This is a genomic window from Rothia sp. HMSC071F11, assembly GCF_001809115.1.
GTDB classification, from domain to species: Bacteria; Actinomycetota; Actinomycetes; order Actinomycetales; family Micrococcaceae; genus Rothia; species Rothia dentocariosa.
On the sequence record NZ_KV795756.1, the window covers coordinates 406,133 to 521,475 of the forward strand.

At 52.1% G+C, this 115,343-nt stretch carries 90 protein-coding genes and 1 pseudogene (1 of these 91 cut by a window edge); 81 read left to right on the forward strand and 10 right to left on the reverse strand.

All coding sequences use genetic code 11. The annotated features are described in order from the left end of the window. A pseudogene (locus HMPREF2554_RS06195) lies at positions 1-227 on the forward strand (hypothetical protein); the annotation flags it as partial. Between the two features lie 488 nt (positions 228-715). Here the strand turns inward: HMPREF2554_RS06195 and HMPREF2554_RS06200 are convergent. Beyond that, positions 716-3,619 carry an FAD-binding and (Fe-S)-binding domain-containing protein gene (locus HMPREF2554_RS06200; RefSeq protein WP_070554409.1) on the reverse strand — a complete coding sequence of 968 codons (2,904 nt, stop codon included), beginning with the start codon at positions 3,617-3,619 and terminating at the stop codon, positions 716-718. Between the two features lie 310 nt (positions 3,620-3,929). On the opposite strand from HMPREF2554_RS06200, the gene thrS reads away from it, so the two are divergent. The 3 genes from thrS to HMPREF2554_RS06215 all read left to right on the forward strand — a co-directional run bounded on the left by thrS (position 3,930) and on the right by HMPREF2554_RS06215 (position 9,041). Continuing rightward, a complete protein-coding gene (gene thrS / locus HMPREF2554_RS06205; RefSeq protein ID WP_070554411.1) occupies positions 3,930-5,969 on the forward strand; it encodes a threonine--tRNA ligase in 2,040 nt (679 codons plus the stop codon). Between the two features lie 106 nt (positions 5,970-6,075). Beyond that, complete coding sequence (locus tag HMPREF2554_RS06210) at positions 6,076-7,116, forward strand: SIR2 family protein (RefSeq protein WP_070554413.1); 1,041 nt, start codon at positions 6,076-6,078, stop codon at positions 7,114-7,116. After that, positions 7,116-9,041, forward strand: coding sequence for an ATP-binding protein (locus HMPREF2554_RS06215; RefSeq protein ID WP_070554415.1), 1,926 nt, complete (start codon positions 7,116-7,118; stop codon positions 9,039-9,041). The genes HMPREF2554_RS06210 and HMPREF2554_RS06215 overlap by 1 nt, the downstream gene beginning before the upstream one ends. Before the next feature lie 266 nt (positions 9,042-9,307). Here the strand turns inward: HMPREF2554_RS06215 and HMPREF2554_RS06220 are convergent, their stop codons facing one another. The 3 genes from HMPREF2554_RS06220 to HMPREF2554_RS06230 all read right to left on the reverse strand — a co-directional run bounded on the left by HMPREF2554_RS06220 (position 9,308) and on the right by HMPREF2554_RS06230 (position 13,019). Next, positions 9,308-9,997 carry a restriction endonuclease gene (locus HMPREF2554_RS06220; protein WP_246826023.1) on the reverse strand — a complete coding sequence of 230 codons (690 nt, stop codon included), beginning with the start codon at positions 9,995-9,997 and terminating at the stop codon, positions 9,308-9,310. Between the two features lie 259 nt (positions 9,998-10,256). After that, positions 10,257-12,044, reverse strand: a complete 1,788-nt coding sequence (locus HMPREF2554_RS06225; protein ID WP_070554418.1) for a hypothetical protein — start codon at positions 12,042-12,044, stop codon at positions 10,257-10,259. A gap of 228 nt (positions 12,045-12,272) precedes the next feature. Beyond that, positions 12,273-13,019 carry a DNA alkylation repair protein gene (locus HMPREF2554_RS06230; protein ID WP_070554420.1) on the reverse strand — a complete coding sequence of 249 codons (747 nt, stop codon included), beginning with the start codon at positions 13,017-13,019 and terminating at the stop codon, positions 12,273-12,275. Positions 13,020-13,267: 248 nt separating this feature from the next. Here HMPREF2554_RS06230 and HMPREF2554_RS06235 point away from each other — a divergent pair, with 248 nt between their 5' ends. The 14 genes from HMPREF2554_RS06235 (at position 13,268) to HMPREF2554_RS06300 (ending at position 29,166) form a co-directional block, all read left to right on the forward strand. Further along, on the forward strand, positions 13,268-14,287 hold the full coding sequence (locus HMPREF2554_RS06235) for a potassium channel family protein (RefSeq protein ID WP_070554422.1): 1,020 nt from the start codon (positions 13,268-13,270) through the stop codon (positions 14,285-14,287). Positions 14,288-14,335: 48 nt separating this feature from the next. Next, positions 14,336-14,905: an HIT family protein gene (locus HMPREF2554_RS06240; RefSeq protein WP_070554424.1), complete on the forward strand. Its 570-nt coding sequence runs from the start codon at positions 14,336-14,338 to the stop codon at positions 14,903-14,905. 305 nt (positions 14,906-15,210) lie between these two features. After that, on the forward strand, positions 15,211-16,089 hold the full coding sequence (locus HMPREF2554_RS06245; protein WP_070554426.1) for a DUF6318 family protein: 879 nt from the start codon (positions 15,211-15,213) through the stop codon (positions 16,087-16,089). Positions 16,090-16,146: 57 nt separating this feature from the next. Next, complete coding sequence (locus HMPREF2554_RS06250; RefSeq protein ID WP_070554427.1) at positions 16,147-17,187, forward strand: DUF2797 domain-containing protein; 1,041 nt, start codon at positions 16,147-16,149, stop codon at positions 17,185-17,187. 155 nt (positions 17,188-17,342) lie between these two features. After that, a complete protein-coding gene (locus HMPREF2554_RS06255; RefSeq protein ID WP_070554429.1) occupies positions 17,343-18,629 on the forward strand; it encodes a Mur ligase family protein in 1,287 nt (428 codons plus the stop codon). Continuing rightward, positions 18,629-19,390 carry a type 1 glutamine amidotransferase gene (locus HMPREF2554_RS06260; RefSeq protein WP_070554432.1) on the forward strand — a complete coding sequence of 254 codons (762 nt, stop codon included), beginning with the start codon at positions 18,629-18,631 and terminating at the stop codon, positions 19,388-19,390. The genes HMPREF2554_RS06255 and HMPREF2554_RS06260 overlap by 1 nt, the downstream gene beginning before the upstream one ends. A 190-nt stretch (positions 19,391-19,580) precedes the next feature. Beyond that, on the forward strand, positions 19,581-20,339 hold the full coding sequence (locus tag HMPREF2554_RS06265; protein WP_041321796.1) for a YebC/PmpR family DNA-binding transcriptional regulator: 759 nt from the start codon (positions 19,581-19,583) through the stop codon (positions 20,337-20,339). Positions 20,340-20,454: 115 nt separating this feature from the next. Beyond that, positions 20,455-21,120 carry a crossover junction endodeoxyribonuclease RuvC gene (gene ruvC / locus HMPREF2554_RS06270; protein WP_013399139.1) on the forward strand — a complete coding sequence of 222 codons (666 nt, stop codon included), beginning with the start codon at positions 20,455-20,457 and terminating at the stop codon, positions 21,118-21,120. 123 nt (positions 21,121-21,243) lie between these two features. Then, positions 21,244-21,864, forward strand: a complete 621-nt coding sequence (gene ruvA / locus HMPREF2554_RS06275; RefSeq protein ID WP_013399138.1) for a Holliday junction branch migration protein RuvA — start codon at positions 21,244-21,246, stop codon at positions 21,862-21,864. A 138-nt stretch (positions 21,865-22,002) separates the two neighbouring features. Continuing rightward, positions 22,003-22,989 (forward strand): Holliday junction branch migration DNA helicase RuvB, encoded by a 987-nt coding sequence (gene ruvB, locus HMPREF2554_RS06280; protein WP_172461396.1) that lies wholly within the window; start codon positions 22,003-22,005, stop codon positions 22,987-22,989. Positions 22,990-23,285: 296 nt separating this feature from the next. Then, a complete protein-coding gene (yajC, locus tag HMPREF2554_RS06285) occupies positions 23,286-23,624 on the forward strand; it encodes a preprotein translocase subunit YajC (protein ID WP_013399137.1) in 339 nt (112 codons plus the stop codon). A gap of 89 nt (positions 23,625-23,713) precedes the next feature. Further along, entirely contained in the window at positions 23,714-25,408 is a 1,695-nt protein-coding gene (gene secD, locus HMPREF2554_RS06290; RefSeq protein WP_013399136.1) for a protein translocase subunit SecD, read from the forward strand. Between the two features lie 2 nt (positions 25,409-25,410). Then, complete coding sequence (gene secF / locus HMPREF2554_RS06295; protein WP_004004751.1) at positions 25,411-26,508, forward strand: protein translocase subunit SecF; 1,098 nt, start codon at positions 25,411-25,413, stop codon at positions 26,506-26,508. A 252-nt stretch (positions 26,509-26,760) separates the two neighbouring features. Continuing rightward, entirely contained in the window at positions 26,761-29,166 is a 2,406-nt protein-coding gene (locus HMPREF2554_RS06300) for a RelA/SpoT family protein (protein WP_013399135.1), read from the forward strand. Positions 29,167-29,313: 147 nt separating this feature from the next. On the opposite strand, the gene HMPREF2554_RS06305 is transcribed toward HMPREF2554_RS06300, so the two are convergent. Beyond that, positions 29,314-30,585 carry a DUF349 domain-containing protein gene (locus tag HMPREF2554_RS06305; RefSeq protein WP_238382381.1) on the reverse strand — a complete coding sequence of 424 codons (1,272 nt, stop codon included), beginning with the start codon at positions 30,583-30,585 and terminating at the stop codon, positions 29,314-29,316. A gap of 282 nt (positions 30,586-30,867) precedes the next feature. Here HMPREF2554_RS06305 and hisS point away from each other — a divergent pair, with 282 nt between their 5' ends. From hisS to nusB, 17 genes are all read left to right on the forward strand, one after another. After that, positions 30,868-32,235, forward strand: coding sequence for a histidine--tRNA ligase (hisS, locus tag HMPREF2554_RS06310; RefSeq protein WP_013399133.1), 1,368 nt, complete (start codon positions 30,868-30,870; stop codon positions 32,233-32,235). 142 nt (positions 32,236-32,377) lie between these two features. Continuing rightward, positions 32,378-34,150 carry an aspartate--tRNA ligase gene (aspS, locus tag HMPREF2554_RS06315; protein ID WP_013399132.1) on the forward strand — a complete coding sequence of 591 codons (1,773 nt, stop codon included), beginning with the start codon at positions 32,378-32,380 and terminating at the stop codon, positions 34,148-34,150. A gap of 165 nt (positions 34,151-34,315) precedes the next feature. Beyond that, the gene (locus HMPREF2554_RS06320; RefSeq protein ID WP_246826024.1) at positions 34,316-34,831 is read left to right on the forward strand and encodes a P-loop NTPase family protein; all 516 of its coding nucleotides are present in this window, start codon (positions 34,316-34,318) and stop codon (positions 34,829-34,831) included. Positions 34,832-34,865: 34 nt separating this feature from the next. After that, positions 34,866-35,300, forward strand: a complete 435-nt coding sequence (gene dtd / locus HMPREF2554_RS06325; RefSeq protein WP_013399130.1) for a D-aminoacyl-tRNA deacylase — start codon at positions 34,866-34,868, stop codon at positions 35,298-35,300. Positions 35,301-35,331: 31 nt separating this feature from the next. Next, positions 35,332-36,777, forward strand: coding sequence for a replication-associated recombination protein A (locus tag HMPREF2554_RS06330; protein ID WP_013399129.1), 1,446 nt, complete (start codon positions 35,332-35,334; stop codon positions 36,775-36,777). 483 nt (positions 36,778-37,260) lie between these two features. Next, positions 37,261-37,893 carry a 30S ribosomal protein S4 gene (gene rpsD / locus HMPREF2554_RS06335; protein ID WP_004004741.1) on the forward strand — a complete coding sequence of 211 codons (633 nt, stop codon included), beginning with the start codon at positions 37,261-37,263 and terminating at the stop codon, positions 37,891-37,893. A 467-nt stretch (positions 37,894-38,360) separates the two neighbouring features. Beyond that, positions 38,361-38,756: a DUF948 domain-containing protein gene (locus HMPREF2554_RS06340; protein WP_004004740.1), complete on the forward strand. Its 396-nt coding sequence runs from the start codon at positions 38,361-38,363 to the stop codon at positions 38,754-38,756. Beyond that, positions 38,757-39,236 carry a hypothetical protein gene (locus HMPREF2554_RS06345; RefSeq protein WP_004004738.1) on the forward strand — a complete coding sequence of 160 codons (480 nt, stop codon included), beginning with the start codon at positions 38,757-38,759 and terminating at the stop codon, positions 39,234-39,236. An 85-nt stretch (positions 39,237-39,321) separates the two neighbouring features. Beyond that, positions 39,322-42,003 carry an alanine--tRNA ligase gene (gene alaS, locus HMPREF2554_RS06350; protein WP_013399126.1) on the forward strand — a complete coding sequence of 894 codons (2,682 nt, stop codon included), beginning with the start codon at positions 39,322-39,324 and terminating at the stop codon, positions 42,001-42,003. Between the two features lie 28 nt (positions 42,004-42,031). After that, positions 42,032-42,559 (forward strand): Holliday junction resolvase RuvX, encoded by a 528-nt coding sequence (ruvX, locus tag HMPREF2554_RS06355; protein ID WP_013399125.1) that lies wholly within the window; start codon positions 42,032-42,034, stop codon positions 42,557-42,559. Next, positions 42,556-43,767: an endolytic transglycosylase MltG gene (gene mltG, locus HMPREF2554_RS06360; RefSeq protein WP_004004734.1), complete on the forward strand. Its 1,212-nt coding sequence runs from the start codon at positions 42,556-42,558 to the stop codon at positions 43,765-43,767. Before ruvX ends, mltG begins: the two co-directional genes overlap by 4 nt. Positions 43,768-43,930: 163 nt before the next feature. Continuing rightward, positions 43,931-44,845, forward strand: a complete 915-nt coding sequence (locus HMPREF2554_RS06365) for a shikimate dehydrogenase family protein (protein ID WP_041321794.1) — start codon at positions 43,931-43,933, stop codon at positions 44,843-44,845. An 83-nt stretch (positions 44,846-44,928) separates the two neighbouring features. Then, positions 44,929-46,146, forward strand: a complete 1,218-nt coding sequence (gene aroC, locus HMPREF2554_RS06370) for a chorismate synthase (protein WP_041321793.1) — start codon at positions 44,929-44,931, stop codon at positions 46,144-46,146. 3 nt (positions 46,147-46,149) lie between these two features. Then, entirely contained in the window at positions 46,150-47,418 is a 1,269-nt protein-coding gene (locus HMPREF2554_RS06375) for a shikimate kinase (protein WP_244864723.1), read from the forward strand. Next, complete coding sequence (aroB, locus tag HMPREF2554_RS06380; RefSeq protein ID WP_070554434.1) at positions 47,411-48,568, forward strand: 3-dehydroquinate synthase; 1,158 nt, start codon at positions 47,411-47,413, stop codon at positions 48,566-48,568. Before HMPREF2554_RS06375 ends, aroB begins: the two co-directional genes overlap by 8 nt. Before the next feature lie 210 nt (positions 48,569-48,778). Next, the gene (gene efp, locus HMPREF2554_RS06385) at positions 48,779-49,342 is read left to right on the forward strand and encodes an elongation factor P (RefSeq protein WP_004004729.1); all 564 of its coding nucleotides are present in this window, start codon (positions 48,779-48,781) and stop codon (positions 49,340-49,342) included. Then, complete coding sequence (nusB, locus tag HMPREF2554_RS06390; RefSeq protein WP_004004728.1) at positions 49,342-49,752, forward strand: transcription antitermination factor NusB; 411 nt, start codon at positions 49,342-49,344, stop codon at positions 49,750-49,752. The genes efp and nusB overlap by 1 nt, the downstream gene beginning before the upstream one ends. Before the next feature lie 87 nt (positions 49,753-49,839). Here the strand turns inward: nusB and HMPREF2554_RS06395 are convergent, their stop codons facing one another. Continuing rightward, positions 49,840-50,610, reverse strand: coding sequence for a hypothetical protein (locus HMPREF2554_RS06395; RefSeq protein WP_013399120.1), 771 nt, complete (start codon positions 50,608-50,610; stop codon positions 49,840-49,842). Positions 50,611-50,854: 244 nt separating this feature from the next. Here HMPREF2554_RS06395 and pyrR point away from each other — a divergent pair, with 244 nt between their 5' ends. The 14 genes from pyrR to HMPREF2554_RS06465 all read left to right on the forward strand — a co-directional run bounded on the left by pyrR (position 50,855) and on the right by HMPREF2554_RS06465 (position 69,095). Further along, positions 50,855-51,487 carry a bifunctional pyr operon transcriptional regulator/uracil phosphoribosyltransferase PyrR gene (pyrR, locus tag HMPREF2554_RS06400; RefSeq protein ID WP_004004726.1) on the forward strand — a complete coding sequence of 211 codons (633 nt, stop codon included), beginning with the start codon at positions 50,855-50,857 and terminating at the stop codon, positions 51,485-51,487. After that, positions 51,484-52,485: an aspartate carbamoyltransferase catalytic subunit gene (locus HMPREF2554_RS06405; protein WP_070554436.1), complete on the forward strand. Its 1,002-nt coding sequence runs from the start codon at positions 51,484-51,486 to the stop codon at positions 52,483-52,485. The genes pyrR and HMPREF2554_RS06405 overlap by 4 nt, the downstream gene beginning before the upstream one ends. Positions 52,486-52,509: 24 nt before the next feature. Continuing rightward, positions 52,510-53,817 (forward strand): dihydroorotase, encoded by a 1,308-nt coding sequence (locus HMPREF2554_RS06410; RefSeq protein ID WP_013399118.1) that lies wholly within the window; start codon positions 52,510-52,512, stop codon positions 53,815-53,817. Positions 53,818-53,872: 55 nt separating this feature from the next. Next, entirely contained in the window at positions 53,873-54,418 is a 546-nt protein-coding gene (locus HMPREF2554_RS06415) for a PH-like domain-containing protein (RefSeq protein WP_013399117.1), read from the forward strand. A 130-nt stretch (positions 54,419-54,548) separates the two neighbouring features. Next, entirely contained in the window at positions 54,549-55,739 is a 1,191-nt protein-coding gene (gene carA, locus HMPREF2554_RS06420; protein WP_013399116.1) for a glutamine-hydrolyzing carbamoyl-phosphate synthase small subunit, read from the forward strand. Beyond that, positions 55,740-59,084, forward strand: coding sequence for a carbamoyl-phosphate synthase large subunit (gene carB, locus HMPREF2554_RS06425; RefSeq protein WP_013399115.1), 3,345 nt, complete (start codon positions 55,740-55,742; stop codon positions 59,082-59,084). Beyond that, positions 59,081-59,938 (forward strand): orotidine-5'-phosphate decarboxylase, encoded by an 858-nt coding sequence (pyrF, locus tag HMPREF2554_RS06430; protein WP_013399114.1) that lies wholly within the window; start codon positions 59,081-59,083, stop codon positions 59,936-59,938. The genes carB and pyrF overlap by 4 nt, the downstream gene beginning before the upstream one ends. 178 nt (positions 59,939-60,116) lie before the next feature. Then, entirely contained in the window at positions 60,117-60,464 is a 348-nt protein-coding gene (mihF, locus tag HMPREF2554_RS06435) for an integration host factor, actinobacterial type (protein WP_013399113.1), read from the forward strand. Between the two features lie 54 nt (positions 60,465-60,518). Next, positions 60,519-61,091, forward strand: coding sequence for a guanylate kinase (gmk, locus tag HMPREF2554_RS06440; RefSeq protein ID WP_013399112.1), 573 nt, complete (start codon positions 60,519-60,521; stop codon positions 61,089-61,091). Positions 61,092-61,244: 153 nt separating this feature from the next. After that, complete coding sequence (rpoZ, locus tag HMPREF2554_RS06445; protein ID WP_004004717.1) at positions 61,245-61,697, forward strand: DNA-directed RNA polymerase subunit omega; 453 nt, start codon at positions 61,245-61,247, stop codon at positions 61,695-61,697. An 18-nt stretch (positions 61,698-61,715) separates the two neighbouring features. Continuing rightward, the gene (locus tag HMPREF2554_RS06450; protein ID WP_013399110.1) at positions 61,716-63,044 is read left to right on the forward strand and encodes a bifunctional phosphopantothenoylcysteine decarboxylase/phosphopantothenate synthase; all 1,329 of its coding nucleotides are present in this window, start codon (positions 61,716-61,718) and stop codon (positions 63,042-63,044) included. 148 nt (positions 63,045-63,192) lie between these two features. Next, positions 63,193-64,398, forward strand: a complete 1,206-nt coding sequence (metK, locus tag HMPREF2554_RS06455; protein WP_013399109.1) for a methionine adenosyltransferase — start codon at positions 63,193-63,195, stop codon at positions 64,396-64,398. A gap of 17 nt (positions 64,399-64,415) precedes the next feature. Then, entirely contained in the window at positions 64,416-66,866 is a 2,451-nt protein-coding gene (locus HMPREF2554_RS06460; protein WP_115333645.1) for a primosomal protein N', read from the forward strand. 192 nt (positions 66,867-67,058) lie between these two features. Further along, the gene (locus tag HMPREF2554_RS06465) at positions 67,059-69,095 is read left to right on the forward strand and encodes an AAA family ATPase (protein ID WP_168160874.1); all 2,037 of its coding nucleotides are present in this window, start codon (positions 67,059-67,061) and stop codon (positions 69,093-69,095) included. Between the two features lie 13 nt (positions 69,096-69,108). Here the strand turns inward: HMPREF2554_RS06465 and HMPREF2554_RS06470 are convergent, their stop codons facing one another. Together HMPREF2554_RS06470 and HMPREF2554_RS06475 are read right to left on the reverse strand one after the other, a co-directional pair. Beyond that, a complete protein-coding gene (locus HMPREF2554_RS06470; RefSeq protein ID WP_013399106.1) occupies positions 69,109-70,251 on the reverse strand; it encodes a glycosyltransferase family 4 protein in 1,143 nt (380 codons plus the stop codon). Positions 70,252-70,267: 16 nt separating this feature from the next. Then, the gene (locus tag HMPREF2554_RS06475; RefSeq protein WP_041322111.1) at positions 70,268-71,239 is read right to left on the reverse strand and encodes an alpha/beta fold hydrolase; all 972 of its coding nucleotides are present in this window, start codon (positions 71,237-71,239) and stop codon (positions 70,268-70,270) included. A gap of 363 nt (positions 71,240-71,602) precedes the next feature. Here HMPREF2554_RS06475 and leuS point away from each other — a divergent pair, with 363 nt between their 5' ends. The 9 genes from leuS (at position 71,603) to hemW (ending at position 83,954) form a co-directional block, all read left to right on the forward strand. After that, the gene (gene leuS / locus HMPREF2554_RS06480) at positions 71,603-74,098 is read left to right on the forward strand and encodes a leucine--tRNA ligase (RefSeq protein WP_070554439.1); all 2,496 of its coding nucleotides are present in this window, start codon (positions 71,603-71,605) and stop codon (positions 74,096-74,098) included. 138 nt (positions 74,099-74,236) lie between these two features. After that, entirely contained in the window at positions 74,237-75,184 is a 948-nt protein-coding gene (locus tag HMPREF2554_RS06485; RefSeq protein WP_013399102.1) for a DegV family protein, read from the forward strand. A 175-nt stretch (positions 75,185-75,359) separates the two neighbouring features. After that, entirely contained in the window at positions 75,360-76,601 is a 1,242-nt protein-coding gene (locus HMPREF2554_RS06490; RefSeq protein ID WP_049775448.1) for a ComEA family DNA-binding protein, read from the forward strand. Between the two features lie 38 nt (positions 76,602-76,639). After that, entirely contained in the window at positions 76,640-78,289 is a 1,650-nt protein-coding gene (locus HMPREF2554_RS06495) for a ComEC/Rec2 family competence protein (RefSeq protein WP_244864721.1), read from the forward strand. Between the two features lie 74 nt (positions 78,290-78,363). Beyond that, on the forward strand, positions 78,364-79,392 hold the full coding sequence (gene holA / locus HMPREF2554_RS06500; RefSeq protein WP_013399099.1) for a DNA polymerase III subunit delta: 1,029 nt from the start codon (positions 78,364-78,366) through the stop codon (positions 79,390-79,392). 66 nt (positions 79,393-79,458) lie between these two features. After that, positions 79,459-80,055: a type II toxin-antitoxin system PemK/MazF family toxin gene (locus tag HMPREF2554_RS06505; RefSeq protein WP_041322105.1), complete on the forward strand. Its 597-nt coding sequence runs from the start codon at positions 79,459-79,461 to the stop codon at positions 80,053-80,055. Between the two features lie 215 nt (positions 80,056-80,270). Continuing rightward, positions 80,271-80,534 carry a 30S ribosomal protein S20 gene (rpsT, locus tag HMPREF2554_RS06510; protein WP_004004703.1) on the forward strand — a complete coding sequence of 88 codons (264 nt, stop codon included), beginning with the start codon at positions 80,271-80,273 and terminating at the stop codon, positions 80,532-80,534. A gap of 178 nt (positions 80,535-80,712) precedes the next feature. After that, positions 80,713-82,572: a translation elongation factor 4 gene (gene lepA, locus HMPREF2554_RS06515; protein WP_041321792.1), complete on the forward strand. Its 1,860-nt coding sequence runs from the start codon at positions 80,713-80,715 to the stop codon at positions 82,570-82,572. Positions 82,573-82,682: 110 nt separating this feature from the next. Next, positions 82,683-83,954, forward strand: coding sequence for a radical SAM family heme chaperone HemW (gene hemW, locus HMPREF2554_RS06520; protein WP_013399096.1), 1,272 nt, complete (start codon positions 82,683-82,685; stop codon positions 83,952-83,954). A 313-nt stretch (positions 83,955-84,267) separates the two neighbouring features. Here the strand turns inward: hemW and HMPREF2554_RS06525 are convergent, their stop codons facing one another. Both HMPREF2554_RS06525 and HMPREF2554_RS06530 read right to left on the reverse strand, forming a co-directional pair. Then, positions 84,268-84,675 carry a DUF4870 domain-containing protein gene (locus tag HMPREF2554_RS06525; RefSeq protein ID WP_115333646.1) on the reverse strand — a complete coding sequence of 136 codons (408 nt, stop codon included), beginning with the start codon at positions 84,673-84,675 and terminating at the stop codon, positions 84,268-84,270. 226 nt (positions 84,676-84,901) lie between these two features. Further along, positions 84,902-85,753, reverse strand: a complete 852-nt coding sequence (locus HMPREF2554_RS06530) for a DUF3097 family protein (protein ID WP_013399094.1) — start codon at positions 85,751-85,753, stop codon at positions 84,902-84,904. A 230-nt stretch (positions 85,754-85,983) separates the two neighbouring features. Between HMPREF2554_RS06530 and hrcA the strand changes: the two genes are divergently transcribed. The 23 genes from hrcA to HMPREF2554_RS06650 form a co-directional block, all read left to right on the forward strand. Continuing rightward, positions 85,984-87,084 (forward strand): heat-inducible transcriptional repressor HrcA, encoded by a 1,101-nt coding sequence (gene hrcA / locus HMPREF2554_RS06535; protein ID WP_013399093.1) that lies wholly within the window; start codon positions 85,984-85,986, stop codon positions 87,082-87,084. Between the two features lie 97 nt (positions 87,085-87,181). Next, positions 87,182-88,318, forward strand: a complete 1,137-nt coding sequence (gene dnaJ, locus HMPREF2554_RS06540) for a molecular chaperone DnaJ (RefSeq protein WP_004004697.1) — start codon at positions 87,182-87,184, stop codon at positions 88,316-88,318. Between the two features lie 84 nt (positions 88,319-88,402). Beyond that, entirely contained in the window at positions 88,403-89,170 is a 768-nt protein-coding gene (locus HMPREF2554_RS06545) for a 16S rRNA (uracil(1498)-N(3))-methyltransferase (protein ID WP_004004696.1), read from the forward strand. 46 nt (positions 89,171-89,216) lie between these two features. Continuing rightward, on the forward strand, positions 89,217-90,332 hold the full coding sequence (locus HMPREF2554_RS06550; protein WP_004004695.1) for a PhoH family protein: 1,116 nt from the start codon (positions 89,217-89,219) through the stop codon (positions 90,330-90,332). Then, entirely contained in the window at positions 90,332-90,853 is a 522-nt protein-coding gene (gene ybeY, locus HMPREF2554_RS06555; protein WP_013399091.1) for an rRNA maturation RNase YbeY, read from the forward strand. Before HMPREF2554_RS06550 ends, ybeY begins: the two co-directional genes overlap by 1 nt. Positions 90,854-90,861: 8 nt before the next feature. Continuing rightward, the gene (locus HMPREF2554_RS06560; protein ID WP_013399090.1) at positions 90,862-92,229 is read left to right on the forward strand and encodes a hemolysin family protein; all 1,368 of its coding nucleotides are present in this window, start codon (positions 90,862-90,864) and stop codon (positions 92,227-92,229) included. A 38-nt stretch (positions 92,230-92,267) separates the two neighbouring features. Further along, entirely contained in the window at positions 92,268-93,386 is a 1,119-nt protein-coding gene (locus HMPREF2554_RS06565; RefSeq protein WP_004004692.1) for a GTPase Era, read from the forward strand. 30 nt (positions 93,387-93,416) lie between these two features. After that, positions 93,417-94,847, forward strand: coding sequence for an LCP family protein (locus HMPREF2554_RS06570; RefSeq protein WP_013399089.1), 1,431 nt, complete (start codon positions 93,417-93,419; stop codon positions 94,845-94,847). Positions 94,848-95,191: 344 nt separating this feature from the next. Then, positions 95,192-96,949 (forward strand): 2-isopropylmalate synthase, encoded by a 1,758-nt coding sequence (leuA, locus tag HMPREF2554_RS06575; protein ID WP_013399088.1) that lies wholly within the window; start codon positions 95,192-95,194, stop codon positions 96,947-96,949. Between the two features lie 136 nt (positions 96,950-97,085). Then, on the forward strand, positions 97,086-97,919 hold the full coding sequence (locus HMPREF2554_RS06580) for an undecaprenyl-diphosphate phosphatase (protein WP_172461378.1): 834 nt from the start codon (positions 97,086-97,088) through the stop codon (positions 97,917-97,919). 95 nt (positions 97,920-98,014) lie between these two features. Continuing rightward, positions 98,015-99,331, forward strand: coding sequence for a cysteine--1-D-myo-inosityl 2-amino-2-deoxy-alpha-D-glucopyranoside ligase (gene mshC, locus HMPREF2554_RS06585; protein ID WP_013399086.1), 1,317 nt, complete (start codon positions 98,015-98,017; stop codon positions 99,329-99,331). Between the two features lie 123 nt (positions 99,332-99,454). Beyond that, positions 99,455-100,510: a tRNA (adenine-N1)-methyltransferase gene (locus HMPREF2554_RS06590; protein ID WP_013399085.1), complete on the forward strand. Its 1,056-nt coding sequence runs from the start codon at positions 99,455-99,457 to the stop codon at positions 100,508-100,510. Between the two features lie 273 nt (positions 100,511-100,783). Further along, positions 100,784-102,442 (forward strand): proteasome ATPase, encoded by a 1,659-nt coding sequence (gene arc, locus HMPREF2554_RS06595; protein WP_013399084.1) that lies wholly within the window; start codon positions 100,784-100,786, stop codon positions 102,440-102,442. Between the two features lie 21 nt (positions 102,443-102,463). Beyond that, positions 102,464-104,182: a depupylase/deamidase Dop gene (dop, locus tag HMPREF2554_RS06600; RefSeq protein ID WP_013399083.1), complete on the forward strand. Its 1,719-nt coding sequence runs from the start codon at positions 102,464-102,466 to the stop codon at positions 104,180-104,182. Positions 104,183-104,190: 8 nt separating this feature from the next. After that, a complete protein-coding gene (locus HMPREF2554_RS06605; protein WP_013399082.1) occupies positions 104,191-104,391 on the forward strand; it encodes a ubiquitin-like protein Pup in 201 nt (66 codons plus the stop codon). 48 nt (positions 104,392-104,439) lie between these two features. Then, positions 104,440-105,900 carry a Pup--protein ligase gene (gene pafA / locus HMPREF2554_RS06610; protein WP_013399081.1) on the forward strand — a complete coding sequence of 487 codons (1,461 nt, stop codon included), beginning with the start codon at positions 104,440-104,442 and terminating at the stop codon, positions 105,898-105,900. A 324-nt stretch (positions 105,901-106,224) separates the two neighbouring features. Next, positions 106,225-107,226 (forward strand): FKBP-type peptidyl-prolyl cis-trans isomerase, encoded by a 1,002-nt coding sequence (locus HMPREF2554_RS06615; protein WP_115333647.1) that lies wholly within the window; start codon positions 106,225-106,227, stop codon positions 107,224-107,226. A gap of 73 nt (positions 107,227-107,299) precedes the next feature. After that, on the forward strand, positions 107,300-107,695 hold the full coding sequence (locus HMPREF2554_RS06620; RefSeq protein WP_013399079.1) for an FKBP-type peptidyl-prolyl cis-trans isomerase: 396 nt from the start codon (positions 107,300-107,302) through the stop codon (positions 107,693-107,695). Between the two features lie 98 nt (positions 107,696-107,793). Beyond that, positions 107,794-109,890: a helix-turn-helix transcriptional regulator gene (locus tag HMPREF2554_RS06625; RefSeq protein ID WP_013399078.1), complete on the forward strand. Its 2,097-nt coding sequence runs from the start codon at positions 107,794-107,796 to the stop codon at positions 109,888-109,890. A gap of 423 nt (positions 109,891-110,313) precedes the next feature. After that, entirely contained in the window at positions 110,314-110,550 is a 237-nt protein-coding gene (tatA, locus tag HMPREF2554_RS06635; protein WP_004004679.1) for a Sec-independent protein translocase subunit TatA, read from the forward strand. Between the two features lie 132 nt (positions 110,551-110,682). Continuing rightward, a complete protein-coding gene (locus HMPREF2554_RS06640; protein ID WP_013399076.1) occupies positions 110,683-111,567 on the forward strand; it encodes a twin-arginine translocase subunit TatC in 885 nt (294 codons plus the stop codon). Between the two features lie 62 nt (positions 111,568-111,629). Next, positions 111,630-114,551 (forward strand): DEAD/DEAH box helicase, encoded by a 2,922-nt coding sequence (locus HMPREF2554_RS06645; RefSeq protein ID WP_013399075.1) that lies wholly within the window; start codon positions 111,630-111,632, stop codon positions 114,549-114,551. Between the two features lie 16 nt (positions 114,552-114,567). Then, on the forward strand, positions 114,568-115,343 hold the 5' portion of the coding sequence (locus HMPREF2554_RS06650) for a hypothetical protein (protein ID WP_013399074.1). The gene runs 328 nt beyond the window's last position; only the first 776 of its 1,104 coding nucleotides appear in the window; it begins with the start codon at positions 114,568-114,570; its stop codon lies off the right edge, out of view.

Sequence of the window (115,343 nt, forward strand, 5' to 3'; positions counted from 1 at the left end):
CGGTGCTGGTGCGGGTGTGGGAGTCTGAGGTGCATTCGGTGGGCAAGACCTGTACTGAGGATCCTGGTGCACGGGGGTGTCCGGGGCATGCGGAGGAGCCTGATGTGGGGAATCCGAATCCGCAGTTGCGTAAGGTGGATGTGTATACGGGTCAGCGGTGGCATTTGGATGATGTGGGGGTGGGGGATAGTGAGGGTCGGTTGCACCCGACCTGGCCCAACATGTAAACAGAATGTCAGTATATAAAGAGTAATACCTCACATATAAAAACTGTTTTATTGTACAGGAGAAAGTCTCGTATACTCCCTGTCGTGAAAATTGGTATTACACTATCAAAATGTTGATAAAAGGTTGAACTTTTCGCTAAACATAAAGATTTGGTTACAATTTCCGAATATCTTTGAAGTTCGCTTACAGATAAGGCTAATGTTAGAAGTGAGGTAGTTCTGAAGGGTTACCTTGGGCAACAAGACTTCCGGGTTGCTCTTATATCGCACCGCACAACACGATTATTAGCGATTTCGCTAAAAACGCTATGTCCTGAAGATTTAGCTCTGACGCTAGGAACAGGACATAGCGTTTTTGTATATCCTGGGGCAGAATATAAACCGACCTCCCGAGCTGTTGAAATAAGAAGCATTACAAACATAGGGCTGTGGGCAACAGCATCCTACGATGTCGTCCCACAGCCCTACGGTTCTAACGGAGTAAAGCTTTACCGAGTGGCCCGCTCTAGAAGCTGCAGTACGTTCTGGAAGGTGTGGCCGGTTGCTTCGGTCATACCCTGCTCACAGGTTCGGTTTGAGGAAGCATATGCGGCGAACTCGTGCTCGTTTAGCTCAGCAGTCTCGGCACGGGTAGCGCTCTGCGTGAGCTCAGGGTGCAGCATGCCGCGGTCACCCGCGTAACCGCAGCATCCCCAGTTCTTGGGAACGTACACCTGATCGCTCATGGCGTTTGCAATCTTCTCGAATGCTGGCTGCACACCCAGATGAGTCATTGAGCAGGTGGGGTGCAGCGCCAGCGACGGCAGGGGAGCGGACACCGTGAGCTTAGGCAACAGCGTATCGGCGGCGAACTGCACCGAGTCAATAAGCTTCAACTGAGCGTAATCGGCCTCGCCTGCCCCCAAACCCTGCGTGATTTTATGCTCTACGGCAGCTGCAACTTTCGCACGCATCACCTCAAGGCCCTCAGTGCATGAGGAAGCATCGCACACGATCGGGATGCGCCCGCCGTCGGTCGCCTGCCACAGCGCTTTGAGCACGCGGTCGCTCATAATCGAGTAGCCATCTGTATACCCCTTGGACTTCCACGGCGTGCCACAGCACATTTGGTCGATGTCCTCGGGAACCCGGTATTTCACGCCCGCCCGCTCGCAGAGACGAATGAACGCCTGGGTCGCGTTCACCGGGTCGTGCTTACCTTCGCCATCAACACCGCCGAACATGGCGTTCACACAGGCAGGGAAGAACACGATATCGGGGGTTGCTTCCGCATGAGGAACGCGTGGCGCGCCACCGGCAGAAAGCCCCTTCTTATAGGCGGGCACCATATCGTCACCGAAGAGTTTACGACCAATATCGGTGGCTCCGCGTACCACCGGGAACGGCAGCATTTTTGCGACCGTGAGAGCCTTACCCGCCACTTTATCGACCGCACCCCAGTGTTTCGAGGCGAATTTCCACCCGGCGGCACCGAGCGCATCCTGGTTCTCGGCACGCAGACGGCGCACCAAATCACCCGTGTTAATCAGCACCGGGCAGCGCGTAACGCACATGCCATCTACCGCGCAGGTATCCACACCGTAGTATTCGTATTCTTGGCGTAGGCGTTCGGCAAGTTTAGTATCACCGTTAGCTTCTGCCGCAGCAATTTCGCGGCGCAGCACAATGCGCTGGCGCGGGGTCAGCGTCAAATCCTTAGACGGGCACACCGGTTCGCAGTACCCGCATTCCACACACCGATCGACTTCTTCCTCAACGGTTTCGGCAACTTTCAGATCGGTGGCATAATCGGTATCTTCGTCGGCAAGAACCACACCCGGATTCAAGAAACCCTTCGGGTCGATCAGGCGCTTAATTTCGCGCATGACCTCGAAGAGTTCATCGCCGAATTGGCGGCGTACAAACGGCGCCATAATACGCCCGGTTCCGTGCTCTGCCTTGAGTGAGCCGTCAGCATCCAGAATGAGCTGCACCATTTCCTCGGTGAAGTCGCGGTAACGCACAAGCTGCTTGGCATCGCGGAACTGCTCATTGAGCATGAAGTGAATATTGCCGTCTTTTGCGTGCCCAAAAATCACTGAGTCCTGGTAACCGTGGGCATCAAAGAGGGCGGTCAAATCACGGCAGGTGGTACCAAGTACGTCCACCGGGACCACCACATCCTCAAGCAGCGCATTCGTGCCGGTTGGGCGGTTGCCCGCAACCGTGGTGTACAGCCCGCGCCGTGCAGCCCAGAGCGCATTACGCTCAGAAAGTTTGCTGGTCATTTCGACTGGCGACACCACCGGGAGAGCATCAAACATAGGTGCGGCAGACGCGGCAAGATCGGTGAGCTCCTGCTCAGAGTTTCCCTGAAATTCCACAAGCAGAGCCGCATGCTCGCGCACATCAATAGCAGCAAGAGCCTCCGCTGCCTGCCCGGTGCGCTGCGCCACACGAATACTGGTGGCATCCATGAGCTCAACCGTCGCCAGGTGGTTAGCCACAAGCTCGGGCACGGAACGGGTTGCATCCAAGAGGTTATCGAACACGAGCAGACCGGTCGAAACGGACTTGAGTATGGGCAGAGTGCGGTAGGTTGCAGACGCCACGAACCCGAGTGTTCCTTCGGAACCGATTAGAAGGTGCTGCAGAATATCAACCGGCGTGCTGTAATCCAGCAGAGAGTTCACGCCGTAGCCCATAGTGTTCTTCATGGAGTATTGCTGGCGAATGCGCGCAACCGACTCCGGGTTTTCGACCACGCGCTTGCGCAGACGCAGCAGCCCCTCGTGAATCTCGGGTTCGAGGGCGCGCAGGCGGTCATCGGCATCGGGCGCAGAAGTATCGATAACGGTTCCGCTGGGGAGTACGAACACCATAGATTCCAGCGTGTTGTAGGTGTTGAATTCGGTGCCAGAAGACATGCCCGAGGAGTTATTGGCGACCACCCCGCCGATAGTGCATGCCGACCATGAGGCTGGGTCAGGCCCAAGTTTATACCCGTAGGGCGCCAGCATATTATTGACCGCCATCACCGTGGCGCCGGGCTGAACGCGCACCCTCTTGCCGCCGTCAAGCACCTCAATTTTCTTGAAGTTACGGCGGGTATCGACCATCAGTCCGTCGCCGCTTGCCTGACCGGATAGAGACGTGCCGCCCGACCGGAAGGTGAGTGGCAGGTTGAAGGCGCTGGCGGCGCGGAAAATATCGGCGACCGCTTCCGCTGAATCGGGGCGTACGATTCCAGCGGGTACCAGCAGGTAATGCGAGGCATCGTGCGCAATAGCGAGCCTGTCAATTTCTTTGACACTGGAATCGAGGGCGTGCGCGCGGGTTTCGGCGAGCATATGCTCAAGGGCGTTGGTGTAGGGGGAGTTCAGAGCTTCGGATGTATTGGATACAACTGTCATGGGCCTTAATCTCCTTACCGGTGTAGGCATAGTTCTCTTCCTATCCTTCCAGTATGTGCTTTTGCACACGTTATGTCTGCTTAGCTTTGGCTAGGCTTACACGCCGGAATACCCGTTTTACTGAGGTATTATGAGGGGAAACTATCGTTGATATTGTGTCTACCCTGAGCCGTTACCTGAAAATTTGCTGTGAACGCCGTAGAATGGTGATGTCCGTGCACCTGTACAGTGCGGATTAGTCTGCACGGCTGCGCCTATCCTGGCCCCGTACGCTGGGGGAGTAGGCCCCGTGCCTAACCTAAGGAGACATATGTCTGCCGCTGAACTGTCAGCACCTATTAAAATCAGCGTATCCGGTGAGGAGCGCGAGGTTACTGCCGCCACCGCCGCTGAACTCTTTGCGGATAACGCCAAAATTGTGGTTGCCCGCGTGAATGGCACGCTGGTTGACCTTTCTCACAAGCTGTCTGAGGGCGATACCGTTGAGCCCGTTTTCATTGACGAACCTGATGGCTTGAATGTGCTGCGCCATTCTGCGGCGCACGTGATGGCGCAGGCGGTGCAGGAGTACCGCAAGGACGCGAAGCTGGGCATTGGCCCCTATATTACGGATGGCTTCTATTTTGATTTTGATGTGGCTGAGCCCTTCACTCCCGAGGATCTGAAAAAGATCGAGAAGTCGATGATTAAGATCATTAAGTCGGGTCAGCTGTTCCGCCGCCGTGTGGTCACCCATGCTGAAGCGGTTGAAGAGATGAAGAACGAGCCGTATAAGCTTGAATTGCTTTCGCTTAGCCAAGGCCCCGGTTCGGGCGCTGATGCCGCCGAGGGCGCCTCAGTTGAGGTCGGTGCGGGTGAGATTACGATTTATGACAATGTGCACCCGAAAACCGGTGAGGTTCTGTGGAATGACCTGTGCCGCGGCCCGCACCTGCCAAATACTAAGCTGATTGCTAACGGTTACGCACTCATGCGTGCCGGCGGCGCGTATTGGCGCGGTTCTGAGAAGAACCCCATGCTTCAGCGTATTTACGGTACCGCTTGGCCCACGAAGGATGAGCTGGTGGAGTATAAACACCGTATTGCCGAAGCTGAGCGCCGCGACCACCGCCGTTTGGGCAAAGAGCTTGACCTGTTCTCGTTCCCCAAGAATATTGGCCCCGGTCTTCCGGTGATTCATCCTAAGGGCGGCGTGATTAAGCGCGAGATGGAAGATTATGTGCGCGCCCGCCATATTGCTGAGGGCTTCCAGTACGTGAGCACCCCGCATATCTCGAAGGAAGACCTGTTCTACACTTCCGGGCATCTGCCGTATTACGCGGATGGCATGTTCCCTGCGATGGAGCTTGATAACGGCAACTACCGTTTGAAGGCTATGAACTGCCCCATGCATAACGAGATTTACCGTTCGCGTGGGCGTTCGTATCGTGAGCTGCCGCTGCGTTTCTTCGAGTTCGGCACCGTGTACCGTGACGAGAAGTCGGGTGTGCTGCAGGGGTTGACCCGCGTGCGCATGATTACGCAGGACGACTCGCACTCGTATGTGACGAAGGAGCAGGCACCCGATGAGGTACGGCACCTGCTGAATTTCATGCTGAGCCTGCTGGAAGATTTCGGTATGACGGACTTCTACCTGGAGCTTTCGACCCGCGATACTGAGGGCGATAAGAAGGAAAAGTTTATCGGCACCGATGAGCAGTGGGAGCAGGCTACCGCCGTGCTGGAGCAGGTGGCGAAGGAGACCGGCCTTGAGCTGGTGCCTGACCCGGGTGGGGCTGCGTTCTATGGCCCGAAGATTTCGGTGCAGGCGAAGGATGCGATTGGCCGCACCTGGCAGATGTCTACCGTGCAGTATGACTTCAACCAGCCCAGCCGGTTTGGTTTGGAGTACCAGGCTGCGGACGGCTCAATTCAGGAGCCGGTGATGATTCACTCGGCCAAGTTCGGTTCGATTGAGCGCTTCCTGGGGGTGCTGACTGAGCACTATGCGGGTGCGTTCCCGGCGTGGCTCTCACCAGTGCAGGTGATTTGTGTGCCCGTGGCGGAGGCTTTCAACGACTATATGGCCGAGATTGCGGATAAGTTGCGTGAGCAGGGCGTGCGTGTTGAAGTTGATTACGGTTCGGACCGGTTTACGAAGAAGATTCGTACCGCCTCTACCGAGAAGGTTCCGTTCATTCTGATTGCTGGTGGCGAGGACGCGGAGGCTGGCGCAGTCTCATTCCGTTTCCGCGGCAACAAACAGGAAAACGGCGTGCCCGTTGACGATGCGGTAGCACGTATTGTCGACCATATTCGGAACAGGGTAAATGAAGACCCGAAGCCGAGTGAGCAGTCGGAAGATAACTAAAACACTCGTATTTTCACTGGCTAAATATATATTAAGAATGCCAGCCAGTTGTAGGATTGGCTGGCATTCTTAATATTAGCAATTTTTAATGAAAGGATAAAATATTATGAGTAACAGAATTGTAGAAGAGATCCGTGAGCTTTCTGTATCTAAAAGCCTCAATATTTTAATAGGATCAGGTTGTTCTGTAGGAGATAAAATAGGCTTAATGTCACAATATTGGCAGGAAGCAAAAGAAGAAAACCCAGGGGCGAGTGAAGAACAAATTACGGAAAGTGGAAATAAAAAACTATTAGATGCAGTTATAAAAGCTAGCGAAGAAATTTTAAAGTATCCAGCCGACTTTCAAAAAGTCAAAGGAAATGAAGATAAGGTATACACAAGTTATTGTGAATTTGTATTAGAACTGGTAAATCTTCTTGAGCGGTCTAATTCTCGACAGACACCAAAGAATGTCAATATATTTACGACTAATTATGATCTATATATAGAAAAATCTGTAGATTCTATATCTCGTATTAAAAACTTTGTATTTAATGATGGAACTAAAGGATATTTTGAGAGAATTTTGGATGGTTCAAGTTATAATCGCTTGGTTTCATATAAGGGGCTTTCGGATAACTATATTGATGAGATCCCTAGTATCTCGCTTATAAAACCACATGGATCAGTAAATTGGAAGAAAATTCATGCTCCAGATTCAGACAATTATAGTGTATCTATAACAAATTATGTAAATAAAGAAAAAGATAAGCAGATATTTGTACCACCAACAGGATATGAATCGCAAGATACATTCTTAAATAATCATTTCCATGAAATGCTACGTATTTTCCAAATGGAGTTGGATAAACCTCAAAGTGTGTTACTTGTTGTTGGTTTTTCATTTCAAGATGAGCACATCGCAAAGATGGTAACTCGTGCTCTTAAAAACCCTGAACTAAAATCTTATATATTTTGTTATTCTAATGATAATGAATCAGAAATAGTTAATAATCTTGGTGGAGCAGACGAAAAAAAGTACAGGAACCTGAAGCTTGTTACTCCTAAAAATTTTTCTGTTGAAACAGATACAGCAGGTTCTCAAGAGTTTCCTCTTGGGCTGTCCGCTGTTACAAATATTTTGAAGAAAGGAAGTCTCAACTAATGGAGACTATGAAACTTGGTGTAGTCGTAGCTGTTGAAGGAGATATTGCTGAAATTGCCATGTATAGCATGGCAAATGATTCTGTTATTCTCTGGAACGGTGAATTACTTAATGGCCCTAGGGTTGGGTCTTATATTACTATTTTACAGGGTAATGTCAAAATTATTACAAAAGTTATATCTGAAAAAATTATTGATCAGCAAAATACAATTAAAAGTAATGAATTTGATAATAGATTTTCAAAAAACTCAATTAATCGTATTATTAAGGTGAAAACTACCGGAGTCGTTAAAGGAGATAGGTTTGAAATAACTACTAAATATATTCCCATGATTGGTGATATAGCATCAATAACGAATGGGGAAGAAATAGGCGTAATATATTCAACATCGGATGATCCAGCGGAAACTATAATAGTTGGAGAATCTATATTTGGAAATTATACTATACAACTTCCTGTAAATAAATTTTTTGCTTCTCATATAGGTATTTTTGGAAACACAGGTAGTGGAAAGTCCAATACTCTTCATAAAATATATATGGAACTATTTAATTTCTCTTGTGGCGTACTTCAAAAATCTAAATTCGTGGTTATAGATTTTAATGGAGAATACGCCCATTCGGAATCTTTCGGGTGTAAAGAATCCCAGAAATGTATATACAATATTTCGACTCGCTATTCGTCGCGGAACTCAGATAAAATTCCGATTAGTCAAGAATATTTATATGATCCTGAGATACTTTCAATTTTATTCGATGCTCGACCTGCAACGCAAGTTCCTTTTTTACGGAAAAGTATAAATAAATATAATGAGATAATGAAGGATAACGGAACGTATGGGGATTTAAAATATGGAAAATATATTTTGGGCACACTTAAGAAAATCCTTGTGAGTCGCAAAAGTGCAAATGATAACGCATTTGATAATTGGCTTGAAACTTATTACAAATATAATGAACTGGCAGGATTGGGCCAAAAATCAAACCTTTATGGGAAACTTAGCTCTATTAAGCCACGAGGAAATGATAGTTACAGTATAGAAAATACTGCGACAGGTGTAGATTTCTTTAATTCCGGTGGCTCTAGCGAGAGTGTGGAATTGGAATTTGAGGAGGAGTTAGTTTCTTCTTTGCGTAATATATTGTCTACAATTAATGATATACAAAAAATAGGGATGATACTCGAATTTGCGAAAGTGCATAGTACTGCATGGGGAAAAGTTAACTCTGAATATTTAAGTCCATTATTCAGTAGGGTATCTTCATCTTTGAAATCTCTGGAAAAAGTTATAGAAATAGTTGAGAATCCAATCGATAATATAAAACCAATTACTATTATAAATCTTTTACATGTCAATCAAGATATAAAAAGGCTTATCCCTATGATGTTCTCAAAAATGATATATGATGCCCAAAAATATAAGGTTTCTAAATGCTCTGAATGTGTTGCATCAACAGTCCATCTTATTATCGATGAGGCACATAATATTTTAAATGATTCGCAACAGAGAAATGGAGATAGCTGGCAAGATTATCGATTATTTTTATTTGAAGAGATAATTAAAGAAGGTCGTAAATTTGGTTTCTATTTAACTTTGTCTAGCCAACGTCCTGCAGATATATCTGAGACAATTCTTTCTCAGGTACATAATTATTTCATTCACCGTCTTGTTAATGAGCGTGATTTGCGGATGTTGGAAAACACTATGCCTACACTTGATGCGCAATCCTATAAAACAATACCATCTTTAGGGCAGGGGGAATGTATTATAACTGGAAACGCTGTTGCTGTACCGATTTTCACCAAAATTAATTGGCAAGAAGAAGATCCTCGCCCTAAAAGCGATGATGTTGTCTTGACTGATATTTGGAATAATCACAGTAGTTCTGCACCAGATTCGGATGATATTTTCGATTTATTATAGGTTTATTTACTATGTGGTTTTATTGAGATTCAAATCAACAAAGCAAATAAACCTATGCTGATGATTTGAAGGGTGTACTCTAATCGGAGCTTTGAGTAAAATTACGGGGCGAAAAACCGTATGGTTTTCGCCCCACGAACTTATCGATGCTTAAGATCCTTCAAAGAAATCTTCGTCGAGCTTCATAACTGTGTAGGTGCGTGCTATCTGCACGCCTACACGGTACTTAATCATGAGACGTGCCAGGCGCTCACCATCAATCAGCACTAGGGACAGCCCGCCGCCAAGGTTTTGAGCATATTCCGTGCGCCGGATGTAAAAGAGCCGGAAGTAATAAATACGCCCTGTGTTGCCTGCCCGTGCATTGCGCCCACAAATGACTGGACTTCTGGGCGGCCCACTGAATTTTTCTCACTATAGCGTTTAGCCTGCACATAAATTTTCGATAAGCCCAGCGCATCCTGGTCGAACACACCGTCAATACCGCCATCATTAGAAGCCTTGGTAACCATGCCGCGCCTCTCACTGCCGCCATAGCCCATCGCCAGCAGAACATCCACTACTAGCTGCTCGAAGGCGCTAGGAGAGAGCACCCGTACGCTCTCCACAATATCGTGCGTGAGCGCCGACTCCAGCTGAGCGATGCTCTCAGCAATAAGCTCTTCGGAGGTACTATCCGTTAATTCAATAGAAACACCATTTGCGGGAAGTCTTGTGCTTGTATTCTCTGTCTCTTTGGGGTGTTTATGTCGAGTGAGGCTGTCCCGTCTAATCTGTAGAGCAACCTCAACCGGCAGCCCGCTAGGGTACTTGGCAATAAGGCTCTGGCCTTTATCTGTGATTGCAAAGTGAGCGTGTTTGGGCGAAGTTAGTGCGCCCCAATGTTCAAGGCATTTATATGCCCAATAAGTACGATCTGCATATACAAGCCTTCTAGATGGTAATCTAGCCGTCATCTGCTCCGGGATAGGCGCAATTTATCAGCCACTGCGGTACGTATTTCTTGACTGGTACGAACTGATCCATCACTTAAATATGTAAGTATGGCTGGCATAAACTCATGCAGTCGAGGAAGCTCAATTTGGGGAGATCCCGGTTGTAATTGAGCGACGGTCATGTGGGTATCTCCATCGATAGGTAAAAGACGAATAGTCTGTTACTACTATACTCGTATGGAACTGAGCCCTCTCTACATAACGTTAAACTTATACCTGCCTAGTTGCCGACCGTTTCAGAGACCCCACCACCCACCGGTGGGTAACCGACGAACTGCAGCTGCACCGGAATTGTCTCCGTGGGAGCTGGTGGCACGCAGTACTGTACCTGCGGGCTATCGTGGCTCTCCACCACCTGCACCGTTACCGTTGCTGACTGCGCGGGAGCGCTATCTGTAGCCTCCGATTCGAGGGTGATCGTGTGCTCTTCGCCAGGCCGCCAGCCCTGCGGAATATGCGCCTCCGCCACAAAATACGTATCAAGAGCCAGCTGCTTACCCGTAAACTCTGCGACGTGTTCGCCATCAAACTTCACTATTAACTGTGCGGGAACCTTCAAACCCGGGAAATACGGCGGAACATCCGGGTGCTTCTTCTCACCAGCAGACCAGCCCACGCCCGAAAGCTCAACACTCTCACCGGGCACAACCGCGGCGGGAACCCCAAGCGTCGAACCATCCTCACTGCTCGCCATCGTGAACGGAACATCCGCAGGGCGAGACTCCACATGCCCAGGCTGACTACCGGCATCGTGCACCGTAATCTTCGTCAGAGCATCCGCATGAATAGGCACAGAAACACCCGAATGCACGTCTGCACTGGCTGACGAGAACTCACCCGTAAGAGCATCAATATGAAAATCAACCGTCACATTCGGGTAATCACCCGCCTTATCAAGCACCATCACAGAACCATCAAGCAACAACGTCAAGTGATTAATCCTCGCCGAAGAAACCCGCACCTGCCCCAGCACGGCACCGCTGCGGGCATCAATCACCGCCACGGTTCCGCCACTAGGTTCCGTTGTGTGAACTGTACCGAAATCGCCCAGATAAATAAGGTCACGAGAATCATCAACCACCATATCGGTCGGGTTCACCCCGTACCGTATAAACCGCTTAAACTCGCCGGTACCCTGATCGAGCACCTGAATGCCCGCATTCTTGCCCTCAAAGCCCTGAGTCGAAACATAAATCTCGCCCAAAGAACTATTGACCCCCACCGCATGCACCTTCACACGGGTAAAATGCGGTACATTCCCAGCGGGCACGTGCAGAGTGCGCACCACAGCGTTCGCTACCGGGTCTATCTCATAGACGGTATCCAGATAGTAGTCAGTCGCATAAAGGTGCCCGGTCAGCCGATCATACCCGAAGGTAAGCGGGTGCGTAAGCCGTCCCGGAGTCGGGTCAATCTTCTGAACCTCATAGGTGGCGGTATCAATCACCCACAGCCCGCCCATGCCCGTAACAAACGCTTTACCAGTCTTGGCATCTACGAATATCTCGCGGGGATGCGTAATATCCTGCTCGAACAGCCCCTTCGCGGGATCATAGCTAGTCCACAGCGGCTCAAGAGTCCCGTTTTCTAAAGCGTCTCGGCGGTACACTGAGACACAATACGAACCAGCATCGGTCACCCAGAGCGTACCGTGCTCATCATCAATATCTATGCCGAAAGCACCCCGGAACTGGTACTGCCCGGCAAGGTTCGGGTGAACCTCGGCGGCAACAGGCATTTTCGCGGTTGCCTCAATTTCCAAAGTATGCGGGTTCACGCGGGCAATCGTTGCCACCGTTGAACCGTGATCCGGAGCGATATTGAAAATACCGGTCACATAGAGCTTGTCGTTCTTTGCCGAATATGCTGAAAGGTATTCACCGGGCAAACCCTGAGTTTGCTTTGCCTCAATCTCAACAGAACGGTAGGTGCAATCCTCTGCCGTAGAATTTTCTTCCAAATGCGGCTGGTGCGGGGCCTGCTGGTGTTCCGGGATAGGGTAAGGCATTCGCCGATCCTTAACTATGGTTGATAGGCTGCATAGCCTGCACTAGTGACTTGCCCTGTGCGGTAAAACCTTGCGGTGCGGCGAGCACTCAGCGGACTATTGGTTTCTCAGACTAGCAGGGGCTCTTTGCCGTGACTAGAGGTTTGTTAGATATTACTCGGCGGTTTCCGGCAGAGTAATCTGTGCAAACCTATGTCCCCGGCACTAAACTATCGCTCCGAGCAGGGTCTAGGAACGGCGGGGGAGCGTGGAACGAATCTGCTTTAACTCTGTCTTCAATTCGTCTGGAATGCGGCGTGACTCGATAGCCTTCGTAATCGCCATGCGAAGTGTCACCGCAGGTAAACCAGGCGAATCGGTGTCGCCAGGACTATCGGCGAGCACAAACCAGGGGAGAGCTGTGCGCTCTTGGCGAGCCAGCGCCTCCGCAAAATACCAGGCAACAGCAACCCGAACATAGTACTCATCGCTGCCCGCCAACGCTGCAACCGCCTGCAGATGCTCCGGCGAAAAAGACTCGGTGCCCAACAGTGACATGAGCACTACCACGCCTAGACGTTGCACATATACGCGGTCATCAAGCATCCAGTTGAGGCAGGAGCGTTCTAATTTCGGCAGATTCGCTGCCTTGCCACCTTTTACGCAGGCCGGGGAGACGGCATCAGTAAGAGTCCAGTTCGTCATATATGGCAGGAAACTGGTAATTTCTGTATGCCAGGTTGCGAAGTCGCGTTCCTCATTCAGAAGCAGCACATGCAGCAGGTCTTCTTCCTGAAAATCATGCGGAACCGCCACCATAAACTCAGCGACTTCCTGCAGATGTTCGCGCAACAGCTTCTTAGCGAGCTTGCGCAGTGCGGGCGTGCGCACACCTAAAATCCGTGCCGGATCAACCGTGGGAAGCAGCTTTGCCGTGAACTTCGCCAGTTTTGGTTCGGCCAGCTCACGGACTGTCTGTGAGATTGAATAACTCATAGTTCTAGTCTCTCAGACAGAGCGTTTATATCGGGACGGGTAAAATCCGGGAGCGTTTTCTTCAGCCGGGAGCAGTTTATGCGCTCCCGGCTGAAGAAAACGCTCCCGCTTCGTGAAGACCCTAACATCAGGCTTGCAGCGTCCACAGATACCTGCAGAAAACCGATATGATGGCTACAGAAGGTTCGCACGCGAGAACAATTCATGGTAGACCTGCTTCAACGAAGAGCATGTAAGGATTGGGCAGTATGGCAGAGGCAAACGGTACAGAAACACCACACACCCGTACCGTACCCGAGCCTGAGAGCACCGTTTTCACCGATACCGCAGCTAACCGCCCACACAATGAGCGCCGCCCTAAGATTACTCGCGGCGAAGAAGGGCTCACCGAATGGGAGCGCCGCACCGATAAACCGCTTTTTATCGCCTCGCTCCTGTACCTTGTTGCCTACGCTGCACCCATTGTAAGCACGCGCATTAGCGCACCGCTTGACGGCATCCTCAATATTTTTCAAATGATACTGTGGGCGCTTTTCGCGGTCGATTATTGTGTGCGTCTCTACCTAGCGCCCCGGCGCATCTACTTCTTCACGCACAACCTGATGAACCTCGCCATTGTGCTTCTGCCAGCATGGCGTATCGTGAGTTTCTTGGCAATGCTCCACATGACCGCCAACCGCCAGTACAAACTGCTCTCAGAACTGGCCGTTAAACTCTTTGGATACACACTGATCTTCGTGATCATGGCGGCCCTCGCTATCTTCTCCATTGAGCAAGGTGCCCCAGGTGCCCTCATCAAAGATATCTGGACGGCGTACTGGTGGACTCTCGCAACACTGGCGACCGTGGGCTATGGCGACGTATACCCCGTGACCGTACCTGGCAGGGTTATTGCCGTGGTTGTCATGATTTATGGGGTTGGTCTGTTCGGCGTGATTACTGGTGCGCTTGCTACCTGGGTGATCGAAAAAATTAGCGGAGTCACTGAAGAAGATCACGCCGCAACGAAAGCCGATATTGAGGAACTTCACGCCGAAATCGCCGAGCTGAAAGCGATGCTCGCCATCCGTATGGGAGACGGTACGGTACACCATCCACCCGAAGAACTCACCCAGGAATTTCTCGCTCCCCACCGCAATCTTGCCACTGATAACGAAGAAGACGATCACGAGCCCGAACAACCAATGGAACTGCTGGAAGAGACTAAGCAGACGCTCACGGTGATTCGTCAGAAGATCGCGGTGCGCCTGGGACGTGATTCAGATTAGAGCACACGTGAGCCGCTCGCGGAGTTAAATATACGGTTTAATAGGGGTATGAGCGAAAACCAGAATGCCCAGAACACGAACGTCACCGATGACTTCGAGCTGCCCGGCGTGCCCGATGCGTTCCAGCGGCTCTGGACACCGCATCGTACCGCTTATGTGAGCGGTGGGCAGCAGGATCATACTGAGAAAACCTGCCCGTTCTGCACAGCCCCTTCGCGTAGTGATGAAGAATCGCTCATTGTTTATCGTGGAGAGCACGCCTTCGCTCTGCTCAACCTGTACCCCTATAATCCGGGGCATTTGCTCATCTGCCCGTACCGCCATATTCCTCTGTACGATCAGGCGAGTGAGGAAGAAACTCTCGAAATGGCACGCCTGACTCAGCGTGCAATGCGGGTTTTACGCGAAGTTTCCCATAATGACGGGTTCAATATCGGCATGAATCAGGGCAAAGTTGGGGGAGCGGGTATAGCCGATCATCTGCATCAGCATATTCTTCCTCGCTGGAGCGGTGACACCAATTTTCTACCCATTATTGCCCATACAAAAACTATGTCTCGAACCCTTGATGACATGCGCCAGATTATCGCGGACGGGTTCGCTCGCATGCCCTCATAGCCCCGCCTGAACGTTTCCGACAGTTATGTTACTTTGAGGGGCTATGAAACATTCACGTTAAGCCGCGTATGCAGGTATACTTCATGATTGTTCCGAAGTCTTAACGCGACGTAAAAATACGCTCGTGACCTGCTCTTTAATCGCAAAATTGCTCTTGAAATCCTCCACACTCAACCATCATCTGGTACATTAATGCTTTTAGCGTGTGCATGTGGCAGGATAGAGATAGCAACATCACCGCTTGAAGCGCTCTTCCGGCTTCAACATTAACCGCATACCAACCACTCTCGAAAGCTGGTTTGTTGATGACAACATCCGCCGCTGGGTACAAGCGTACCCTTTTATCTCTCGCTCTCACGGGCTGCATTCTAGCTACGCCTGGATGCGTGGCATCCTCCCCTATGAGCCACAGCGGCGGAAATTCCACGGCCTCTGAGGACAACCGAAACTCCTATGACGACGCCAGCGGCAACCCGACGCCAACAGCAGAACCTTCCCCCGTTAAGATAAAGCCCAGCGGGCCTGCACTTTTACCCAGCGGTGCACAAGCGCCCCTGACACCCAGTGAACAGAACCGTTATGACAACGGAGAATTTGTTGCGGCTACCGAAGAGCACCCCGCGTATAACGTTCACGAGCCTGAATTCGACCCTAAAGTCAAAGAGCAGGGTATTGAAGGGCCAGAAACGTTGCTTAAACGTCTCGCAAAATTCCATGAGTATGAGATTCTTACGAACCACGAAATGACTGATGAAGAGTCGCTGCAATTCTTCACCAAAGACTATAAATTTACCGAGCGTCCTTCAACGTTTGACACCCGCACCCCCGAAGACCGCGGGGATACGCCCGAAGAGTCCATGAAGTTTGACGATATGACCTCGGCGGGATATTGGCCTGTGAATCCACTCTATAAGGTAGAGATTCTAAGCTCGGAAAAAGTTGGTTCCGGGGACTCTGCCGAATGGGTGGTGACGTATTCCTACAAACGCAACCGCTACGCCTGGTATAACGAGGAAAGCCTGCAAAACAACAAAATCTATCGCAACCGCGGTATGAACCGAGAAATGAAAGCCACATTTGTCTATGTGAAGGGCGAAGGCTGGAAAATTAAAGAACTCGAAGTTTTGAAAAAGCTCTCCGTCTCGCTCAGCAGCGACGACTTCTTCAAGAATGAGGAGTACTAGCCTCAGAGGAAAACGGCAGCTCTATTCGCGTGTGAAAGGCAGGGCTACACTGAACGTATGAGGTACCCCAACCTGCTGGACTCAATTTTTAATGTTTCCACAGCAGCCGAACACGCACATGCCCTCATCTGGCGTGATGTGCAGTGGCGTGAAAGGCAGCCTTTTCTGCGTCTTGAACCCGTGGTGTTGGCGGATGCCTCAGGCGGCACAAGCATAAAACCCAGCGGCGATGTTATGAGCGTTCCCGTGACTCCGGGTGCGTTTCTTGGACTCCGGCTCGCGCTGGACGGCACCGGGAACCTCCAAAAGTTCTGTGCCGGATACACCCGAGGCGATACAGAAACCGGGCAGATACAGCGTGTAGCGTGCCCACAGGGAAACCACCTAGAGAGCGGGAAACAATGCGAATATTGCGCTGCGCATGACGAGTTCACGGCTCTGCATACCGCGCATCTTTACACGGGAACGCTGACACCCGGAATGCGCGCCTACGCACAGCAACCCCACAGGCTTTATATCGCCACTTTTCCTGACGGAAGCTCTAAAGTCGGCACCAGCTCGCAACACTCAACACCGCGTCGTCTGGATGAGCAGGCCGTCGCCACAGCAACCTATATAGCCCAAGCGCCCGATGGGTTGCTAATTCGTGAAGCTGAGGATGCGGTAACTCGCATCGCCAATATTCCGCAGGTCAAACAGGTAGCGAGTAAATACCGAGCCTGGACTGAACCGCTACCCGGGGCTCAACTGCGGGAGGCGCATCAAAACACAGTGGAGCGCGCACATGAAGCACTTACCGAATCTGGGCTATTAACGCAGCTTATCGCCCTAGATGAATCCTGGGTTCCCTCCGTGGCAATGAACCGCCCTTACGCGGCGTTGCGTGCGCAAAACCCGGAACCACTTGACGCATTCCCCAGCATCCTCAAAACCCGCGAAGCAGGCTTCTTCTGCACCGGAGCCGCAGGAAAATTCATGACCGCTCATGTTGGAGACCCGGATGCCGCCGTGCTGATCAACACCGCAGAACTCGCTAATTATGTGGTGGAACCGGCAGATACCCTCAGCGCTGTCACGGTACAGACCTCGCTTTTCTAGGTCGTCGTGTTCAAAACTCTCTGAGGGAACTCGTACAGGGAAATCTCGTCGCATGCTTAGTGCTTATAGCCAGGGGAGCGGTATCCAGCCCGGTGTATAGCTGATGCTACGCTGCGAAGAACCCTCGCACAGGAATACACCACAAACGGTATAGAATGGTGAACATGTCAAAACCCCTAATTCGCCTTCTCGGACAGGGCATTCGCTACGCCAGCACGCTGCGCGGCGGCGGATCAGCATTCCCCGGTCTCGTGATGGAAAAACTACACCCACGATTTGTTGCCGAAGAACTCGCCAAACTGCCCTATGGCGTCGTCGTCGTTTCGGGAACCAACGGCAAAACAACCACCACCAAAATGGCTGTGCAGCTCCTCGAAGCACAGGGGCTCAAAGTCTTCACCAACCGCACTGGATCAAACTTCGTGCGCGGTGTGGCGGCGGCACTGCTCGGAGCGATGGACCTTAGTGGCAAACTCGACGCAGACATTGCCGTACTAGAACTTGACGAAGCCCACGCCGTGCACTTCGTCAAAGCCGTCAAACCAAACTACGCATTGCTACTGAACGTGCTGCGAGACCAGCTCGACCGATTCGGCGAAATTGACACAACCCGCCGCATGCTCTCCACTGTAGCTGAAGCCACCACCGATACTGTGGTGCTCAACCGGGAAGACCCGCGCATCCTCTCGCTTGCGCAATCCGTAAAAACCGGAACAAACATCAGCTACTTTGGGCTCAACGAAACGCTGCGTTCCTTCTTCCCCTCGGACGACGAAATGCGCGCCGGAATCAATAACAATCGCGGCGAACTGCCCTCCGCAGACGTTACCCTCACCGCGTTCTCAGGTACCAGTGCAACCTTCGATCTCGCTGGTGAAACCTGCGAAGGAAACATCAACCTCTACGGTATTTACAATATCTACAATGCCGCCGGTGCCATTGCCCTCACCCGTGCGGTTCTGGGCGAAAAACTCAACAAACAAGCCCTTATTGACGAACTCGCTAAAATCACCCCGGCATTCGGTCGCGGCGAAACCCTCAACATCAATGGCCGCCCGCTGCAGCTTCTGCTTGTTAAGAATCCCAGCGGATTCCGCCTCTCACTCGCCAGCGCCAGCGCAGACGACTACGCCACCATGATCACCATCAACGACCAATACGCAGACGGCCGTGATGTCTCCTGGCTATGGGACGTAGACTTCGACTCACTGAGCGACACCGGTGTAGACATGGTCTCAGGGGTACGCGCCTGGGACATGGCGCTGCGCCTCGAACACGACGGTGTACGAGTGGATGACGTCAACGAAAATCTCAGCGAAGCTCTCAGGAAATTCATTACCACCAGCGGTGACGCGCCCATGCGAGTCTTCTGCACCTACACCGCAATGCTCGCCCTACGCGAAGAGCTCACCAAATTCACCGACGTCGAAAGGGTTTCGTAATGACCCACACCATTGCAGGAGAACCGGTTTCAAGCCCCAATAACGGCAAAACCCTGCGCATCCTTCAGCTATACCCCAAAGATATGAACATCTACGGGGACTGGGGAAACACCCTAGCGCTGGCACGCCGCGCACACGCCCACGGGTTCGACGTTGAAATTCTCGACTACAACCCCGGAGATACCTTCCCCGACGACGTCGATATTATTATCGGAGGCGGCGGCCAAGACTCCGGACAAACCGTAATTCAAGAAGACCTGCACGCCATAGGGGCTAAGCTCAAAAAGAATGCAGAAGACGGCGTGCCCATGCTCGTGATCTGCGGGCTCTACCAGCTCTTCGGCAAAGAATTCCGCACCCACGAAGGCGAAACCCTCAAAGGTATCAACATCTTTGATGCCTACACGGTCGGCAGCAACGAACGTCTGATTGGCAACATCGTTGAAGACTCACAAGAATTCGGCACCATCGTGGGATTTGAAAACCACTCGGGACTAACCTACCTCGGCGCAGGATGCGAGCCCCTGGCAACCGTAACCAAAGGCGTAGGGAACAACTCGACAGATCATCATGAAGGCGCTCGCGTGCACAACGTGGTGGGTACTTACCTGCACGGTTCGCTTCTGCCGAAGAACCCGAAGATTTCGGACTATCTGATTGAGGCGGCAGCACAACGCAAATATGGGGAGTTCACCCCTGAAAAAATTGATGATTCGATGGTCGAAAAAGCGCGCGCATCCGCTATGAAACGCCCCCGCTAGGGCAGATACTCGCCACAACATCCAAACAAACCGCGGGGTGCACACCAAAACTTTGACGGTATGCACCCCGCGAAACGCAGGTATGAAACTATCCGAGAACCGCGCGAAACCGGTATAGTGTAAAAGTATTGTGACGTGGCAACAGGGCAAGTACGCCGCCACGGGCGAAGAAGAGACAAGGGAGATACGAATGTCGGGTCACTCTAAATGGGCCACTACAAAGCATAAGAAAGCCGCAATTGACGCTAAGCGCGCGAAGGCTTTCGCAAAATTCATTAAAGCTATTGAAGTTGCGGCTCGTATGGGCGGCGCAGATATTTCTGGTAACCCCGCACTCGACCTAGCCGTCTCCAAGGCAAAGAAAAACTCTGTACCCAACGACAACATTGACCGTGCTATTAAGCGTGGCGCTGGGCTCACTGGTGAAACCATCGATTACACCGAGATCCTGTACGAAGCTCGCGGGCCTCAGGGCACCGCACTCTACATAGAGTGCCTTACCGACAACCGTAACCGCGCGGCGTCAGATGTTCGCCTGGCAGTCACCCGTAACGGCGGCACCATGGCAGATCAGGGTTCGGTCGCCTTCCTCTTTGAACGCAAGGGTGTTGCCGAAGTTACCAAGACCGACGGTCTGACCGAAGACGATGTTCTTATGGCTGTGCTTGACGCAGGCGCCGAAGAAGTACTCGATGAAGGCGATGTCTTCACGGTTGTATCCGCCCCCACTGATCTGCCCGAAATCCGCAAAGCGCTGGATGAAGCGGAACTTGATTACAACAACGACGACCCCGTATTCCGCCCTACCATGCAGGTAGACCTCGACCTCGAAGGCGCCAAGAAATTCCTCAAACTTGCAGACGCCATCGAAGAACTCGACGACGTGCAGAACGTATACTCCAACGCCAACGTCTCTGCTGACGTCATGGAACAGCTAGAGGCAGAGTAAAAGCCTTTTAATCTCATGCCCGAGCACGGTTACGATACGGTACCAAACACCGGCATCGCAGCCACTCGGGCATGAACTATATACAGCCCCACCAGCGCAACAACGAAAGAGGACAATGAACGCATCTACGCAAGAAAACCATCCTCTTCGTAATGAGCCGCGCTCTGCTGGCGCCACCCGCATTATGGGTGTAGATCCGGGGCTTACCCGCTGCGGGCTTAGCATGATTGACATGACCGCCAACCGCAAAGCCAGCTTCATCAACGTGGGGATCGCGGGAACCGCCGCCGCTGAGCCTCTTGACGAGCGCATTCTGCGGATTTTTACCGTGACGCAAACCTGGCTTGATACCTATCAACCTGATGCTCTTGCTATTGAACGCATTTTTGCGCAGGAGCAGGTCAATACGGTGATTGGTACGGCCCATGCCTCTGGGGCGGTTATTTCTGCCGCAGCAGTACGCGGCATTCCGGTCTTCTTTCATACACCTTCTGAAGTGAAAGCCGCCGTTACCGGCTCGGGGCGTGCAGATAAAGCCTCAGTCGGTCGTATGGTTACCAAGATTTTGGGGCTGGAAAAAATTCCTAAACCCGCTGATGCAGCAGACGCCTTAGCGATCGCAATCTGTCATGGTTGGCGCGGTGGCGGCATTGGTTCTGGCATTAATATGTCAGCGAATACGCAGACTCACCAGGGATCACGCCCCGTGCGCGCACAGCATGCAAAGCTGACGCCGGCACAGCGAATCTGGCTTGAAGCTGAGGCAAAGACACGACGCTAAACTTATATCGGAAATATTTTCGATAAAGATTGCTATAAACTGTACATTCAGAAAAATATTCTAATATACTGGATGATGGCACCCACGTTGGCAGGGTCCGCAAGGTAACAAGAGAGGGAAAAGATGATTGCGTCGTTAACGGGGCATGTAACCCATGTAGGGCTAGAGAGCGCAATTCTTGATGTCAATGGGTTTGGTATGCTCGTTCGGGCCACAGCACGCACCCTCTCAAATCTGCGCACGGGATCCACTGCAACCTTGTTGACCTCTATGATCGTGCGCGAAGACTCCATGACTCTCTATGGGTTTGCAGAACCTGCAGAGCGAGAGGTCTTTGAAATGATGCTCTCGGTTTCGGGGATTGGCCCGCGTATCGCCCTTGCCGTCTTGAGCGTGCATACTGCCACCGAGGTTGAGCGAGCCGTTGCAACCGGCGATGATAAAGCCTTTACCAAAGTTCCGGGGATCGGGCCGAAAAGTGCGCGGCGCATTGTGCTAGAACTGGCTGGTAAACTCATTTTGAGTAAAGATCAGGCCGAAGAAAACGCTCCCGCCCAAGGCATCGCATGGAAGCCCCAGGTTATGGATGCGCTCACCTCTTTAGGGTGGAGCGAAAAAGACGCAGATGCCGCAATCGACGCTTACGTGCAGCATAACCCAGATGCAGAAAAGGAAGCCGTTAGTGCTGCCCTGCGAGGGGTACTTGCCTCTCTGGGGGCACAGAATACGGTGGGGCGGCATTAGCGGTACGCCAGTACCGTAGGCTAAGAAGACTTGGTGTTCTCTTCCATAAAGGACGATATTGTGACTCAGAATCCATACGATAACGCTACATCCGGCGGATACGCGCCAGGGCAGGTTCCTGGGCAACGTCTGGTTGCAATGGAAGAAGAACCTGAGGAGAAAATGATTGAGGCGGCACTGCGCCCTAAGTCGCTTGACGACTTTGTAGGGCAAAAGCGTGTGCGTCAACAGCTTTCTCTCGTGCTCGAAGCCTCAAAAATGCGTGGGCGCAGTGCCGACCATGTATTGCTTTCCGGCCCTCCCGGGCTGGGCAAAACCACCCTAGCAATGATTATTGCCGCTGAGATGGAGGCACCGCTTCGTATTACCTCCGGGCCAGCAATTCAACATTCGGGAGATTTGGCTGCGATTCTGTCTTCGCTCACACCGGGCGAGGTACTTTTTCTTGACGAAATACACCGTATGAGCCGCCCAGCAGAAGAAATGCTCTATATGGCGATGGAAGATTTCCGTGTGGATATTGTGGTTGGCAAAGGTGCCGGAGCAACTTCGATTCCGCTTGAGCTTCCTCAATTTACGTTGGTAGGTGCCACAACCCGGGCAGGTCTGCTTCCCGGTCCGCTGCGTGACCGTTTTGGTTTTACCGGGCACCTTGAGTTCTATTCTGTGCCTGAGTTAGAACTTGTACTTCGCCGAAGCGCCGGTTTGATGGATATGCGTATCACAAGTGAAGGATATGCCGAGATCGCCGGTCGTTCGCGCGGAACCCCGCGTATCGCAAACCGCTTGCTGCGCCGTGTGCGAGACTGGGCGCTCGTCAATGATGTTCACGATATCAACTCTCATGACGCCGCGACCGCCCTTGATATGTATGAGGTGGATGCGCGCGGCCTCGACCGTCTAGATCGCGCTGTTTTAGAGTCTCTTATCCACAAATTTGGTGGGGGACCAGTGGGTCTTTCAACTCTTGCTATTGCGGTGGGGGAAGAAACCGAGACTGTAGAAACTGTCGCTGAACCTTATCTGGTGCGTGAGGGTTTGATCGGTCGCACTCCGCGCGGGCGCGTAGCACTGCCTGCGGCTTGGGAACACTTGGGGCTTGAGGCACCTGAAATTAACCTCTAGTACTCGCTGTTGCTCAGCGAGATCGGAGACTAGGTACAGGCACTGTCTTTGTCGGGATATACCTTTGTGTGGGTTATGAGCTAAAAATGGTGCGTTAGCTATCCGCATAAAAGATGCCTGAGTATCGCCAAAGCGGCGAATAATGCTTGAGAAAACCTACACGCAGATCATGAAACGAGTAGGGAAACACAGCCCTCTCGCGTAGGATGGATAGGTAGTGCACAGATAAAACGTCAAAATATCCGTAGGAATTACCAACCTGCGGCGGTGGGCTTGCGCCTACGGAGAGGAAACACATGGACGTCAATTCGCTTATGATGATTCTTGTCGTCGTCTTTGCTGGGTTTTTGATTTACAGCAGTTTTAGGCGGCAGAAGCGTCAGTTCCAAGCGCTGCGGGATATGATCGCTTCGCTTAAACCCGGGGACGAAGTCATGACACGTGGGGGTCTGTACGGCAAAATTGTCTCCGTTGATGCTGAGGCGCAGAAAGCCAAACTTGAGATTGCTCAAGGCACCGTCATCACCATTAACCCACACTCGATTGCGCAGGTTATTACGGCTGCTGAAGATTCTGTCGAAGGTGCTGGCGCATCCGAAGAAACAAGCTCTGACGTTTCAGAGACCAAAGAATAACTGGTCAAGGAGTTTCGCCGCTAAAAGGGGGAGCTCCTTATCTTATGCACATAAGAATATCTAGAACATAGAACTAGTAAGGGGCACATATGGCTAGGCGTTCACCGCTTGCAGCCGCGCGAGGCGCCCTCGTCTCGATGGTTTTGCTCATGATCCTTATGGCCGCTGGTATTTTCGGTACCACGCAAGCCGGTGGGTCGTGGGGAGCAAAACTAGCACTTGATTTATCTGGTGGTACCCAGATGATCCTCTCACCCAAAGTGAACGGGTCGAACGACACCAACGTTAGCCAGGAGCAGCTGAAACAGGCCGTTGAAATTATTCGTCAGCGCGTTGACGGTGCGGGCGTTTCGGAAGCAGAAGTTACAACGTCTTTCGGCTCCGGAAACAACGTTGTGGTTTCGGTTCCTGGAAATATCAGCCCAGAAACCCGTGAGCTTATTCAGGCATCCGCCAACATGACCTTCCGCGCGGTGCTGCAATCCTCATCGCCCGGTACAGCAGTACCTGAGGAATCACGCACTCCTGACGATAAACTCCCAAAGCCTACCGCAGAGCCACAGGAGGATAACGGTTCAGATACCAACTGGATTACTCCCGAGCTTTATAAAGAGTTTGAGGCTAAAGATTGCTCCGCGGGCAATAATGAAGATGCGGAAGCGGCAGACCCCAAGAAAGCTATCGTGGCGTGCTCTACCGATGGCAACGAGAAATTCATTTTGGGCCCGGTAGAACTCAACGGTAACGATATTTCGACGGCAAGTCACTCGCAAGAAACTAGCGGGCAGGGCATTAACACCGGTCGCTGGACCGTGAATATTGAGTTCAACGACTCGGCCCGTGAAACTTTTAAGAAAGTGACGACTCGTCTGAACGCTATTCGCGGTCAGAGCCCGAACGATCCCCGCAGCCGCTTTGCTATTATGCTCGACGGTAAGGTTTTGTCATCGCCAGTCTCGCAGGCGGTTATTGCAGACGGCAAGCCGCAGATTACCGGTAACTTCTCAGAGCAGGAAGCTAAGAATCTTGCCGATCAGCTGAAGTACGGTGCTCTCCCGATTAGCTTCTCTATTCAATCAGAGCAGCAGATCTCTGCAACTTTGGGTGCAGAACAGCTTAAAGTGGGTATTCTGACCGGTCTGATTGGTCTGCTTTTGGTCTTCGTGTACTCACTGTTCCAGTACCGTCTGCTCGGGTTTGTGACCATGGCTTCTCTGGTGGTCGCGGGCATTATCTCGTATGAAGCCATTGTGCTTTTGGGATGGGCCCTAAACTATCGCCTCTCCCTGGCGGGTGTTGCCGGTTTGATTGTGGCAATTGGTGCGACGGCAGACTCCTTCATTGTGTACTTCGAGCGTATTCGTGATGAGATTCGGGCCGGACGTACAATACCGGCGGCTGTCAGTCACGGGTGGAAGCGCGCGTCCCGAACTATCCTGGCTTCTAAGGCTGTGAACCTTCTGGCGGCAGTAGTGCTGTACGTTGTCTCAGTCGGTTCGGTGAAGGGCTTCGCATTTACCTTGGGTCTTACCGCGATCGCCGACTTGGTTGTGGTGTATCTCTTCACCCACCCCGCGCTTACTCTGCTTGCAAATACACGATACTTTGGCGAGGGGCACCGCCATTCCGGGCTTTCACCGGAATCCTTGGGGGCAGCACCCCTATACCGAGGCGCCGGTCGTTTCCGCTCGTCAAAGGAATCTACACTCAGTATTGCGGAGCGTCGACGTGCTGAGCGCGCCGCCACTGCTGAAGAAGCAACAAATGATGAGAAGGAGGCGTAATTATGGCTGCTGAAGTTAAGCCTAATGTTTTTGCGCGCTTCGGTAATGACCTGCACTCGGGTGCCCGGTCTTATCCTTTCATCGGCAAGCGCCGCCTTTGGCTCTTACTTGCGGTTCTACTGATGGCGGTATCTGTTGCCATACCGCTTGTAAGCGGTGGATTTAACCTGGGTATTGATTTCCGTGGTGGCTCGGAATTTGTGGTATCTCGAACCACTCATACTGAGGTATCTGAGGGCGAAAACGCCGTGAAAGAGCATGCGCCCTCGGCATCGGATGTGCGTGTTACAAATATCGCCCCTGGAACTATCCGCGCTCAAATGAGCAAGCTCTCTGATAACGAAACCCTCAGTGTTAAGAAAGCTCTGCAAGATGCTTATGGCGTGAGCGAGAATGACGTAACCTCTTCTTATGTTGGTCCTACCTGGGGCGAAGATGTAACTCGCCAGGCGTTCTTCGGGTTGATCGTGTTCGTGATCCTTGCCCTGATCGGCATGGCGTTCTATTTCCGCACGTGGAAGATGTCGCTGGCCTCTATAGCTGGGTTGCTTTTTACCGTGGTTGTTACGGTAGGAATTTACGCGGCTCTCGGATTCGAGATTACCCCGAGTGCGATCATCGGTTTCTTGACGATTTTGAGCTACTCACTGTACGACTCGGTGGTGGTTTTCGATAAGATCCGTGAGAACACCGAGGATGCTTTCTCCCGTAAAGACAGGACATTTGCGGAAGACATTAACCTTGCGGTGAACCAGACGTTGGTACGTTCAATTAACACCGCTATTGTTGGTGTTCTTCCGGTGGGTTCGATCCTCTTTATCGGCGCGTTTATGCTGGGCGCCGGTACTCTGCAAGATCTCTCGCTGTCATTGTTCGTCGGTATTCTGGTCGGCATGGTCGGTACACTCTTCGTATCGGCGCCGCTTTATGGAACCCTACGTTTGGGCGAGCGGAAGATTCTCGCCCACACACGTAAGGTTGAGGAATACCGCGCGAGTGGTCAGGCAGAGGCGGATGCCGCATCTGAGGATGACGATGATAAACCGCGTAAACGCCGTAAACCGAGTTTTGAAGTCAACGTTATAAACGCAGACCAATAACTTGACTGGGGCATATAAGTGAATAATCATAGGGGGCGTTCTCACAAGAGCGCCCCTTATGGTTTATGTAACACCTACAATAAATCTTGAAAGTTTCACTACATGAGTTTGCCGCACTTGCACAACAGTGAGTAGGATAAATAAACACATGAGAGTCTCACTCAAGATATCGTGATATCGCAGGTTTTATGGTGATGCGTGGGTCGACGATGATTCTCAATACGTGGAGGGCACGAGGAAGAAGGCAGAAAGATGAGCGCAGCAGGATCTCCCGTAATCCCCGATAACGAAGGCGGCATGCAGACGCAGCCGCCTAAGAAAATTGTGCGTGGCTCTCACCGTGTGATGGCGGCATCCGGACGTGTGCCTAACCGTTTGGTTTTTGGTCGCCGCATGCTTTCAACATCTGGGGGAGCCAACGAAAGCGCGTCCGTACGTTTCTCACCGCTTTTAGCGCCTGTTGTACGCGCCGTGCGGAAATATCACCCCGATGAAGATATTCAAGTTCTGCAGCGTGCCTTTGAAATAGCGAATAAATATCACGAAGGTCAAAAGCGTAAAAGTGGCGATCCGTATATTACCCACCCCGTTGCCGTGACCGCGATTCTTGCTGAAATGGGCGCGACCGGTCCTGTCTTGGCAGCGGGGCTTCTGCATGACACAGTCGAAGACACCGAATACACCATGGAAGAGCTCACAGAGGAGTTCGGCGAAGAGGTTGCTTACCTTGTTGATGGTGTGACAAAGCTCGACAAAATGACTTATGGCGAGCACGCATCCATCGAGACTATTCGCAAACTCGTGCTATCGATGAGTAAAGATATTCGCGTGCTTCTTATCAAACTTGCCGATCGTCTGCACAATGCACGTACTTGGCGTTTTGTGGCTGCAGGGTCGGCGGCGCGGAAAGCTGAAGAAACTCTTAAAATTTATGCTCCGCTGGCCCATCGCTTGGGACTCAACACCATCAAGTGGGAGCTTGAGGACCTGTCATTTGCCGCGATGAGCCCCGAAATATATGCCGAAATTGTGCGTATGGTGGGGGAGCGTACTCCTAAACTTGAAAAATTTCTTGATGAATCACGTAGCAAGATTACAGAGCGTTTAGACTCGGTGGGGCTTGAGGCTACGGTGACGGGCCGCCCGAAGCATTACTATTCCATTCATCAAAAAATGAAAACCAAAGGGCGTAGTTTTGACGAGATTAACGATATTCTCGCGGTGCGCATTATGGTCGAAACGGATGAACAATGTTACACCGTTTTAGGGCATATACTTTCACTCTGGCCTGCTATGCCGGGGCGTTTCAAAGATTATATTAAGAATCCTAAAAATAACAATTATCAATCATTACATTTGACGGTTTATGGGCCGGGTAATTTACCGTTGGAAATTCAAATCCGCACCTATAAGATGCATGAGGAAGCGGAATACGGTGTTGCCGCGCACTGGCGATATAAAGCGGCTTCGCGGGGTGAGAAAATAACCCAGCAGAAACACGAGCCGGGAGCGCATACCTCTGCCATGAATGTGGGGATTTTGCAGTCTATTGCCGAAATCTCTAATTCCAACCCTGAGTCAGATAAATTCTACGAGTCTCTGGCGGAAACTCTCGATACCGATGAGATCGTGGTGCTCACCCCCGACGGTGAAGCAATCGCTCTTCCCGCCGGGTCAACCCCCGTAGATTTTGCTTACGCTATTCACTCTGAAGTGGGGGATCGTACCGTTGGCGCTAAGGTGAATGGGCGCCTAGTGCCACTTCATACAGTGCTGCCCACGGGTTCAACAGTCGAAATTACGACCACCAAAAATGAGGACGCTGGCCCTAGCGAGGACTGGCTCAAATTCGTGCGTTCATCGCGAGCGCGAACAAAGATTCGTCAGCATTTCGCAAAAGAACGCCGTCTTGAGGCTCTGGATCGCGGGCGTGAAGCTCTCACTAAGAGCATGCGCAATAATGAGCTGCCGCTGCAGAAGATGATGAGCCCAGAGCTCATGACGCAGGTAGCTCAACAGCTGCACAAGAATGACGTTGCAACGCTGTACCGAGCAATTGGTGAGAACGAAATATCGCCAAAGCAGGTGATTGACTCTCTTGTCGAGCTCTATAATGGCGACCAGATTGAAGAATCTGAGGTTGAGGTTAGCGACTTTGATGAGACCCTGCTTAAGCAGACTCACCGTGCCGTCAGCGATAACGGCGTGGTCGTTCCAGGTGCCGAGGGCGTGCTGACGAAGATTGCACGATGCTGCACACCGGTTCCGCCCGATGACATCATTGGCATGGTGACTCGGTATAACGGTATTTCAGTACATAGGCGCGACTGCCCCAATATGCGTAATGCCGATGAGGAGCCCCGTATTACCACGGTGGAGTGGGCTTCATCCCCGGACGCCATGTACCGCGTGCAGATTCAGGTGGAGGGCCTGGACCGTAAGGGTCTGCTCAGCGACCTCATCCGAGCTATTTCAGAGGCCGGAGTAAGCATTCTGGATGCGCGCGTGCACACCTCTGAGGATCGTACCGTCATCGACCGGTTTGCGGTTGAGCTAGGGGACAGGTTTATGCTGGAGCATGTCTTGAACGTTGTGCGCAACGTTGCGGGCGTCTATAAGGCGTATCGTCTCACCGGTGCCAAGCCAGCGGCTGCATAGTCTTACAGTAGGTGCGTGAAAATCTGCGCAGGGTGTAAAGCGTGTAAGCAGGGCATAGCTTGGCAGATAAACACAAAAATTCCGGGGTCTCCCGATTGGGAACACCCCGGAATTTTTGTACCTTCGTAAGAAAGGAAGGAACAAGCTTTAGGCGTTGAAACCTTCAAGGGTCGCTGCCCAGGCGCGGCGCGCCTCCAAAGCCTCCTGCGCCTTGGCGATCTTCTTAGCATCGCCGGAGGCCTGTGCTGCCTGTAGCTCAGACTCAAGCTCGGCGAGCGAATCCTGGATCTGGGTGAGCAGCGAGTTTGCGCGGGCTGCCTTAGCGGGATCGTTCTTCTTCCATTTAGCGGCTTCTGCACCGTTGATTTCATCCTGAATCTTACGAAGTTCAGAATCTATACGGCGCAAATCTGCGCGCGGAACTCGACCGGCTGCATCCCAACGATCAAGGATCTTCTCAAAAGCCTTTTTAGCGGCAGAAATGTCGGTTACCGGCAACAGGGCGCGAGCTTCAACTAGGAGAGCCTCTTTAACCTTGAGATTCTCGGCATATGCTTCGTCCTGTTGTGCTTCGGCGGCGTTGCGGGCATCAAAGAAGACATCCTGAGCGGCACGGAAACGCGCCCACAGTTTATCGTCCTCACGGCGAGAACCGCGCGGAACTTCCTTCCAAGCACGCATCAACTTGCCGTATTCACGTGAGGTCTCAGACCAATCGGTTGAAGAAGACAGCTGTTCAGCGCGAGCGATCAACTCTTCCTTCGCGCGTTTGATGCGGGCGTTACGGTCGTCAAGCTGCGAGAAATGCGCCCGACGGTTGCGGTCGAAGGTGGTGCGGGCGGCGCGGAATCGTTTCCACAGCTCGTCTTCAACTGATTTTGCCAAATGAATTTCACGCTGTGCTTGTTTCCACGCATCGAAGAGCTCGTTCATACGGGCATGAGAATTCTTCCAATGGATTTTCTCAACATCCTGAGCCGCAATCTGCTCAGCCTCAGCAACGATCTCTTCGCGCGCCGCCAGAGCACGTTCACGGTTCTCGGCACGTTCCTGCTGCTGAGCCTCGCCCAGCTTAATAATGCGTTCGTTCAATGCGGACAGGCGCTCCTGCAAGCTTGCGTAATCGCCCACCATATTGCGCACACCAATTTGCGCACCGATGGAGGTGATACCCTTTTGCAGATCTGCCGCCGGGGAATTATTCTCAACACGCGATTCGAGCAGAGAGACCTGTGCCTCAACGTTCTCGAACTTGCGGGCGAAATATGCCAGGGCTTCTTCTTCGGATGCACCGGGCAACTGCCCTACGGCGTACTCTTCACCCTCAACAATCACAAAAACATGACCGTCATCGGATACACGACCAAACTTACGTGCCTGCTCAAGGTTTACCTGGGTGTCGTCGGATTTAATAGTCACCGCTATAACTCTCATTCACTAGGGGCATGAAAAACCCATCGGAAGAATAGGCTCTATGTCATGCCGGGGAAACGTCTCATGGCTATAGTCCGAAACATATAGCGCATCTATACAGCATAGCGGGTGTATACGGTTTATACATCCTATAGCGGCATGTGACGCGCCAGAATAGGCGCGAAGTTTTGCGGTTCGCTGTGGGCGCATCCTTGTTATGATTAAAAGGCTGTGCGCGTCACACAATATGGCGCACATCTGATACCACGATTTCAAGGAGAGAAGCATATGGCTCGCAAGGCATCGCTGTCTGGTTTTCCGGAGTATTTACCGGCTGAACGACTTGTTGAGAACCATGTTCTTGACACTCTGCGTAAGACCTTCGAGCTTCACGGTTTTTCTTCGATTGAGACCCGTTCGGTTGAGACTATTGAGCAGCTTCTTCGCAAGGGTGATATTGATAAGGAAGTTTACTCGATCTCTCGCCTGCTGGATGATAACGCCACTAAAGCTAAAGAAAAACTTGCTCTGCATTTCGATCTGACCGTGCCTTTCGCGCGGTACGTGGTTGAGAACGCTGGGTACCTGAATTTCCCGTTCTCTCGCTACCAGATTCAGAAAGTTTGGCGCGGCGAGCGCCCGCAGGAGGGGCGTGCACGCGAGTTTACCCAGGCTGATATTGATGTTGTGGGTGATGGTGAACTGCCTTTCCGCTATGACGTGACCCTCGCTCTCGTTGTCGTGGATGCACTCTCAAAACTTCCTATTCCCGATTTCAAACTTCGGGTGAACAATCGCAAACTTGCGGAGGGTTTTTATCGTGGGCTAGGACTTACCGATACAGCCGCGGTGCTGCGTTCCATTGACAAACTTGAAAAAATTGGTGCGGATGCGGTGGCGCAGGAACTTCAGCGTGAAGCTGGTGCCTCTGAAGAGCAGGCTCAAGCAGCCCTAGAGCTTGCGCAGATTCGTACTGAGGATTCATCTTTTGCGGCTCAGGTCCGTGAACTCGCTGAGCAGTACAAGGTTGAGCATGAACTTCTTGATCGGGGTGTTATCGAGCTTGCCGAAGTTATTGATGAGGCTGCCCGCCGTGCCCCCGGAAAAGTTCTTGCTGATCTCTCTATCGCGCGCGGGCTGGATTATTACACCGGTACCGTATACGAGACTGTGCTTGTGGGGCATGAATCGTTAGGGTCGATTTGTTCGGGCGGTCGGTACGAGTCACTAGCCTCGAACGGGAAGAAAACCTATCCCGGAGTTGGGCTGTCAATTGGGGTAACCCGCCTGGTGGCGCGCATCCTCTCGCAGGGGTTTGCGCAGGCTACCCGTAAGGTTCCCTCTGCGGTATTTATCGCCCTCACTAATGATGAAGGCTGGTCTGCCGCTAATGATGTCGCCGATGCACTCCGGTCGCGCGGTATCGCTTGTGAAGTTTCGGCGAACGCAGCAAAATTTGGTAAGCAAATCAAATATGCTGAAAAACGCGGTATTCCCTTCGTCTGGTTTATTTCGACGGAGGATGACGGCGAGCTGGCGCACGAGGTCAAGGATATTCGTTCGGGGGAACAAGTTGCTGCGGACCCCGCGATCTGGATGCCGCCAGAAGAAGACCTGAACGTGCGTGTAGTGCCTGCCGAGAGCATCGGCTCATAAAATATTGCGGGTGTCGCCACACTATAGTGAGTGGCGGCATTACAATGGGAAAATGCGCACGCAGTGTGCGTATCTTAAAAATCAAGCGCATGCACCCGGCTACTGTCTATAGTCGTGAGGTGCCTGCAATGAAAGGAATGCAGTGCTTCGCACCCATACCAATGGCGAGCTCACCGCCGCCAACATCGGAGAAACCGTAACCCTCACCGGCTGGGTAGCTCGTCGTCGTGACCACGGCGGCGTAGCTTTCGTCGATTTGCGTGATCGCGCGGGCGTTACCCAATGCGTGTTCCATAACGAAGATGATTTTGAGCACCTACGCAATGAGTACGTTCTGCGTGTAACCGGTCAGGTGACCAAGCGCCCTGAGGGAAATGAAAACCCGAATCTTGCAACCGGCGAAATTGAGGTTGAAGTTTCTGCGGTCGAGGTTCTTAATACTGCGGCACCGCTTCCATTCCAGATTGACGAGCATGTTGAAGTTGGTGAAGAGGCGCGTCTGCGCTACCGTTATCTCGATCTTCGCCGCCCCGAACCCGCTCGCATCATGCGCCTGCGTTCCGACGCTAACCGCGCGGCACGCAACCTGCTTGCTGATGACGGTTATCTAGAGGTTGAAACCCCCACTCTTACCCGATCAACACCCGAAGGTGCCCGTGACTTCCTGGTTCCTGCGCGTTTGGCACCTGGTTCTTGGTATGCGTTGCCGCAGTCACCCCAGCTATTTAAACAGCTCCTGCAGGTGGGCGGCATTGAAAAGTACTACCAGATTGCTCGATGCTACCGCGATGAGGACTTCCGTGCGGACCGTCAGCCTGAGTTCACTCAGCTCGATATTGAGGCATCCTTCGTAGATCAGGACGACATTATTGACTTGGGCGAACGCATTGTCGAGGCTGTCTGGAACCTGATTGATGTGCAGATTCCCCGTCCTATTCGCCGTATGACCTATACCGAAGCGATGGAGAAATACGGTACCGACAAGCCAGATCTGCGTTTTGGTCTTGAGCTGACCGAACTTACCGATTATTTTGCCAACACCACTTTCCGGGTGTTTAAGGCTCCCTACGTGGGTGCCGTGGTGATGCCCGGCGGTGCTTCTCAGCCGCGCCGCACCCTGGATGCATGGCAGGAATGGGCAAAGCAGCGCGGTGCGAAGGGCCTGGCCTATGTACTCGTGCAGGAAGACGGCGAACTGACTGGTCCTGTTGCGAAGAATATCACTGATGAGGAACGTGCAGGTCTTGCTGCAGCAACCGGCGCCAACCCCGGGGACTGCATCTTCTTCGCCGCCGGTGAAGCTAAACAGGCGCGTGCTCTGCTGGGCGCTGCCCGTGTTGAGATCGGTCACCGTACCGGCCTTATCAAGGACGGCGAGTGGTCGTTCCTGTGGGTTGTGGATGCGCCTCTCTTCGAGTCTGCCGCAGAGGCCACCGAGTCAGGAGATGTCGCGCTGGGGCACTCAGCATGGACTGCCGTGCACCACGCCTTCACGGCGCCAAAACCCGAGTTCTTGGATACCTTCGACAAGGACCCCGGTTCGGCGCTGGCATACGCCTATGATATTGTCTGCAATGGTAACGAGATCGGTGGCGGTTCTATCCGTATCCACCGCCGTGACGTGCAGGAACGTGTTTTTGCGGTCATGGGAATTGGCGAGGAAGAAGCACAGGAGAAGTTCGGCTTCTTGCTGGACGCCTTCAAGTACGGCGCACCTCCGATGGGCGGTATCGCATTTGGATGGGATCGCATTATCTCGCTTCTTGCGGGGGTAGATTCAATTCGCGAGGTTATTGCCTTCCCGAAGACCGGTAACGGCTATGACCCGCTGACTGCCGCACCCGCGCCGATTACGCCGCAGCAGCGCAAGGAAGCAGGCGTTGATTTCAAGCCGAAGAAGGACGACGAGAAGTAGTTCTTGCTTGAAAGCCTCGGTGCGTGATCGCTGAGAGGAAAGCGGGCTGTAGATACACCACGGTGTATATGCAGCCCGCTTTCGTCGTTTCGGTGCGTATTCGTGTATGGGTTAGCTATTCTGGAAAGAGTCCTCGTACGAAAGGGAGGAGCTATGCGCATCCTCATGACAGGCGCCAGTGGCAGCGGTAAAACCACATTTGCCGGAAGACTTGGCGCGATTTTAGGCATACCGCATACCGAAATGGATTCTTTGCACTGGGGCGAGAACTGGACGCCCCGCCCCAGTTTTGAAGCAGATGTGGATGAGCTCGCGGCGCAGGATTCGTGGATTACAGAATGGCAGTATTCGCAGGTACGTGAGCGTCTTCTAGAGCGTGCTGATACCGTCATTTACCTGCATTATCCGAGATGGTTTGTTGAGCAGCGGGTTATTCGAAGAACCCTACACCGGGCAGTGACTCGTGAAAAACTCTGGGCGGGAAATACTGAGCCGCCCCTGTGGAGCGTTTTTACCGACCCCGAAAATATGATTCGCTACACCTGGAGCAGCTACCCTAAATATGCGCCTCTGATGGCCGAAGCACGCAGAAATCACCCTGACAAACGATATATCGAATTCCGAACACCCCGTGAAGCAGAGAAATTTCTGCAAGCGGTACAGCTTCGCGGAAGTATCTGAACGTCTTATAAACATTGAAAGGCAGAGCATACCCATGCGAGTTATTTTGCAGCGTGTAAGCCGCGCATCCGTGCGTGTAGAGAATAAAATCGTTGGGGTGATTGAAGAAACCGGGTATCTTGCACTCGTCGGTATTACCCATGAGGACGGCGAGGCCCAACTGGCGAAAATGGCGGATAAGACCGCTAACCTGCGCCTTTTTGATGGCGAAAAATCCGCGCTTGAGGTTGATGCGCCCGTTCTCGCCGTTAGTCAATTCACGCTCTACGGAGATGCGAAAAAAGGCAGGCGCCCGTCGTGGTCGAAAGCGGCTCCGGGCGCTGTCAGCGAGCCGATTTTTGAGGCTTTTGTCCAGAAGCTTCGCGCTATCGGGCTCCGTGTTGAAACAGGAGTTTTCGGCGCCGATATGCAGGTTGAACTCGTTAATGACGGACCGGTAACCCTCATTCTCGATAGCGAAACCCTCTAGATACCGCGTGTACGCACGGTAGAGTTGAAATATGGCAGATTCGCTTTTTGACCTTGACCTTCCAGACGACGAAGATCGCGTAAAATTTGCGTCCACACCGTCTTCACGTACCGCATCCCAAGCACCCTTGGCAGTACGTATGCGCCCGCGTCACGTCGATGAAGTTTTTGGACAAGCCCATCTGCTGACCCCAGGGTCTCCGCTTCGTGTGCTTGCTGGTGCCGATAAGTCTGGACCAGCAGGACCTTCATCTGTTATTTTATACGGCCCTCCCGGCACCGGGAAAACCACATTGGCGCATGTCATCGCACGTGCGCCGGGGCGTAAATTCGTCGAACTTTCCGCTATTACCGCCGGAGTTAAAGACGTTCGCGCTGTTATGGACCAAGCACTTTTAGACCGTGACATGTACGGCACCACAACAGTGCTTTTTCTTGACGAGATTCACCGGTTTACGAAGGCTCAACAAGATGCGCTGTTGCCCGGAGTCGAAAACCGCTGGGTTATTCTTGTGGCGGCAACGACGGAAAATCCCTCGTTCAGCGTGATTTCGCCTCTTCTTTCACGTTCACTTTTGCTCCGGGTGCATTCTTTGGAGCCAGCCGATATTGAGTCTTTAATTAACCGAGCGCTCGAAGACCCTCGCGGGTTCAACGGTGCTGCTGTGATTGATGAAGATGCTCGTGCCCACCTTGCCGCAGTCTCCGGTGGCGATGCACGCCGCTCGCTGACTTCTTTAGAAGCGGCCGCCGCCATAGCCTTCAGCGAGCATGAACAGGTCGAATCCCCGGATGAGAACGCGGAATCTGGGGGAGAGGTAAACCCTAGAGAACCCGTGCGCATTACTCTGGCACATGCCCAGGAAGCTGTTGACCGTGCTGCCGTTCGCTACGATAAAGGCGGCGATCAGCACTACGACGTGATTAGCGCCTTCATTAAATCTATACGCGGTTCCGATGCTGATGCCGCCGTCCACTATCTAGCGCGCATGCTCGAAGGCGGCGAAGACCCACGCTTTGTGGCGCGGCGCATTATGATTGCGGCGAGTGAAGATATCGGTCTTGCCGATCCGCAGGCGCTTCAAGTAGCGACCGCCGCCGCCCAGTCGGTGGCGTTGGTCGGCATGCCAGAGGCACGTATTATTCTGTCGCAGGCGGTGATCTACTGTGCCTTAGCGCCCAAATCAAATGCGGCATATGTGGCTATTAATAAGGCAATAGCGGATGTACGATCTGGGCTTTCGGGGCAGGTTCCAGCTCATCTTCGAGACGCCCACTATGCGGCCGCCGCCAATTTGGGACACGGCGACGGATATATTTATGCGCACGATGAGCCGGGGCATGTGGCGGCTCAACAGTATTTGCCGGATACCTTGCGGGATAAGGTCTACTACGAGCCGACTCAGTATGGATTTGAACGAACCCTGGCTGAACGGCGCGAACGTATCCGAGAAATTCTGAATCGAGCCGATAGCTAACCGAACAGAAAAGCGGTATGCACCACCTCGGCCGTGGTGTATACCGCTAGAGTGAGATGTGATAGATAAACTCCGAATGCGCACCAGACTCTTATGAGCCCGGAAGTCGGTCGCACATCCGGTGTACTGCCTTTATTCTATGACATGGTAAAGATTCGGTAAAGGAACTTCTGTCATAAAGTTTTGAGGGAGTGTCATAATGTGTTCTTGCGCATGGTTGAGAACACAAAATTTGTGCGGTACTCAGCTAGATTCTGAATGCGAACCACGGTAGACTTGATGGGTCTGGCAGTCTCGTTATACCCACTATATAGCGCAGTATATTGTGTTTTGGTTTAGGAATAACGCTGACGTAGTGCTGGGGTACTCTGCCCCAAACTCTCCGCCCCACCACCCGGTGCGGGTAAACCGAGGAGGCCAGCTCCAAAAAGATAAGAGCCCTTAGCGTGAATACATGAGGGTTCTGCACTATGAAAGGTAATTGTGGCTAAAAATAACCGCACCCGCCGTACCGTGCGTCAGTCCCGTGCTTTGGGCATCGCACTGACCCCGAAGGCAGAAAAGTACCTTGAGCGCCGTCCTTACGGCCCCGGTCAGCATGGTCGTGCCCGCAAGAAGGCTGATTCTAACTATGCTACCCAGCTGAAGGAAAAGCAGCGTTTGCGCGCTCAGTACAACATTCGTGAGGCACAGATGCGCCGCGCATACCTTGAAGCAAAGCGTGTCGAGGGTCAGACCGGTAAGAACCTGGTTGAGCACCTTGAGACCCGTCTTGACGCTCTGGTTCTGCGTTCGGGCTTTGCTCGCACCATTGCACAGGCTCGTCAGATGGTTGTACACCGTCACATTATGGTTGACGGTGTGCGCGTGGATCGTCCTTCGTTCCGTGTTAAGCCCGGCCAGCTGATTCACGTTCACCCGAAGTCTGAGAAGACCACTCCTTTCCAGGTCGCAGCTGCGGGCGAGAACCAGGCAGTTCTGCCTGAGGTTCCGGCATACCTGAACGTCGAAATCGAGAAGCTGCACGCTAAGCTCGAACGCGCCCCCAAGCGCGAAGAGATCCCTGTGGTCTGCGATGAGCAGCTGGTTGTTGAGTACTACTCACGCCTAGCATAATCTCGAATTTTCGAGAAGGTAACCCCTACCTACGGTTCGGCTGTAGGAGGGGTTATTTTTATTGCATGATGTCTTGTGAGCTATTACCGGTTTAATAGACGGTACAACATTTATTGAAGGTGTTTACTTGCTTCGGAACCCAAAATCCAGGTCGGTGGTGTATGACTAAACCTGAGGATTATTCCTCAATGTTGTTGCATCTTATGCATGTCTTATAGAGTTTGATGAGGGTAATAAACGTGGAATCTGAACTGTAACGAGATGCCGCAGTAAGTGTAAATTTTTTATAAAACCCCTGGTAGAGCTGTATATTTTGACGACAAGCGGCGTTCAAAATGGGCATGCACAAGGTTTTTCATTTATGATGGAGTAAGCCGTGGGTACGGTTTTTCTGTGTGCTCGCTTCAAAGCTCGTTTCTCGCGGGCGCCCACTGTGTTTTACTGGTTGATATAGGAAAGAGGTCGTGATGAGTGGTGGAGACATTGCAGGTCTGATAGCTGCCGGTGTTTTCGCAATTCTTGTGGCGTTACTTGCTTTACCTATTATTCGCCTGACTAAAGTTTTCGATGAACTTATCGTGACCATTCGTTCACTCAACCAGAGCACATCGCCTTTGATCGACGAAGTTACTAAAACAGTCGTTACCACGAATGAGCAGCTTGAGAAGGTAGACGGTATCACCTCTAACGTATCCGATGCTTCCGCGAACGTTTCTGCCCTGTCTTCTTTGGTGACCTCAACTGTGGGGCAGCCCCTTATTAAAGTTGCTTCGTTCTCATACGGTGTCCGTCAGGCATTCCGCGGTAAGAAGCCTGGTGACGACGATCGTGCAGCTGGTACTTCACAGGGAGGTGAACAGTAATTGGGTTTATTTCGGTCAGTTCTTCTTGTGGGAGCGGGCGCAGCGGTAGGCTATTTCGCGTCAAAACGTGCCAGCGCATCGCCCGAAAAGAAAACAGGCGCTCTTGTTCAGTACCAACAGGGTACACTCGCTCTTAACCCGGAGTCACAGGTGGGAAAGTTTTTCGATTCACCCGTTGGTAAGCCTCTTCAACCCTATGCGCTTAAAGCTGTCGAATTTGCTGCGCGTGTTCGTGAAGGCATGCAGGAAAAAGAAGCTGAACTTCATGCTAAAGTTGAGCGACAGAAACAGGATATACGTCCTGGTTCTATAGATACCTGGGACCGTCAGATGAGTGAGCAAGAAATTGCTTCCACAAATCGGGCTGCTGCCGAGCGGGAACTGCTCGACGTGGAATCGCGGATTGCCGCTACAGAGGAGGAACTTCGCTCCGCCCGCATCCAACGTGACCGAGAGCTGGGTGAAGATTTCTTTAACTAGCCGGTACTGTAACGTAGCCGTAATGACGGCATGACGAACTTGATAGATTTCGTAGAATTTCACACAGAATTGTCTAAGGAAAGCGATGCTCTCACAGGAAATTTCTAAGCGTTGGATCGAATTTTTCGAGAAGCGCGGACATACCGTGGTGCCTTCTGCATCACTCATCTCAAACGAACCCGGTGCCATGTTTACCATTGCCGGTATGGTGCCCTTTATCCCTTATTTTCTTGGACGAGAGACCCCTCCGTTCTCGCGTGCAACAAGCGTTCAGAAGTGTATTCGTACCCTCGACATTGAAGAAGTAGGTAAGACCGCCCGTCATGGCACCTTCTTCCAGATGGCGGGTAACTTTTCATTCGGTGACTATTTCAAAGAGCAAGCTATTCCTTTCGCCTACGAACTACTCACCGCTAGCCAGGATAAAGGCGGTTACGGGTTAGATCCGGAACGTCTGTGGGTGACCATTTACGAAGGAGACAATGAAGCCTTCGACGTATGGACTAAAACCGTAGGATTCCCAGAAGAACGTATTCAACGCATGGGCATGAAGGAAAACTACTGGTCTACAGGTCAGCCTGGTCCTGCAGGCCCCGATTCCGAAATTTTCTACGACCGCGGACCCGCATACGGCAAAGAAGGCGGTCCGGCGGTAGATGACGATCGCTATATTGAGATCTGGAACCTTGTGTTCATGCAGTATCAGCGTGGTGAAGGGATCGGTAAGGAAGACTTCGAGATTCTGGGTGAATTGCCCAAGAAGAATATCGATACCGGTTTAGGCGTTGAGCGTTTGGCGATGCTTCTGCAGGGTGTTGAAAACTTCTACGAAACCGATCAGGTGCGCCCGGTACTTGACGCCGCTTCGAAGCTCTCCGGGAAAAAATACCACGGCTCTGAATCTCCCGAAGATCCGGGGTATGAAGACGATGTGCGCATGCGTGTGGTCGCGGACCATATTCGCTCTTCTCTCATGCTGATTGCCGATGGTGTGACTCCCTCCAACGAAGGACGCGGCTATATTCTACGCCGCCTGATGCGCCGCGCTATTCGTGCGATGCGTCTGCTGGGCGTTACTGAACCGTGCCTGCCTATCCTATTCCCCGCTTCTCGCGATGCGATGGCTGGTGCTTTCCCCTACGTGGCGGATGATTTCGAGCGTATTTCCCGCATCGCTTATGCCGAGGAAAAGGCATTTTTGCATACGATTGAAACCGGCACCGAGCGTTTGGAAGAAGCCGTTGCTACGGCTAAGAAAGACGGGTCAAACTCTGTTTCTGGGGCAGAAGCATTTGCGCTGCACGATACCTACGGATTCCCAATCGACCTGACCCTTGAAATGGCCGCTGAAGCAGGCGTAAAGGTTGATGAGAAGGCGTTCCGCGAACTGATGGCTGAGCAGCGTCACCGTGCTCAGGCTGATGCTAAGGCTAAAAAAGGTTCTTTCGCAGATCTCTCTGAGCTTCGTAAGCTCGTGGATGAACGTGGTTCTATCTTTACCGGGTACACCGAACTTCGCACTGAGACTCATCTTCGTGCTTTGCTGAAGGATGGGGTTTCCGTTCCCGTAGCTAAAGCGGGCGATAAGATTGAGGTTGTTTTGGATGAAACCCCGTTCTATGCGGAGGGCGGCGGACAGGCAGCTGATACCGGCGTGATTACTGGAAACGGTTTCGTGATTGATGTTCAGGACGTGCAGCAGCCTGTCAAGGGTTTGAGTGTTCACCGCGCCGTTGTTCGTGAAGGTGAAGCGCATCCGGGCGCTGAAGTTGTGGCGCAGGTTGATGTGCAGCGACGTCGAGATGGTGAAAAAGCCCATTCGGGTACCCATATTGTTCATGCGGCTTTGCACCAGGTATTGGGTAATGAAGCAACTCAGCGTGGTTCCTTCAATAAGGAAGGCTACCTGCGTTTTGACTTCGCATGGGGTGAGAGCCTATCTGACTCCGCTAAGCGTGAAGTCGAAGAGGTAGCAAACCTCGCTATCCGGGATAATCACGAAGTTATTGCGCGTGAGATGCCTCTTGCCGAGGCTAAAGCCCTAGGCGCTATGAGCCTCTTCGGCGAGAAGTATGGCAACATCGTGCGTATGGTCGAAATCGGTGGAGAGTTCTCGCGTGAGCTTTGTGGCGGCACCCACGTAGGAACTTCATCTGAAATTGGTTCTCTGACTCTGCTCACTGAACAGTCTGTGGGCTCGGGTAACCGCCGCGTTGAGGCACTGGTCGGTATGAATTCTTTCGAGCATCTTGCCGCTGAGCGTACCCTAGTCAATCAGCTGACCGGCATGATGAAAGTGCAGTCCTCGGCTGAACTACCCGAGAAAATAAACCAGACGTTGGCGAAACTAAAGTCAGCTGAGAAAGAACTTGAAAAGCTGCGCCGCGAGAAGCTTCAGGCTGAGGCTGGTAAGCTTTTAGAAAACGCGCAAACCATCGGCAGCGTACGAGTTCTTACACATCATGCGGGAGAGCTGGACGCCAACGGTGTTCGTTCGCTAGCGTTAGATTTACGTTCACGCTTCGGCTCTGAAGCTGCCGTTGTGGCGGTGACTGGCGTGGCCAATGGTCGCCCGGTTATTCTTGTCGCCACAAATGAAGGTGCCCGTGAAGCTGGCATTAAAGCCGGTGCCTTGGTGCGACTCGCAGCAGGTATACTCGGCGGCGGTGGCGGCGGCAAGGACGATGTTGCACAGGGCGGCGGACAGGATGCTTCGAAGGTTTCAGAAGCACTGGATGCTATCCGCAACGCGATAGCGCAGGCATAACTTGACTGAATTTCAACGAGGAGTACGGATGGGTGTTGACGTGGGTAATGCCCGCGTTGGCACGTCATTGAGCGACCCAGACGGCATTCTGGCGACTCCGCTCAAGACACTCCGTCGTGACAGCAAGAAGAACTCGGACCGTCGAGTTCTCCGCAAACTTGTGGAGGTTAACGACGTGAAAGAGATCTTTGTGGGGCTTCCCAAAACCATGCGGGGAGGAGAGTCGGACTCCACCCGCATGGCACGGGATTACGCCCACGCTTTGCGCTCCGAATTGGATGCAGAAGGAAATACACACATCAACATTTGGCTGGTCGATGAGCGTCTCACCACGGTGAGTGCGCATCGTTCCCTCCACGAGGCTGGTGTATCCAGCCGAAATTTCAAGACTATGGTTGACCAGGTTGCTGCTGTTAACATATTGCAGTACAGTCTGGATGCTCTTAAAGCTGGGCAAGCTGTCGCTGGATATCTGGTGCATGAATCACCTCGCGAAGATTCCCATCTGCAAGAGACTATAGACGGCCCCGTCAACGAAACGGAGAACCTTCAGTGACCGAAGAACCTACAAAACAGCGGACGCGAGAGAGTAGCTTAAGCGAGCTTCTCAGTCCGACACTCGCCGAAAGCCAGGCTGGCATTCGCGGTATCACCCTTGAGGATGAGGTGGTAACCGCTAGGGAGCTACGCGCGCGTAAGCGTCGCCGCCACACCATCATGGCAACAGCTTTGAGCGTCTTTGCCGTGGTACTTATTGTGCTTGGGGTGGTCTTCGTGCAGCGTTACGACATTAACCCCTTCAAAAATCGTGACTACTCGGGATCGGGAAATGGCGAGCCGGTAAGCTTCACGATTGAGCAGGGTGAGAGTACCGCGCAGATTGCGCAGGCGCTCAAAGAAAAAGACATTATTGCCGATCCTGGCAAGTTCATTGACGTGTACCAGAAAGAGGCTAACGGTAAAACTCTTAAAGCTGGTACCTATGAGTTGCAGAAGCAAATGAGCAGCTCTTCGGTCGTGAAGAACCTGGTAGATAGCGATAATAATATTTTCTATATCGCGGTTCAGCAGGGTAAGCGCATGAACGAGACGGTCGATATTATCGCTAAAGCTACCGAAGGCAAGATAAGCCGTCGTGATATTGAGGCTGCTATGTCTCACCCTGAAGAATACGGTATCCCGAAGAACTTCCCCTCAATGGAAGGCTGGCTGCACCCGGGCGAATACCGAATTCCGAAGGAAGGAACCGACGCCAAGAAAATCATTGAGGCTATGGTTTCGCGAACAAAGGCTGATCTGCAGGAAGCAGGAGTTAGCGGAGACCAACGAACCTTTGAGGTCCTGACTAAGGCTTCTATCGTGGAGCTTGAAGCACAGCCTAAGGACTATGTGGCCGTTGCGGGCATTATCAATAACCGCCTTAATAACCCCAAGGGTGAGACTAACGGTTTGATTCAGTCCGATGCTACCGTGACCTATGGCTTGGGTGTACGTTCATATCACCTCACGGAAGAGCAAAAGGCTGATAAGAATAATAAGTACAACACCTATGCGAATACGGGGCTGCCTGCAGGCCCGATTGCATCGCCAGGGTTGTCCTCAATCAAAGCGGTAGCAAATCCCGAGAACAACCCGTACTACTACTGGGTAACGGTTGACCTTGATACGGGTGAGACGAAGTACTCGCGCACCTACAAGGAACACCAGAAGTACGTTGACGAGTACAACCAGTGGTGTGAGGAACACTCAGGTCGCTGTAAGTAAGATACTGCGTGGTCAGTACTGAGGCACCGTATTTGTAGGTTCTGTACGGTTCTTCGTAAGACGGAATGGATGTTCCTTCCACTAAACTGGAAGGAGCATCCGTTTCGTTTATGTGTGTAAACTGACGGACAACCTAAATGGCATCGCGTGGGAAGGGAATACCATGACTAAAGCAGCGGCAGCACGACGAGCCTATGTGCTGGGCCATCCTATAGCGCATTCGCTCTCGCCAGTTTTACATACCGCTGCGTACCAGGTACTCAAAGAGAACATTACGTATGCCCGTCGTGACACACTCTCCGCGGATCTTCCGGCTCTCATGGACGAGGCAGAGGCTGGAGAAGCAATCTGCGGGTTTTCGGTCACGATGCCGCTTAAGACCGATATTATTCGGTATCTGCACTCAACAACCGCATTGGCTCGGGTGACTGGGGCGGTTAACACCGTTTTCTGGAGAAAGACAGAAGATACCGAAGCGCCGTTGCCGCATGGCCATAATACAGATGTCGGCGGCATCGTCAATGCACTTCTACATGCTGGGCTTGAAACTCACCAAGCAACAACACAACCGGCTATCCTGGGCGGCGGGGCAACCGCTATTTCTGCTCTAGCCGCCTTACATCGTTTGGGGTACACTCGTGTGACGGTGTACGCGCGTTCACTGCATAAGCTCTCTGCCATATATGACGCAGCAAAACGTCTGAGTCTTGAGGTCCAGGCAGAGCCTCTTACCCGGTTTCCGGAAGACTGCGCCGCGTATTACCCGGTGATCTCGACTCTCCCCGCTCATGCTGCAGATGATTTTACTGAAAACATACACAAGGTCTACCCGTACGCTGTTCTACTGGATGTAGCTTATGATCCGTGGCCGTCTCAGCTAGCGCAGATTTGGGAGCGGCGCGGCGGGTGCGTCGTATCAGGCCTTGAAATGCTTCTCTATCAGGCTCTCGACCAGGTGCGCGTTTTTACCGGGCATGCTACAGATCAGCGTCTCCCGCACGAGCTTGATGTGCTCAATGCGATGTGTGCCGCTGTCAATCTTGCTCCGCGTGAACAGCTTCCTGACATTGTGCGCTAAAAGAGACGTTAGAATTTATATACAGATTCAAACTTTGACGGTGCCGGAACTCTCAGGACGGCAAAACGGAGATGAGGAAATACATGGAGCTACGTTGGCTGACCGCGGGGGAGTCTCACGGTGAAGCGTTGGTCGGTATTATCGAAGGAGTCCCCGCCGGCGTGGAGCTTACCAGCAAGATGGTGCGTGATGCGCTGGCTCGCCGCCGTCTAGGGTACGGCCGCGGCGCTCGTATGAAGTTTGAAGAAGATAAAGTGCGTATTCTGGGCGGGGTACGGCACGGCCTGACGCAGGGTGGCCCCGTAGCACTTGAAATCGCGAATACTGAATGGCCTAAATGGGTTGATGTGATGAGCTCAGATCCGGTAGATCCCGCACTTATTGAAGGGCGTGCCCGCAATGCTGCCCTGACACGCCCGCGCCCCGGTCACGCGGATTTTACGGGTATGCAGAAATACAACTTTTCGGAGGCTCGTCCTGTTCTTGAGCGCGCATCGGCACGTGAAACCGCGACTCGGGTAGCTCTAGGCGTGGTCGCCGCTCAGGTTTTAAAAGCACTCGGTGTTGAGCTTGTATCGCATACTGTTGCAGTGGGCGGCGTACATGCGCCCGATGGAGCATCGGTGCCTGCTCCCTGTGATGTTGCTGCTCTTGATGCTGATCCTCTTCGGTGCTTCGATAAAGCTACTTCAGATGCTATGGTCGCCCGGGTTGATGAGGCGCACAAAGATGGAGAAACACTTGGCGGTGTCGTCGAGGTTTTGGCTTATGGTATGCCCCCAGGACTCGGGTCATATGTGCATTGGGACCGTCGTCTGGATGCCCGCCTTGCCGCGGCCCTGATGGGGATTCAAGCTATTAAGGGTGTCGAAGTTGGCGATGGCTTTGCGACTGCCGACCGTCCTGGTACCGCCGCACACGATGAGATTTCGGTCGGTGAACATGGCGTAACTCGTGATACGAACCGAGCCGGCGGCATTGAAGGCGGTATGAGTATAGGCGATCTTGTGCGTGTTCGTGCCGCTATGAAGCCTATCGCTACCGTTCCCAAGGCACTCAAAACTATTGATACTTCAACCGGGGAACCCGCGAAGGCGCATCATCAGCGATCTGATGTGTGTGCTGTACCAGCCGCCGGTGTGGTGGCGGAGGCTATGGTCGCCCTTGTACTCGCACAGGCAGCACTGGAGAAATTCGGTGGCGATTCCATCAGCGAGACACGTCGAAATATGGACTCTTATCTGGCAGAGATTCCCGAATCGTTGGCTTGGGAATCTAATGTTGCGGGATGGGATTCCTAGACTGTGGCTGCTGAGGATCCAGCGCCTTCCGGCCGCCCATCGTCGGGGGCGAACCCTTTCTCTCGCATAGCGGAAGCAGCGCGCCGTGCCCGAGAGGGGAATGCATCGCGCCCGCAGTCAAAGCTTTCGGAACCTGAGGAGAACACGGCTGAACAACATGAGGTAGGCCCACACACTCAAGAACTTCATTCTGCTCGCAAAGCGGCTGTTCCCAGCCCACTCACGGTTTTTGGGAAATTTGGGAAAGCTGCCCCGCGTGCTGCATCGAAGGTACGGGTATATGCTTCATCCGATTCGGACACACCCGCTCCTCTCGCTTCAAACGTTTTTCGTGAAAAATTGGCGGGCTTTACTGTAGAACCTCATAAACCGCAGGACGAACAGGGGAGTCCTCAAGTTCCTGAAGAGTCTGAAGTATCGGAGATGAGCAAGGCTGCACGCGGTCAGCAATCAGACACTATACCGACGCCCGCAATTTTCGCACACCCGCGCATCGTTGCGGAACAGGCATCACGTAAAAATGAGGACTTGGAACGGGCGCCTGTGTCTGAACAGCAGCATGAATCCGCAAGTTTTGCCGCGATTACAGCGCGTATGGCACGGGCTGCACACCTGAGGCACAGCGTTGCTAGTTTAGAATCAGAGCGCGAAGGCGTCTCCAAGGAGAAAAGCGAGGAAAATACCCTTCGCATACATCCGCAGCAGGTACGTGAGCTTCAGGAAGAATTTGCCGAACGTGCCCGTCCGGTAGTTCTCATCGGTCCTATGGCGGCGGGAAAAACCTATATTGGCACCCATTTTGCACGGTTTTACGGCTATGAGTTTCTTGACGCCGACCAGCTGATTGTGGAACGTTATGGTGAGGTATCCGAGATTTTTGAAATCTTTGGTGAAGCCTATTTTCGGGAACTTGAACGCAAGACTATTGAAGAGGTGCTGACCTCGCCAACCTATCGCAACACAGTTTTTTCGCTGGGTGGCGGTGCCCCTATGACTGATGCGGTTGCTGACCTTTTGCGTGACGAATGCGTGGTTTACATTCTGGTCGATGTAGATACGGTTGAGCCGCGCATTACAGGCAATAAAACCCGCCCGCTTCTAGAGCCTAACCCGGTAGAGCGCTGGTCTGAGATTTTTGAGCATAGGCAGCATCGGTACGAGGAACTTGCACAGCATACTTTGGATGCGCGTGGAGAAAAAAATATTAGCGTTATGACCGCCGAAATTCAGAACTTCGTTCTTGCCTTCCGAAAGGAACACTCTCATGATTGAACAGTCACATCACGCCGCTGAGTCCGAAACCTCTGTGGCTCCAACTTTCGGAGCTTCCGGTGAGGAAGACATTACCTATATACCCGTCACAGGCAGCTCACCACGCGAGAACTACGATGTTCTGGTGGGGCATAATTTGCTTAAGAAAATCCCCGATATTCTAGGTAACACAGCGCATAAAATCTTGGTGATCCACCCGCGCGCCCTACGGGCTACCGGCGAGCTTGTTATGGAAGATCTGCGTAAAGTTGGCTACGAGTCTTTTAGCGCTGAAATCCCTGATGCTGAAGAAGCTAAGCACCATCAAGTGGCCGCATTTTGCTGGCAGGTTTTAGGTCAGAACGACTTTACACGCACGGATGCAATTATTTCAGTGGGCGGCGGAGCCATTACTGATGTTGCCGGTTTTGTGGCGGCAACCTGGCTGCGCGGGGGACGTGTGATTCACATTCCGACCACTCTTCTTGGCATGGTCGATGCCGCTGTGGGAGGAAAAACAGGTATTAACACCGCCGAGGGAAAGAATCTTGTGGGGGCATTTTGGCCACCTTCTGCAGTGCTCTGCGAGATTGGTACGCTGCGTACCTTGCCGGAGCATGAGCTTTTAACAGGTATGGCGGAGGTCGTAAAGTGTGGGTTCATTGCTGACCCACAGATTCTTGACAGTATTGAGGCTAACCCAGAAAAGATTCGGGATTCTCAGTCGTCAATAGTGCGTGACCTGGTTGAGCGTGCCGTTCGGGTGAAAGCGGAGGTTGTTTCTGAAGACCTGCGCGAATCCGGTCGCCGCGAAATTCTCAATTACGGGCATACCTTAGGGCACGCTATTGAACGTGCCGAGCGATACCAGTGGCGCCACGGCGCAGCCGTTGCGGTGGGGATGGTGTATGCGGCCGAGCTCGCGCTTGCCGCTGGGTATCTTAATGAAACAATTGTTGATCGCACCCGTGCCATTCTCAAATCTTTGAATCTTCCAGTGGGATACCGGGGGGATCGCTGGAAAGAGCTTCTCGAAACTATGCGTCGGGATAAAAAAGCGCGCGGCTCGCTTTTGCGTTTTATCGTTTTGGAAGAACTGGGTAAACCGCGTGTTTATGGGGTTCCCGATGACTCCATCCTGTATATGACATACCAAGAAATCGCCGAATAACTAACTGCAATTTAGGTGCTTTTACAGGGGGGTACCCATGTCTAGGCAGTCAAACATGCAGAACGTGATGGGAATTTTACTTAGATATGTCATAGTAGCGGTGCCATAGTGTAAACTAAAGGGCGACATTATTTGCTCATTGATAACTTAGCGCCTGCGGCAACACGCATCGTGTTGTGTGTAAGCGTCGACAATACGAAGGAGAGCCGTATGGCATCTACCACTGATATTAAAAACGGTGCAATCCTCAAGATTGATGGCGGTCTGTGGTCCGTTGTTGAGTTCCAGCATGTAAAGCCCGGTAAGGGTGGTGCGTTTGTGCGTACCAAGTTGCGTAACGTAACCTCCGGTAAGGTTGTCGACCGCACTTTCAATGCTGGCGCTAAGATTGAGACTGCTACTGTTGATCGTTCCGACTATCAGTATCTCTACCAGGACGGCGAAGACTACGTCTTCATGGATCTGAAGACCTATGATCAGATTAATGTTCCTGCAGCTGTGGTGGGCGATGCTGCTAACTACATGCTGGAGTCGCAGACCGCGACTGTAGCCCTCTATGAGGGTACTCCGCTATATGTTGAGCTTCCTGCCTCTGTTGTTCTTGAAATTACCTACACCGAGCCTGGCCTGCAGGGTGACCGTTCCACTGGTGGCAATAAGCCTGCAACTCTTGAGACCGGCTATGAAATTCAGGTTCCACTATTCCTGGAGACAGGAACCAAGGTGAAGGTTGATACCCGTACCGGCGATTACCTGGGCCGTGTTAACGACTAATGAACTCTCGTACCAAAGCCCGCTTACGTGCCGTCGAGGTACTTTTTGAAGCCGATCAGCGTCAAGAAGACATTATTGATGTGCTGAAGCGACGCCGTCTGCATACTGCCGCTCAGATCTCGGCTTATGCTGAAGAGATCGTGCGCGGCGTACGTGAACATGATGACGAGATTCGAGAATACCTTGAGACCTATGCGCGTGACTGGTCGTTTGAGCGTATGCCAGCTGTCGACCGCGTAATTTTGCGGATCGGCGCGTGGGAACTTCTCTATAATGATGATGTTCCAGATGCGGTTGCTATCTCGGAGGCAACCGGTTTGGCGCGTGTGCTCTCTACAAACGATTCACCGAAATTTGTTAACGGTCTTTTGGATAAGCTGCGCCAGGTAAAACCGACTCTGCTTGCTTAAACGGCTCAGTTATAAAGCCGCCTCAAACCCCTGCTTTTTAGGGGTTTGAGGCGGCTTTTAGTATACATTCATACGGATCAAGCCGGGTTATGCATAGAACCCGAGCTGGCGTTTAGCCTCTTCAAAAAGTTCGCTGCCCTCATGGGTGTACCGAGTATTGCGATGCTGGGTAGAAGCGAGATTATTAACAGCAAGGTTAGACCCTTCACGTACGTGCAGTAGGAACTTGAGCCAGTGTTGTGTGCGCATCATATGAAGCACAACGCTCATATCACGGTCTGAGGACGGATCAGGCCAACGATTAGAACGCATACGCATAGCAATCATGGCACAGAGGTAACGGCAGTCTTGAATGGCGGGATCGAGCTCAAATGATATGCCGGATACCGTGGTGATTTTAAGAGCGGTTTCAAACTTATTGTAGGTAAATGTATAGGCATCAATATCAGCGTAGTCAAGAGTGATAACGCCCTCGCCAAGCCGGGATCTCATAAACTCGTATAGCCTGAACTCAACGTAGGACCGGCGGTAGTACCAGATGAAGACAAGAGTGCATAGAGCAACGACGCTCAGTAGGATAGCAGCGATAGTGTCAAAAGAGGAAGATACCCAAATCCATGCCATGATGAGAGTACATAGTCCGAAGAGGACTGCACCGATAACCGAGAAGTATGAGTTGCGTTGAGTCTCTCCAAGAGTATGCCGAATCACCTGAGTAGAAGAAGCAAAGCCAAGCTCCGTAAGCTGCCGGGTGCGCATTCGGTTGCGGCGCTTAAAGTAGCGGTGCGCCACGAAAACGATAGGGGCTGCAAGAATCCCAAAGATAATTCTTACCAGGCCCTCAAAGAGATCTTCCATGATGCAGTCCTCGGTGTGGTTGTACTATCGGTGATGCTTTTACTAGCATAATGGACTCTCGACGTTTTATGAGTCTTTGTTCAGGGAACATGAGCGTTTATTGCATGATATGTAGAGGATTTTTGACTCCAAAAAAATTAAAACTTCAGAAACACATACCCCTGAACTGCGTGGTACGTATGGTAGTCTTGGTAAAAGCAAGAAACCTTTAAATCCGTCCCGTGAGGCGGGGAAGGAGTCGGCTGTGTCGGGGACATCTGTACCCTATGAGCCTGGTGCGCATCCCATAGGCGCGCCAATAAAAACGCCCAATGAAGGGCACACTATCCTTAGCGACGATGAGATCCGTCGCGCTCTTACACGTATTGCTTTTGAAATTCTTGAGTCTAATAAGGGAACCGATAACCTGGTGCTTTTAGGTATTCGGTCTCGGGGATACCCGTTGGCACAGCGTCTGGCACAGCGCATCCAGACAAATGACTCAAATTTTGATCTCAAAAATGGCCTGGGCGCTCTCGATATTACATCGTATCGCGATGACCTCACCGATGAGGAATATGAAAACCGCAGCGCGGGGGAGTCCTTGATCCCGGTGGGCGGTCTCGACGGCAAAAATGTGGTTCTCGTCGATGATGTTCTGTACTCCGGCCGCACTGTTCGGGCCGCATTGGACGCCCTTAACGAATACGGACGTCCGGCTCTGGTGCGTCTTGCCGTGTTAGTTGATCGCGGGCACCGGCAACTCCCAATTCGCGCCGACCACGTGGGAAAAAACCTTCCGACCAGTGCCTTAGAGAAGGTTCGTGTGGTACTCGAAGAAACGGATAACGCCACAGACCGCGTTGATATCATTCAGCTGGAAGGACAGCTTTCATGAAACATCTGCTTGACACTCGCGATCTCACACGAACTCAGGCCATTGAAATACTCGACGTTGCTGATTATATGGCACAGGTTAAGGCAGAAAACCGGAAGCTCAATGTGCTTGCCGGTAAGACTGTAGTCAACCTTTTCTTTGAAGACTCAACGCGTACCAGACTGTCCTTTGAATCCGCAGAGAAACGTCTGGGCGCCGATATCACCAATTTTGCTGCGCGTGGTTCATCGGTTTCTAAGGGAGAATCCCTCAAAGACACTGCTCAGACTCTCAAAGCGATTAGTGCGGATGCCTTCGTGATTCGTCATTCGGCTTCGGGTGCTCCGCAGCGTCTTGCCGAGGCCGGGTGGACCGATATTCCTGTGCTAAATGCGGGGGACGGCACGCATGCGCATCCAACGCAGGCTCTTTTAGATGCGGTTTCGCTGCGCCAGTTTAAGGCTCAGCGTGATGGTCTGGAATCACCGCGAGGAACCGATTTAAACGGTATGCGTGTGCTGATCGTGGGGGATATTCTGCACTCTCGCGTGGCGCGGTCGAATCTGTGGTTGCTAAAAAATCTGGGGGCCGATGTCGCTTTTGTGGCTCCGCCTACGCTTTTGCCTGTGCATACTGAGCGTTGGAAGCAGGATTGGGGACTTGAGGTTTTCCACGATTTCGATGACGCAATCGCTACAAAACCTGACGCGGTTATGATGCTGCGCATCCAAAAAGAGCGTATGAACGCCGCTTACTTTCCCTCAGCAGAGGAATATACCACCCTGTGGGGACTCACCAAAGAACGTTTCGAGAATCTGCTGGCGCAGCCTCAAGAAATCGCAATTCTGCATCCCGGTCCCATGAACCGAGGGCTGGAGCTGTGCGCCGAAGCCGCCGATTCTCAGAACGCCTGGGTGCTGCGCCAAGTTAGTAACGGCGTGGCGGTCCGCATGGCGGTGCTGTACCTGCTCTTGACTGACGGGTCAAGCGAGAAACTATACTCCGGCGACGAATCCTAATGCTATCCGAAAGAAGGAATATACATGAGCACGTACCTTATTAAAGGCGCCTCCCTGCTGGGTGAGCGCGTTGCCGATATCCTGATTGAGGATGGCAAAATTGCGAGTATCGGTCACGATATAGAGACTGCAGACGCTCAGATCGTTGATGCCTCTGGTCAGATTGCTCTTCCGGGCCTGGTCGATATTCATACTCACCTGCGCCAGCCCGGATATGAGGCTTCTGAAACCGTAGAGACCGGTACTCGCGCGGCGGCTTTAGGTGGCTACACGGCTGTTTTTGCGATGGCGAACTCGCTTCCCGTTGCAGATACTGCAGCCGTAGTTGAGCAGGTTAACCGTCTGGGTAAAGAGTCTGGTTGGTGCCGAGTGCAGCCCATCGGCTCGGTGACGGTTGGGTTGAAAGGCGAATTCCTCTCAGACATTGGTTCTATGGCGACCTCTGATGCCAAGGTTCGAGTGTTCTCGGATGATGGCATGTGCGTCTACGATCCGGCGATTATGCGCCGTGCTCTTGAATACGTAAAGACTTTTGACGGCGTGGTCGCGCAGCATGCGCAGGAGCCCCGTCTAACTGAGGGTGCTCAGATGAATGAAGGCAAGGTTTCCGCCGATCTGGGGCTTACCGGCTGGCCTGCTGTCGCGGAAGAAGCTATTATCGCCCGCGATGTTCTGCTGGCTGAGCATTTGAATTCGCGTCTGCATATTTGCCACCTCTCGACTAAAGGCTCGGTAGAGGTTGTGCGCTGGGCTAAGTCTCGCGGTGTGCAGGTAACCGCCGAAGTCACCCCGCATCACCTGATTCTGACCGATGAAAAGGCGCGCACTTACGACCCGATTTTTAAGGTGAACCCGCCTTTACGCACCGAAGAGGATGTGCTTGCTCTGCGCCAAGCTGTTGCCGACGGCATTATTGATGTTATTGGTACCGACCATGCACCGCATCCGGCAGAAAGCAAAGAATGCGAGTGGGCGTGTGCTGCAAACGGCATGACCGGTCTTGAGCAGGCTCTCTCGATTATTCAGATGACCCTTGTGGAGCCAGGGCATATTACCTGGGCTGATGTCGCACGGATTATGAGCGAAACTCCGGCGAAAATTGGCAGCCTGGATGCTGAGCAGGGCCGTCCGCTTGCCGAAGGTGAACCAGCAAATATAGTGTTGGTTGATCCGAAGGCTACCCGTGTGATTAAGCCTGAGGAGCAGGCCACGAAGGGCAAGAACAACCCGTATCGTGGGATGGAGGTTCCCGGTGCTGTGCGCGCAACTTTTTACGCGGGGCATCCGACCGTTTTGAATGGCGAGCTCGCGAGCCCTCACCGGCAGGCTTGATCGTTCCTAATACAGGAGTAAAACCTCTGCAATAAACCGAGGAGAAAGAAGAACCGTGGAAAAACTAATTCCCACCCTTATCTGCGTTGCCGTGGTGGCGCTGTGCTTCTTCGGTATTTGGCGCGGCTGGAAATCCCGTCTCAAGCGGCAGTCCACGATGTTCGGTTCGCTCAAAGACGTTCCCGAACGCTACGACGGGCTTAAAGCCGAGGCGGCGTTTGAGGGGGAGTATGTGAGCACTACGATGTTCGGTGATGAACTGAACCGTGTGGGGTTCGACCAGCTAGGGTTCAAAACAAAATCCACGCTCCTGATCTACTCGGACGGCATTATCTTCACCCGCAACGGGGCTAAAGACCTGTGGATTCCCGCGAAGAAACTTGCGGTCATTACCACCGGGCGGGGAATGATCGGCAAGGTTGTAGAACGTGACGGACTTATAGTGATCGGTTGGACTCTTGACGGCCACCGTGTGCAGACCGGATTTCGCACTCGCTATGCTGATCAGAAGAAAATTACGCTTGAGAAGCTTCGCGAGATCTCGCCGGATGCGGTCGATAGCCCCGAAAAATGGGTGCGGGAAGAGACGGCACATCACTAATACACATACAACTCACCCACAAAATGCCCGCTAATTACGAACGGCATACCAAGAATTTCCTGCACACAGTGTTCCACTTATAACGGGCACAAGCAGGGGAACAGACCACCGAGAAAAGGAAAGTAAGAGCATGACTGAGATGACACGTTCCGGTGCTTTGGGCACGGACCGCGCGTTACTCGTTCTTGAGGACGGCACCATCTACCGAGGCTACGGGTATGGAGCAATTGGCGCATCCTTAGGCGAAGCAGTATTTTCCACCGGCATGACCGGCTACCAAGAAACACTGACCGACCCCTCCTACGCAGGGCAAATCGTGATACAGACCGCGCCTCATATCGGTAACACCGGTGTGAACAAGGTAGATGCAGAATCCCGCAAAATTTGGGTTGCCGGGTACGTGGTACGAGATGCCGCACGTGTTGCCTCCAACTGGCGTGCAGAACGTACCCTGGATGACGAACTCAGGACCCAAAGTATCGTGGGCATTCAAGGCATTGATACTCGTGCGCTGACTCGCCGCCTACGCTCCAGCGGTTCAATGCGTGCAGGCATTTTTTCGGGGCGTCACGCCAATCGCCCCGAAGCCGAACTTTTGGAAGCGGTGCGCGCCTCCGAGCCGATGGCGGGCCGTAAACTTGCCGATTCCGTTTCCGTGACGGAAGCCTACACAGTTGAACCTCACCAATACGGCTGGTTCGCTCCGCCGGTTGCCACCATTGCCGCACTCGATCTTGGCATCAAATCTATGACCCCGCAGCGTTTCGCGGAACGCGGCGTGCGTGTACATATACTGCCCGCAAACACAACCCTTGAGACCGTAAATGCGCTTCGCCCAGACGGCGTATTTTTCTCCAATGGTCCCGGCGACCCGGCGACTGCTGACGAACAGGTTGAACTCCTGCAGGGTGTACTGCGCCAGGGCACCCCGTTCTTCGGTATCTGCTTTGGCAATCAGCTTCTCGGTCGTGCGCTCGGGTTCGGGACCTACAAGCTGCCCTTTGGACACCGCGGTATCAACCAGCCCGTCATGGATAAAACCACCGGCAAAGTTGAAATAACCGCCCAAAATCACGGGTTTGCCGTCGATGCGCCTATCGGTGAATACGTAACCGCCCCCAACTCCGAATTCGGCGAGGTCGTGGTTTCCCATGTGGGGCTGAATGATAACGTGGTCGAGGGGCTAACCTGCAAAGATATTCCCGCGTTCTCGGTTCAATACCATCCGGAGGCAGCCGCAGGTCCGCACGACTCCGCATACCTTTTCGACCGTTTTATCGACCTCATGACCTCTACCAAGAAGACTGCAAAGGAAGCCTAAATGCCACGTCGTACCGACCTTAACAGCGTCCTTGTCATCGGCTCAGGTCCGATCGTCATCGGTCAGGCAGCCGAATTCGATTACTCCGGCACTCAGGCTCTACGCGTGCTCAAAGAAGAAGGCGTGCGCGTTGTCCTCGTAAACTCCAATCCGGCAACCATTATGACCGACCCGGAGTTTGCGGATGCCACCTATATTGAGCCGATTACCCCCGAAGTCATCGCTAAGATTATCGAAAAAGAACGCCCAGACGCCATTCTTCCTACCTTGGGCGGGCAGACTGCACTCAACGCTGCTATTGCTCTTGATAAGCAGGGAACTCTGCGCGAATACGATGTTGAACTCATTGGCGCAAATATCGAAGCCATAAACCTGGGCGAAGATCGCGAAGCGTTCAAAGGCGTGGTAGAGCGCGCGGGCGGCGAATCGGCACGTTCGATCATTGTGCACTCCATGCCGGAAGCTCTTGAAGCAGCCAAAGAGCTCGGTTATCCCATGGTCGTGCGTCCTTCCTTCACCATGGGCGGACTTGGCTCCGGCATGGCCTACAACGAAGAAGATCTTTACCGCATTGCTGGCGCAGGTATCCAGTATTCGCCTACCTCCGAGGTTCTGCTCGAAGAATCTATTCTTGGTTGGAAAGAATACGAACTTGAAATGATGCGCGACAAAAATGACAACGTCGTGGTCGTCTGCTCGATTGAAAACTTCGACCCGGTCGGCGTGCACACCGGCGACTCCATCACGGTGGCGCCTGCCCTCACCCTCACCGACCGTGAGTACCAAAAACTTCGCGATATCGCTATCAACGTGATCCGCGAAGTTGGGGTTGATACCGGCGGATGCAATATTCAGTTTGCCGTAGACCCTAAGACCGGGCGCATCATCGTTATCGAAATGAACCCACGCGTTTCACGCTCTTCAGCGCTTGCGTCTAAAGCAACCGGGTTCCCGATCGCTAAAATTGCGACCAAACTTTCGCTGGGTTACACCCTGGATGAGATTCCGAACGACATCACCCAGAAAACGCCCGCATCCTTTGAACCGACCCTCGACTATGTGGTCGTCAAGGTGCCGCGTTTTGCATTTGAGAAGTTCCCGGCCGCTGATCCGACTCTCACAACCACCATGAAATCGGTGGGTGAAGCAATGGCGCTGGGCCGTAATTTCACCGAAGCACTCCAGAAGGCTATGCGCTCTCTAGAGCAGAAAGGTGCTTCTTTCTCGTTCACGAAGCAGCAACTAAACGCCGAAGAACTTGACGCGCTTATCGAGAAGACCAAAGTACCCACCACGCAGCGTATCTACCAGGTGCAGCAGGCGCTTTTGGCGGGTGCATCTATCGCGCAGGTTTTTGAAGCCACCAAGATTGATCCATGGTTCTTAGATCAGCTGGTGCTGCTGAATGAAGTCGCCGGGATTCTGCGGGAAAATCGCGATAACTTGACCCCTGAAATCCTGCAGCTGGCAAAGCGCCACGGTTTCTCTGACCCGCAAATCGCAGAGATTATCGGTTCTTCTGAGGACGTTGTGCGCGGCGTGCGCCATGCCCTAGGTATTCGCCCCGTATTCAAGACTGTTGATACTTGTGCCGCTGAGTTCGAGGCGTTTACCCCCTATCACTACTCTAGTTATGATTCTGAGGATGAGGTCGCTCACCATGAGACTCCCTCCATCATGATTTTGGGGTCGGGGCCGAACCGCATCGGCCAGGGTATCGAATTCGATTATTCCTGTGTACACGCTTCGCTAGTGTTGCGTTCGCTGGGGTACGAGACGGTTATGGTGAACTGTAACCCGGAGACTGTCTCGACCGATTACGATGTTTCGACTCGTCTGTATTTTGAGCCGCTGACTTTGGAAGATGTGCTTGAAATTGTTGAATCTGAGCGCCGCACGGGCGGCTTGTTGGGCGTTTTCGTGCAGTTGGGCGGACAGACTCCGCTGAAGCTTGCGAAAGCCCTCAAAGATGCCGGTGTGCCGATTTTGGGCACTACTCCCGAGGCTATTGACCTCGCCGAAGACCGCGGCGAATTTGCGCGTGTGCTGGAAGAAGGTGGCCTGATCTCGCCGAAGAATGGTACCGCATATACCTTCGAGGGTGCCAAACGCGTTGCCGATGAGATTGGATACCCGGTGTTGGTCCGTCCTTCCTATGTGCTGGGCGGGCGCGGTATGGAGATCGTCTATGACGAGGCAAATCTCGCACGCTACCTTGAAAATGCGACCGAGGTTTCTCCCTCTCAGCCAGCGCTCATCGATAAGTTCCTGGAAGACGCTATTGAGATTGATGTGGATGCGCTCTTTGACGGCACCGAGCTCTACCTGGGCGGCGTTATGGAACATATTGAAGAGGCTGGCATTCACTCAGGTGATTCCTCCTGCACCTTGCCGCCAATTACCTTGGGTCCCGATGTGATCGCCAAGGTTAAAGAAGCAACCGAGGCTATTGCGCGTGGTACCGGAGTGCGGGGCCTGATTAATATTCAGTTTGCTTACGTCTCCGAGAATCTGTTCGTGATTGAAGCGAACCCACGCGCGTCTCGCACCGTTCCGTTTGTCTCGAAGGCAACCGGAGTGCAGCTGGCTAAGGCGGCCGTGATGATCGGTTTGGGGAAGAGCATTGCTGAGCTGAAGGCAGAGGGATACTTGCCTAAGAACATGGATGGTGCATCCCTGCCGCAGAATACTGCAATTGCAGTTAAGGCAGCGGTTCTTCCGTTTAGCCGCTTCCGCACTCCTGAGGGTGTGGTGGTTGATTCCCTACTTAGTCCCGAAATGCGCTCGACCGGCGAAGTCATGGGTCTTGACGCCCTTTACGATACTGCCTTTGCGAAAGCCCAGGCAGGTGCGGGGTCACCGCTACCGACCGAGGGCAAAGTCTTCGTTTCGGTGGCTAACCATGATAAGCGCAATGTGATTATCTATGCCAAGATGCTTGAACAGCTGGGCTTCGAGATTGTCTCTACCGGCGGCACTGCAGATGTACTTCGTCGCAATGGTGTGAATTCCACGGTTGCCTCCAAGTTTGCGGAAGCAAACGGTCAGCATTCGATCGTTGATATGGTGCGCAATGGTGAAATCGATCTGATTTTGAATACGCCTGCCGGTGGTGCTGCTCGTAGCGATGGTTACGAGATCCGTGCGGCTGCGGTCAGCGTTGGTTGCCCTGTGATGACCACGATTTCGGAGTTTGCGGCTGCTGTTCAGGCTATTACCGCGCTGCGCGAGCGTAGCTGGGAGATTATAAATCTGCAAGAACATGGTGAGTTCTTGCGGACCGCCTGTACCGGCGAGCAGGGGCAGGACAAGGGCGAACAGGTGCGTGAGGGGGAACTTTCGTGATCCCCTTCGGTGATCGTCTTGCGGCTGCGATGGACGAATACGGTCCGTTGTGTGTGGGTATTGACCCGCATCCGAACCTGCTGCAGGCGTGGGGACTGGAAGATTCTGCCGAATCTCTGCGTACCTTCACCACAGCTGTCTACGAAGGATGCGCCCCCTATGCCGCAGCGCTTAAACCCCAGGTTGCCCTGTTTGAGCGCCACGGTTCCGCAGGTCTTGCCGTGTTGGAAGAGCTCTTTGCTCGCGCCGATGAAGACCGGGTTCTAATCGTGGCGGATGCAAAACGCGGTGATATTGGCTCGACTATGAAAGCCTATGCGGATGCTTGGCTCGGTACCTCTTCACCACTCGGCACGGATTCGGTCACGCTAAGCCCATATTTGGGCTTCGAGTCGCTTCGCCCAGCACTGGATGCGGCAACTGCGAACCAGCGTGGAACTTTCGTGCTGGCGCTGACCTCAAACCCTGAGGGTAAGAGTGTGCAGCATGTGGGCAAAGCAGAAGATACCGGCGCGGTAGCGAAGCAGGTTATTGCCGCAGCTACCGCAGAGAACACTGCACAGACCTGGGAACGCATGGGTTCATGCGGTCTAGTTGTGGGCGCCACTGTAGGGGAGGCCCTCAAAGAATTGGCGATAGACCTGAGCACTTTCAACGGTCCCATTCTTTCGCCGGGATATGGTGCCCAGGGGGCTAGCGCTGAGGACCTATACCGAATTTTTGCAGGTGTTGAATCTCAGGTTTTGGTGAATTCCAGCCGTGGCGTGCTCTCTGCAGGTCCGCAGCTGACTGACCTGGCGCGGGCGGCGCGGAGTGCACGTGACGATTTAGTGCGTGCACGTGGCACATCGTAACTCGTTGTGATCGTGTGGTGGCGTATAGAGTTTATCTGCTCTGTGCGCCATTGCGCTGTGTTGAGTCTGAAAGGCTTTACGTTACGAACCTCAGTTCATCGTTTTACAGCGCAACATGCTAAGTTAGAAAACGTAAGAACGCTGATTTATATACATATATCGCTTGATGGGAGACCCCATGCCGATTACGCCGCTAACCGATGAGGTGCGTGCATCAGCACGTGAAAAGGCGTTGCTTGCCCGTACTCGCCGCCAGGAAGTTAAGCAGGCACTTTCTACCCGTGAGCTGTCGGTACGTCAGGTACTCGATCTGGTCGATGACGACCAAGCTCTTGCAAAGATGCCTGTCGATCAAATGCTCCGTGCCCTTCCGGGAATTGGTGCTGTGCGTGCCGAAAAAATTATGGAAGAGCTGCAGATTGCGCCGACCCGTCGTTTGGGCGGTCTTGGCGTGCATCAACGCCGTAAAATGGTGGAGTATTTTAACCGCAATGTTCGGCATACACGCCGCCGCAACGGTCGGTAGTTCTCGCCGCCGGATAAAATACGCATTATTACATCACACCGCAGGGAGAACCCGATGACTGCTCAACCTAGACTTACCGTTCTGGCTGGTCCCACCGCCGTGGGTAAGGGAACCGTTTGCCAGTATATTCGTGAGCACTATCCGAACGTCTGGTTTTCCGTTTCGGCAACTACTCGTGACCCTCGCCCCGGCGAAGAAGAGGGTGTGCACTACTATTTTGTCTCGCATGAGGAATTTGATCGTATGATCGCCGACGGGCAGATGCTTGAGTATGCGGTAGTGCACGGTAAGAATAAATACGGTACTCCGCGTGCTAAGGTTCAGGAAGCTCTAAATGCTGGTCGCCCGGTAATCCTTGAGATTGATCTTCAAGGGGCTCGGCAGATTCGGGAGTCTATGCCGGAGGCACAGCTGATTTTCTTGGCACCGCCCAGCTGGGATGAACTCGTGTCTCGACTGGTGGGGCGCGGTACTGAATCGGAGCAGGAACAGCAGCGGCGTCTTGAGACCGCCAAAATCGAGCTTGAGGCTGAAAGCGAGTTCGACGTAACCGTGGTCAATGATTCAGTAGAGCGCGCGGCGCAGGAGATTGCGCACATCGTGGGTGCTGAATCTGCTGAAGCATAGGTACGTATTTTGGCGGCGTGCTGGGTATTACTGTGCTTTCTCATTAGGGTACGTGATTTTTACCGAGTTTAGCGGTAGAATATTGCTTTAGTTTTGGCTGAGTTCGTGTACATGAATGTCAGCAGTGTACAAAGACAACATATTGGAGTTTCTGTGGTAAACGAAATCAAAGAGCACGAAGACTACAACTTCGTTGATGGCGTAGCTCCCGAGGGGATTGTGAACCCCAGCGCGGATGCGCTGATTCAGAAGGCTGAGTCTAAGTACGGGCTGGTGATTTTCGGTGCTCGTCGTGCTCGCCAGATTAACGCTTATTACGCGAATCTGCAGGAGAGCGCGGGCGACCACGTTGGTCCTCTGGTTGAGTCTGAGGCTAATGACAAGGCTCTTTCGGTTGCAATGCGTGAAATTATGGCAGATCAGATTGTTGCCGATCACGTGCCGGATGGGCACTTCAACGAAGATGGTTACCTGGTTCCTGAGGAATTCGCATCCTTGGGTCTGGGCGACGCTGATTTCGGTGCTATCGAGGAGGAATACATTCCTGCCGGTACCGAAGAGGTTATTGCTCTTGAAGAGGTTGTTATTGACGACTCCGCTGAGTAAGGAACGTTTGTAAATACCATGCGCATTATCGTTGGTATTGGAGGGGGCATTGCCGCATATAAAGCGGTAGTGCTCCTTCGTCTTTTCGCAAAAGATGGGCATGAGGTTATTGCCATGCCCACCGAAGCTGCCTTGGAGTTTGTGGGTAAAGCTACCTTCGAGGCCCTGAGCGGCAATCCGGTTTCCACGAGTGTTTTTGAGCGTGTTCCTGAGGTTAACCATGTTCGCCAGGCGGAACTTGCGGATGCGATTGTTATAGCACCGGCGACCGCCGATTTGATGTCTCGGTTGGCGGCTGGGCGTTGCGATGATTTGCTCTCTGCTACGGTACTGACTACTCACGCGCCGGTGATTATGGCTCCCGCGATGCACACTCAGATGTGGGAACATCCGGCAACGCAAACGAATGTGCAGACTTTACGCGAACTTGGGTATCACGTGATTGAACCGGCGGTTGGGCGTCTAACGGGTCCCGATTCGGGTGTGGGCCGCATGCCGGAGCCGGAAGATATTTTTGAGGCGGCGCAGCGCGTAATTGCCGAGTTCCCGAAAGGGGAGCAGCATCCTTCGCAGATTCCAGGATATACGCCCACACGCCCGGTTCACACTGGCTCAGCGAAAGAGTCTAGCAGCTCATTTGCATTAGGTGTTGAGCCCGGACCTGGAATTTTGGCGGGGAAACGCATTGTGATTACGGCGGGAGGCACCCGTGAGGCCTTGGATCCGGTGCGTTTTTTGGGTAACCGCTCAACAGGTAAACAGGGTGTAGCTTTGGCACAGGCTGCGCGTGATCTAGGGGCATCGGTACATCTAATCGGCGCTAACCTTGAAGTCCCCGCGCCTGAGGGCGTACAGGTAACCCGAGTGGTGAGCGCCCGTGAACTACGCGATGCCGTGCTGGAAGCTCAGAACAACGCCGATATGCTTATTATGTCTGCAGCGGTTGCAGATTTTCGGCCTGCCGAATACGCCGAGTACAAGATTAAGAAGACCGCAGATTCTTCGGACGCTCCCACAATTCAGCTGGTACGCAACCCGGATATTCTGCGTGAAGTCGTGGAGCTTCGACAGAAGACAGGTGCCGGTGCGCGCTTGATTGTGGGTTTTGCCGCAGAGACTGGGTCAGCTGAGCGAACCCCGCTTGAGCTTGGGCGCGAGAAGTTGGCGCGTAAGGGTTGTGATTTTCTGGCGCTCAACACGGTGAGCGTAAATCAGGGTTTCGGAACCGATGATAATACGATTACGTTGCTCTCTTCGCGCACAGATCGAGAACCTGTTTTTTCAGGCTCTAAACAGGTCGTTTCCGATCAGATATTGCGCACTCTTGCACAGTATGTAAAGCCCTGAGAAAAGCACAAATACGCCTAATGTGCAGCCGATTAAGTTTGTGACTTCCTCCCTCCGAGCCTGTGTAACGTTCTGTCATAATTGATACACGAGTTCACATCCTTGGGTACTGTATCCCGCGTGCCCCAAACCTAGTAGAGTAGAAACCGTGAGTAATAACCATCTACGCCTTTTCACCAGCGAGTCGGTGACTGAAGGGCATCCCGATAAAATTTGTGACCAGATTTCTGATGCGATTCTTGACGGCATTATCGCGCAGGACTCCACCGCGAATGTTGCTGTCGAAACAATGGTGACAACCGGCCAGGTTCATGTTGCTGGCGAGGTGACAACCTCAAGCTATGTTGAGATTCCATCGATCGTTCGTGAAACTATTTTAGGTATTGGCTACGATTCATCGACCCGCGGTTTCGATGGTGAATTCTGCGGCGTATCGGTATCAATTGGCGAGCAGTCACCCGATATTAACGCTGGCGTATATGAGTCTTTAGAAGCTCGCAGCGGTATCGCAGTTGATGATTATGACCGCCAGGGCGCGGGCGATCAGGGCATTATGTTCGGGTACGCTTCGAACGAGACGAACGTATTGATGCCCGCACCAATTTGGCTGGCGCATCGTCTCTCAGAGCGTCTGACGAATGTTCGTAAAAACGGTACGCTGGTGAACCTGCGCCCGGACGGCAAAACTCAGGTCACTTTGGGGTATGACGCCGATAATAAGCCTGTTTCGGTTGATACCGTAGTGGTTTCCAGCCAGCACACCGCCGATTACGATCTAGCAGATTTGCGTGCTGACATTATTAAACATGTGATTACTCCGGTGCTGGATGCTGCCGATTTTGACAGCTCGAACACGAAGTTTATTGTGAACCCTGCCGGTCGTTTTGTGCAGGGCGGCCCCGTGGGCGATGCCGGTTTGACCGGTCGCAAGATTATTGTTGATACCTATGGCGGTTCGGCTCGTCACGGCGGGGGTGCGTTCTCGGGCAAGGATCCCTCGAAGGTTGATCGTTCTGCAGCATACGCCATGCGTTGGGTTGCCAAGAATATTGTGGGCGCTGGTCTTGCCGACCGTGCCGAGGTTCAGGTCGCTTACGCTATTGGGCAGGCGGCCCCTGTGGGTCTGTACGTCGAGACTTTCGGAACCGAAAAGGTTGATCCCCTCAAGATTGAGAAGGCTGTGCGTGAGGTCTTTGACCTGCGCCCGTTGGCTATTATCAATGACCTTGATTTGCGGCGACCCATCTATAAAAAGACTGCGGCCCACGGTCATTTTGGTCGCAATGAACCCGAGTTCACGTGGGAGCGTTTGGACCGTGTTGAGGCTCTGCGTTCGGCGGTTTCAGCATCCTAATGCGTGGACCTGCGGGTATGCAGCCCAATGACGCGGATGCTCAGAACCCTACCGATACTTCGTCGATGGACGTTTCGGCTTCTGAACCCGCTCAGCAGGAATCCCTGCAACAGCCTGATCTGTTGCAGGGATTTCCTGCTCTTCGCGATGCCCTGATTCCTCCCGAGCCTGAACCTGTTGATGTGCACCGGCAGCTTGCTCAGAGCGGGGTGCCGTATCCGGTGGCGCGGGTTCGGTTGGATAATACCCTGCCGCATCTTGACCGTACCTTTGACTACCAGGTTCCTGCTGAGCTGAGCGAAGAGGCGGTTCCCGGCGCTCGTGTGCGTGTGCGGTTCGGCTCGCAGCGGGTTACGGGTTTTATTGCGGAGCGCGCCGAAACAACCGATGTTGCTAAGGGTCTGCAGCCGCTTTTATCGGTTCTGTCGCGGATTCCTGCGGTTTCTGCCGAGATTTTTGACCTTGCAGAGGCGCTTGCCGATCGGTACGCCTCAACCGTGGCAAATGTTTTGCGGCTTGCGGTGACGCCGCGCGTGGCATCTCTTGATAAACAGTATGCCCAGTTTTTGCCCACGTTTTCCGAGCTCATGGGTCTGCCGCAAGGATCTGATGAAACCGCCGATAGGGCGGAAAATAACGTTTCTGAATCGGTCGCCGAAGATGACTCAGATACCGACCACGAGCCGCAGGAAGAAGCTCCTGAAGAATTACCGACCAGTGGTTCGCCCTCTTTGACCGATGATATTCGCGGTTTCCTCTTGGGCGGTTTCGCGCCCTACCAGCTTCATCCGCCTGCCGTCCAGGTTTCGACGGAAGATTCCCGTGCCTTTAGCGATTATGAGAATGGCGCCGAATTTTTAGAGGATCTGGCGGCTGGGTCTCCTGCGCGTGCGGTCATGAATGTGCTGCCCGCGCATCCTGAGTTTGATTGGGCTGAGCTACTGGCTATTGCCGTGGTGACGGCGGCTGCGAATGGCCGTGGTGCCTTGGCGGTTGCTCCCGATCAGAAGACTCTCGACAGGCTTGAGTCCGCGCTGAAACGTCGGGTGCCAGCGGGTGCTTATGTTCGGTTGAGTTCAAGCGATAAACCGCATAGCCGGTATCACGCCTATTTGAAGGCGCGTTTGGGGCTGGTGCCTATTGTGATTGGCACTCGTGCGGCAGCATACGCGCCTGTTGCCAATTTGGGGCTGGTGGTGTGCTGGGATGACGGCGATTCTTCGCTTGTGGAGCGCCGTTCGCCCTATTGTCACGCGCGCGATGTGCTGTTATTGCGCGCTCAGGCAACGGATGCGGCGGCGCTGTTCGCCGGGTACGCGATGAGCAGTGAGTCGGCACGATTGGTACGCACCCGGTGGGCTTCGCATGTGCGGGCACCTCGGGCGACGGTGCACGAGTTTTCGCCGCGCATTTTTTCGACGGGTAATGACTATCAGTTGGCGCGTGACCCGTTGGCGGCTGTGGCACGTATTCCTCGGTTGGCGTTTGAGCGTGCGCGTGAGGCTCTGCAGCATGGCCCGGTGTTGGTGCAGGTTGCGCGCAGCGGCTATGTTCCGTCGTTTTCGTGCCAGCGGTGCCGCATGCCCGCGCGCTGTAATACGTGCCGGGGGCCGCTCTCGTTAGCGGCGGGTGCTTCGGTGCCGAGCTGTTCATGGTGCGGGCGTTTGGCACAGCAGTGGCGGTGTGCGGAGTGCGGGTATGATCAGTGGCGTTCGGGCACCGTGGGGGCATTGCGTACTGCGGAGGAGCTGGGGCGCGCCTTCCGGGGTGTCCCGGTAATTTCTTCGGCGGGAGACCATGTGCGTGCTTCGGTGGGGGCCGAACCTGCACTGGTGGTGGCGACCCCCGGAGCTGAGCCTGTGGCATTCGGCGGTTATGCGGCGGCATTGCTTCTGGACGCCGATTCTATGCTGCGTTTTGATTCTTTGCGTGCCCCGGAGGCCGCGTTAAGGCGCTGGTTCAATGCTGCGGCGCTCGTGCGTTCTGCGGCTCAGGGTGGGGTTGTAGTGACGACCGCGTCTCCATCCCCGGTGGAGCAGGCGTTGGTCCGGTGGGATCCCACATGGTTTGCGCTGTACGAGCTGGATGAGCGTTCGCAGATCGGTTTGCCCCCGGCAGTACGCACGGCGGCTATTACGGGTACCGAGGATGACGTTCAGGTGTTCCTGACGGAGCTGAACCTGCCGGAAGACGTTCGGGTAACCGGGCCTGTGCCGCTGGATGAAAATTTCTTTGCGCACCAATCTGTGCATGCCGGAGTCGAGGGTGGGGGAGAGGGCGATATATCTGAGCCTTCACCCTCAGGGACCGAGGATGCGATTCCCGGGGACTGGCGCGCTATTCTCTTCTTCTCCTACGCTCAAGCACCGCAGGTCACCCACGAGTTACGCTCCGTGCGTGCGGCGCTCTCGGCGCTCAAGCGTGTCGGAGCGGTGCAGGTTCGATGCGATGGGCTGGATGTTGTCTAATCACTAAGCTTTATACAAGATAGCATTTACTTTACTCTAAAAGTTATAGAAATATTTCATGTACATATGAGTGTTTTCTTGATTTTAAATGAAATTTCGATAGTCTACCTATGTAATTGTAATTTATTCTCTGACTACGGTGTTGGAGAGTATAGATAGAGGAACTCACAATCAATCCTAATGGAGGAAAATATGCGGATTAAAACCGTTGAAATTAAAAATTTTCGACTTCTCAAAGATGTATCTATAGACTTTAATAATTTAACCAGCTTTATAGGACCAAATGGTTCAGGAAAATCTTCTATACTGTATGCTTTGGATTGGTTTTTTAATGCAAATGCTAGCAACCTATCTATCGAAGATTGCAATGAACCAGATAAAGAAATAAAAATTAAAGTAACGTTTAATAATATTACAGAGTACGATAGAGATGTATTAGAGGGATATGCAAAACCCGCATCAGATGAATTATCTGTATGGAAAATTTTCAACCCTTTAGATAATAATAATCCAGAAAAATTCTCTGCTAACCTATACGTACATAAACCTTTCTACGAAATTCTTTATGATGAAGACGGAGATTTAAAAAGTAAGTCTGAGATAAAGGATAGCTATAACAGATTTGTGGATGAAAATCCGAGGTACAACCTTTCAAAGGTTACATCTGGCAGTAAGGCAGAAGAAAATATTAAGAATTATGATATAAGTGGTTTAGATATTGAGGAGATACTGTCACCAGAGGCAACTAGCTTCTTTGGATATCGTAAAGAAAAAGTTCTCTCAAAGATCTTTGACTATGTTTTTATTAGCGCTGATATGCGAGCATCGGAAGAGTCGCTTGAATCATCTCAAAAAACGGTTCTAGGAAGAATTATAGACAAAATAATTGAATATAAGAAAAGGAAAGAATTATCAGAAAAAGTAGATGATATTATTAGTGAAGCGCAGGAAAAAATAAAAAAATCTATTGGTGAGGAAGATTTCATTGAAGTTTCTAGCGGAATAAGTAAAATCCTTCAAGAATTCTGTGGAGAGAAATCTGTTAAACTCCAAGTAGCGGAAATTGAATTTAGAAAGCCTAAGACTCCTTTTGAAGTTTTTATCGCGGAGTCGGAATCGCTTCTTACTAATGTTGATCGTCAAGGACATGGGGTACAGCGTTCCTTATTATTGGCTTTGCTTCGGTACCTGGCAGAGTCTTCTAACTCAAATCAGGAAAGAACAATTTTTATTGCTGTCGAAGAACCTGAGCTTTATCAGCATCCGCAACAAGAGCTGGTTTTTGAACATGTATTACGCAATTTATCTGAAAAACCAGACATGCAAGTTGCATATGTTACACACAGCCCTACTTTTGTAAATCCAAGAAAGTTTGAGGATATTAGGCGAGTTATAAGATGTCCCGAAGAAAATGCATCCATTATAATTTCCTCCACAAAGGATAATATTATATCATTAGTATCAAAACAAATTGATGCTAATGTGGAAAAGTATCAAAAGTCTGAAATAAATAATGATGCTTATAATACAATTATTCCTGCTATAGAAAAAGGGTTAGCAAAAGCCTTTTTCGCCGATCGAGTTATTATTGTTGAAGGCAGCACAGAAGTTGCATTAATTAGTGGTTATTTTTCTGCAAATGGAACATGCAATTCTCCCGAGTATAAAGGTGTTCAAGTTGTTGAATCTCATGGGAAAACACAGATCCCTATTCGCCACGCAATATTAACTAGTCTGGGAATTAAAGTATTTACTATATTTGATAATGACATTAAAAGGAAATATAACCTCGAAAATTCTATCGATAAATTAAATTTAGGTTTAAAACTAGATGATACTTCACTTGATGATATTAAGGATAAGATGCAAGAGAATGGTTCTCTCTCAGATAAGCAGAAAGAGCGCATAAAGAAAGATATAGATAATTATATTAATACAGCAAATAATAATAAAAAATTGTTAAATTATTTTGGGTACGGAAATATTGTTGACTATCCTAACAGTGGACTTTATTATAATCATAACTTTGCCATTCTTGATGATAATTTGGAAGAAACTATTAAAAAATATTGGCCAAAGCTATACGATTCACTACCCCGTAAAAATAATAATATAACGAAAAACTCAGTTGAATATTATGAGAGTGTCTATAATAACTGTAACGTAGGGGAAGGTCCTGATAAAGGGACGTGTATAGATGATATCCTTAAGCATATTTTAAATTTTTAATACGGTTATTTGTTCACATACCTTTCACAACCCTCACCAGCTTCAACGCCGAGTCCCGCCAGGAATAGTGCGAAGCGTCCTGCAAGCCTTCGAGGATCACACGGTCACGTACCGTTTCGTCTTCGAGAGAGCGGACTGCCTCAACCCAGGCGGGCGCATCCGCCTGTGGATCCTCGGTGACAGGAGCGAAAACGGCGTGCGGGGCGATCTCTCGGAAAATATCGATATCGCTAATCACGGCGGGGCAGCCTGCAGCCTGCGCCTCTACCACGGGCAGGCCGTACCCCTCAGCCCGAGAGGCCGTCACCAATGCATGGGCGAACTCCAGCAGCTCCGCATACTCGTCATCGGAAACCCCGTTGTGCACCACCACGTTCGAGCCTGCTGCCAGGGGGGAGAGCAGCCCCTGCTCCTCAAGCTCAGCGCGGCGCGTATCCGGCATCTTCGACAATAAATGCAGTGTATACCCCGGCAGCTCACGCATGGCATACAGCAGAGTCTCCACATTCTTATACGGCATGAACGAACCCATATACACCAGGTGCCTGCTCACGCCCTCAGCCCGCGATTTCGCACGGCACAGAGCCTCATCCTCACTCACCACAGACCCCGGCTGCGGGGCATTCGGCACCACGTGCAGCGGCTTCTCCGTCAATCGGTGCTCACGAATCAGCCGCGCCGTAGACTCCGAAACCGTCACCACGGCATCTGCCCGGTTCAGCAGCATGCGCTGCGGCGTATAGCTCTTATGGAACAGCCGCCACCCAGCACGCACCGGTGCAGGCAAAAACCCCGGAGGGGTTGGGTGCGCATAATAAATCAGATCGTGCAAAGTCAGCACCAGCTTGAACTTACGCCCCACCGAACCGATCGTCTGCATAGGTGAAAACACCACATCAGGCTTGTACTTGTTGAGCTGAAGAGCCGCAGTCGGCTCTAAGGGGCCGGTCGGCGAACAAATCTTCACATGCGGCAAATCCGGGAGCATCTGCAGCTGGCGTTCATCACTAATCACCATCACCAACTGCAGATCGGCGACCTCGGGAGCACTGGAATCCATCAAATCCTTCAACGCGCCCAAAAGCGAAGCGGTATACCGGCTAATGCCGTCGTGAAAGCCAATACGTGTATAACGGGCGTCAACCATAAGTTTCATAGGATTCTCCTCGGGATTACACCGTAAAATCTTCGTGCGTGAACTCTGCAATCAAACCTGCCGCCACTGTAGGCGTCTCATAATGAATCAAATGCCCAACCTCAGGAATCATCTCAAAACGTTCACCAGGGGAGTGCGGGCGCTCCTCAAGCGTGGCAAACATGGCGCGCGCTGTCTGCGGGGTACCCAAATCATCGTCTTCAGCCACAAGCATTTGCACGGGAACCTGAATCTGCGGGGCAAATTCGGCGGCGGTTGCCGAAATCGAAACCTCGTAAGCCTGCAAAACACCCTTACGCGAGCCGAAAGACCCAAAATATGCGGCGTGCTGGTTATTGATAAAGCGGCGCATGGCGGGTTCGCGAGTGCGCATCATTAGTTCGCTCGTTACGCGAGTAATCAGCTGCGAACGCAGCAGCGAGTACCCCAACCGTTCGGGAAGTGCCGCACCCACGCGATAGTAAAACGATGCCGCCCGCGAGGCAATCTTCTGTGACCCTTCAAGTGCGGGCTCGCTAATGGGGTTAATGAGCGTTAGGCGGTCAAGTCCATGCGGATATTCGGTGGCATAAGCGGCGGTTACGATAGATCCAAACGAGTGTCCTACCACGTGAATATCAGAGCCATCAGGGCATGCAGGGTTTATCTGCCCAATAAGCGCGTGCAACCATGCGGTATAGCCCTGTAAAGAAACAGTCATGGGCAGGTCTTCTGAACGCCCGAAACCTGGCAGGTCGGGGCTGATAATACTAGCTTCGGGTAAGAGTTTCAGAAGCCTGTTCGCAATAATCTCAAGCCCGTGATGATCGCCGCGGAACCCGTGAATCAGCAGGATTTTCGGAGAGCTTTCGACAGGAAAAACGCCGGTGTTCATGCCCGCACCGTACTGCCAATACCGTGTAGTTGCCCCAAACAGCTCTATTTCAAATCTGGTGCCCGGGATGAGTGCCCCTGGCACACCTTCAAGAACGGTACTAGGTGATGTCACGGCGGGTGCCTTTCGTGTGTTGCGGGCTCGGTCACTGTAAATCCCTGCGGGAGATTCACGGAGGGCGTGCATAAACCGGCTTACGCACGCAATGAGTTCTCTCAGTGTACGTGGAATTTCTGTGTAGGTGCTGGAGATTTAGATGAAAAGTCAAACAATATTCAGAGTTTTTCATCGTATACGGCTGAAAATGGTTTATACGCGCAGGGTTACTCTGGGGGAAACGAAGGCGAGGCTGGCGGGGCGGTGGGGCATCCACGATATGAAACGGGAACTCGTGAGTTTATGAATACATCAAGAAACCTTTGTGGGTACACGCTAGAATAGGTTGGTTAGCGAAAATCAAACGTCAAAGGAATCGTAGTGTCTGCTGAGGTAGAGACCGAACGCACTGAGAATGCGTATGACTTCCGTGCACAGGAAGCGAAATGGCGCCCCTACTGGGAAGAAACGGGTGTCTTCAAGCCAACCGGCAACGCCGCGAAAGGTCGCCGCTATGTGCTAGACATGTTTCCGTACCCCTCAGGTGACCTGCATATGGGCCACGCAGAAGCGTTTGCTATTGGAGACATGAATGCCCGCTACTACAAGCAGTGCGGCTACGATGTTCTGCACCCCATCGGCTGGGATTCCTTCGGTTTGCCCGCAGAAAACGCTGCTATCAAGAACGGTACCCACCCAAAAGAGTGGACCTACAAGAATATTGACACGCAGGCAGAATCTTTCAAACGTTACGCTATCGCCGTGGATTGGGATCGACGTCTGCACACCTCAGACCCCGAATACTATAAGTGGACCCAGTGGCTTTTCGAGCAGTTCTATAAGCAGGGCCTGGCCTACCGCAAAGACTCAATGGTGAACTGGTGCCCCAAAGATCAGACCGTGCTCGCGAACGAACAGGTGGTTAATGGCGCTTGCGAACGATGCGGCACCACGGTTACTAAGAAGTCGCTGAATCAGTGGTACTTCAAGATTACTGACTACGCCCAGCAGCTTCTTGACGATATGGAGCAGCTTGAGGGCAAATGGCCCGAACGTGTTCTGCTGATGCAGCGGAACTGGATTGGGCGTTCCGAAGGTGCTGAGGTTCGCTTCGAGATTGAGGCTACCGAGGCGCAGCCTGCCGAATCCTTCACAGTCTTCACCACCCGCCCAGATACCCTCTACGGTTCAACCTTTATTGTTGTTGCCGCTGACTCGACCTTTGCCGAGCAGATTGTGGCACCCGATCAGGCACAGGCGCTAGAGGACTACCGCGAGCAGATTAAGGCCCTCAGCGATATTGACCGCCAGTCTTCCGAGCGTGAAAAGACCGGTATGTTTACTGGGCGTTACGCAATCAACCCGCTGAACGGCGCAAAGTTGCCGGTGTGGGCTTCAGATTATGTGCTTGCCGATTATGGTACCGGCGCTATTATGGCGGTGCCCGCGCACGATCAGCGTGACCTTGACTTCGCCAAGAAATTCGACCTGCCGATCGTGACGGTGCTCGATGTTGAGGGCGAGGAAGACCCTGCCGAGTCGGGTATCGCCACTGCGGGCGATGGGGTACTCATTAACTCCGGTGAGCTAACCGGACTTCCTAAGGCAGAGGCTATTGCGAAGGCTACCGAGCTGGTTGAGGCTGCCGGCACCGGCGAAGGTAAGGTTATTTACCGCCTGCGCGACTGGTTGCTCTCGCGCCAGCGTTTCTGGGGCACGCCTATTCCCGTGATTCACTGTGAGGACTGCGGCGAGGTACTGGTTCCTGAAGAACAGCTGCCGGTTCTGCTCCCAGATAATCTGCGCGGTGAACAGTTAGCTCCCAAGGGACAATCGCCCCTTGCTGCCGCCGATGACTGGGCCATAGTTCCCTGCCCGCAATGCGGTAAGAGCGCTCGCCGCGATTCCGACACTATGGATACCTTCGTGGATTCTTCCTGGTACTTCCTGCGCTATGTTTCACCCCGTTATGCCGAAGGCCCCTTCGACCCGCAGGCGATCAGGGAATGGGGCGCGGTCGATATGTACGTGGGCGGTGTGGAACATGCGATTCTGCACCTGCTGTATGCGCGTTTCTTCACGAAAGTTATTCGTGATTTGGGACTGATTGAGCACGGCGAGCCGTTCAAAGCTCTCATGAATCAGGGGCAGGTTCTCAACGGCGGTAAGGCTATGTCGAAGTCGCTCGGCAACGGCGTAAACCTGGGTGAGCAACTTGATACGTTCGGTGTGGATGCGGTGCGCACCACCATGATCTTCGCTTCGCCGCCCGAAGATGATGTGGACTGGGCGGACGTTTCACCCGCCGGTTCGCAGAAGTTCTTGGCGCGCGCATGGCGTGTTGCTCAGGACGTTACCTCCGAACCTGGCGTGGATGCGGCATCCGGCGATGCGAACCTGCACAAGCTGGTGGCGCGTACCGTACACGATGTGAAGCAGCTTCTTGACTCGGGTAAGTTCAACGTGGTGGTCGCCAAGACTATGGAGCTGGTGAACGCTACCCGTAAGGCTGTCGATTCGGGCTCTGGGGGAGCGGACCCTGCGGTGCGTGAAGCCGCCGAAACTATTGCGATCTTGTTGTCACTCTACGCGCCGTACACCGCCGAAGACATGTGGCACGCGCTGGGACACGATAACCCGGTGCTGACCGCAGGTTTCCCGCAGGTAGATGAATCCCTGCTCGTGGATGATACCGTCACCGCAATCGTGCAGATCAAGGGCAAAGTGAAGGCGCGCCTTGAGGTATCAAAGGATATTTCTGAAGCTGAGCTTGAAAAACAAGCCCTGGAGGATGAGACTATCGCGAAGCTGGTGGAAGGCTCCGAAATCCGTAGGGTGATTGTGCGAGCCCCCAAACTGGTGAATATCGTCATCTAGCGTTTTCAGAACATCGATGCGGTGCCGTCGGAAGAAAACTTTTCGGGTTTTTCTTCCGGCGGCGCCATTCTTTTTAGCTATGATGAGAAAGTCGGGTATAGCAAATCGCCATATTTTTAAGATTCAGGAGGGTGCCTTATGGGACGCATCGCTGTCGTGACAGACTCAGCCGCTGCCATTACCCCTGAAATTCTTAAGGAGCGGCAAGAACGCGGTGGTTTTGCAGTGGTACCCATGCCGGTATCCGTTCAAGAGACGCCCTCACGTGCAGGAATCAGGGGCACCCGACCCGAGACGAATACCCGCGATTTAACCGGTCTTAGCCCTGAGGAAATTGACGAAGCCATTTTGATGGCGCATGTCCTCGGAAATACGATCCATACCTCCGGTCCTGCCCCTGGTGTCTTTGCCGATACCTACGATACTCTTGTTGATGAAGGGTACGAGCATATTCTGTCGATACATCTCTCGGGAGAACTCTCTGGAACCGTTGAGTCAGCGCGAGTGGGTGCGCAGCTTTCTAAAGCGCGAGTGACCGTACTTGATTCCCGCACCGTCGCCGGAGCCTATGGGCACGCGGCGCTGCATGCCCATGATGTAGCCGATATTTGCGATAGTCCTGAGGAGCTTGCCGAGGTAGTTACCGGTATATGCGCCGAGACCGACATTTATTTCTACATTCCTACTCTCGATGCGCTTCGTCGCGGAGGCCGTGTCTCGCCCGCGTTGGCGATGGTCGGGCAGATGTTCCAGATCAAGCCTATCGGCACGGTCGCGGATGGAAAACTGACCTATGTTGAGCGCCCCCGTACCGCAACGCGCGCGAAAGAACGCCTCACGCAGATTATTCGTGACGTTTGTACCAAGCACCAATCGGTAAAAAAGCATCCTGCAGCTGCGGCTGCGCAGCACGACGTACGACCAACCGGTCACGTGGTAGCGCTTCACCATATGGGTAATCTTGCGGAAGCTAAAGTCTTGCAAGATTCGTTGGGTGCCTTCGCTTCGGATGCGGTTCTTAGCTCTCTCCCGCCCGTATTAGCGGCACATTCCGGACTGGGTGCACTTGCCGCTGTCATCTATTAGCCATGCGATGTGAGAATGTCATATTTCTTTGTGTAGCCGCTAAAATTACCCGATTCACCCGCAAAAATTGGCGCAATCCCTGTGGATAGCCGGTTTTTGTGTCCCGCTCGGATAGTTATCCACAGAATATAGGAACCGCCCGGCGGGGGCATAAGCACGCGGCTAGGCTTGCACTATGACCCGCGATAACGCCCACCAAGCATTTCACCCACTAAGCTCTTCTATGCAGACGCTACCCGAAAGAGCTGAGACGTCGGTACCAGCACAGGAAGCTCAGACAGAGAAGCAAAGCCCCTATGGGATCTGGGATGACGAGCCCACAGAACGCCTTATGCCGCATGATGATTTTGCGGAAGGGTCTGCTTCTTCTGCCTCGGTGGGGAAGAGCCCTCGAAGACTCTACTCAGATTCTTACGAACAAACCGTGTATGAGCAGCATGAGTCGGCATCTGAACAGCTTTTAAGACGAGCTAGACAACGCGCCACTCATAGCACCGAACCAGACGATTTGGCGGAAAGCTACTACGAGGGCACACAGCAGCAGATCTCCGCGGTAAAACCTGCGCACAACCCTGCCAATGAACAGCGCGGCGAGCGCACTACTCACGTTATTGCACAGCGTGAGAATATGCCCGAAGAGCTCATTCAGGATGAATGGGACGAATGGGAAACACCAGCGAAAACCCGTGCTTTTCGGTGGAAGGTTCCGCCCTATGCCGTCTTCGTTTTAGCCTTGGGCGTTCTAGGAATTATTCTCTGGGGGTTGCTAGGATTTACACCCACTCCGCAAGCAAACGAAGAGTCTACCAGTAGCGCCCAGGTGGCGGCGCCAGGGGCTAGCTCATCCGTAATTCCGAGCGCCACCCCTTCGGATTCATCTGCGCAGAATAAGGTTCCGAATAAGAATGGCACTATTCGAGTGCATATAGCTGGAGCAGTCAAAACTCCTGGCGTGCAAACGCTCCCTGCTGATGCCCGCGCCATTGATGCCCTTGAAGCCGCAGGAGGCGCAACCCCGGATGCCGACCTCAACCGGGTGAACCTCGCGGGCAGCCTTAGCGACGGCACACAGCTTTACATCCCCAAGACAGGGGAGACCGCTGCACCGGCACTTGCCGCACCAGCCGGAGGAAACAGTGCTTCACCCAACGGTTCTCCGGGAACCGCGCAAAATCCTGCGGCACCGAAATCTTCTGCGGGCACTGGGCAGCAGGGCGCACCGGGTTCTCCTATCAACCTGAATACTGCGACTGCTGAGCAGCTGCAGACTTTGCCGCGCATTGGTCCTTCTCTAGCCGCCCGCATTATTTCTTGGCGTGATGCTCACGGAGGTTTCAAAAGTGTTGATGAGCTGGATGCAGTACCTGGCATCGGTCCCTCTCTCATGAGTTCGTTGCGCCCGCTCGTCACAGTCTAAATCCGTTAGCGTCAAACATATAGGTAATGAGCCGCATCATGAGTTTTCTGCACATCCCGCCTAAGCTCAAACCATATCTCACCCGAAATTTCGCCCGTACCGAGTGGATGCGCTATCGCCGCGACCATAACCGCGAATGGTTTCGCGCTGTTAGTGCCATTATTCACCTTGATATACGGCTTATAGTCTCGGCGGTCGTACTCTGGATTTTCACGCTGGCCGCCATGTATCACGGCACTTTTCAGCCCTATAAATACTGCGTTTTAGTGGCTATTAGTCTGCTCGGAATAATCACCATAACGCTTAATACCCTCTATGGACGCAAAATCGCCCATATTCTTTGTCCTATCCTCGGGCAGTTCATGTTCATTATGCTCTTGGTGACTCTGCAAGCTGTCCTGCTCATGCTGACCGGAACGGACTCCAGCCGCACGACCCTAAGAGATGCCGAAGGAGCCTCGTTACGTATAACCGGAGTCATCAGGGAAATACGCCCTCTTGACTCGCATACGAATATGATCATTCTCAGCACCGAAACGGCTCAATACCGTAATCTTCGAGCACCAATTCATGAAGATATTCGTATTTACAACAACACACGAAAACAGCAGCTTAACCCCGGAACCCGGGTTAACGCGCTCGGAACCCTTGAAAATAAAGGCACCACCGCATTCCTCAAAGGTGCAAGCATATTCCCTCAACCGAACCAAAATCTTGAGCACACGCGCGCCCTAAACACTAGGATGCGCGATTACGCCCGCCGACACCTCGATGCCGAAACCACGGCATTACTTCTAGGTACCGCCTATGGCGATGACTCCGCAATGCCCAACACCAGTAAGGAAAACTATAAGCTTAGCGGGCTCAGTCACCTTACCGCAGTCTCTGGAGCAAATATTGCCATCATTTTCATGGCTGGCTACCGTTTTGGAATTCTCGTGCGCGTTCCACGCCGCCTCATGATCGGAATGGGTATTACCGCCGTCGTTCTCTACTCCACGATTCTCACCTTTGAGGGATCCGTAATCCGCTCTATTCTCATGGGGTCACTAGGAGCTTTGGCGATGCTCCGCGGCACCGGGAGAAATACTCTTAGCGCGCTCGCCACCACTATCGTGTTCTGCCTCGTCGCTGCGCCGAAACTCGCCGGTGACCTCGGCTTCGTGCTCTCCACCGTGGCTACGGCATCGCTGATAGCGCTCGGACCCTCACTCACGCGCCTCTTGATGCGCGTCCTACCGCACACCCTCGCCGAACTTATAGCAGCTTCCGCCAGCGCCTCGCTCTGGTGTACCCCTGTGATTTTAGGTATCAGCGGCAAAATACCGCTCTATACCATTCCCGCAAATATGCTTGCCGCTCCACTAACCGCGATCACCATGTTTGCTGGTCTTGCCGCGTTCCTGAGCTACAGCATCAACTTCACGGCCATCACGGATATTGCTCTTATTCTCGGTAGAATACCGGCACAGGGCATCGAATACATAGCGAAATATTTTGCACAAGCACCCGCAAATCCACTCGATGTAGATGTTACTCTGGCATCTGTAGCTTTTGCTGGAGTTACTGTCTTTGCAGGTAGCCTGCTGATATGGCTCTGGGATTACCGTATTTACAAGCGCGAACTTCACCTCGATTATGTACGTATGCCCGGTACTCGGCATGTAACTAGTACGCACCGTCAATAACCAACGCACCAAATCGGTCAAAGACACTTCGGTATGATAGAAACGGCAACACACCGAACGAGCAATGAGGTACCGTGACTCCCAGGGGAAGCTCATCACGCGGCAACTACCGCGGCCAACGCGCTAATAAAGCGCTTGATAACGCATGGCGCACCGTAGATCCCGCACCGGTCATCATGCTCCACGGTTCCGAAGAGTATTTCGCCTCACGAGCACGTGAACGTCTGCGCACCGCTTTTTATAGCACCTATCCAAATGCAGACCTAGTCACCATCAACGCTTCAACCTACACTGCGGGGGAACTCACCCTCCTCGCGAGCCCGTCGCTCTTTGGGACTGCCAAAATAATAGATGCTGACAACGTCGCCACCATGAGTGAAGATTTCCTTAACGATGTTCTCAGCTACATTGCTGCCCCAGAATCCGACATTATGCTCATCATGCAGCATTCCGGCGGTAACCGCGGCAAAAAACTCATTGATGCCATACGTAAAAACCACGTTCTTATTCCCTGTAAACCGCTCAAAGCCGAGCGCGAAAAAACGGAATTTGTCACCAGTGAATTCCGAGCGGCTAAACGCACTATCGATCCCGGCGCCCTACGCCTACTCGTAGCCGCCACCAATGACACCGCTGAACTCGCTTCCGCCTGTGCTCAACTTCAAGCAGATGTTGCGGGAAATATTACCGAAGAGATCGTGAACCGTTACTATGGCGGGCGAACCGAAGTTACCGCTTTTCGGGTGGGAGACGCCGCTGTTACGGGAAACGCAGCAGAAGCGCTTAGGCTTTTGCGACATGCTTTAGCAACGGGAACAGAACCTATCCCTCTGTTGGGGGCACTTGCCATGCGTATTCGCAATATTGCCCGCCTGCATCATGTGCGTGCCAGTGCCCAGGAACTTGCCCGTGAGGTAGGTATGGCTCCATGGCAGGTTGAACAGGCACAACGTGATGGAAGGCGTTTCACCGGTGAACAGATCGCCCGTATCGTGCAGCTACTTGCTGATGCCGACGCACAGCTCAAGGGGGAGGGCCTAGACCCGGTATATGCGGTTGAACGTGCGGTACTTGCCATTGCGTTGCCTCATAACCGCTCATAAATGCATTTTTATTTTGCTCATATATGAGCTAGGGAAAGATTTGCGTCATAAGGCATAATGGACTCCATGCTACAAACACTGAAAAAAGCATTCTTCGCCGTTTTGCCTTCGCTTCGGAAAGCAGCAGAAGATGCTCTGCGCGATAATGCACAACAGTCGCAAGCACAGACCAACCACGATTCTGAACAACCTCAGACGTCAAATGCGCCGAAACCAGGCCCCGGTGCTTCTAAGTCTGCGGCCTCTCAACAGCAGAGTTCGCAGGGACAGGGCTCAGACTATCCAGGAGACTATCGCGGGTCTATTGACTTTGAGTATTCTCCCGCATTGGACGGCGATCCAGATCCTGGTGAGATCGTGTGGACTTGGGTTCCTTACGAAGAAGACCATACTCAGGGGAAAGACCGCCCGGTCATACTTGTAGGGCGTGACGGGGAATACCTGCTTGCCTTCATGATGACCAGCAAAGACCACAACAACCGCGATCATGCAGATTCTAATTATCTAGATATTGGTTCAGGCTCTTGGGATTCCCAGGGTCGGGCCTCCGAGGTCAAACTCAATCGCGTCTTACGGGTGCGTCCTGAGAACATGCGCCGTGAAGGGGCAATTATGCCTCAAGAGACTTTCCGCCTTATCGAACAAGCCTACAACCGCCGTTAGTCCGAGATTGTACCTATCTCAAAAGCGCGAAAATTATATATCATCCTTGAAATAAAAGGTATTCTTACAGGCACTTATCTGCTATGATTTGTGGTTGAGTGTCTGGTGGTCATCAGGCACTGCTGACCGGTTGCCATAGGCATCCCCACGCCGCTCAGTCGATGATCGGTCAGCATAGCCCTCACCGACCAATAAGACAAACAGAAAGTTTAATCGTGGCTAATATCAAGTCCCAGAAAAAGCGCATCCTCACCAACGAGAAGGCTCGTCTGCGTAACAACGCTATTAAATCTGAGCTGAAGACCGCAACCCGCCGGGTTAAGGAAGCTGTTGAGGCACAGAACAAGGAAGCTGCCGAAGAGGCACTGCGTTTTGTGAGCCGCAAGCTGGATAAGGCTGTTTCTAAGGGTGTTCTGCACAAGAAGAACGCTGCTAACAAGAAGTCCGGTCTAGCGCATCTGGTTAACAAACTTTCCTAATGTCAGCCTCTGTACGAGGCGCATTGCGAAGTGATAAGGTTTCCCCGTCGGTTCTCTCCCGGCGGGGAATTCTTTGTGCTCGCCAGCCGTGCCGGTTCGCGCTTCCAGCGTGCATTATGGGAAAATAAAAGATAATTGTGCCAGCTGCCTGATGAACCTCCATGAAAGGAATATGCGAGTGGCTCCTCTGTCGAAAAATCCGCCAATACCGGCGGCTACCGACCCCGCGATTATTCGCAACTTCTGCATTATTGCACATATTGATCATGGAAAATCCACGCTCGCTGATCGTATGCTTCAGGCAACTGGCGTTGTCGCGCCGCGCGATATGAAGGCACAATACCTTGACCGCATGGATATTGAGCGTGAACGAGGCATCACCATTAAATCCCAGGCAGTACGTATGCCATGGGAGATCGACGGTACTTCCTATGCGCTCAACATGATCGACACTCCGGGACACGTTGACTTCACCTATGAAGTCTCTCGCTCACTTGCCGCATGCGAAGGTGCTCTGCTTCTTGTTGATGCGGCACAGGGGATTGAAGCCCAAACTCTCGCCAATCTCTACTTGGCAATGGAGAACGATCTTACGATTATTCCTGTCTTGAATAAGATCGACTTGCCCGCCGCTATGCCCGATAAATATGCTGAAGAGCTGGCGAACCTCATTGGCTGCGAACCTGACGAGGTTCTGCGGGTTTCAGGCAAAACTGGTGAGGGTGTAGAAGCTCTGCTGGACCGTATCGTCGAAGGCATACCCGCGCCTGTGGGGCAGGCGGACACGCCGGCCCGCGCCATGATTTTTGACTCGGTTTATGATTCCTATCGTGGAGTGGTCACCTATGTGCGTGTCGTAGACGGAAAACTTGAACCGCGCCAGAAAATCAAGATGATGTCTACCGGCGCAGAACACGATCTGCTTGAGATTGGGGTAATTTCACCCGACCCCATTCCCTCCAAAGGGCTGAGCGTGGGTGAAGTGGGTTATTTGATCACTGGTGTGAAGGATGTTCGGCAGTCCCGCGTAGGCGATACCGTAACCTCTGCTGTAAAGCCTGCCGCAGAATCCCTAGGCGGCTATGAAGACCCGAAACCTATGGTGTTCTCTGGGCTATTTCCTATTGATGGTTCAGATTATCCGGCGTTGCGAGATGCCCTAGACAAGCTCAAGCTCAACGATGCTGCGCTTGTCTACGAACCCGAAACTTCTGCAGCACTTGGGTTCGGTTTCCGGTGTGGCTTCTTAGGCCTGCTGCACCTTGAAATCGTGCGCGAACGCTTGGAACGCGAGTTCAATCTCGACCTTATTTCGACCGCCCCCAACGTTATCTACGATGTTGTGGACGAATCGGGTAATGCAAAGCGCGTGACTAATCCAAGCGAGTTCCCCGAGGGTAAAGTCGCAACCATTCGTGAACCGATGGTGGCATGTACGATTATTGCCCCCAGCGACTATATTGGGGCGATCATGGAGTTGTGCCAGTCGCGCCGCGGGCAAATGGGCGGCATGGACTACCTATCTGAGGATCGCGTTGAGATGCGGTACCGCCTGCCGCTGGCCGAGATTGTCTTTGATTTCTTCGATCAGCTCAAGTCCCGTACTCGTGGATATGCATCCTTGGACTGGAAGTTCGATGGTGAGGAAGAGGCGGACCTGGTGAAGGTCGATATCCTGCTTCAGGGTGAGAAAGTGGATGCTTTCTCGGCTATTACCCATCGCGACAAGGCCTATTCGTACGGTTTGATGATGACGAGTAAGCTTCGTGAGCTAATACCTCGTCAGCAATTTGAGGTTCCTATTCAGGCTGCTATTGGTTCTCGCATCATTGCCCGCGAAAATATCCGCGCTATGCGCAAGGACGTGCTATCAAAATGCTACGGTGGCGATATTTCGCGTAAGCGCAAGCTGCTGGAAAAGCAGAAGGAAGGCAAGAAGCGCATGAAGATGGTCGGCCGCGTCGAGGTACCGCAAGAGGCATTCATCGCCGCCCTATCTTCGGGCGAAGAGAAAGAGAAGAAAGACAAAAAGAAGTAAATATTTACCGTCTTTCTTGCGGGTAGAGACCTGACTCCAAGAAAAGAGCGTCTCTACCCGTCATTTTTACGCACACGCACTCGGCTAGATTCCCATGAAGGAGGCATTGTATGGCACCCGCGCAACCGGCTGGCGCGCCCGCGCCGCGTGATGGACGCATCCCAGCCTCGTGTGCGCACGGGTGCCAAAACCGTGATTTTAGCCTCTACGTACATATTCCGTTCTGCTCGGTGCGATGTGGGTATTGTGATTTCAATACTTATGCCACCGAAGATTTTGGTGACGGGATAGGGCTGGGTACGTATGCGGACGATGCTATAGCTGAGATTTTCTTTGCCGCTCGCGCTCTTGAAGCATCCGGGGTGGTAAAGCGGCCGTTGCATACGGTATTCTTCGGCGGGGGTACGCCCACGAAACTCCCTGCGTATGATTTGGTGCGCATCCTGAGAACTGCAATTGATATTTTCGGTATCGAAGATGGTGCTGAGGTCACCACCGAGGCTAATCCTGACTCTGTCACCTATGAGGATCTGCAGACGTTAAAAGACGGCGGATTTACGCGTGTTTCTTTTGGTATGCAATCTGTTGTGCCCGAGGTTTTGAAAGTTCTTGACCGTACCCATACACCCGAAAATGTTCCTAAAGTTGTGGCGTGGGCGCGAGATATTGGTCTTCAAGTATCGATAGATTTAATTTATGGCTCTCCGTCAGAAACGCTGGAGCAGTGGGAGCAAAGTGTGCAAGCGGCGATTTCTTATCAGCCAGACCACATTTCTGCATATTCTTTGATTGTTGAAGACGGTACTAAACTTGCTGCACAAATTCGGCGCGGTGAATATACAATGCCTGATGATGACCTCATGGCAGATATGTATTTGCGTGCAGAAGATCTTCTCATGCAAGCCGGATATCGGTGGTATGAGGTCTCGAATTATTCTCGGTCTGAGCATACTCGAAGTGACCATAATATGGCGTATTGGCGTAATCAAGACTGGTGGGGAATAGGACCGGGAGCACATTCACATATAAACGGTACCCGGTGGTGGAATATTAAACATCCCGTTCCCTATGCGCATCGCGTTCGAGCTGGGCAGTCGCCGGCCGCAGCGCGAGAGATTTTAGACTCAGATTCTCGTTCTTTTGAGACGATTATGCTGTTGATTCGAGTACGTGAGGGGCTGCCTATGCACGAGCTTCTAGCCGTGCATCCTGCCGCTGACCTGGGGTCTTCTTTACGATGGTTGCTCTCGCAAGGTCTCATTGAATCCGATATTTTTACGGATACCGGTATGCCCAATCCTGATGCTTCGGTAAAACTCACGCTGCAGGGGCGACTTTTAGGTGATGCTGTTACTCGAGAATTACTTCCAGATATAAAATAAATGTCTCGTAAAATATGCGAGAATACTTACCCCAAAAATATAATTGCCTTAACTTTCAGGATAAAATAATTGAATTACTAGACATTAGGTTGAAACTAAGGTAGAGTTTATATCGGCAGGACGGTATATGTTACAGCGTGTTGTCGTCTTTGCTGAAGTTGAGTGAATACGGTTGAAGGTCCCTTGTGTATCAGGGGCCTTCAATCGTTAACAGGTGTTTTATGTGGTATGTAATATGCGCGTAAAAATAAAGGGCCACATATTCCATATCGAAATAGTGACCCGGGGTGCCTTATACGGTGTATAAGGCTGTTTATACGCGGCGCTCGGCTGCCTGTTGTTGCTGTTGCCCTTCCATTTCTTCTCGGTGCTGCTTCTTCTTTTCTTTGAAGTCTTCAGCAGGCTTGAGGAAAAGGTCAAGGATACGCAGGTTGAGCTTGTACCTATGAGGTTCTCCTTGAGCGGCGTAGATGCCCGCAATTACGGAACTGATCGCCATATAAAGCCACAGAATAGCAGTAAAGAACATCATGAGGCTTGCCATGCCGGGCACAAAGCTCAAAATGAGAAGAACAAGAATTATGATTGAAGGCAGAAGCGTAAAGTTCATGGCTTCACGTGACTCTTGCTCAGTGAAGGGGGCGCGGTCACGATACAAATAGTAGATAGCAGCGGCAGGCAAAAACCCAATGATGCCGCTAAAGTGAGCAAAAGTCGCCATGCTCCGGTCCTGCGACACAGGCAAAGGTGTAATGTTTCGTTTATGCCCCTCCGGGCGAGTATCTTGAACCACAGAAATCCTGATTATTACTCGTCTATTTTGCTCTGCCGTACACATGCCTCAGTTGGTGCACCTGTACAACCTAAAATCCTTATTTATTGTAACGTGTTTTGCCGAACGCCTCGCCAGAGGCGCGGCATAGACAACCTGAGCTACTCACATTACCTTATTCAGTCAGAAAATCAATGAGCGACTCAACAGGTCCTAGCAGCGTAGGATCAAGATCGGAATAAGAGTCAACTCGGGAAAGAATACGTTTCCAGGCGTTTGCCACGTCTTCCTGGTTTTGATGTGGCTGTCCCAACCGACGTAGAATTCCTTTCTTCCAGTCCTCACCTCGAGGCACCTGCGGCCATGCCGGAATTCCGAAAACCTGCGGCTTGACGGCCTGCCAAATATCAATGAAAGGGTGCCCCACAATCTTAATATTTCCAGCAGCGCCGGGAACAGCTAAAGCCTCCGCCACAACACGTTCTTCCTTGGTGCCTTTCAGAAGATGATCCACAAGAATTCCAAGTCGTCGCTCTGGACCGGGGGAGAACTCTTTAACGGCAGTTGCTAAATCATCAACACCATGAAGGGGCTCGACCACAATACCTTCAACCCGCAGATCATGGCCCCACACTTTCTCGACGAGTTCCGCATCATGAAGCCCCTCAACCCAGATTCTGGATGCGCGCGCTACCCGTGCTGGAACGTTTTCAACTGCTACCGAACCAGAACGAGAAATTTTGCGCCCTGAGGTCTTTCGTGGTGTTGGGGCAACAATCTCAACCGGTTCGCCCTCAAGAAAGTACCCGATTCCTAAAGGAAAATTTTTGACCCGTCCGTGAGCGTCTTCAAGCCCGAAAAATATTTCTCCACCGATACGTTCGGCACGCACTACTTCGCCAACCCACCCGTTAAGATCCTCAAGGACCATCCCGCGTTTTAGTTCGACCCGACGAGGAGGCGCAGGCCTGTTATTCATTGAGGCACGCGATAGATCTTGTGCACCCCAAGCGTATCGTTCACTCATATCTTGCATCCTTCGTACAACGGCACCACGGATATTGCCTGGTTTCCGCAGGTTAGCTTTTGGCAGAACCCATCCAATTCTAAAGTATTGATAACTCGCTTCTGGCGAAAGACTAGTACCGCTAGGGGTTACCCGGCTATGATAAAAGTAGTTTTTAGCACTCTCTCAACAAGAGTGCCAGATTATGCTTTTCCAGATTATTAACCACCGATAGGGTCGCAAGGAGTACCATGTCACACGAACGCCGTATGCGCATATTGCAGGCAATCGTTGAAGACTACGTGCGCACAGGCGAACCCATAGGTTCAAAGACGCTGGCACAGCGCCACCATCTTCAAGTATCCAGTGCCACGATACGCAATGATATGGCAGCTTTAGAAGAACAGGGACTTTTGAGCGCACCGCACGCCAGCGCTGGGCGTATTCCTACAGAACAGGGATACAGGTTCTTCGTCGATGCTCTAGCCGCGCCGCGTGCTCTCTCTGCAACCCAAGTTTCGGCGTTACGGCAAATTCTTGAAAGCGCACACAGCGTAGAAGACATGATTGAAGCCGCCACCCGAACACTTGCCCATCTCACGCATCAGGTGGCGCTTATCCAGTACCCAACACGTAACGCTGGAACTCTCTTGCATCTTGAGTTCGTACCCCTAGATTCACGCACGCTCTTAGCATTGCTTATCAGTGATCTTGGCACAATCCACCGGGTTACCGTGATACTGCCAGAGACTACAGCCTTAGCGCATGATGAAACTGTGTCAGCTCTTGCAGCGATTAAAGAGAACCTGCTTAAAATGCTTCAGGGTTTACCTTTCGAAAACATAAGTGCATTGCTGCCAGAAGCGCATCATCCAGCGTTGCGAGGCCGCTCTCCGGAGCTCGCCGAAGCTATCGTGGATCATCTGCGAGCACAGCCTTATTTTGAACGAGATATTCGCTTCGCGATCTCTGGTACCTCAAACCTAGCACGAAGTCACGACGACTTCTCGGCGAGCATAGCTCCCATTTTGGATGCGCTCGAGGAACAGGTTACGCTGCTTCGCGTGCTGTCTCACGCATCGGTTCAAGAAGCCGGGTACAGTGTAAGGATCGGTCACGAGAATACGGAGCAAGCGCTTCAAGGAGCTTCTATTGTCACTGGTGAATACGATTCACCCGTTGTAGTTTCATACGGCAAACAACATTTACCAGACAATGAAGGCGCCTTGGGGAAGCATACGGCAAAACTTGGCGTGGTGGGTCCAGTCCGCATGGATTACCGTGGTAACATTGCGGCGGTGAACGCGGTAGCTCGCTATCTAGGTCATGTCTTAGGCACACGAGCATCATGACATCAAGCGGGTAACTCCTCAGAGCCCAACAAATTTACAGATTTTATATTGACACCATACCCGGAGCACTCCGGTACGAAAAGGATAGAAGAAACACGTGAGCGATCACTACTCAACTCTTGGAGTCTCAAAGGACGCAAGCCCCGAAGAGATTAAAAAAGCGTACCGTAAAAAGGCGCGTCAACTGCACCCCGATGTTAACCCATCCGAAGAGGCAGCCGAGGAGTTCAAACGTGTAACCCTCGCCTATGAAGTACTCTCAGATAACGAGAAACGCCGTAATTACGACGCTACCGGCGACGAACAGGGTCGTGCAGGATTCCCCGGAGGCGCAGGAGGATTTGGCGGCTTCGGCTCAGGAAGTTTCGGGTTCCAAGATCTTTTCGATATGTTTACCGGAGGCGGTGGACAAAGCGGTCCCGCGTCCCGCGTACGCCAGGGACAAGACGCACTTATCAACGTCTCAATATCCCTCAAAGACGCAGTTTTTGGCGTCGAAAAGACTGTAGAGCTTAACACGGCCGTCACTTGTAAATCCTGTGAAGGTGAAGGAACAGCTCCCGGAACCCACCCCGAAACCTGTGAGACCTGTCATGGCCAGGGATTCATGCAGCGCCGTGTTCAATCCATCCTAGGAACCGTCATGCAGCAGGTAGAGTGCCCCAGCTGTCAGGGATATGGCACCGTCATCAAACACCGCTGCCCAGAATGCCACGGACAGGGCCGTGTGGGCGAAAAACTCCCGCTGACCTTCACCGTTCCCGCCGGTGTTAATGACGGAGCCCGCATACGTCTGCGAGGTAAAGGCGAAGCTGGACTCAATGGTGGTCCCAATGGCGATCTTTATATTGATCTCAACGTTAAGCGCGATAAATACTTTGTTCGCGATGGTGATAATCTCACTACAACGGTGAATATTCCTATGGTCGCAGCCGTTTTAGGAACCACCGTACCCTTAGAAACCTTCGATGGGGTTCAAGAGATCACCATCCCTGAAGGCGCACAAAGCGGCGACATCGTAACTTTGAACGGCTTAGGTGTTACCCGCCTTCACTCCGATAAACGCGGAGACCTACAGGTACGTATTCAGGTCACAACACCGACCAATGTAAACTCCGAACAACGTGAGTTGCTCCAAAAATTCGCTGAACTTCGTGGAGAAGACTTGCACGAAGGCACCCACGTCAAACAAAAACATGGTCTTTTTTCGCGACTCAAAGACCAATTTAAATAGACAACATTCTTTGTATCCGAAGTGTTCTGAAAATCCTAGTACGGTAAGATGAAACACTTCGGATACAGCTTTATCAAGGATCTTATGAGCGCCCCCATTTTCTACATTACCGCCAAAGAGCTAGCCAGCTGCACGGCAGGGAGTACATTTACTCTAACTGGCCCGGAAGCGCATCACGCCAAGGTGAAACGCTTAGCTATAGGGGAGAACCTTGACCTTGCAGACGGCCAAGGGCATCGTATCCACGGTATTGTTTCAGCGATTTCCTCTAAAGGACTTGAAGTTACAGTCCAAAACCTAGATAAGGACGATAACAGCCTCTCAGTTTCCCTTGTGCAGGCACTCGCCAAAGATAACCGAGACATATTGGCAATTGAGACCGGCACCGAACTTGGAATTCGGAGCGTTATCCCGTGGAGTGCCGATCGCTCTATCGTGCGGTGGAAAGGGGAACGCGCTACTAAAGCTCACCAAAAGTGGCAAAATACTGTCTCTGCCGCCGCTAAGCAATCGCGTCGAGCGCTCATTCCTACCGTGGAAGAGCTGTATTCTTCGCAGGAACTCGCAGAACACATACGCGAGCTCACGGATCAGGGAGCGTATGTCTACATTCTGCATGAACAGGCCACTGAACCCTTAAGCGAATATCTGCGAAAGATTGGGTACAGCCCTGATAATCCCACCAGAATTTATATTCTTGTAGGACCTGAAGGAGGCATCACCGAGCGGGAAATCGAACTTTTCACGCGGGCGGGTGCGCACAAGGCACTGTTAGGAACTGAAATTCTGCGAGCCTCCACCGCTGGTGCCGCAGCACTGTGCACTATCAACGTAGTGTTGGGACGCTGGTAAGTAACGTTACACTTATTTAAGAACCAACAAGCCAAGGAGCTTACTTTTGACGACTACCTCACGACCCCTCTCAACGGCACGTACCGTATCTTTCAAAAGCGCCGCAGAGATGATAGCGGTTCTTGGCCCTCAAGACGCGCATCTCACTATTGTTGAGGACTATTTTGACAATATTTCAATTCGTCCCAAGGATCTTGATCTTCTTATTTCCGGTCCGTCCGTGTCTGTTACCACGGTTGCGAAGCTTCTCAATGAACTTCGTGTACTCGCTAGTCACGGTACACAGATTACAGTACAAGTTATCCATCGTCTGATGGGTATGCTCGGTGATGAACTTTCAAATCCGGCACATACGCTCTCAGCGAGTATTCTTTCAACACGCGGTACGACGATTCGCCCGAAGACGGTAAACCAGAAAAAATATGTGGATGCTATTGACGCAAATACTGTTGTCTTCGGCATTGGTCCCGCTGGTACCGGTAAAACATATTTAGCTATGGCAAAAGCAGTGCAAGCCCTACAAAGCCGCGAGGTTAACCGAATTGTCTTAACTCGCCCCGCAGTAGAAGCAGGCGAGCGTCTAGGCTTTTTACCGGGAACTCTCAACGATAAGATTGACCCTTACTTGCGTCCTCTCTATGATGCTCTACACGACATGCTTGAACCGGAGGCTATCCCTAAGCTTATGGAGGCAGGAACAATTGAGGTTGCCCCCCTCGCATATATGCGCGGGCGTACATTGAATGACGCTTTCGTCATCCTTGATGAAGCACAGAACACGACGGCTGAACAGATGAAGATGTTCCTGACTCGTTTAGGTTTTGGCTCCAAGATGGTAATCACCGGCGATATTACACAGGTTGATTTGCCGGGTGGCCAAGCTTCGGGGCTTAAACAGGTGCGTAATATTTTGACCGGGGTTGATGACATTGTTTTTAGCACCCTGGATTCCTCTGATGTTGTGCGCCATAGTCTAGTGTCTAACATTGTCTCCGCGTACGATCAGTGGGGCGAAGATCAAAAGGCTATGGAACGTAAACGTAATCGTAAAGTTAAGCGCGCCACGATTGAAGCTGCGGCTGAGAAACTTTTGGATCGAGCCGGAATTAACGGTGGTGAGTCTGGGGAGAACCAGTCACAGCAGAAGGGTGGACAACGCTAGTGGCTGTACTTGATTTTCATGTTGAGGACCCTAATGAGAAGCCTGGTAACGTCACGACTCAGCTTATTCATGATGCTTTTGCGTCAGTAGATACCGAAGTTCTCAGCAATCTGGTGGATTACATCTTCGCGAAGCTTTTCATAAGCAAAGATACTTATCTCTCTATCGCCGTTGTTGGGGAGAAGCAGATGGAGAAGATTCATCTGGAATGGATGGACTTACCTGGGGCAACCGATGTCATGAGCTTTCCAATGGATGAGCTTGTTCCCGGCACTGAAGATGAGCTTGCCCAGGGTATGCTGGGCGATATTGTGCTCTGCCCGCCCGTTGCGGCTCGTCAGGGTGCTGACGCCGGGCATTCCACGCTTGATGAGCTATGTCTGCTGACAACGCATGGGATTCTCCATTGTTTGGGGTATGATCATGGGACTGCACAGGAAGAAGCTGAAATGTTTGGGCTTCAACGCTCTTTGCTTGAAGGCTTCTTGGGACGTGCTGCCCCCGTCGAGACCCGACATTAGGGGTATTTATGGCCGGGCTATTACTCTTTATCCTTGCTCTAATCGCAACGGTTTTAGCGTTTACAATCACTGTTGCGGAAACCGCCTTTGTCTATTTACCGCGCACTGAGGCAGAGGAAGTCGCGCAAGAACACCCACATAGTGTTTTTGCGCGGGTTTTGACCGAAGCAAGTACCGGAAATGACGAGCGGTATACGCATCCCTTGCGGCTGGCGCGGGTTCTTACGACCGGGGTGGCTACTCTTGCCTTTATGGTCGCTATCCTTAGCATAGTCGAGCATCACTGGCTGGCTGGGCTTATTACTCTGGCATGTGTCGCGTTAGTGGGATATCCGCTGCTTACGGTGTTGGCCCGGGCTTTAGGCCGAAACCGCGCGGTTGTGATGTTAAAAGGTCTTGCTGCTCCTGTGCATTTCACCGCGATTACTCTCGGGTGGTTGTCGTCTTTTCTTGATGCACTTGTACATAAGGCAGCACCACAGCGTGTTTTAGATGGTCCTGCCGGTGTTTTTGCCGAAGATGAGCTTCGCGAGTTCCTGGATCGTGCCTCTGATGCTGAGACTATTGAAGATGATGAGGCACAGATTGTTCAGTCGGTTTTCGAGCTTGATGATACGCGCATCCGCTCTATTATGGTGCCGCGCACAGATATGTTGACTGTTGAGGCTAATGAGAGTATTGAGAACGCGCTTAGCCTTTTTCTGCGTTCGGGATATTCGCGTATGCCGGTGATTGGAGAATCAAACGACGATGTGCTTGGCATCCTATATCTCAAGGACTGCATGCAGGCTCATCTTGCCTATAGCCGCGGTGATGCTCCAGAGCCTAGCATTATCTCTCTTATGCGTGAGGCGCGTTTTGAGCCTGAATCGAAAAAAGTTATGGATCTTTTGCGACAAATGCAACGGGAATCAACGCACGTTGCCGTCGTTGTTGATGAGTATGGCGGTACCGCCGGTATGGTCACGCTTGAGGACCTTATCGAAGAGCTCGTTGGCGATATTTCGGACGAATATGACAACGAGAAACCTGAGTATTCCCTTCAGGAAGATGGAAGCTTCAAAGTTTCGGCGCGCCTAAGCATTGAAGATCTTGGAGAAATTTTTGGGATTGACCTTGACGATGAAGATGTAGATACCGTAGGTGGTTTGTTAGCGAAGCACCTAGGAAAAGTACCTATCGTGGGGTCTGAAGTCACGGTTGAGGGTATTACCATTCGTGCCATTGGTAGCAGCGGGCGGCGCCATCAAGTTGATATGTTACGAGTGTACCGTCAAGAATCGCAGCCTCACTTAGGAGAAGAATCAAACTCACCGGAGGGCACAGGCTTCAATACGCCGCTAGATTCATCTTCTTCTCAGCAAACATTCAACTAATTTTTATACGCTTAGCATTTCATCAGAAACGAGGAATCATGGATATCGAACGTGGCGGCTCTGCTCAGCCTGCTTTCCCTGAGCATTATCGTGCAGGGTTTGTATCTTTAGTGGGGCGTCCCAACGCTGGAAAATCGACCCTTACGAATGCTTTGGTAGGGCAGAAGGTGGCGATTACATCAAGTCGCCCCCAAACAACACGCCACACGATTCGCGGTATTGTGCATCGAGACGATTATCAGCTGATCCTTGTTGATACTCCAGGTATTCACCGCCCTCGTACCCTTTTGGGGGAGCGACTTAATGATCTTGTTGCGGGCACTCTTTCTCAAGTGGATGTCCTGGGGTTTTGCATCCCGGCAAACGAGAAAATTGGTCCCGGTGACCGTTATATTGCTTCTCAGTTGGTGGCTTCAAGTAATAAACCTGTCGTGGCAATAGTCACAAAATCTGATACTGTCGGTAACGATCAGCTTTCTGAACAGCTTATAGCGGTGCAGGCTCTTGGCGAAGAGGTAATGAGCGCAGAACGCGCCGATCGAGCCCGCCGGGCTACGCATCGTGAGAATCGTGTATCGCGTAGCAAGAAAGACAATAAAAATATACCTTTTGCCAAAGGTTCAGGTCCCGCAGCTCAACGACGAACTGGTAAAAATTATGAGCCCACAGTCCATGACGGTCAGGGTGGTTGGGCTGATATTATCCCGGTTTCAGCGGTACAGCACTTTCAAGTCGATGCCGTTGCTGACGTTTTAGCAAGTTACATGCCGGTTTCACCTCCACTCTATCCTGAGGGTGAACTTACAGACGAACCTGAAGCTACCATGATCGCAGAATTTGTGCGTGAGGCCGCCTTAGAAGGCGCGCGTGAAGAACTGCCTCATTCTATTGCCGTTACCGTTGAGGAAATGAACTTTCGAGAAGGCCGTTCAAAAGATAACCCCTTGCTGGATGTACATGTTAACCTGTTTGTGGAACGCGAATCGCAAAAGTACATTATTATCGGCAAGGGTGGTTCTCATCTTCGGAAGATTGGTACACAAGCGCGTGAGCAGATTGAGGCTATGCTAGGCACTCGTGTATACCTCAATATTCATGTCAAGGTAGCTAAAGAGTGGCAATCTGATCCCCGAGCGCTGAATCGTCTAGGTTTTTAAGCGGTCCTGATACATAGAAAGAGAGTTGGTATGCCTCAGGCACCTTCTATGAAGAGTAGTGGTCGCCATATGCGCCACGGCATCATGAAGTCGGCGCGTAACAAGTGGATTGCGCTCTTGAGCGTCTGCATGTTGGTTGTCCTCATGGGCTTCGGCGGAGCTATTCTGCTACGTCTGCGCGCAAACTTGCATACTGAGCCGCTGAATATTAGTGACTTTACGGGTGCAGTTGAGAATGGTGCACTCGACATTCTGATTATCGGATCGGATACCCGTAAAGGTAATAATGGCGCCTACGGGAACGATGATGACCGCAACTCAGAAGCTCGTTCCGATGTGATGATGCTCCTGCAGATCAGCGCAGATCGTAAGAACGTAAATGTGCTGTCCTTTCCTCGTGACTTGGTGGTTTCGATCCCAAAATGCACCGACCCCAAGACTAATAAAGCCTATGAAGCTGAGGATGATATACAAATCAATGAATCATTGGCACGCGGCGGTCCGGGATGTACGGCAGCTACTATCAGCAAACTCACGGGCGTACACATTGACCACTTCATGCTGGTAGATTTCAATGCTGTTAAAGAACTCTCTCGCGTAGTAGGCGGCGTCGAAGTCTGTGTAGATAACCCCGTCAACGACGAGTACAGCGGATTGAATCTACCCGCTGGCAACTCGAAGGTCGAGGGAGAGCAGGCGCTTGCATTCCTACGTTCACGCCACGGCTTTGGTGATGGCTCTGATATTGGTCGTATTCAAGCTCAACAGGGGTTCTTGTCAGCTCTGCTTCGTAAGGTCAAGGCAGAGGGAACACTCGATAATCCAAATAAACTTTTGAATATTGCGGAGGCTATCACCCAGAACGTCACGGTTGATGATGATCTGGGCAATCCCAACGAGATTGCCGGTATCGGTGCGACCATTGGCGGCATCGACCTGTCCGAGGTGGTTTTTGCAACTATCCCAACCGAGCCGTGGAACCAAGATCCCAACCGCCTGCAGCTTACCTCTGAGGCGCAGTCGGTGTTCCAGCGCCTTCGTGATGATAAGTCGTTGAAGGTTGAAGAAGCTAAGCAAGGCGATAATGCACCTGCACAGCTTGATAAGTCGATACCTATCACCGTGTATAACGCTACGGGCATTGACGGTCGTGCTGCAGCCCTTGCTCGTATCATCGGTAATCTTGGATACACAAGTGTAACCCCGGCAAGTACTGCCGAATCTGTTTCTACCACCACAATTTCTTATGGCGAGGGTTACGAAGCTGAGGCGCGCGAAATTGCTGCAAAGATGAATATCACGCGGGTAGAGCCGAACGCTCAGGTTACCGGCGTAACGCTTACCATCGGCACCGATTTCCCCAGTGGTGATGCGATGGAGAAACAAGATTCGCAGATCGCGGGTGGAGCTGCCGGTCAGACTGCTGATCAGGCCACCTGCCAGCATGCATTTGCTTACTAATGTAGTAAGGCTTTGACGCCTACCTTACGGGGGGTGCAGCCTAAGGTTTTAAACCTTAGGCTGCACCCCCCGCTTCTGCTTCAGCAGGTACGTCTTGGAAAATTTCTATTCCATATGATGGACGAGAGGAGTGTTGGGAAATAGCTCCTCTTCTGTCTCGTGGTAGCGTTGAGGTATGAAGACTCTCGGCGACTGTGCAGTTTCGCATCTGCTTCTCCTTATTCGCCGGAACGGGGCTTAGTTATTTCCGCACCCGTTCCGGGTATTTTGTGCGGCGCATTTTCGCGATTTATCACACCCGTTTATGAGCCTAATTTCAAGGCACGATTCTCAAGGAATTTAGTATGCAAAACTTCCAGCAGCCTTCGTCCATGCCAGTACATAAGTATCGTCCTTTTCACGAGCAGATTAAAGTTGATCTGCCGGATCGTACTTGGCCTTCACATGTAGCTACTCAAGCACCACGTTGGTGTGCAGTTGATTTGCGTGACGGCAACCAAGCATTGGTCGATCCCATGGACACAAAACGCAAACTGGCGATGTTCGATTTACTCGTTCGTATGGGGTACAAAGAAATTGAGGTTGGTTTTCCCTCAGCTTCACAAACTGATTTTGATTTTGTGCGCACTCTGGTAGAAGACGGACATATTCCGGAAGATGTCACCATTCAGGTTTTGGTACAGGCGCGAGAGCATCTGATTGCTCGCACCTTTGAAGCCATCGAAGGCGCTCCTCAAGCCATTGTTCATTTTTATAATTCAACTTCTGTGCTGCAGCGCCGCGTAGTATTCCGTCAAGATGAAGACGGTATCTTGGATATTGCTCTGCAGGGTGCACGCCTGTGTAAGAAATACGAAGAGCAAATGATTACGGATACCAAGGTTCTGTATGAGTACTCGCCGGAATCTTTTACGGGGACCGAGCTTGAGTATGCGGCGCGCGTATGTAATGCCGTCGCAGATGAGCTTGAGGTCGGCGTCAATGGTCGCGAGCTCATCGTAAACCTGCCTGCTACCGTTGAGATGGCAACGCCTAATGTTTACGCAGACTCTGTGGAATGGATGAACCGTCATCTCAATCACCGTGACCACATCGTTTTGTCCCTACACCCCCATAACGACCGTGGTACGGGTGTTGCCGCCGCCGAATTAGGATATTTGGCGGGTGCTGACCGCATTGAGGGGTGTCTTTTCGGCAATGGGGAGCGCACCGGTAACGTCGACCTGGTTACTCTGGGCTTGAATCTCTATACCCAGGGGATCGATCCTCAGATTGATTTCTCTAATATTGATGAAATCCGCAAAACCGTTGAATATTGTAACCAGATGCCGGTTCATGAGCGTTCCCCCTATGGCGGCGATCTGGTGTTTACCGCTTTCTCTGGCTCGCATCAAGACGCTATCAAGAAGGGTTTTGAAGCTCTTGAAACTAGTGCGGCCGAGCAGGGTAAGACTGTGGACGAGGTTTTCTGGGAAGTTCCGTACCTTCCTATCGATCCACGAGATTTGGGACGCACCTATGAAGCCATTATCCGCGTGAATTCGCAGTCTGGTAAGGGCGGTGTTGCATATCTGCTGAAGAAGGATTACGGCCTGGATTTACCCAAGCGTGCCCAGGTTGAGTTCTCACAGATTGTGCAGGCTCGCACTGATGCCGACGGCGGCGAGATGACCTCACAAAATCTGTGGAATATTTTCACGGATGAATACTTGCCTGCTCCTGATGATCAGCCTCGTTGGGGTAAGTATCGTATTGAGTCGATCAATATTGAGTCTGCTGACACGGGCTCGACATCCCTTCGCGTAGGGCTGAATATTGATGGTCATCTCTTTACCCGTACCGGTACAGGAACTGGTCCCGTGGATGCGCTTCAGAGTATTCTTCGTGACGAAGGCGTAGATCTGCGTGTGCTCGATTATTCCGAACACACCATGTCCTCCAGTTCAACCGCAAACGCTGCCTGCTATATTGAGGTTGCTATTGATGCGCGTGTGCTTTGGGGCATCGGGGTGGATGACTCGACCACTCGTGCAGCGCTGAAGGCTATGGTTTCAGCTGTGAACCGTGCGTTGCGTGATGAAGCACATTCATCATCCATATAAAGGTAAATCCTGCCTGTAAACACGGGGTTCTAGCGGTACATGTGCTGCTAGAACCCTGCTGTTTATTAGGGAACGCGTGAGGACGACGGTTCACAAACCCAGACATGCGTTATCAGGTACGGTATTCTTGATTATCGTGGAGTATATTCAAGCAATTATTCTAGGTTTCGTACAGGGCCTTACCGAGTTCCTTCCGATCTCGTCGTCTGCCCATTTGCGCATTGTCGGTCAACTGTTGCCCGAAAATGTTGATCCTGGTGCCGCTTTTACCGCTATTACCCAGTTGGGGACTGAGACGGCGGTCCTAGTCTTTTTCTGGCGTGATATTGTGCGTATTATTCGTGCCTGGTTCGGTTCGCTCACCGGTAAAGTCAAGCGAGATGATCCTGATGCACGTATGGGATGGCTCATTATTATTGGTTCAATCCCCATTGGTGTTCTGGGTTTCCTCTTGGAAGACTACATCGACACCTCGTTCAGGTCTTTGTGGATTGTCGGGGCGCTTCTGATCGTTTTTGCTGTCTTCCTTGCGGTAGCCGATCGTTTCGGTAAGGAACAACGAGAGCTTAAAGACCTCAATATGCATCATGGTTTAGTCTATGGTTTGGCACAATCCTTAGCTCTTATCCCAGGTGTTTCTCGCTCGGGCGGCACCATTATGGCTGGCTTGTTCATGGGATACACTCGTGAGGCTGCAGCCCGCTACTCATTCCTGCTGGCGATGCCTGCTGTGTATATGTCTGGGCTTTATAAGGCCAGTAAAGTGGTTATCGGTCAAGAACACCTAGAGTATTACGGTTTGCTCTCCACGCTCATCGCAACTGTGATTGCTTTTGTTGTTGGTTATTTGATCATCGGTTGGTTCCTCAAGTACGTATCGACTCGGTCATACAGTATTTTCGTGTGGTACCGCATTATTCTGGGCACGCTAATTTTCGTAGGCCTGGGTACAGGCTTTATTACGTCGTAGTACGCTTTGAGCGTTCACCATGTTATGCCCGTCCGCTAGGTTGAGCTGGGCGGGTATGCTTGTAGGTAGATTTTTGGTCGTTGAAAGGAAGCCCTATGCGAGCTTGGGATACGCCCACAGTTCCGTCTCTGCCGGGGTCGGCACCACTACCGCAGATCTTTGATACTTCGACGGGCACTGTGGTTCAGCTTCAAGAGCCCCAACACGCAGGGTTGTATGTCTGCGGGATAACCCCGTACGATGCAACGCATATGGGCCATGCTTCAACCTATGTTGCTTTTGATGTGCTCAATCGTGCCTGGCGTGATGCCGGGGTAACTGTCACTTATGTACAAAATGTGACTGATGTGGACGACCCACTATTAGAGCGTGCCACTGCTACTGGCGTTGATTGGCAAGAACTTGCCGAAGAGCAGACTGAACTTTTCAGGACCGATATGGAGGCGCTTCATGTGCTTCCGCCTGATCATTATGTGGGCGTCGTTGAATCCATTCAATGGCTTTTCCCGGTGATTGAGGATCTTGTTGAACGTTCCCTGGCGTATCGTGTGGCGGGGTATGTCGATGAAAAGGGTGTGCAGCACCCCGGCGGTGATATCTATCTTGATCTAAAGGCGGTACAGGCACTTCCACAGAATGAGGACGGATATTCCTGGACTCCTGGCGAAGTCAGCCACATGAGCCGCGATGAGATGCTCGATATTTTCTCTGAACGTGGGGGAGACCCTGAGCGTTCGGGCAAGCGTGACCCTTTAGACCCGCTTTTGTGGCGTATTAAGCGTGAAGGTGAGCCTTCGTGGGATGCAGGCTCTCTAGGGGAGGGACGTCCCGGCTGGCATATTGAATGCACGATGATTGCTCGTAAATTTATAGATGGTCCGCTGACGGTTCAAGCAGGTGGTTCCGATCTAAAATTCCCGCACCATGATTTGGGCGCCGGACATTCATGGGCCGTCTCGAACCGCCCACATGCTTTGCACTATGCGCACACTGGGATGGTGGGACTTGATGGTCATAAGATGAGTAAATCCCGCGGTAACCTTGTGCTGGTTTCTAAACTTCGTGCAGCGGGTGTTGACCCCAATACGATTCGACTCGCTATTATGGATCACCACTACCGTGAAGATTGGTTCTGGACTGATGAGGATCTTAAGAAGGCTCAGGCTCGCCTAGATCTTTACCGTCAGGCGGTTGAAAGCGCTAACGGTACTGATTCATCTGCGGCTGAACAGGCGCTAGAGAAGGTACGGGAGTATCTGGCGGATGATCTGAAAACATCAGGTGCGCTCATGGCACTTGACGCTTGGGCTATTTCGGCTCTTGAGCAGGTGCGCGATGGTAACGCTGAGCCTTGTGGCGGCGGAGAACTTATTCGAGACACGCTCTCAGCACGCCTAGGAGTTGTGCTCTAAAACAGGTTCTACTATGAACGACTGGTTCCCGTACTAAGCTTTGAGTCTTGATATGGGAACCTTTGTTTATCCATAGAACCGGTAGAATAGAAATAAACTACGTGACAAGGAGACACACAGCATATGACCACTCCCACCGGTGCCATTAACCGCCGTGGTTCATTCCGCCCCGGCGAGCGCGTGCAATTAACCGACGAGCGTGGTCGCATCACCACCATCACTCTGCAGCAAGGTGGGGAGTACCATTCACATCGAGGGTTCCTCAAACACGATGAACTCATCGGTGCGCCTGAAGGAACTGTTATTGAGAACACTCACGGTTTTCTTTATCAGGCGCTGCGCCCCCTGTACAAAGATTTTGTGTTGTCTATGCCGCGTGGTGCTGCCGTGGTGTACCCCAAAGATGCCGCTCAGATTATTGTGAAGGCCGATATTTTTCCGGGGGCTCGTGTTGTCGAAGCCGGTGTTGGGTCCGGTGCTCTTTCTATCGCTTTGTTGCGAGCTGTAGGCGATGATGGCTATGTGCATTCTTTTGAACGTCGCGAAGAATTCGCTGAGGTCGCGCGTGCAAATATTGAGACTATGTTCGGGGGAGCGCATCCCGCGTGGAAGCTGAGCATTGGCGATCTCCAAGAGAGACTTCCCGAAGTTGAGCAGCCCGGCAGTGTCGATCGTGTGGTACTTGATATGCTTGCGCCTTGGGAATGTTTGGATGCTGTTGCGCAGGCTCTTGCACCGGGTGGGGTGTTAATTTGTTATGTGGCAACGGTAACCCAAATGTCTCGGCTGGTGGAAGGGCTGCGTGCGGATGGTCGTTTTACAGAGCCTGAGTGCGATGAAACTATGGTACGCGGCTGGCATGTTGAGGGGTTAGCGGTTCGTCCAGATCACCGGATGGTTGCGCATACAGCTTTTCTGATCGTAGCCCGGCGCCTTGCTGATGGGGCTGTTCGTCTTTCTCCGAAGCGTCGGGCTTCTAAAAACGACTTCACCGATGATGATATGAATGCCTGGATTCCGATGAATGTGGGGGAGCGAGAGGTTACTGATAAGAAGGTGCGCCGTGCCCTACGGGACGCTAAAAATCTTGCGGAGCATGCAGTGCATGCCCATCGGGTGGCTGTAGCTGAATCTCAGGAAGAAACTTCTATACCCAATGGTTTAGACAAACCCGAGTAGGCTTGACCAATATTTCTGGCCCGCAGCGGTGGGCAAAAACACCGTCCATGACAAGTTTGCTGATGAGAGGAAAAGGATTTGACGCCTGAACATATAAATCCGTCTCGGGAATCGTCTTCAGATCCCAAGTCGTCGGCTCGTCAGCCAAGCCCCGCGCCGCATTATTCTGCAGCTCAGAGCCAGAATCCGATTCCTTCTTCTCGCGCTGTAAGCCCCCAAGAGTATGAGGCTTTACTGAGGCGTGTAAGTGCTGCTGAGTCGACTCGCACTAATATGACCCGGCAGTTACGAGCCGCTTCTGAGAAAAATCGTAAATTGGTTGAGGCACTTACTCACTTCAAATATGAGATTGAGCGGCTACGGGCTTCACTAGCGCAAGAGATCATGCCCCCGTTGAATTCAGGAATTATTCTTGCGGTCAGTACGGGACAGCGTATGACCTATGCGCAGGCTGCTGACGATAAGAGCCCTGCTGAAACCGAAGACTACCTTGATGTCCAAGTCGGAGGACGTTTTATGCGTATTCCGCTCTCCCCGCTTTTGGATCGTAAAAACTTAGCACCGGGTATGACGGTGCTTCTAAACGAGCAGTCCGAAGCTGTTCTATCCCTCGGATATGAATCCTATGGGGACGTTGTGACGATTCGTGAGGTTCTGAGCCCCCAGAAAGTGCTCATCGATACTGCGTCTGGTGCTCAGCAAGTTGCCCGTGTCTCAGGGGAGCTTGATGTCGATTCCCTGCGCACAGGTGATGCAGTTACCCTAGATAGCCGCATCCGGATGGTTACCGGGATAGTTCCGGCAAGCCGCTCTCAAGAACTCGTCCTCGAAGAAATTCCGGATATTTCTTACGAAGATATTGGTGGCCTCGGAGCGCAAATTGAGCAGATTCGTGATGCCGTTGAGCTGCCTTATCTGCACCCAGAGATTTTCGAGCGTTACCATTTGGCACCGCCCAAAGGTATATTGCTCTACGGACCGCCCGGAAACGGTAAGACCATGATTGCCAAAGCTGTGGCAAACTCACTAGCGGCGCGTGCTGCCGCGTTAAACCCAGGTACAAATACTCGCGGTTATTTCCTTAATATCAAAGGCCCAGAGCTCCTCGACAAATTCGTGGGAGAGACCGAACGGCAGATCCGTGATATTTTCGTGGCGGCGCGGGAAAAAGCCCAAGCTGGTCACCCAGTCGTTGTGTTCTTCGACGAAATGGAGTCACTATTCCGTACCCGTGGCACGGGGCGTTCTTCAGATATAGAAACCACCATCGTTCCACAGCTTCTTGCTGAAATCGACGGCGTTGAATCCTTACAGAACGTTATCGTCATCGGCGCCACAAACCGTGAAGACCTCATTGACGCTGCAGTTATGCGCCCAGGGCGCCTCGACCTGAAAATCCGTATTAACCGTCCAGATGCCTCTGGAGCTACCGAGATTTTCGGGCTATATCTCACGGACGATCTGCCTCTAGATCCCCACGAAGTCGCCAAGCACGGTTCGGCAGAGGCGACGCTAGCAGCCATGATCTCTGCCGCCGTCGCGCAGCTTTATGCTCGTACTTCCGCTAACGCCTATGTAGCAGCAACTTTGGACCAGGGTATTAACACAGCAGATAATCCCCGCCTGCACGAAGAGACCCTATATCGCGGTGACTTTGTCTCTGGCGCCGTTATCCGCAACATTGTGGATCGCGCTAAAAAGTACGCCATCAAGGAATATCTCAGCCACGCAAGTTCACCGCTCACTGGTACTAGTCCTGAAATCCTGTCAGAAGGTATTACCACACGGCATCTTCTCGAAGCGGTTCGCGCAGAATTTGAAGATCAAGTTGAGCTGCCGCCGCTACCCGATGTTGAAGATGCGCTCACCATACGCGGAGTACGAGGAAGGCTTCTTTCCATCATGCCGCCACATACCGCCACTACACCTTAATCGTTCCAAGAAAGTAACCTCATGTTCCAGCCCGTCTACGGTATTCACCGCATCATGGGAGCAGAAACCGAATACGGTGTCATATCCCCGGATGCCCTCGGCGCAAACCCCACGATACTCTCCGCTATCGTGGTCAATACGTACGAAAAACTGGAAGCGAAGCGCACAGAATCTCTGCGCCGGACCATCGAGAATAACGCGCAAGAAGCACAGCGCACGCGCTGGTCTACAGAATCCGAGTCTCCGCTCACTGACGCCTTCGGACACACCGTCAAAGAACAAGAGGCATACTCCTCACAACTCACACACACCCGTCGAGAACTCACAAGCGAAGACATAGCGCTTGAAGCCCTACGAGAAGCAGGAATTGACGGATCCCAAGAACTTATCCACGGACGAGGAGGCTATCCGGAACGCCTCGACTGGGACCGAGTCACCATGAACGCCATGCTCGCCAACGGCGCCCGACTCTACGTCGACCATGCCCATCCCGAATACTCATCTCCCGAAGTACTCACTCCGCTCCAAGCAGTACTCTACGACGCTGCAGGTGACAAAATAGCCTACGATTCCATCACAGAAGTAGCGCAGCATAGCAACGACAACCTACCCGCCATCAAGCTCTACAAAAACAATACCGATTCCAAGGGACAATCCTACGGTGCACACGAAAACTACCTCATCAGCCGCAATATCCCTTTCGAAGACGTTGCTAGCACGCTCCTAACCTTCTTTGCAACACGCATCATCTATACCGGAGCAGGCCGAGTAGGCATAGGCGTCAACGGCGAAATTCCAGGGTTCCAAATCAGCTCCCGAGCCGACTTCTTTGAACGCCCTGTCGGGCTCGAAACAACTATTCGACGGCCCATCGTTAACACCCGCGATGAACCCCACGCCAACTCCGAACGCTACCGTCGCCTGCACGTCATCCCTGCAGACGCCAATCTTTCCCACTATTCAAACCTCCTTAAATTCGGCACAGCCACTCTAGTACTAAACCTCATAGAATCCGGACGCGCCCCAAACCTACACCTCGCCGACCCAGTAACAGCGTTACACACCACCAGCCACGACCTATCACTCAGTGCTCAGCTCCCGCTCACAGAAGATTCTGACAGCACCACCAAATTCGCCACAGCTCTAGAAATTCAACGCGCATACCTCAACGCCTGCAAAAGCCACGAACAAGAGAACCCCACCGGAGCCGACAACGACACCCAACAAATACTCGCCCTCTGGGAAGAAACACTCGATGCCCTAGAAACAAATCCTCTCGCACTTGCAGATCGTCTCGACTGGGTCGCTAAATATGCGCTCGTCAGCAGCTATGTGGCCAAAGGTGTTCCCTATACCGATGCAAAGCTCAAAGCCCTTGACATACACTATGCAGATATAGATCCTACACGGGGTCTTTACCACCGCCTCGTAGCGCGTGGTCGGATGTGCACCCTCTTCACACCTCAAGACATTGAAGACGCCGCCCACACCCCACCATCAGACACCCGTGCTTATCTCCGAGGAACCCTCATGAGCCGATGGCCCGATGAAATCATTGGTATCAACTGGGATACCGTATCTTGCCGAGGGCGTTACTCCCACGAACTTACCCGACTCGTCATGCCTGAGCCCACACGCTACACTCAATCTGAAGTAGACCCGCTCTTACCACGAGTTACCCACTCCGACGAACTGCTTCAACTCCTCCAACAGAACACGACACCCCATAAAGACCTTTAGGAGAAAACATGTCACGTGAACGCATCCACGCTTCAAAGCCCCAGTACCACGAAGAACTCACTGAACAGGAGGAATCCCTCACCCAACAAGACACGACCGTTGTACATGACGTAAGCGAAGTCGACGATATCCTCGACGAAATCGACGGGCTGCTCGCCGAAAACGCCGAAGAATTCGTCACCGGATTCGTCCAAAAGGGCGGTCAGTAACTCAAAGACTTACTCAAAGCACTTTCGTCCCCTTACTAGAAACACACCATGGAACAACGCATATTTGGCATAGAAAGCGAATTCGGACTTAGCTACGTACCCCAGGGGCTAGGACGGCTCAGCGTCGAAGAAACAGCTGCAGCGCTCTTCAAGCCCGTCCTTGATGAATGGCGCTCTACTAACGTTTTCCTGCCCAACGGTGGACGGCTCTACCTCGATGTAGGTTCACACCCTGAATATGCCACCGCCGAATGCGCCACCATCGACGAACTCCTCGCCCAAGAACGCGCGGGCGAGCTCCTCTTCGCTCAACTAGCGCAACAAGCCCAAGAGCAATTGAGCACACACCACGATCGTCCTCTCAACGGCACGATCTACCTTTTCAAAAACAATGTAGACTCCGCCGGCAATTCATACGGCAGCCACGAAAACTACCTCATTAGCCGCAAACTCGAATTTCCCACCCTCGTTAAACAACTCGTACCATTCCTCGTCACCCGCCAAATCCTTGTAGGCGCAGGGAAAACCCACCCCAACGGAGGGCCCCTACAAGGTTCAACAGATCCACAAGCCACTACAGGCATACCTTCATACTCGTTCTCACAGCGAGCAGACCATATCTGGGAAGCAGCAAGCACCTCAACCTCCCGCACACGACCCCTCATTAACACCCGCGATGAACCCCACGCCGATGCCTCACGATACCGCCGTATGCATGTCATCAACGGCGACTCCAATATGGCGGAACCCACGGTACTGCTCAAAATAATCAGCACCGACCTTGTGCTACGCATGCTCGAAGACCGATTTCCTGTTACCAGCTTAGAACTCGCATCGGTTCCGCAAGCTCTACGCACCATCAGCCACGACCTCACCGGAACCGCAGCTTTTGAAACCACAGACGGACAACGCTACACAGCTCTAAGCGTTCAAAAACACTACCTCGACGCCGCCCGCCAATACATCACGCAATACGGGGCCCACCACCATCGCGTCGATTACGCACTAGACCTCTGGCAGCGCACCCTCGACGCCATCGAAACCGGTGACTACAGCAGTATTGACACCGAAATCGACTGGGCTATCAAAAAGAAACTCCTAGACGCATACATCGCCCGTAGCAACACGGCTGGAGCGCCGACAGACTATGCGAGCGCTCGCATCCAACAGCTTGATCTTGCTTACCATGATATTGACCCCCACCGCGGGGTTTACCATGCTCTAGTCCGGCGTGGAGCCATCACAACTATCCTCCCGTCTGATGCCGCACGGAACGCGATGCAAGAACCTCCGGCAACCCGCGCACGCCTACGTTCACAGTTTGTGGAGGCGGCTAAAAATGCGGGGGAGCAGTCTACTGTAGATTGGGTACACCTTAAACTCAATGCATACCCACAGCACACCCTAGTATTTAAAGATCCCTTTCAAACAGAGAGCTCCGAACTCACAAAGGTTCTTGAGATGCTTCGCCATAAGAACCCTCCTCAGTCTGTTCCGCCTTTGGTGTAATGTTCCACAATATGGTTCTACAACTAGCTTTTTATTCTAGGGTTTGATACTTTACGTATGTTTTATGTTCTTATTGATTTGCTCTACACCGTTGTATTTGTCGGGTTTTCGCCCGTTTAATATTAAGTTATAGAGCATCACATAATTTCGGTGTATCTTAAACGTTTAACTCCGAAATAAAGAAAACCTAGGGAAGGAACCTTTGTGTCGAAAAAAGCCTTGGCTGCTTCAGTACTCACTCTTTCGATGTTGCTAAGCGCTTGCGGCGCTGGTGACTCGGGTCAAAACGAATCTTCGCCGTCCGCTTCTACTAGTGAAAACACTGTGAGTAGCTCAGAAGCACTTGACAAAGTACAGGTAGATCTTAGGGGCGGAACTCAGGTTCCCGCTGTATCTTTTTCTACACCTTTTTCTACAGATCGGGAGGTTGCCAGGGTACTGGATGAAGGTACAGGTGACTCCCTTCAGGATAGCGATACTGTTCTCGTCAATGCTTCAATTTTTAATGGTGAAAATGGTTCGTTGGTAGGCAGTTCTTATAACGAAAATGAGCAATCTATACCCATTCAAGTTGGTCGATTAAAAACGATAGAACCCACTATTTACGAAGTTATGAAGAAGATGAAGGTTGGTGGTTCTTTTGTATATAGTACGAACGTGTCCCACGAGCAGCAGCAACAGCAGTCTGCTTCCTCAGTACGACCAACTGTCGAAGCTGGTTCACCAACCAATCTTGAGGTTTATACCGTAGCTCGGAAGCTTCCCACAGAAAAGGATCTTCCTAAATATGCTCAGGGTACTGAGCAAGCTCCCAATCCGAAGCTTCCTGCCTTCTCTCTGAATGAGACTACGGGTAAGGCAGAGCTGAAGTTCGCAGATGATAGGGGAGAGGCTCCGCATGAGCTTGTTGCTCAAGATTTGATTACTGGTACCGGTGCCGAAGTCAATGAGAACGATGCAGTATATGTGCGTTATATTGGCGCTCAGTGGTCTGATGGTAAGGTCTTTGATGGGAACTACGATAAACAGGTCGCAAATTTCCAGCTTAACGGAGTTATTAAGGGTTGGAAACAGGGCTTAAAGGGTAAGAAAGTAGGTTCTCGAGTTGAGCTTGTTGTTCCTGCTGAACTTGCCTATGGGGAAGAGGGACAGAATGGTGGACCCAAGGGAACCCTAGTATTTGTTGTCGATATTTTAGCGACTGTTCCCATGAGCCCAGCCCACGCTTCAGCGCAGCCTTCTCAGCAGGCTAAGGAGTCTTCTTCAGCTTCCCCCACAGCTATCCCGTCTAGCTTGGCGCCTACGGCTGATCCCACCAAACAGTAAATTCTATTCGAGCTCTGCCGATAAGCGCTGTACCCATCTTCGGTAGGGCACTTGAGAGTAAAGGAAACATATTATGTCTTTTGGCCAGCGTAAGCTTGATCGAGAAAAGCCGGAAATTGATTTTCCCGAGGGCGACGCCCCGACCGAACTTGTTATCCAAGATCTTATCGAAGGTAAGGGGGCTGAGGTTGTTCCCGGTTCTCGTGTCTTGGCACACTATGTAGGTGTTGCTTTTTCCACTGGTGAGGAATTCGATGCTTCATGGAACCGCGGCGAGCCGCTTCCGTTCCAGGTTGGCGTGGGGCAGGTTATCCGCGGTTGGGATGAAGGGCTGTTAGGCATGAAGGTTGGCGGTCGGCGTCGCCTCGAAATTCCTGCAAGCATGGCCTACGGTGACCGCGGCGCAGGATCGGTCATTAAACCTGGTGAATCCCTGATCTTTGTAGTGGATTTGGTAGACGTTAGCTAGAAAATCTAAAACTTCGGGGCTGCTGCCGTAATTTACGGGTACGAATACAGCAGCCCCTGAGTTGTTTAAGGTTTTATATATCCCCGTATGATGGTTATATGGTAACAAAAGCGCGAGATGTTTCGTCTAGTTCATCGTTGATCAGGATTTATCATCGGCTATGCAATAGCTCGCGGCGCGGTATTTCTCGCGCAGAGTTTTTAGAAGTATACGGTTTAGACGAATACACCATCTTTGGCTCGGGGAATAAACGAAAAGCTGAGACCATCGCTAAAAAGTTTGAGCGTGCAAAGGACTGTTTGCGTGATGCTGGTATCACGTTTAAGCATGTTGAACGTGATGGCAAAAGCTACTATGTGTACACTCCGGTCCCTAATCCGCTTCTTGATTGGGAACTTAAGCTAGAGGACGCACAATTTCTCATGAGCCTGTGCCGTGCCTGGGAAGGTACCGAGCTTGAAAGCTCTGCACATCGTATGATGCGTAAGATCATTCTTAGCGTTCCCACGCTATCAGCTTCTACACGTTTAGAGGAGCTAGAGGAACCGCTCCAGCGTATACGTCTGAGTGATGATTCCCATCTAGAAGAGATTTTTAGTGCCTTTAGCGAGCATAAAACCATTGACATGGACTATGGGGACCTCAATACTCGCCATAGCGAGAATCTGTCCGTGTGGGGGATAGGGTACCGTTACGGCAATTGGTATTTTGCGGCGCACTATCCCTCTCGCGAGGGTTCTGAGGCTCCGAAGGAAGAACCGAATCGTGCGTATATTCACCGTTTTGAGCGCATTCAGAGTATGCGCATCAACGGTAGTCAACAGCAGCAAGAGAATTTTGTTCGGCCTGGTGAAACATTTGATTTTCAAACCATGCTTTCTGAAAACCTTCAGGGCTATGCCCGTACTGTGCCCGCCTTATCTTTAGATTCACATGAGCAGCTGCTTCTTGACTCATATGGTGTTCGAGAAACTGCGGTGAAAGCCACCGCACGCGGATTGAAAATAACGGTCCCAAAATCGTCCGCAGATTTTTCGAGCAAAGACCTTCAACGGGCCCAGGAGGCATATCGAGCTCAGCACAACCTGGTGGAACGTTTGCTTTCTACCCATCAGCGCAGGGCTGATTTGCCCGAAGCATGGCGTAAGAATTCTCGCCGCAAACGTGACGATGATACAGACCGTTTGATTGACATGCTCTTGGTACTACATCGTCTAAGCCAAGATGATGCGGCTTGGTTTGAAGGGGGCGCTCCTTTTAAACCTGCAGCTTCACTTCTGCAAGTGGATAACGGCAAACCTAAAAGTAACCTTGTCAGTGATTTTACCAATGTCTGCGAGGATTACGGAGCTGCAGAGTTGGATCTTGCAGTCCCTATAGTCTTTCCGCTTCGTCAGGGTCGTGAACTATATGCCGAGCTAACCTATTCATGTGACGATCCGATTTATCAGGGCGTTCCTCTGTCAGCTTTAGAGCGTGCCATGCTTTTCTTTTCAGTGTCGGCTGCTGAGGTTCTCTACCCAGACGATGCACGCGTTTCCAAAATTCGTGAGCTGCTGTTGGTGAGCTACCCAAAGGATGCTGAGCGCTTGCGCGGAAGCCTAATTTTCGCTCCTGAACACCATCTTATTCCTTTAATACATCGGGCAGTCTCTCAGAAACGAACCCTTATTTTTGACTATGCAGGGGTGCAGCGCACCGTTGATACTTGCTCACTGATCTTTGAAAATAATCGTTTTTATCTGCATGGGCTGTGGCGTGAAGCTGCCGATTCTAATGCCTGGCGAAATTTTGCTCTTGACCGTATTAGAAATGCGCGGCTTGGCGGTAAAAGCCATCAGGCCGTCGCCGCTAAGATTCCCAACACCCCGCATCTTTGGTCTCGGCAGCAACAGACAAATACAGAACACCCTTATGTTCGAGTCAAAATCCACGTTGAAAGTCTCAGAACAGAGCGGCGAGAGAATACTATCCGTACTTTGAAACGGCGGAGTACTCACGTTTCACGATCCCAGCCTTCTAAACCTGAAACGCCCTTGATTTACCATGAGCTGCACTACTATCCTGGTGAAAGCGAGGCAGGCCTTGAGCAAATATTGCATTTCGTTGTAGCGTATGGAGGTGCTCTAGAGATTCTTGAGCCAGAACCTGTACGGTCTCTACTTATAGATCGTCTGATGTCGCTTCTAGCGTAGATATCTGCGAAAGACACGCCCAGACATCTATAAGTAGAATAACAACCTTGTATAATAATTCCTATGCCGTGGTGGTTTTGGGTATTACTATGGGGCACCTTAACGATAGGTTCTCTAGCGTTTTTAGCGTGGTTCGTATATCGTGCACTCACAAGGGGCTTCATGCTACTCGATCTTGTAGCAACATGGATGGAATCCGTCGAAACTCGTTTCGATGAAGCGCAAGCGAATACCCGCCGAAAATTGCCTGACGAGCAAAGCCTAGGGATTTTTACCCCGGTAACCACGGCGTACAATGAATACGAACAAGGAAAACAGACACGCAGGTCTGAGCGAATCAAGCGACGGGTCTCCCGACGAGATCGACTCGGCCAACCTCAAAATATCGGAGACCTGCTCTAAGCACAGAAAGGTTCATACCTTATGGGTCAGTTGTTCAGTCACCCGGCAACTATTATCGTAGTCATCCTCCTCATCGTTCTGCTCTTCGGTGCTCCCAAGCTCCCAGGTATGGCACGTAGTCTTGGTCAGTCGATGCGTATCTTCAAGTCCGAAGTCGAGGGTATGAAGAGCGATAGTAAGAAGGAAGACGATAAGGACGATGTTGTCACCGCTGAGGTTGTCGACAACAAAGCTAAGTCCGAAAAGTCTGAAAACTAATTTTCAGTACAACAACACAACCCGTGCAACCACCTCTCTGGTGGCACGGGTTGTCCAGTAGTTTATCTACCCATATCGATAATTTTTGAATAACAGGTATGAGGCGGAGCTTAGAATAAAACGAGGAAAACGATGGCAAAACCGGATCAGGATGTACGCAACCGCAAACTAAATCCTGAAGCCCGTATGGAGCTGAAGGAACATCTGCGTGAGTTTCGTGACCGCTTCATCAAAGCGGCTATTGCAACTGCTATCGCCGCCGTACTTTCCGTTATTTTCTTGTACCAGCCCTTTATTGATGCAATCTCTGAACCTCTTAAGCAAATCAACGCAGCAGATAACCGCTTTGCAACCTTAAACTACGGCTCAATTTCTTCACCCTTTGACCAGCTCATTCGCGTGGGTACGTACATCGGTCTTGGACTTGCTGCACCCGTTTGGCTCTATCAAGGACTGCGCTTCTTACTTCCGGCGCTGCATACCAAAGAGAAAAAATACCTCTTTGGTTTCCTCAGCGGCTCAATCTTTGCTTTTGCCTGCGGTGTCTTCATATCTTGGTATAGTCTGCCCGGCGTTGTTCGTGCACTCACAATGTTCACCCCGCCCGGCGGCTCGAACGTCATTGACGCTCCAACCTATATTTCCTTCATCGTTAAGTTTATTTTCTTCTTCTCACTAGCATTTATTATCCCCGTCATCCTCGTGGGATTGAACATGCTGGGGGTTATTCGGGGTAAAACTATCCTCAAATCTTGGCGCTGGATCGTGGTTCTTGTAGCGCTTATCGCAGCTATGACAGCCCCCGGGACGGATATCATGATGATGTTCTACCTGATGATTCCGCTCCTAACTTTCTTCTTCCTCGCCATAGCAATATGCTTGCTCAACGATAAACGGCGTGACCGCCGCGAAGCTAAACTAGCAAAGGGTCTTACAGAGACCGAGCTCAAGACGGCCACCAGCGCTGAAGACCTTGAAAAGCTAGGACAGCTTGAAGAGGAACCCTCCCAAAAGTAAAACTCCAGAATCCTCCGTCTTACTCAAGACGGAGGATTTTTAGGCGCAGGTACACTAGAACTATGGCTGAAAACCCCCAAGAAACCACTCACGACTCGAACGACCGCCCGAGCTACTTTGCGCAGTATCAGGCCGCGCAAGAACGTAACGCTCACGCAAAAACAGCGCTTAGTAAGTTCGAAAAGAATCTCGGGTTTCCTCTTGACAGTTTCCAACGTCAGGCATGCCAATCCGTCGAAACTGGACATTCAGTCCTTGTCGCTGCGCCTACTGGTTCTGGTAAAACAGTTGTCGGAGAATTCGGCATCTACCTTGCCCTCCAAACAGGAACAAAAGCGTTCTATACAACCCCTATCAAAGCACTCAGCAACCAGAAATACCATGACTTTGTGCGTGAATACGGCGAAGAAAACGTAGGTCTGCTCACCGGCGACACCAGCATCAATACCGAAGCCCCCATCGTCGTCATGACTACTGAAGTCCTTCGCAACATGCTCTACGCCGAATCTACGACCCTCATCGGTCTGGGATACGTCATCATGGACGAAGTACACTATCTCGCCGACCGGTTCCGTGGAGCAGTTTGGGAAGAAGCGATTATTCACCTTCCCGAACACGTCACCGTCATCTCGCTCTCTGCAACTGTATCCAACGTCGAAGAATTCGGAGCATGGCTAGATACCGTACGAGGTGATACCGATGTCATCGTATCTGAACACCGCCCCGTCCCGCTCTGGCAACACCTCATGGTAGGAAACCGTATTATTGACCTCTTTGTACCTGATGAAACTTCTCAGCAAGAGGCTTCACCTACAAAACGTCGTAAAAACCACACAAAATCACTCCAAAACGCTCCCACGGGGCTACGCATTAACCCGCTCCTCAAACAACTGCGGCCAGGCTTTCGCCGACACACCCCCCGGCACAATGCACCCAAACGCGAGCGCTTCCGACGCGGCCGCAACCGGCATGACAAACACACACATGCACTCGAACGATCCCGTCATAAAACCTTCACCCAAGACGCCAACGTTCTGAGTCCGCACCGCATACCTCGCCCCGAAATGGCCCGTATCCTAGACAAGCAAGGGCTATTGCCTGCCATATGCTTCATCTTTTCACGGGCAGCATGTGATGACGCCGTTACCCAATGCGTCAACGCGAATATCGTCCTCACCACCGAGGAACAGCAGCAAACCATCCGTGCCTATATTGCAGAAACCACTGCACACCTTGATAACCGAGACCTTCATGCCCTTGGATATTACGAATGGCGAGACGGACTCATCCGCGGGGTGGCAGCCCACCATGCAGGTCTGCTACCGCTCTTCAAAGAAGTTGTTGAGACACTTTTTGCACAGGGGCTCATCAAACTAGTCTTTGCCACCGAAACCCTCGCGCTCGGCATCAACATGCCAGCCCGCACCGTCATGCTCGAAAAACTCACCAAGTTCAACGGTGAAACCCACGTCGATATCACCCCCGGAGAATACACCCAACTTACCGGGCGGGCAGGGCGCCGCGGAATCGATCTTGAAGGACACGCCGTAGTCCTCTGGCGTCCAGGTCTTGTACCAGAACAGGTTGCCACCCTCGCATCCACTCGCACATACCCCCTTAACTCATCATTCCGCCCCACCTACAACATGGCTGCGAACCTCATCGCAGCCTATGGCGCCGAACGAACCCGCAAAATCCTCGAATCATCCTTTGCCCAGTTCCAAGCAGATAAATCAGTTGTAGGAACAGCTGCACGAGTACGTAAAAACGAAAACGCGCTCGAAGGATACCGAGACTCCATGCAGTGCCACCTTGGAGACTTCACAGAATACATGCGCCTGCGGCAAAACATCAAAGATCTAGAGAAAAAAACCCGCAAAGCCAACCAACAACATGCACGCGCCCAAGCTCACCAAAGCATCCAAGAACTTATGCCCGGAGACATCATTCACATACCTCATGGTCGCTCCCGCGGCTACGCTATCGTCATCACCCGTGCCGAATCCAATACAGACCCACGCATTGGTATCCTTACCGAAGACAATCAGCAGCGCACCGCAAGCGCACGTGATTTCACGGGGCTCATTGAACCCGTCTCCTACATCAAGCTCCCCAAGAAAATAACCCTTAAAACATCCAAAGAACGCCGCGACACCACCTCACGGATGCGTCAAGCGCTCATCGATGAACGACCACCCCGCAAACTCGGAAATACCCCCATCGCCACACGTCATAACGATGCCCAAGAAAAACTCGACATACTACGTGCCCAACTACGTAACCACCCCTGCCACGGGTGCTCTGACCGGGAAACCCATGCACGCTGGGCAGAACGATGGCGCAAACTCAACGCAGAAACAGAAGGACTACGCCGCCAAATTACCCGACGCACCAACACTATTGCCCAGGTCTTCAACCGCATCGCAAAGCTCCTCACTGAATACGGCTACGTTACTGCTGACTCCCATAACGGGCTCAAGCTAACGACGAAGGGGGAAGCCCTGCGCAAACTCTACGGGGAAAAAGACCTTCTCACCTCTATTTGTCTCGAAAAAGGCTTCCTCACTGATCTGGATCCTGCGGCTATAGCAGCAACCATAGCCGCGCTCACATACCAGGGCAAAAAGGAAACCATCGAAATTCTCCCACGCTACCCGCACCCTTCATTACAAGTGTCTATCGCGACCATCAACCGCGAACTAGACCATCTCAACGTTCACGAAGAACGTCACGAACTAGATCAAACCCCACCCTGCGACCTAGGCCTCGTCACCCCTATCTACCGCTGGGCTCGCGGTATGCACCTCGCAAAAGCACTCGAAGATACCGGCCTCGCCGCCGGCGACTTCGTACGCTGGGCAAAACAAGTTATCGACGCACTCGACCAGATCGCCCATATCCCCACCATAAGCCCAAACCTACGAGCAAGCTGCGAAAAAGCTATAGCCCTCATCCGCCGCGGAGTCGTCGCACTAGACTCCTAAAACCGCTGGAAAGAACATGAGCATCTATATCTATACCAACGGGAGCATCTACAGCCCCGCCGACCCCTACGCCACAGCGCTCCTCACCGAAAACGGTACCGTAACCTGGATAGGCTCAGATGCGGGAGCTCGCTCCATCACGGACGAACGCATGCGAGCTATCGATCTAAACGGCAAACTCATCACGCCCACCTTCGCACGTGCCTTCGCCCCCATAAACAACCACAGCGAAAAAACACTCTACGAGTACTTCCTCAGAACACATACCCAGGGATACCATACCCACATACTCGCAGGAACAATACGAGACATCCTGACCCTACGCGCATCACTCGACACGTTTTATACAACACACGCAACAGCCCCAGACGTACGATTCTTCATAATCCCAGAGCCACAAGCGACCTCCGCATCGTACGCTGAGCTCGTCACCACAGCCCAAGACCTGCTCAATAAATCATCTATAGCACTCACTGGGTTTCACGCCACAAATCTAGACCACCTACCTACTCTGGCATCCGAAGCAGCAGAACATGGTCTTGTACTCTCCATCAACACTCAAGATAGTTTCACTAATGCCTTTAGCTATGCGCTAGCCGTTAGGGAACAGCATCCTTGGCTTAACATCCGGCTTGATATGGTTCATGGAGTCATTGATGATCAACGTCTTCAGGATCTCGCAGATGCACGGATCAACTTAGGTATCCAAGCAACCTTTGATACTGAGACTGCAAAGTTAGCCCACCGGGCGAATGCAGCTGGTACCGCGTTCGCGCTAGGGTCAGACCCATC

Excerpts from the sequence above, each read along its gene's own strand:
- HMPREF2554_RS06200 (WP_070554409.1), bottom strand. The coding sequence starts at position 3,619 with ATGACAGTTGTATCCAATACATCCGAAGCTCTGAACTCCCCCTACACC.
- thrS (WP_070554411.1), top strand. The coding sequence starts at position 3,930 with ATGTCTGCCGCTGAACTGTCAGCACCTATTAAAATCAGCGTATCCGGT.
- HMPREF2554_RS06210 (WP_070554413.1), top strand. The coding sequence starts at position 6,076 with ATGAGTAACAGAATTGTAGAAGAGATCCGTGAGCTTTCTGTATCTAAA.
- HMPREF2554_RS06215 (WP_070554415.1), top strand. The coding sequence starts at position 7,116 with ATGGAGACTATGAAACTTGGTGTAGTCGTAGCTGTTGAAGGAGATATT.
- HMPREF2554_RS06220 (WP_246826023.1), bottom strand. The coding sequence starts at position 9,997 with ATGACGGCTAGATTACCATCTAGAAGGCTTGTATATGCAGATCGTACT.
- HMPREF2554_RS06225 (WP_070554418.1), bottom strand. The coding sequence starts at position 12,044 with ATGCCTTACCCTATCCCGGAACACCAGCAGGCCCCGCACCAGCCGCAT.
- HMPREF2554_RS06230 (WP_070554420.1), bottom strand. The coding sequence starts at position 13,019 with ATGAGTTATTCAATCTCACAGACAGTCCGTGAGCTGGCCGAACCAAAA.
- HMPREF2554_RS06235 (WP_070554422.1), top strand. The coding sequence starts at position 13,268 with ATGGCAGAGGCAAACGGTACAGAAACACCACACACCCGTACCGTACCC.
- HMPREF2554_RS06240 (WP_070554424.1), top strand. The coding sequence starts at position 14,336 with ATGAGCGAAAACCAGAATGCCCAGAACACGAACGTCACCGATGACTTC.
- HMPREF2554_RS06245 (WP_070554426.1), top strand. The coding sequence starts at position 15,211 with ATGACAACATCCGCCGCTGGGTACAAGCGTACCCTTTTATCTCTCGCT.
- HMPREF2554_RS06250 (WP_070554427.1), top strand. The coding sequence starts at position 16,147 with ATGAGGTACCCCAACCTGCTGGACTCAATTTTTAATGTTTCCACAGCA.
- HMPREF2554_RS06255 (WP_070554429.1), top strand. The coding sequence starts at position 17,343 with ATGGTGAACATGTCAAAACCCCTAATTCGCCTTCTCGGACAGGGCATT.
- HMPREF2554_RS06260 (WP_070554432.1), top strand. The coding sequence starts at position 18,629 with ATGACCCACACCATTGCAGGAGAACCGGTTTCAAGCCCCAATAACGGC.
- HMPREF2554_RS06265 (WP_041321796.1), top strand. The coding sequence starts at position 19,581 with ATGTCGGGTCACTCTAAATGGGCCACTACAAAGCATAAGAAAGCCGCA.
- ruvC (WP_013399139.1), top strand. The coding sequence starts at position 20,455 with ATGAACGCATCTACGCAAGAAAACCATCCTCTTCGTAATGAGCCGCGC.
- ruvA (WP_013399138.1), top strand. The coding sequence starts at position 21,244 with ATGATTGCGTCGTTAACGGGGCATGTAACCCATGTAGGGCTAGAGAGC.
- ruvB (WP_172461396.1), top strand. The coding sequence starts at position 22,003 with ATGGAAGAAGAACCTGAGGAGAAAATGATTGAGGCGGCACTGCGCCCT.
- yajC (WP_013399137.1), top strand. The coding sequence starts at position 23,286 with ATGGACGTCAATTCGCTTATGATGATTCTTGTCGTCGTCTTTGCTGGG.
- secD (WP_013399136.1), top strand. The coding sequence starts at position 23,714 with ATGGCTAGGCGTTCACCGCTTGCAGCCGCGCGAGGCGCCCTCGTCTCG.
- secF (WP_004004751.1), top strand. The coding sequence starts at position 25,411 with ATGGCTGCTGAAGTTAAGCCTAATGTTTTTGCGCGCTTCGGTAATGAC.
- HMPREF2554_RS06300 (WP_013399135.1), top strand. The coding sequence starts at position 26,761 with ATGAGCGCAGCAGGATCTCCCGTAATCCCCGATAACGAAGGCGGCATG.
- hisS (WP_013399133.1), top strand. The coding sequence starts at position 30,868 with ATGGCTCGCAAGGCATCGCTGTCTGGTTTTCCGGAGTATTTACCGGCT.
- HMPREF2554_RS06320 (WP_246826024.1), top strand. The coding sequence starts at position 34,316 with ATGACAGGCGCCAGTGGCAGCGGTAAAACCACATTTGCCGGAAGACTT.
- dtd (WP_013399130.1), top strand. The coding sequence starts at position 34,866 with ATGCGAGTTATTTTGCAGCGTGTAAGCCGCGCATCCGTGCGTGTAGAG.
- HMPREF2554_RS06330 (WP_013399129.1), top strand. The coding sequence starts at position 35,332 with ATGGCAGATTCGCTTTTTGACCTTGACCTTCCAGACGACGAAGATCGC.
- HMPREF2554_RS06340 (WP_004004740.1), top strand. The coding sequence starts at position 38,361 with ATGAGTGGTGGAGACATTGCAGGTCTGATAGCTGCCGGTGTTTTCGCA.
- alaS (WP_013399126.1), top strand. The coding sequence starts at position 39,322 with ATGCTCTCACAGGAAATTTCTAAGCGTTGGATCGAATTTTTCGAGAAG.
- ruvX (WP_013399125.1), top strand. The coding sequence starts at position 42,032 with ATGGGTGTTGACGTGGGTAATGCCCGCGTTGGCACGTCATTGAGCGAC.
- HMPREF2554_RS06365 (WP_041321794.1), top strand. The coding sequence starts at position 43,931 with ATGACTAAAGCAGCGGCAGCACGACGAGCCTATGTGCTGGGCCATCCT.
- aroC (WP_041321793.1), top strand. The coding sequence starts at position 44,929 with ATGGAGCTACGTTGGCTGACCGCGGGGGAGTCTCACGGTGAAGCGTTG.
- aroB (WP_070554434.1), top strand. The coding sequence starts at position 47,411 with ATGATTGAACAGTCACATCACGCCGCTGAGTCCGAAACCTCTGTGGCT.
- efp (WP_004004729.1), top strand. The coding sequence starts at position 48,779 with ATGGCATCTACCACTGATATTAAAAACGGTGCAATCCTCAAGATTGAT.
- nusB (WP_004004728.1), top strand. The coding sequence starts at position 49,342 with ATGAACTCTCGTACCAAAGCCCGCTTACGTGCCGTCGAGGTACTTTTT.
- HMPREF2554_RS06395 (WP_013399120.1), bottom strand. The coding sequence starts at position 50,610 with ATGGAAGATCTCTTTGAGGGCCTGGTAAGAATTATCTTTGGGATTCTT.
- HMPREF2554_RS06405 (WP_070554436.1), top strand. The coding sequence starts at position 51,484 with ATGAAACATCTGCTTGACACTCGCGATCTCACACGAACTCAGGCCATT.
- HMPREF2554_RS06410 (WP_013399118.1), top strand. The coding sequence starts at position 52,510 with ATGAGCACGTACCTTATTAAAGGCGCCTCCCTGCTGGGTGAGCGCGTT.
- carA (WP_013399116.1), top strand. The coding sequence starts at position 54,549 with ATGACTGAGATGACACGTTCCGGTGCTTTGGGCACGGACCGCGCGTTA.
- carB (WP_013399115.1), top strand. The coding sequence starts at position 55,740 with ATGCCACGTCGTACCGACCTTAACAGCGTCCTTGTCATCGGCTCAGGT.
- mihF (WP_013399113.1), top strand. The coding sequence starts at position 60,117 with ATGCCGATTACGCCGCTAACCGATGAGGTGCGTGCATCAGCACGTGAA.
- gmk (WP_013399112.1), top strand. The coding sequence starts at position 60,519 with ATGACTGCTCAACCTAGACTTACCGTTCTGGCTGGTCCCACCGCCGTG.
- HMPREF2554_RS06450 (WP_013399110.1), top strand. The coding sequence starts at position 61,716 with ATGCGCATTATCGTTGGTATTGGAGGGGGCATTGCCGCATATAAAGCG.
- HMPREF2554_RS06460 (WP_115333645.1), top strand. The coding sequence starts at position 64,416 with ATGCAGCCCAATGACGCGGATGCTCAGAACCCTACCGATACTTCGTCG.
- HMPREF2554_RS06465 (WP_168160874.1), top strand. The coding sequence starts at position 67,059 with ATGCGGATTAAAACCGTTGAAATTAAAAATTTTCGACTTCTCAAAGAT.
- HMPREF2554_RS06470 (WP_013399106.1), bottom strand. The coding sequence starts at position 70,251 with ATGAAACTTATGGTTGACGCCCGTTATACACGTATTGGCTTTCACGAC.
- HMPREF2554_RS06485 (WP_013399102.1), top strand. The coding sequence starts at position 74,237 with ATGGGACGCATCGCTGTCGTGACAGACTCAGCCGCTGCCATTACCCCT.
- HMPREF2554_RS06490 (WP_049775448.1), top strand. The coding sequence starts at position 75,360 with ATGACCCGCGATAACGCCCACCAAGCATTTCACCCACTAAGCTCTTCT.
- HMPREF2554_RS06495 (WP_244864721.1), top strand. The coding sequence starts at position 76,640 with ATGAGTTTTCTGCACATCCCGCCTAAGCTCAAACCATATCTCACCCGA.
- HMPREF2554_RS06505 (WP_041322105.1), top strand. The coding sequence starts at position 79,459 with ATGCTACAAACACTGAAAAAAGCATTCTTCGCCGTTTTGCCTTCGCTT.
- hemW (WP_013399096.1), top strand. The coding sequence starts at position 82,683 with ATGGCACCCGCGCAACCGGCTGGCGCGCCCGCGCCGCGTGATGGACGC.
- HMPREF2554_RS06525 (WP_115333646.1), bottom strand. The coding sequence starts at position 84,675 with ATGGCGACTTTTGCTCACTTTAGCGGCATCATTGGGTTTTTGCCTGCC.
- HMPREF2554_RS06530 (WP_013399094.1), bottom strand. The coding sequence starts at position 85,753 with ATGAGTGAACGATACGCTTGGGGTGCACAAGATCTATCGCGTGCCTCA.
- hrcA (WP_013399093.1), top strand. The coding sequence starts at position 85,984 with ATGTCACACGAACGCCGTATGCGCATATTGCAGGCAATCGTTGAAGAC.
- HMPREF2554_RS06545 (WP_004004696.1), top strand. The coding sequence starts at position 88,403 with ATGAGCGCCCCCATTTTCTACATTACCGCCAAAGAGCTAGCCAGCTGC.
- HMPREF2554_RS06560 (WP_013399090.1), top strand. The coding sequence starts at position 90,862 with ATGGCCGGGCTATTACTCTTTATCCTTGCTCTAATCGCAACGGTTTTA.
- HMPREF2554_RS06565 (WP_004004692.1), top strand. The coding sequence starts at position 92,268 with ATGGATATCGAACGTGGCGGCTCTGCTCAGCCTGCTTTCCCTGAGCAT.
- HMPREF2554_RS06570 (WP_013399089.1), top strand. The coding sequence starts at position 93,417 with ATGCCTCAGGCACCTTCTATGAAGAGTAGTGGTCGCCATATGCGCCAC.
- leuA (WP_013399088.1), top strand. The coding sequence starts at position 95,192 with ATGCAAAACTTCCAGCAGCCTTCGTCCATGCCAGTACATAAGTATCGT.
- mshC (WP_013399086.1), top strand. The coding sequence starts at position 98,015 with ATGCGAGCTTGGGATACGCCCACAGTTCCGTCTCTGCCGGGGTCGGCA.
- HMPREF2554_RS06590 (WP_013399085.1), top strand. The coding sequence starts at position 99,455 with ATGACCACTCCCACCGGTGCCATTAACCGCCGTGGTTCATTCCGCCCC.
- arc (WP_013399084.1), top strand. The coding sequence starts at position 100,784 with ATGACCCGGCAGTTACGAGCCGCTTCTGAGAAAAATCGTAAATTGGTT.
- dop (WP_013399083.1), top strand. The coding sequence starts at position 102,464 with ATGTTCCAGCCCGTCTACGGTATTCACCGCATCATGGGAGCAGAAACC.
- HMPREF2554_RS06605 (WP_013399082.1), top strand. The coding sequence starts at position 104,191 with ATGTCACGTGAACGCATCCACGCTTCAAAGCCCCAGTACCACGAAGAA.
- pafA (WP_013399081.1), top strand. The coding sequence starts at position 104,440 with ATGGAACAACGCATATTTGGCATAGAAAGCGAATTCGGACTTAGCTAC.
- HMPREF2554_RS06620 (WP_013399079.1), top strand. The coding sequence starts at position 107,300 with ATGTCTTTTGGCCAGCGTAAGCTTGATCGAGAAAAGCCGGAAATTGAT.
- HMPREF2554_RS06625 (WP_013399078.1), top strand. The coding sequence starts at position 107,794 with ATGGTAACAAAAGCGCGAGATGTTTCGTCTAGTTCATCGTTGATCAGG.
- tatA (WP_004004679.1), top strand. The coding sequence starts at position 110,314 with ATGGGTCAGTTGTTCAGTCACCCGGCAACTATTATCGTAGTCATCCTC.
- HMPREF2554_RS06640 (WP_013399076.1), top strand. The coding sequence starts at position 110,683 with ATGGCAAAACCGGATCAGGATGTACGCAACCGCAAACTAAATCCTGAA.
- HMPREF2554_RS06645 (WP_013399075.1), top strand. The coding sequence starts at position 111,630 with ATGGCTGAAAACCCCCAAGAAACCACTCACGACTCGAACGACCGCCCG.